The following is a 109690-nucleotide window of genomic DNA, read 5'->3' on the forward strand; positions in this document are numbered from 1 at the left end:
GGCGGCGCGGCCGCATTGCGGTGCGGTTCGCGGCCGCGCCGCCACCGAGGCTGGGGAGGCGTGAGGCTGCGGTGCGGTCGCGGTGCTGTGCGGTTGCGGTGGGTGGGACTGAAAGGGGCAGCCGACTCGATCCGGCCCCGGCGCCTCAAGCACCGCAGCGAGCGGTGCGGGGAGCGAGGAGCGCAGAGCGTGCCGCGGCCGGTCGAGCCGGCTGGGGCTTTCGAGGTGGTGCTGTCCCGATCAGCAGGATCAGTAGCAGACACAGAAAACGCGTCGTAGGGAGAGCCGGCTGGAGCTTTCTGGATGTTGCTGACCCAAGCAGCAGGATCTGCAGCAGATCCATAGTAGCCAGAACCGGTCGAGTCACCCCGAGCCGCTCACCGATATCGGCCGCGGCCCTCGACCGTCCGCAGTCGCTCCAGCACGGCCGCGTCGCCGACGCTGGCGTACCCCTCCTCGACCGCGTCGACCAGCGCCTCGGGCGCGGTCGCGGTCCCGTAGACGGAGCCCTCGAAGACGTGGAGGTCCATGGCGTGGTCCTCGACGTGACCCGAGTGGTAGCCGAGGCCGAAGTCGATCAGGTACGCGCGCTCGTCGTCCACGCGGACGTTCCGGGTCGTCGGGTCGCCGTGGACCAGCCCCGCCTGGTGGAGCCGCGCGAGGTGCTCGCCGACCTCGCGGGCGCGTTCCGGCGAGAGCCCAGCCGCCAGGTCCGCGTCGCCGACGTGCTGGAGCGTCAGCGTCGCGTTCGGGAGGTCCACGTCGTGGACCAGCGGGGTCGGGACGCCGACGCGGCGCGCCTCGCTGGTGAGCCGCGCCTCCGCGGTCGTGCGCTCGCGTCTGAGCGTCGCGTCCAGCTCCGGGTGCCGGTACGCCTTCGCGACGCGCCGCTTCACCACGCGGTCCGTCTCGACGAGTTCGACGACCGCCTCCGCACCGCGATTGGCGGGGGCGCCGCTCGCGGACGCGTCGCTCGCGGAGTCGGTCCAGCCGGCTGCGCCGGGCGATACGTCCGAGGTCGGGGCCGTACCCGTCCCCGGCTTCGCGGCGGTCGTCGGCGTCCGCGCGACCGCCTCGTCGCTTCGCCACGTCACCGGCACCTCGTCGGGCCGGAAGTCGGGATCGACCGCGGAGTCGGGGACCGCGAGCGTGTCGCCGGCCGCGGCCATCTTCGCGCCCAGCACCGCGATCATGCCGGCGTTGTCGCGCAGGAACCGCGGCTCGGGCGCGTGGAAGTCGGCGCCGCGCTCGCGGCACATCGTCGCCAGCATCTCCCGCAGGCGGTCGTTCTGCCCGACGCCGCCGCCGAGCACCAGCTCGTCGGCGCCCGTCAGCGAGAGCGCGCGCTCGGCGACCTCCGTCAGCATCGCGAAGACGTGCTCCTGGAGCGAGAAGCAGACTGCCTCCACGGCCTCGCCGTCGTCGTAGGCGGCCTTCGCCGCGGACATGATCCCCGAGAAGGAGAAGTCCATTCCCTTGACGACGTACGGGAGGTCGAGCAGGTCGTCGGGGTCGGCCTCCGCGGCCGCGGCCTCGACCTTCGGCCCGCCGGGATGGCTCCAGCCGGCGTGGCGCGTGAACTTGTCGATGGCGTTGCCGACGCCGGTGTCCATCGTCTCGCCGAGCACGCGGTAGCGCCCGTCGTGGAAGCCCAGCAGGTGCGCGTTCGCGCCCGAGGCGTTCAGACACACCGGGCTCTCGAAGCCCGACTGGTGGCGCCCGATCTCCAGGTGCGCGACCATGTGGTTGACGCCGACCAGCGGCACGTCGAGCGTCCCCGCGAGCGCCCGCGCGGCGGTCCCGACGGTCCTGAGACAGGGGCCGAGGCCGGGACCGCGGGAGAAGGCGACCGCGTCGACGCTGTCGGGGCCGTACTCCGCCTCGGCGTAGTCGAGCGCCTCGTCGACGACCTCGGGGATCGCGTCGGCCATGTGCTCGGCCGCCTCGCGCGGATGAATGCCGCCGCTCTCGGGTTCGTAGGCGTCGGAGAAAATCGCGGTCTCGTCAGCGTCGGCGTCGTGGACGGCCGCGCTCGCGCACCACGCGGTGCCCTCGATGCCGAGAACGATCATGCGGCTGGCCGATCAAGCCTCTTCGGCTTCCGCGTCCGCGTCCTCGGCGCCGATCTTGTTGCGTTCGAGCATGTGCTCCTGCTCGACCTCGGTCGCGAACTCGGCGCTGTCGTACACCTTCGCGTAGCCGACCGTCTTGCGCATGCCGAACTTCGTGTCGAGCTCGTGGACGACGACCTCGTCCGAGCCCTTGTCGAGCGTGGCCGCCAGCGAGTCGCGGACGGAGAGGCGAGAGGGCGTGGCCTCCTCGTGAACGATCTCGAATCGAACGTCCGTACGGTGCAGCATCGGGTTCTCCTCCTCGGAAATGATGTCGACGTCCATAGTCAGTTACCACTACGTCCCTTCGAAAGCAGTAAAAGGATTTCGAAGCGGCCCCCTCGCGGCCGGACGCGCGTCAAGCGCGGCGGTCGCGGGGCCGGGACCTCGCCGGCTCCTGCCGGTCACGCGTCCGCGACGCCCAGCGCCGCGAGCGCGCCGTCGACGTCGCCGTCCAGCGCGCGGAACAGCGCCCGGGCGTCGTCCACCTGCTCCGGCGTCACCTCGACGCGGACCATCCCCTCGCCCGGCTGACCGTAGACCACGCTCGACCCGATCGGGGCCGCGACGATGGCGGGCAGCGCCGCCAGGTCCTCCTCGCCGATCACCTCGATGAGGGTCCGTTCCGGCGCCAGGAGGGCCTTCCCGAGCGCCTCCAGCAGCTTCAGCGAGAGCTCGCCCGCGGGGTTCTCGACGACGACCCGCCGCTCGCCCGCGCCGTCCAGCGCCTCGCGGATCTCGGCGGCCACCTCTTCCCGTTCGGTCTTACCGTCCACGAGCGCCACGTCCGGCTCGCGGCCGGCGTTCCTGAGGTGGTAGGTGACCACGTCGCCCACGGCGATCAGCGGGGCGTCGGGCGCGGCGTGGGCCTCGCGGGCGGCGTCGGCGTCCGCGATCAGCCGCTCGGCGTCGGCGTACACCGGACCGAGCGGCTCCTTGAACGCGTCCCGGAGGTCCCGCGGTAGCGAGAGCATCGGCGCGGGTCGGTCAGCGGACCTTCAGCGCGTACGACCCGGGCTCGGAGACGTTCATCTCCGTGGCGATCTCCGACTCCTCGGGATGGTTGATGATGACGTAGCCGGCCCAGTCCTCGGTCAGCGAGGAGGAGCCGCACAGATCACACGTCTGCGAGTCGGGGTCGTTGACGTAGTGGCACTCCCGGCAGGCGATGCGGTCCTCCGCCATCAGTCGGCCTCCTCACCCGTCTGCTCGCGGTGACGGCGCTCCGACTCCAGCCACTCGTGTTTCCCGAGACCGGGCTGTTTGGCCGTCAGCCCGATCTTCGAGTCCCGCGGGTTGCGCTCGTCGATGCTCTTGGTGACGACGCGCACGCGGACGGCGTCGTCCACGCCGAGCACCTTGTCGGAGTCCGAGGAGGCGAGCTGCTGGTTCGCCCCGTCGAACGTGAGGTACTCGTCGGTGATCTGCGAGACGTGGAGCAGTCCGTCGACCGGACCGATGCCGACGAAGGCGCCGAACTCGACGGTCTCGACGACCGTCCCGTCGACGACCTCCTGCATGTCCGGGTCGAAGGTGAGCGCGTCGAACTCCACCTCGTAGTAGACGCCCGGGCGGTTGGGCAGCACCGCCCCCTCGCCGACGTCGTGTACGTCGATGACGCTCACGACGCTCCCGACGTCCTCGTCCATTCGTCCTTCCAGTTTGTCCTGGAGGAGTGCCTTCACCCGGTCGTCGGTGACGTCCGCCAAATGCTTTGGCGGCACCTCCACCGTGTCCTTGAGTCGAACTCGCTTGTACATGCGTGGGCTATGGTTCCGTTATCGCCAGTGTGTTCCGACCCCTTAAACCGATTACTGGTACGTCCCGCGCCAGCACTCGGTCCTGCAGGGGGCCGTCGTTCGTCACGACGTAGTCGACCCGGCCGGCCGCGGCCAGTTCGACGAGCGCGTCGTCCGCGTACGATGCCTCGGTCTCGATCCGCTCGCCGCGCCGCGCCAGGTCCGCCCCGACGCTCGCGGCCTTCGCCTCCTCGCCGGCCCCCTCGCGGAGCCGGTCCAGCTCGGCCAGCACCGCCACGGGCACGACGACCGCGTAGACCCCGAGGAGCCGGTCGAGCTCCTCGAACGGCCGGACGTTCGCCTCCACCGGCGCCATCAGGGCGCTGGTGTCGAGCGCGACGGTCGGGGCGGCCTCCGGCTCCGCCTCGGCCTCGACCGCGTCGGCGTCCTGCTCCGACGCCCCGCCGTCTGCGTCCGTGTCGTCGTGGTCCGGGTCGGCGCTCGCCACGGCCTACTTCAGCGTCCCAACGCCGATGAGCCGCCACCGCGCGCCGACGCGGCGGTTGATCGCGATCTGTGCGCCCTCGGCCGCACAGACCGGACGCTTCAGGTTCACCTCGCACTCGCCGCCGCGCGCGCTCGTGACGGCGCCGACGGTCGTCGCGGTGCCGACGGTGAGCATCAGCGGCTCGCCGGTGGAGATCTCCTCGACCTCCCCCTCGCCGACGATGCGGTCGAGCAGGTCGACGTCCATCTCGAACGCCTCGCGCGTCGGCGGCAGCGTGCCGGGTTCGCCGGCGACCTGCCCCGCCAGCGCGTCGCCCTTCGTCAGGCTGGGGTCGAGCCCCGTGCCGACGCCGAGCAGTCCGCCGGGCGAGGCGGTCTCGACCTGCTCGTTGCCGGACTGTAGCGAGCGGACGCTCGTCTCCAGCGGCTCCCAGCGGGTCTCGCCGCCCTCCTCGACCTCGCGGCCGGGGCGGAGCTGTAAGTCGTCGCCGACGTCCAGCGTCCCCTCGACGAGCGAGCCACCGACGACGCCGCCCTCCAGTTCGTCGAACGTCGCGCCCGGACGGTTGATGTCGAACGAGCGCGCCACGAACATCCGGGAGTCGGCGTCCGGGTCGCGGTCGGGGGTCGGGATCTCCGTCTCGATGGCGTCGATGAGCAGGTCGAGGTTGACCTCCTGCTGGGCCGACACCGGGACGATGGGCGCGCCCTCCGCGACGGTCCCCTCGACGAACTCCTGGATCTGCTCGTAGTTCTCGACCGCCCGGTCGCGGTCGACCAGGTCGACCTTGTTCTGGGCGATGACGATGTTGTCGATGCCGATGATGTCGAGCGCCATCAGGTGCTCCTCGGTCTGCGCCTGCGGCACGTCCTCGGTGGCGCTCACGACGAGCACGGCGCCGTCCATGATCGACGCGCCCGACAGCATCGTCGCCATCAGCGTCTCGTGGCCCGGCGCGTCCACGAACGAGACGGTGCGGACGACCTCGCTCTCGGAGCCGTCCTCGCACTCCTCCTCGACGGTGTAACACTCGGGCTCGTCGACGCCGGGACAGCGACGGAACGTCGCGTCCGCGTAGCCCAGCCTGATGGAGATTCCGCGCTTCATCTCCTCCGAGTGCTGGTCGGTCCACGAGCCGGACAACGCCTGTACGAGCGTCGTCTTCCCGTGGTCGACGTGACCGACGAGTCCGATGTTCACCTCCGGTTGTGTGTTAGGTTGTGTCACCATAGACCTCCTGTGAGAGTAATCTTGCGTGAATTTCGCCCCGTGCGAGTGATAAAGTTGCTGTTATCGGTGCGGTCGCGGCTTGCGGATCCGCCGCGTGGTTCGACGGTCGCAGCGACCGCGGGCGGCCTGCCCCTCGCGCTCCCGGACGGCGACCGACAGACGAAAGACGACCGCACACGACGATCCGACCATGAGCGAGGAGCGCGAGCCGGTGAAGCCGAGCGACCTCGGCGGCGAGGGGCCGCCGGTCGAGGAGAAGCCCTACAAGATCGTCTTCGAGGCGAACAAGTGCTTCGGGGCGGGGCGCTGTGCCGAGGCGTCGGACAACTGGGAGCTGGACCTGGACACGGGGCTCGCGCGGCCGAAGTCCTACTACGTCGGCGAGGACGAACTGGCCGAGAACGTCCGCGCCGCGGAGCTGTGCCCCGCGAAGAAGGACCAGGGGATCATCCACGTCGTCGACCGCCGCACCGACGAGGAGATCGCGCCGGACCCCCACGGCGACGGGACGCTCTCGGTCGACTGGTAGGGCGTCGGCGCCGGCGTCCGATCAGGCGCCGCCGTCCGCGTCCCCGACCGAGAGCAGCGCGGCGCCCGCGGCCACCGCCGCGAGGCCGGCCGCGAGCAGCGCCGTCTCTCCGGTCAGCCCACCACCGACCACCAGCGCGCCGCCGAGCGCGACAAGCAGCCAGACGACCGACCCGCCGTCCGTCGCGTTCATAAAGAGCCCCTCGCGGCCGCCCCGTAAATCGGTGGCGGAGCGAGGGACGGCCAGGCGGACGGTCTCCGCCGCACCGAAAGCGGTTTCCCCGCGCCCGCGGATGGTTCAGAACGCGCGGGGGTGGCCGAGCCTGGCCAAAGGCGGCGGGCTTAAGACCCGCTCTCGAAGGAGTTCGAGGGTTCGAATCCCTTCCCCTGCATTCTCCGACCGTTCGTGGCTGAGGCGGTGAGCCTGCACTCACGGCGGGAGTTCTGCGGGATCCGCGAAAAGTGTTCGTACGGCGACGGCTGCGGTGCCGTGGCGATGCCTGGTGGCGCAGTCGCGCGACCGCGGCCGGGCGAGGTCGGGGAGGCGCGAGGCTGCTGTGCGGTCGCGGGGCGGTGAGTGGGGCTTTCTGGATGGCGCTGTCCCCAGCGGCAGGGTCGACAGTAGTGACAGAACCCTCGTGGGGAAGCCGGCAGAACGCGATCCGCGGGATCTGCGACGGACCGAACGACGACGGGCCGAACGGCGACGGCCCCGGACGCGGGCCTTACGTGTCGCGGACGTTCCGCCCCTCCGGCGCGCCGAACGACTCGGAGCCGGTCACCGGGTCGCGCTCGTAGACGACCGCGCCGCGGCGGACGGTGAGCTCCGGGAAGACGCCGCGCCAGCCCTCGAAGGGCGTCCACTCGGCCTTCGAGTGGAGCGCACCCGCCTCGATCTCGCGGCTGGTGGCCAGGTCCACCAGCACGAAGTCGGCGTCGCGGCCCGCCTCGATCCGGCCCTTGCGGTCGAGTCCGAAGATCGCGGCCGGGTTCGCGGCGGTCACGTCGCGGACGCGCTCCAGCGGCAGGTCGCCCTGGCGAACGGACGCCAGCAGGAGCGGGAGCATCGTCTCGACGCCGGGGACGCCGCTCGGCGCCGCCGCGAGCCCCTGCTCCTTCTCCGCGACCGTGTGGGGCGCGTGGTCGGTCGCGACCACGTCGACGGTGCCGTCGCGCAGGCGCTCGAAGACGGCCCGCCGGCGCTCCGTGGCGCGGAGCGGCGGGTTCATCCGGCCGTAGGTCCCGAGCCGGCCGGCGTCCTCCCGCGAGAGGAACAGGTGGTGCGGCGTCACCTCGCAGGTGACCGGGGCGCCGTCCGCGGCCGCCTCGGCGACGGCGTCGATCCCCTCCGGCGTGGAGGTGTGGGCGACGTGGATCCGGCCGCCGGCGTCCAGCCCCGCCTCGATCGCGCGCTCGACGGCGACCGCCTCCGCGGTGGCCGTGCGGTAGGCGGACCAGCGGTCGGCGTCCGCCGCGCGGCCGATCCCGCCGAGGTCGCCGTCCATCGCCTCGTCGTCGAACAGCGTCGCGTCCTCCGCGTGGACCGTCACGGGCACGTCGCGCTCCGCGGCGGCCGCGACGGCCTCCGCGAACAGGTCGGCGTCGATCCCCATCTCGCCGGTCGAGTCCGCGAGGAACACCTCACCGAGCGCGAGGAGGGGGGCGTCGAACAGCGCGTCGGGGTCCCACTCCGCGGTGACGCCGCCGTTGATCCCGTAATCGACTAGCGCGTTCCCGTCGGCGAGCGCCGCCTTCTCGGCGAAGGCGTCGCCGTCGACCGTGGGCGGCGAGGTGTTCGGCTGGTCGACCACGGTGGTGACGCCGCCCGCGGCCGCCGCTTGCGAGCCGGTGGTCCACGTCTCCTTGTGGGAGCCGCCGGGCTCGCGGAAGTGGACGTGGACGTCGACCGCGCCCGGGAGCATCGTGCGCCCGCGGGCGTCGACGACGCGCTCGCCGGGTTCGGGTTCGAGCCCCGACTCGACCGCGGCGAACGCGCCCTCGCGGACCCGCACGTCGCGCACGCGTCCGTCCGCCAACTCGGCGCCGGTGATGAGCATACGCGAGGGTCGGCGGGAGGCCTCATAACGAACGGGGTTCGGGCGCGGTGCGGTCGGCGGAGCAGTCGCCGCAGTCGCCTCAGTCGTCGCGGCGCTGCCGCATGCTCTGTCTGGTGAACTGCGGCTTCGCGCGGATCCCCCGCCGCTTGCGGAACGAGCGGTAGAGCGCGACCGCCAGCGGCGCCGACAGCGCGAGCACCACCAGCGCGAGCCGCCACGCCTCCGCGAACGAGTAGAGGATAGTCGCCGAGAGCACCCCCACGGCCAGCAGGACGGAGTAGGCGATCCGCATCGCCAGCTTGTCGAGGACCTTCGTCTCGTCCTCCAGCGTCACGTTCACCGAGAGGTCGCCGCGGTTGACGGTGTCGAGGGTGTCGTCGAGCTTCGGCGGGACGGTGAACAGCGCGCGCGTCGTCTCTTGGATCTGATCGCCGGCGTCCTCGGCGAGTTCGCGGGCCGTCTCCTCGTAGTAGCCCTGCTCGCGCAGGTAGTCGGTCGCGGTCTCGATGAAGTCGAAGTCGGGGTCGAGCGTGACGCAGACCCCCTCCACGACCGTCGCGACGCGCAACACGAGCGCGAGGTTCCGCGGGAGCCGCAGCGGGAACTCGTAGATGGTCGACTCCACCTGTTCGATGATCTGGTTGACGCGGTACTGCTCGATGTCCTCGCCGCGGGCGTCCGCGATGGCCAGCTCCAGCACCTCGCCCATCACCTGCCGGTCGGCCTCCGGCGAGAGCGTCCCCAGCTCGATCAGTGTGTCGAGGATCGCGTCGGTGTCCTTGCTCGCCACGGCGACGTAGAAGTCGACGATCTTCGACTGGACGAAGGGGTCGACGGTGTCCGACATGCCGAAGTCGTAGAAGACGATCGCGCCCGACTCGTCGACCGCGAGGTTGCCGGGGTGCGGGTCGGCGTGGAAGACGCCCTCCTCGACGATCATCCCCAGGTACGCGCGCTGGAGCGCCTCCGCGAGGACGGTCGGGTCGTGGCCGTCCTCTCGGAGCTGTTCGACCCGGTTGATCTTCGTCCCGGGGACGTACTCCATCGTCAGCACGCGCGGGCCCGACGCGCCGGGGTACGACGACGGGATCCGGATCCGGTCGTCGTCCGCGAAGTCCTCGCCGATCTCCTCGAGCATGCGGCGCTCGCGGCGGTAGTCCATCTCCTCGCGGATCGTCTCCGCGAACTCGTCCGCGAGGTTCTCCAGCGAGAACGCGCGGCCGCCGCCGAGGAACCGCTTCAGGAGGGGGAGCCCCCACCGGATCGCGCGCAGGTCCGCCTCCACGAGCGGCTCGATCCCCGGCCGGCGGACCTTCACCGCGACCTCGTCGCCCTCGTAGGTCGCGCGGTACACCTGCCCCAGGCTGGCGCCGCTGATCGGGTCGTCGTCGAAGTCGTCGAACGTCTCCGCGACCGGACCGAGCTCCTCCTCCAGCACCGTCTCCGCCTCCGAGAACGGTGCCGGCGGCACGTCGTCCTGCAGTTCCTCCAGTACCTCGATGTACGCGGGCGGGAGGATGTCCGGCCGCGTCGACAGCAGCTGGCCGAGCTTGATGAACGTGGGGCCGAGCGTCAACAGGATGTCCAGGAGCACCGCGGCGCGCTCCTTCTGCGTCTCCTCGTCGACGGTCCGGCTCCCGCCGAACAGCAGGAACCGCTTGCGGTCCCGCCAGTAGGCGGCGATCAGCGGCGAGAACCGTCGGACGACGACGAGGAAGCGCCAGTAGGCGCGAAGGTTGACCAGCGTGACCACCCGTCAGTCGTCGACCGGGATCTGCCGGCGCTCGCCGTCCGTGCGCTTGGGGAGCGTCACCTCGACGACCCCGCGGTCCATGGCGGCGTCCGCCTCCTCACCGACCGCGTCCGGCGGAAGCGGCAGCTCCGTGTCCAGGAACAGCGGTCGGTCCTCGCGCACGTAGCGGAACGCCTCCGGGGTCCGCTTCTCGCGGCGGGCCTCGATCACGAGGCGGCCGCCCTCGGCGACCACGTCGGTCGTCTCGCTCGTCGCGCCGGGCAGGTCGAGGACCACGAGATACGCGTCGTCGGACTCCAGCAGGTCCGCGAACACGGCTTCCGGAAGGTCCCGAAGCGCGTCGCGTAAAGCAGACATACCCGCACTTGGGGTGGCGCGTCGAAAAAGGGTGGGGTCGACACGCGGAGCGCTACGGAGCCGCTTCTGTCTCGGTCGCCGATCCCGGTCTTGGAACGGCACCACCCAGAAAGCCCCACCCACCGCCCCGCGACCACGCGGCAGCGCGCGATAAACGGGCAAACGTCCCTCACCAAGCGGGCCGGTTTCTCGACCGGGGTCAGAGGTCGTGCGTCTCGCCGTCGACCGCGAGCGGCTCCGCGAACGCCTCGTCGGCCGGGTAGAAGTGGGCGAGGTGGACGAGCCGCGTCTCGTCGGCGTTCAGGTCCTCGCCGAGCGCGAGCGCGCCCTCCCGCGTCATGTGCTTCGTGCCGAACGTCCGGGGGACGCCGTCGGGGCCCTCGTGGCGCCCGCCGAGCGGGTGGTGATCGCACAGCGACGCCGGGACGATGGCGTCCGCCAGCAGGAGGTCGGGGTCCGCGAGCGCCTCGCGGGACGCGTCGGGAACGTCGTAGCTCGTGTCGCCCGACAGCGAGAGCTTCGCCCCCGTCTCGGGGTCCTCGATCGCGAGCCCGTAACAGCGCAGCGGCGGGTGGTCGACGGGGACGAAGGTGAGCTCGAGCCCGCACGCCTCGAACGGTTCGAGGGGGGGCCGCGCGTGGACGCCGATGCGGTCCTCCAGGTAGTCGTACTTCCGACGGATCGTCTCCGCGACGCTCTCGTCGGTCGCGGGGTCGGTCTCGTCAGGGGCGTGGACCGGGAGCCCGTCGAAGACGCGGTAGACGTTCCCCAGCCCGTCGAGGTGGTCGAAGTGGATGTGGGTGACGACGCCCGCGTCCGGCAGCGGCACGTCGTTGTCGAGGAACTGCCCCCGGAAGTCCGGACTGAAGTCGACCAGCAGCGACTTCCCCGCGCGTTCGTTCTCGACGTGAACGGAGAACCGGGAGCGGGAGACGCCGCGCTCGCGGGCGGCGACACAGGTGTCGCAGTCGCACCCGACCGTGGGCGTCCCCGTCGTGTCGCCCGTGCCGAGGAGCGTGACCCGCATACGCTGGGTCCGAGGACGCGCTGGCTCTTAGTGTCGGGGGTCGCGGCGACCGGGAGTCGCGGCGACTGCGGGTCGTGGCGATCGCGGGCCGAGACCGGATCGCCGGCGACCCGCCCGACTAGACCACGCGGTTCGCGTACCCCTCGCCGCGCGTCTGCCGCCGGAGGCTCTCGGCGACGATGGCGCCCACGCGCTCCCCGTACTCCCGGTGCGCGGCCGCGGCGTGGGGCGTGACGATCACCTCCTCGCGGTCCCACAGCGGGGACGACTCGGGGAGCGGCTCCTCCGCGAACACGTCGAGCGCGGCGCCGCGGATGCCGGATCCGGCGTCCGCCGCGTCACCCGCCCCGGCGTCGTCGGCGTTCTCCTTCCCGGCGCCGTCCCCCCGTTCCAGCGCCGCGACCAGTGCCTCCTGGTCGACCACGCCGCCGCGAGCGACGTTGATCAGGTACGCGTCCGACCGCATCGCCGCGAACTCGGCGGCGCCGATCAGCCCCTCCGTCGCGGGCGTCAGCGGCACCGCGAGCGCGACGAACCGCGCGTCCGCGACCGCCTCGTGGAGTCGGTCGCTCGGGTACACCTCGTTCACCCCCTCCACGGGCGTCGGCGTGCGCTTGACGCCGACCACGTCCATCCCGAGCGCGTCCGCGCGGGCGACGATGCCGCGGCCGAGCCCCCCGAGGCCGACGACGCAGATCCGCTCGCCGCGCAGCGAGAACGGTTCGTCGTGGGCGGGCCACGACCACTCCCGCTCGCGCTGCCGGTCGCGGTAGACGTGGAGCCGGCGCGCGAACGCCAGCATGTAGCCCGCCACCGTGTCGCCGACCGAGTCGCCGTGGATGCCGTTCGAGTTCGTGAGCGCGACCCCCTCGCGCTCGAAGCGGTCGAAGGGGAACCGGTCGACCCCCGACTGCACCGAGTGGACCCACTCCAGGTCCGTCTCGAGGAACGCCGCGTCGTACGCGAACGTCACCAGCGCGTCGCAGTCGGCGAGCGAGAGCGACGGCGGGGCGTCGTCGGCACCGTCCCCCGTCTCGTCGCCGTTCTCGCCCGTCGCGTCGGTGGAGCCGCCGCCGTACGCGCCCTCCTTCGAATCGGGGACGACCCCGACCGTCACGTCGAGGCCGTCGGCGGCCGCCGCGTCCGCGAGGTACTCACACAGCGTCGCGGGCGGGAACACCGCGTCGACCGAACCGTGTACGCCGAGCGTGTCGACCATACCCACGCTGGGACGACGACCGACATAAAAGAAACCGTGGCGGCGACCGCGGCCCGTCGTCCACGCTGACCCGCGCTCGCGTGACCTACCGCAGGAACTCGATCGCCGCGCCCTGCCCGAAGCCGACGCAGAGCGTGGCGAGCCCGCGCTCCGCGTCGCGCTTCTCCATCTCGTGGAGGAGCGTGACCGGGAGGCGCGCGCCGGAGGCGCCCAGGGGGTGCCCGATGGCGATAGCGCCGCCGTTGACGTTGTAGATCTCCTCGTCGACGCCGAGTTCGCGGCGGGCGTACTCGCACTGGGAGGCGAACGCCTCGTTCAGTTCGACGAGGTCGTAGTCGTCGATCGTCGTGCCCGCGCGGTCCAGCAGGCCGCGGGTGGCCGGAACCGGGCCGATCCCCATGACGGTCGGGTCGACGCCGGCGACGTTGTTGGTGCCGACCTCGGCGAGCACGTCGAGGCCGTGGTCCTCGGCGAACGCCTTGCTCGTCACGAGCGTCCCCGCCGCGCCGTCGGAGATCTGCGAGGAGTTGCCCGCGGTGACCGTGCCGTCGCCGGTGAACGCCGGCGAGAGCGACGCGAGCGTCTCCGCGTCGGTGTCCGGGCGGATGCCCTCGTCCTCGGTGACGGTCCCCGCCTCGGTCTCGACCGGGACGATCTCGTCGTCGAACCGCCCCTCCTCGGTGGCCGCGGCCGCGCGCTGATGGCTCCGGGCGGCGTACTCGTCCTGCGCCTCGCGGCTCACGTCGTACTCCTCGGCGACCTTCTCGGCGGTCATCCCCATCTGCAGTTGGAAGACGTTGTACCGGTCCTGCAGGTCCGGGTGGAGGTGCTGGTAGGAGTCGCCGTCCATCGGCACGCGGGACATGTTCTCGACGCCGCCCGCGACGATGCAGTCGCGGTTCCCCGCAGCGACCGCGTCCGCCGCGGAGATGATCGCCTGCATCGAGGAGGCACACCAGCGGTTGATCGAGGCGGCGGGGACGTTCTCGCCCAGTCGGTCGGACAGGAGGGCGATGACCCGCGCGACGTTGTTGTCCTGCTCGGTGCGCTGCTGGGCGACGCCCCACATGAGGTCGTCGACGTCGTCGCCGTTCAGGCCGGCCTCCTCGAGGATCGTGTCGATGACGGCGATCGAGAGGTCCTCGCTGCGCACGTCCGCGTAGACGCCGCCCTCCTTCCCCTGCGGGGTTCGCCGCGCTGCCGCGATGACCGGTGTGGTCTCGTCGCTCATGGGTCCGACGACGTTCGTCACGGTCTTAAACCCGCGTGGAACCCTCGAAAATCCTCTCGAAGTTTGTCGTTTATTCAGCGCCGCGAGGGACGGCGCCCGCACGCGACGGTCGCGCGTGCGTCAGCCTGTCGGGGCGCACCCCGGTTCGACGCCCTTAAGCGGCCACCGCACCTACTCTTTCCGGATGAGTGACCCGGCCCTCGACGTGGTCGAGTTCGTCTTGACGACGCACTTCTACACGGAGAACCGCGACCTCGACGAGAACGATCTGCCCCCGCGCTTCCGCCAGGTGTTCTGGAGCGACGGCGCGGACGACGAGCGACCCGGCGGCGTCGAGCGGCCGCTGACGGCGACCAGCGAGAGCACCCGCACCGCGACCGGCGTCGAGCGGCCGTGGGAGGCCGTCTCCGACCAGCTGTTCACCCAGCGCACGGAGTTCTCCGGCGAGATCTCGCTGACCCAACCCGAGATGGCGCTGGAGTGGTACGCCGACCGCGCCGGCGAGGAGCGGATCGCCAGCAACCCGACGCTTGCGGCCGCGCTCGCCGACCACCCGGACCTGACGCCGCCCGTCTCCCGCGAGGACGCCCGCGGCAACATCCGACCCATTCAGGCCGACCGCGTCTGGATCGACGCGCTGCTCGACGAGTACTTCGACGAGGACGAGGACGCGGAGATGCTCGACCTCGTCAACGTCCGCGCCCCCGAGGAGATCGAGACCACCCTCGACGACCTCGTGCTCACGGGCGATCAGGAGGGCGAGATCCAGAAGATCGTCAAGGCGATCGAGCACCGCGAGTACCTCGCGAGCATCGGCCTCCGCGAGATCGGGAAGCTCCTGTTCGTCGGCCCGCCGGGAACCGGCAAGACCACCGTTTCGCGCGCGCTCGCCCACGAACTCGGGCTCCCGTTCGTCGAGGTGAAGCTCTCGATGATCACCAGCCAGTACCTCGGCGAGACGGCCAAGAACGTCGAGAAGACCTTCGAGGTGGCCAAGCGGCTCTCGCCGTGTATCCTCTTCATCGACGAGTTCGACTCCGTCGCGAAGACGCGCCGCTCCGACGAACACGCCGCGTTGAAGCGCGCGGTTAACACCCTTCTCAAATCGATCGACGACATCTCGCTCGTCCGCGACGAGGTGCTCCTGATCGGCGCGACGAACCACCCCGACCAGCTCGACGCGGCCGCGTGGCGCCGCTTCGACGAGATCGTCAACTTCCCCAAGCCGGACCAGGGCATGCGCGCGGACATCCTCCGCGTGGTCACCCGCGAGATGGACATCGCGGACTTCGCACCGGAGGAGGTCGCGGACGTGACCGAGGGACTCACCGGCTCCGACCTCCGGATGGTGCTGCGCGAGGCCGTCCTCGGCGCGCTCACGGAGGACCGCCGCACCATCACGCAGGAGGACGTGATGGCGGCCGTCCGCGACTTCGAGGAGCGGGACAACCTCAAGAACATGGACATGATCGAGGGCGAGGGCGCCGAGCTGACCGGCGCCGCCTCCGACGGCGGACACTCCCACGACGACGAGGGACACGACCACGACCACTGACGGCCGAGAGGCGTGTGGGCCCCCGCGACGGGGGACGCTCCCGACGCTCGCCGTCACCCGCCGTTCCGAGGATTATCAGCTCTCGGAAACGTAGTAGCCTATTTACATTTCAGCGACATAGCGTGTTCCATGTCGGTCCCACCGGGAGGCGGCCCGTTCGAGGTCCTTTTGCTACCACCGGACCGGGAAGGGGTCCTCAACGCTCGAGCGCTCGAGCGGTCGCTCCCGGACGCGAACGTCCGGCTCGCGTCCTCACTCGCGGACGCCGCCTCTCGGTACGACGCCGCGGTGGACTGCGTCGTCTCCGGGTTTCGGGTGCCGGGCGGAACGGCCATCGACCTGCGCGAGCGGGCGGGGCTCGACGCCGACCGAACGCCGCACGTCGTCGTGGTGGAGGCCGAAGACGGCCGCGTCCCGGTCGAGGCGGTCGGAGAGCAGTTCGCGGATCTGGTTCCAGCGACCGCCGAGGACGACGCGACCGCGGCGGTCCGTGAGAGCATCGAAACGGCGGTTTCGGAGCGCCGTTCCCCGCGCCTGGCCGGGGACTGGCCGTCGGACAGGCGGGCGCTGAACGACCGGAAGGCGAGCATCCTGGACCAGTTCTTCACGAAGATCCCGCAGCACCTGTTCGTCAAGGACGCGTCGGCCCGCAACGTCATGATAAGCGAGGCCGCCGTCAGCCGCCGCATTCACCGGCTGAGCGACGACTATCTGGGCAAACGGGACATCGACGGCGTCGTGCCGGTCGAGGAGGCACGGGAGCCGTACGAGGACGACCTCGCCGTCATCCGAACCGGCGAGCCGATCCTCGAGAAGGAGGAGTACTACCCCACGAGCAGTCGGTGGTTCCGCACCTCGAAGGTCCCGTGGGAGGAGAACGGGGACGTCGTCGGCGTGCTCGGCGCGTCACAGGAGATCACGGAGGAGAAGAAGCGCGAGCGGCAGCTCGAGATCGTCAACCACCACGTCCGACACGCGATGCGGAACGACCTGAACGCCGTCGCGGGGTGGATCGACGTGGTCCGGAACCGCGAGGACGGAGACCGCCATCGAGAGGACGGAGACCGCCATCGCGACGACGAAATTCTCGACCGCGTCTCCCGGATCACGGATCGGCTGTGCAACAGGGTGGAGAAACAGCAGGCGATCGTGGACGCGGTCTCGGCCGAGCCGGAGCCGGCGCCGCGGGATCTCTCCGCAGTCGTCGAGGGCGAGCTTCGAGCGGTCGCCGACGAGTACGAGTCGCTCCGCATCGACGCCGACATCGAGCCGGACGTGACCGCGGTCGCGGACGAGGGCGTCGATCAGGTGGTCAGAGAGCTGATCGAAAACGCGGTTCAGCACTCGGAGGGGCGGGTCCCGGAGATCGGCGTCACGCTCCACGGAAACGGGGACCGAGCCGAGATCCACGTGCGGGACGACTGCACGCCGATCCCGACCTACGAGCGGGAGATACTGACGGGAGAACGGGAGATCGACCAGCTCAACCACAGCTCGGGGCTCGGTCTCTGGCTGGTTCGGTGGCTCGTCGAGAACTCCGAGGGCCGGGTCGAGTTCGGACGAACGGACGTCGGGGGGAACGACGTGGCCGTCACGTTCCCGTCCCCGGGGTAGCGGCGCGGACCGATCAGGCCGCCAGGTCCGAGAACTCGGCCGCGGAGGTCCGGGTTCCCTTCGAGATGACCACGTCGCCGACGCGCAGCGTCGTGTCCAGGTCGGGACCGACGAGCCACCCGTCGTCCGGGCGGCGGATCGCGAGCACGCTCTGAGAGACGTCCGTCGCGGGGACGCCGGCGACCACCGCCGTCCCCGCCAGCTCGCTGTCCTCGCGGACGGTGACGCGCGTGAGGATCTCGTCGGACTCCTTGACCGCGAGTTCGACGACGGGGTGGACGTCCAGGTCCCGCAGCACGCCCTCAGTGATCTCCAGGGCCGCGTCCGAGATGGTCTCGGTGGCGACGCCGAGGTGGATCAGTCCCCGCAGCGAGACCGGGTCGTCGGCCTCCTTGGCCGCGCGGAGGGTCCACGCCTCGAAGCGCGACTGGAGCGCGTCGACCTCCACCTCCAGGTTCGTCACCTCGTCGGCCAGCTCCTCGTTGTCGAACAGCACGGAGCCGTACGCCAGATCGACCGCCAGCTCCGAGAGGTTCTTCATCAGCACCACGGAGTCGACCGCGCGCTCGAGGTTCTCCACGTCCGGCTCGGCCGGCTCGGCCGGCTCGTGCGGATCGCCCGTGGTGTGCTCGTAGACGCCGTCTATCGCCTCCTCCGGCCCGCGAAGGATCGTCACGTCGTCGGCGTGCAGACGCGTCTTCGGACCGGGGTTGAGGATCCAGTCGTCGGCGCGCCGGATGGCGATGACGCGGACGCCCGTCTCCGACTCCAGGTCGATGTCCTGGAGCGTTCGCCCGGCGTACGGCGAGTCCTCGGTGACGGTCGCGCGGACGAGCATCTCGACGGCCTCCGAGAGCGCGCCGCGCATCGCCTCCGGGAGCCCGATCTCCTCGATGACGATCTTCGCGATGTCGCCCGCGGCGTCGGAGACCTTGTCGGCGCCGGCGACGACCCCGAGGACCGGCGCGAGCGCCTCCGCGTCGTCCGGGCTGCGCGCCGCCATCATCAGGCTCATCCGAGCGCGTAACTGGAGCACGTCCATCTTGTTCTCCAGTTTCAGCACCTCCCGGGCGACGTTCGGACTGCGGTGGAGGACCGCCGAGTAGGAGAGGTCGATGAGCAGCTCCGCGGTGTCTTTCATCTCCACGAGCAGGTCCTTGACGCTCGTGGGCTCGTATTCGACCGTCTCCGGGGGCCCGCGCCCCTCGAATCGTCCCATGGCCGACAGTCCACACGGCGTGGCAAAAGCCTTGTCACGACCGCCCTCGGGCGGTTCCCGGCGGCGACCGCGGACGGTCGCGGTCGGCGAGCCCCCTACGACTCGACCGCCGCGAGCGCCTCGCGGGCGCGCTCGGTCGGGCGGTACGCCGGGTCGGCACCGGGCGCGGCGTCCGCACCGGCCGGCCCGTCGCTCGCACCGGCCGCCCGCTCGGCGAGGTCCAGCAGCGCGAGCCACCCCAGGAGGTCCGCCGTCCGGTCGCGCCAGATGTCCGTCCACTCGGCGGGGTTCTTGTACTCCTCGTAGGTGGGGACCGCGTCCCGCACGCGCTCGAAGACGGCGGCGGCGTCGAGCGCACCCTCGCCGGCGTCGGCGGCCGCGACGAGTGCCCGAAGCGCCTCCGGCGCCAGGCTCACCCGGCGCAGGAACGCGTCCCGGAGGTGGTCTGGGTCGGGGTCGGCAGGCAGGCGCTTGAACCCGGCGTCCGTCTCCGCGGCGAGTTCGAGCGCGCGCAGGAAGGTGAGCCACGTCCGCGCCACGTCGCGCGTCTCGTAGCCGCACCGCTGCTGGAGGCGGGCACAGCAGTCGTCCTCGTCGCCGGGGACGAGCGGCACCGCGCGCTGGGCGTCCGCGACCGCGTCGAGGTCGGCCGGCGGCGCGGGCAGCAGCTTGAACCGGGCGTCGACCATCGTCTCAGGCCTGGCCGAACGACTCGGCGAGCAGTTCCTCGTCGGTCTCGCCGCGGACGTAGGTCGGGCCGTTCACCACGTCGACGGTGACCTTCGCGGGCGCGAAGACGGTCTCGGGGATCTCGTGGAAGTCGTAGTCGGCGTCCGCGAAGATCTCCGCGAACGGGCGGCCGTACTCCTCGCCGGCCGTCGAGACGACCTCGCCGAAGCGGTCGTCGTCGCGGGCGACCTGCAGGTACACCTCGCCGCCGTACGCGACCGCGTCGTTGGTGCGGCCCATCGCCTCGTCCTCGTCGTAGGTGACTGGCGCGACCGGCGCGCGGCCGGAGGCGGTGAGCACGTCCGTCGGCTCGTAGCCGAGTTCGAGCAGGCGCCACACCGCGAGTTCGGGGGCGCGGGCGGCGGCCGTCACCGATCCGACGGTGGAGCCGGTGGCGTACGTCGGCAGGAAGACGCCGGAGGGCTCGACGCCCGCCAGGTCGGCGACGTGCTCGGCGACCTCGTCGGTCGGGAGCTGCGTCGACTCGACCGCGAGCGTCGCGAACTCCGACTCGTCGTAGTAGCCGACGCGCTCGAACTCCGTCTCGCGGCCCACGAGCGCGCGGGCCGGCCCCGAGCCGAGCCCGGAGTAGTCGTCGAACTCCAGCTCCCAGCCGGCCTTCTGCGAGCAGAGGAGCGCGACCGCGGGGTGGTCGGTGGTTACCTCGACGTAGGGGCGAGGCGCGCCCGCGACCTCGTCCACCGCGGTCGTCACGTTCGCCAGCCCGGCGGTCTGGATCTCGGTCAGCAGGACGCCGGCCTCGATGCCGCCGTCGGCCTCCACGCCGAAGTCGATGGCCGTCGCCTCGGAGTCGAGGTCGTACGGCGTCACGTTGAGCTCGCCCGCGAAGTCGAGGGCCTCGTCGACCAGCTCGATCGCGGTCCGGTTGATGCTCTCCATACCCCGTCTGGGTCCTCCTCGCCTAAGGGGTTTGTCAGTCGACGCCGCGGTCGGTCGGGACCCGAACCGACCGAACCGCCCTTGTGCGTCCCGCACCGACCTCGACCGTGCACCCCGTCGAGCGCTTCCAGACCGGCCTCCTGATCGTCGCGATGGGGGTCGGGATCGCGCTCGGGCAGCGCGCCAGCCTCGCGGCCGCGGCGGACCGCGCGGTCCTGCCCGCGCTGCTCGGCGTCCTCTTTCTGACCTTCCTCGGCGTGCCGCTCGGGGCGGTCCGCGGCGCGCTGGCGAACCGCCGGTTCGTGGCGACGAGTCTGGGGTTCAACTTCCTGTGGACCCCCCTGCTCGCCGCCGGGCTGGCGACGCTGTTCCTGCGCGACCATCCGGACCTCTGGGTCGGCCTGCTGATGTTGCTGGTGACGCCGTGTACCGACTGGTACCTCGCGTTCACGGACCTGGCGGACGGGAACGTCCCGCTCGCGACCTCACTCCTGCCCTACAACCTCCTCCTGCAGGTGGCGCTGTTGCCGGTCTACCTCTACGTCTTCGCGGGCGCCGCGGTCGACCTGCCGGTCGCGGCGCTGGTGGAGGCGGTGCTGTTCGTCCTCGTCGGGCCGCTCGTCGGCGCGGCGGTCGCGCGCCGGGCCGGCGCACGGCTCCGGAGTCGCGCCTGGCTCGCGCGCGTCGCCGACCGGACCGGCCCCGCGCAGGTGGTCCTGCTCGCGGTCGCGGTCGGCGCGATGTTCGCCTCGCAGGGCGCGCTCCTCCTGGAGCGACCGCTGGTCCCTGTCCTGATCGGCGCTCCCCTGCTGGCCTTTTTCGCGGTCAACTTCCTCGCCGGGACGCTGGTGAGCCGCGTGTCGGGGTTCGACTACGAGGACCGGGTCTGTTTCGCCTGCACGACGCTCGCGCGCAACTCCCCCACCGCGCTTGCGGTCGCCGTCGCCGCCTTCCCGGACCGGCCCCTGATCGCGCTCGCGCTGGTCGTCGGACCGCTCGTGGAGCTGCCGCTGTTGAGCGTGCTGACCAGAGTGCTGCGCGCGACGCGCGGGGACGGCTCCACCCCGGCGTCGGCCTGATCACCCTACCGGTCGCGCCGCGCCTCGCGGCCGAGGTGCTCCTCGACCGCGGCGACCTTCTCGTCTGCTGAGGCGTCGACGGTCCGCTTGTCGTCGACCTTCAGGAACGTGGAGACGCGGTCGCCGTCGACCGCCTTGTGAGCCGCGCCGACCGCGTCCAGCAGGGTGTCGACGTCGTCGGCCTCGATGACGGTCCCCATCGGGTTCGTCTCGTAGGCCACGTCGTAGTCGTCGAGCGCGGCCACCGCCTTGGCCACCTCGCCGGACATGCTGTCCTCGATCACCGGTGCGACGCTCAGGAGTGCGACCACGGTCATGGGTGATAATTCGGCCGAGGACGACATAAATGGCGCCACGGCCCGTCGCGCGCGAGTCAGAAAGTCCGGCTCAGAAGGGCGCCTCCGGCCCCTCGTCCGGCTCCGCGGCCGGGTCCGTGTCGGGGGTTTCGAGCCCGTACTCGCGCTCGTACGCCTCCAGTCCGCCGCGGAGGCTCTCGACGCGCGCGTCCGCGGTGCCGGCGTACGAGCCGATCAGCCGCGCCGCCTGCTTGCTGGAGACGCCGTGGGGGCAGACCGTGACGACGCGGTCGGCGCCCGAGAGCGCCTCGACCCGCGCGGAGAGCTCCGTGAACGGCAGGTTCTCGCTCCCCGGGATGTGCCCGCGTTCGAAGGACCGCGGCTGGCGGATGTCGACGATGCGGAGGCCGTCCGGAGTCGGATCGGCGTCGCTCGAGTTCCCCTCGGCGGAAGCGTCGAGCAGGGCGGCCAGCTCGTCGGGGTCGATCTCGCCGTCCATCAGGGGAGCGGGCAGAGGCTCGCCGTGAAGACGGCGCGCTCGTCGGTGTCGTTGCGGGCGCCGTGGACCGCGCCGCGCTCGTGGGGGACGACCGCGGGCGCCGAAAGCGCGGCCTCGTGGTCCCCCTGAATTACGGTCGGCTCGCCCTCCAGCACGTGGAAGACGTTGGTCGAGTCGGCGTGCTCGTGGGGATCGAGTTCGGCGCCCGGGCCGAGCGCGAACAGCTTCACCAGCACGTCGTCCGAGACGAACAGTTCGGCCGTCTCGACCTCCCCGTCCGCGGGGTCGAGGTCGGCGACAGCGTCGGCGTAGCGGTCGAGCGTCATGGCTCCCGGTTGCCGGCGCGCAGTGAAAAGGTGTCGGGGGCGTTCCAGTCGGCGGGCCCGCCGCCGCGGCTCGCTCGGAGCGGCGGCGACGGTCGTGTGCCTCGGTGCCCGCGGCTCTCCGAATCCCGATTCGCCCGGATCCCTAACCCCGGAGCGGCACAAGCCGGTCGGTCGCCGACCGGGTCGTGCCGTTCCAACGGGAGAGTCGCGGCGGAGGGAACCTCATGCCATCGTGGTGAGGCGAGGCGTCCGTCGATGCGGGGAGTGCTATTCCGCGGTCGCGGTCCCGCCCTCGGTCCCCTCGTAGGTGACCTCGATGCCGTCCGGCACCGGCTGGAGGATGTACGTCCCCGTCTGGCCCCGCTTGACCGGCGTGAAGTCGGCGGTGAAGACGGTCCGGGTGTTCTCGCGGACCTCGAACGACTCGTTGAACGTCAGCGGCGCCTCGCCCGGCGTCTCGACGGTCGCGTCGCCGCCGTCCGCGAGCGTGGCGTCGATCTCGTCGGCCACGTCGAGCTGGAGGAAGGCGTACTCGGCGACCTCCAGCTCGTGCTCGCCGACGAGCTGCGTCTCGCCGTTCTGGAGCTGGACGAGGTCCGCCTCCTGCGGCTCGTCGAACTCGTGGTACTCGCGGCCGGACGAGTCCTCGTCATCGTCGTCCTCGCCGTCCTCCGTCTCGGTCGCCGTCGACTCGCCGTCCGCGTCCTCGGCGGTCGACTCCTCGTCCGTCTCGCCGTCGCTGTCGTCGTCCCCGGCGTCGGCCCCCTGCGGACCGAGCCAGATGCCTTCGACCGTGACGACCAGCGACTCGAAGTCGCCGATGTCGCCGGGCTGGTCGGTGACGCGCGTCGCGAGCGTCCCGGTCGCGGTGCCGATACAGCCCGCGAGGGCGGTCGTGCCGAGCGCCGCGGCGCCGGTCGCGCGCAGGTAGCTCCGCCTGTCAAGTGTGGGTGTGTTTCGGTTCATGTCTGAATATGGATGACTGAAAGCAAATGGTTGTCGGCCGACGGCGGCTTACGCGTCGCCGTCCGTCTCGTCGTCGTCAGCGTCCTCGGTCTCCTCGTCCTCGGTTTCCTCGTCGTCCGACTCGTCGCTGTCGTCGTCAGTCTCTTCGGTCTCCTCGTCAGCGTCGTCCGCGTCTTCCTCATCCGCGTCGTCCGCGTCTTCCTCATCCGCGTCGTCAGCGTCTTCCTCATCCGCGTCGTCAGCGTCTTCCTCGTCAGCCTCCTCGTCCTCGGACGGGGTCACGTCGCTCAGCGCCGTGCCGAGGTTGTCGATCTCGCCGTCGAGGAAGGCGTGGATCGTGTCGTGGATCTGGCTCACGTGGTCCGGGACCTGCTCGGGCATGTCGCTCGGCGGGCCCGCGTTCCCGGGGCGCTCGGAGGCGTTCGGGCCGCGGTCGGTCCCGTTCGCGCTTTCGTTCGCGCTCTCGTTCGCGTCGGCGTCGTTCTCCTCGTCGGCCGCGTCGTCAGCAGCGCCAGCGTCGTCGGCCGCGCCGGAGCTGCCCGGCGCGTCGCCGGCGTTCTCGTTCGCACTATCGTTCGCGTTCGATGCGTCCGCGGGCATCGCGGCGCCGGCCGCCGCGCCGATACCGGCGAGGGCGACCATCGCGACCACCGCGACGACTGTGAGCTTTTTCGCGTTCATCGCACTCTCCCCTCGCTGCGGGAGGTACTTGAAGGGGGTAAGCGCCGAAGTCGGGTTTCGGCAGTTTGAGCCCGTCTGAAGCCCATTTAAGCCCGATTAAACGCGGTTCCCCCGTCCGCGTTTCGGCGGCCGGTCTCAGCGGCCCGGGTCGGTGACCGCCCGGTCGGCGCGCGCGCCGGTCGGGCCTCGGGCGACCGCCGCCGATCGGAGCACCACCGAAGGAGCGCCCGGTAGGAGCCCCGGCGGGAGCGCCCGGTAGGAGCACCACCGTAGCCACCACGCTTACGCGACGGGCGACCCATGCGGCGTCCATGACGAGCGACGAAGCGGAGTCCCGGGACCGACCCCTCCCGGATCCCTGGACCGAGGTCGAGTCGCCCGACCACATCGTGTCGAAGTACAGCCCGCGGGAGCCGGCGCTGTTCGAACGCGCCGACCGCGAGCGCGCGGTCCACATCCGCCCGGACGAGCCGGACCTCCCCCACGCCGACCGCCGCGAGTGGGTCGTCGGGCTGGTCCGGGGGGACGCGGAGAACTTCGTCGACGCCGAGCCGATCGCGCGGGTCCACGGACGCGGGGACGCCTACCACGTCGCGGTCGCGTTCGCCGAGGCGTACGAGGAGGCCGTTCCCGACACGGGCGACGACGCGGCCGCCATCGCACACGCGAGCGAACGGGCGGAGCGGGAAGCCGACCGCCTCGCCGAGTGAGCGGTCCACGAAACGGACAGCCTCAGGCCTCGTCCGCTCGCTCGACCTCGATCGCCACGTCCGCCGAGTCGACGCCGATGCGCGCGAACTGCGTGCGGACGTGTTCCTTCGCGGCCGCCAGCGCCGCCTCCCGGGTGTCGAACCCGCGCGGCGACGGCTCCTCGAACGCGACTCGGATCTGGTCGCCGTCGACGAGCAGCGGGGAGCCGCCGCTCTCGACCTCGTAGAAGGAGTCGCAGACCCAGACGTAGGGGGCGTCCTCGTCCGGCGCGCCGGCGTACGTCGGCGGCTCCTCGCCGCGCTCGAACACCGTCCCGGTCAGCTCGGTGCCGCCGCCGCGACCGCGCACGAGTATCATGGCCGAAACTACGCACCGCGGGAGCAAAAGGCGTCGGTTGCGGCCGCGGCACCGGGGTCGGAGGTGCGAGACCGGCGGGACGCGGGGACCGGCGAGGCGCGGGGAAAGCGATTTGCCCGTGGGCGGTCGTGTGACGGGCATGACCTTAGAGGACTTCGAGGAGTTCTCCGGCGACGGGGACGACGGCGCCGACGCGGACGGCGCCGGCGCGGCGACCGGATCCGGAGACGGCGCCGGGGGCGACGCCGAGGCCGGAGCGGGCGGGGGGGGAGCGGACCCGGCCGCCGCGGACGCGGGCGCCACCGCGGACGACGGCTTCGAGCGCTACGACGCCGACCCCGCGGGCGAGGACGCCGGCCTGGGCGTCGTCTCCGTCTCGCAGGGGCTCCGCGTCGCGGAGGACGCCGAGGAGACCGTCCTCCGCGCGTTCGTCACCGCGGGGAACCGCGAGTCCGTGCGCCTCGGGAAGTACCTGCTCGTCCCCTATCCGGACGGCGAGCGCCTCTTCTGTCGGATCACGGGACTGGAGTACGCACAGGAGTTCCAGTCGGACGACGCCACCGAGATCCACGCGCGCCGGCAGATGCGCCGTGAGGAGTTCTCCGAGCGCGACTACAAGTTCGTCGCGGAGCTGGAGCCGGTCGCGGTCGTCTCCGGGTCGGGCGAGGACCTCTCGCGCCGGATGACCGACCGCGTCCCGAAGCCCGGCGCACTCGTGCAGGAGGCCGCCGACGCCGCCGAGATCAAGACCGGGCTGAAGATCCCGGAAGACGGGGTCTTCCTCGGCCATCTCTCGGTCGGCGGCGAGAAGATCCGGACCGCGGCGAGCCCCCCGACCGTCGACTACCGCGTGAAGGACGACTACGCGGACGGCGACCCCCTCGTGTTCAGACACACCCTCGTCGCGGGCGGGACGGGGTCGGGCAAGACCCACGGCTCGAAGAACGTCCTCCGGCAGTACCTCGACGCGGAGCGGACCTATCCCATGGACGACGGTCGGGAGGCGCGGATGGCCGTCGTGCAGTTCGACCCGCAGGACGAGTACGCGCAGATGCACGACGACAATCCCGATCTCGGCGACGCGTTCGCGCGCCGGCTGGAGCGCGAGGGGGTCGCGTACGGCGGCCACGACGACACCGTCGCGCTGATCCCGACCTCCCGGAACGCCAACTACCCCGGCGAGGGCCACCGCGCCGAGCAGGTGCCGTTCACCATCCCGTTCTCGCTCGTGTCCGACATGCCGTGGCTCGTTGCCGGCTCCAGCCTCAACGACAACCAGTACCCCGCGCTGTTGACGCTGATCAACCGCTTCTTCCGCGACTACGGCGATTCGGGCACCTACGAGCAGTTCCTCTCGTATCTCGACGACCCCGCGCTCCAGGAGGAGCTCCACGAGTCCGGCCGCGTCCACGAGGCGACCTTCGACGCGGTCAAGCGCCGCGTCCGCGGCGTCCCCGGCGGCGTCTTCGACGGCGACGCCAAGCCCATCACCGAGCTCGACCACACGCTCGTTCGTCCGGGCGGGCTGACGGTGGTGCCGACCTACCACCTGCCCACGTCCCGACAGAAGGAGATGTACGTCCTCGCGGTGTCCGCGTTCCTCATCGACGACAAGCTCTCGAACGACCCCGACAGCGACCGGATCAAGGAGACGCCCCTGCTGGTCGGGATGGACGAGGCCCACAACTTCCTCGCGGAGGGCGACAACGTCCAGTCGCGAAAGGTGATCGAGAAGTTCACCGAGGCCGCAAAGCAGGGCCGTAAGGAGCGACTCGGCCTGTTCCTGATCACGCAGGACCCGCAGGACGTGGCCGAACCCGTCTTCAAGCAGATCAACACGAAGATCGTCTTGAACCTCGGCGACGAGGACGCTATCTCCAGCGTCAACATCCCCTCGAACCTCGCCGGCAAGGTCCCGTACATGGAGAAGGGCCAGATGGTCGTTTACTCCCCCGACAACTCCGAACCCGTCGAGTTGACCGGTCTTTCGAAGTGCGTGACGCGGCACGACTAACTCCGACCTTTTTCTGCGTCGGGTTCGCGCGCCGCGGGCGGCGCGCTCACCCGTCCTTGAAAAATGTCGATCAAAAAGGGGCCGCGGTCGGCGCTGCGGGCGCTGCGCGCCCTCGCGCCACCGCGGTACCACGAACTCGACAGAACACCGCAACCGCGACGCCTCAGCACCGCAACCGCGACGCCTCAGCACCGCAACCGCGACGCCTCAGCACCGCAACCGCGACACCTCAGCACCGCAACCGCGACACCTCAGCACCGCAACCGCGACGCCTCAGCACCGCAACCGCGACGCCTCAGCACCGCACTGCGACCGCAGGAGCACTGTACTCCAACGCGTTGCGTTTGTGGGGCCGGGTTAGTCGGTGGCCACCGGCGTCGAGACCGCGGTCGCGTCGGCTTCAATCGCTTCCGGGCCCGCGATCGGGAGCGCGTGCAGGTAGTCGTCCAGGTCCAGCGCGAACCGCTCGTCGGTCGCCGGGTCGACCCAGCGGAGGTCGAACTCCGACCCGTGTTCGGCACCGCCGTCACGGACGACGTGGGTCCACGCGTCGCGCGGTTCGTGGACCGTCGCGTGGAAGAAGTGGCGGACGTACCGCCTCGGCGGGTCGCGCCGCCGCGTCCACACGTCGCTCACGAGGTGCGAGACGTCCGCGAGCGTCGCCAGTCCCGTCTCCTCGCGAACCTCGCGAAACAGAGCCTCGCCCGGTCGCTCGCCCGGTTCAAGCGTCCCCTTCGGGATCTGGAGGCCGTCGTGACCCGGCCCCTCGAAGACCAGCACCTCGCCGGTCGAGCGCGTCACGTACGCGCAGGCCTTCCCGACGTACGTCGGATCTTTTTGGTTCATGTTCACACGAATCACGATCAAACTCATAAATCCCCTCTGCGGTAGCGTATAAGGAACCCAAAGGATCGGCGTAACCGCGAATTTTCTCGGCACTCGTAGCCCGAGATCGTCCGCATTCGGTTCTGGTGCGGTCGCGGTGTTGCTGTGGTGCAGTCGCGGTGCGGTGCTGATGTGGTCGCGGTGCGGTGCTGATGTGGTCGCGGTGCGGTGCTGATGTGGTCGCAGTGCGGTGCTGATGTGGTCGCGGTGCGGTGCTGATGTGGTCGCAGTGCGGTGCTGATGCGGTCGCGGTGTTGCTGTGGTGCGGTCGCGGTTGCGGCGCTGACGTGGTCGCGGTTTCCTGTCGAGGTCGTGGAACCGCGGCGGCGCGAGGGCGCGAAGCGCCCGCAGCGCCGCCCGCGGCCCCTTTTTGATCGACATTTTTCAAGGACGGGTAAGCGCGCCGCCTGCGGCGCGCGAACCCGACGCAGAAAAAGGTCGGGGTGCTACCTGACGACCGTCACGGGGCGGTCGGCGTTGCGCATCACGGACTCGGCGACGCTCCCGAGCAGGACGCGCGAGACGCCGGAGCGGCCGTGGCTCCCGATGACGATGCCGTGGGCGTCGATGTCGTCGGCGACCTCGACGATCGTGTGCGCGGGACGACCCACCTCGACGCGAGTCTCGACCGCGCGGTCGACGCTCTCCGCCGCGTTCGAGACGATCGTCTCGCCGCGCTCGCGGGCGGCCTCGTACCACTGCTCGACGGCCCCGGGGAACGTCCCCTCCGGGGTCGAGGCGGCCTCCGCCGGGTTGATCACGTGGAGCAGCGTCAGCTCCGCGTCGGGCCACTCGTCGGCCGCGAACCGCAGCGCCTCGGCGGACTTGTCCGACCCGTCGACCGGAACGAGGATCCGTTTGCTCATGGCCGGGGGATCGCTCGGCGGCGTCAAAAAAGGCCGGCATGCGGCGAGCTGTCGCCGGTCGGGAGCGACGCGTGCCGTTCAGAAGATGTTCGCCTGCTGGTAGACGGAGATGCCGTTGTCCGTGATCTCGTACGGCTTCGTCTCGCGGGAGTGGTTGGCGTCGCGGATCTTCTGTATCTCGACCGCGAGCCGCGTCTCCCGGAAGTCGGAGGGGCGGACGTACTGGAGGACGAACACCGCGTCGGTGAGGTACTCCACGATGCCGTGTCTGGAGGCGTAGGCGTTCTCCTCGCTGGCCTCGGAGGTGAGCATCGTCGTCACGCCCGCCTCCTTCAGCGACCGGGTGAAGTCGAACACCTCCGAGCGGCGCTTGGCGGGGTGGTCGTACATCATCTCCAGCAGCGAGACGGAGTCGAGCACCAGCCGTTCGGCGCCGAACTCGGAGATGAGGCGGGAGAGGTCGTTCCGGATCGACGCCAGCGAGTTCGCCATCTCGATGGGGTCGAGCGCGACGACCGCGAGCAGCCCCTCGTCCTCGTACTCGCGGAAGGGCCAGCCCTTCTCCTCGGCGGTCGAGAGGATCGCCTCCCGGCTCTCCTCCAGCGTGATGTAGACCGCCTTGTCCCCGTTCCGGAGCGCCTCGTGGAGGAACTGCAGCGCGAACGTCGTCTTGCCGGTCCCCGCCGAGCCGATGGAGGCGATCAGCGAGCGCCGCGGGACGCCGCCCAGGATCATGTCGTCGAGCCCCTCGATGCCGATGTTGATGCGCTCGATGTCCGACTCGAACTCCGCCTCGTCGAAGTCGGTCCCCCCACCGAAGCCGCCGCCCCCACCGCCACCGAAGCCGCCGCCCCCACCGCCACCGAAGCCGCCGCCCCCACCGCCACCGAAACCGCCGCCCGCGCCTCCGCCGTCCTCGCCGTCACCGAACTCCGCGAACCCGAACTCGTCGCCTCCACCCCCGGTTTCGGGTGCGGTTCCGCCGGCGTCCGGGCCGTCGTCGCCGCCGAAGTCCGCGAACCCGAACTCGTCGCCTCCGCCGGCGGGGGAGCCTTCGGAACCACCGAACCCTCCCCCCTGGTCTCCTGCCGACTCCCCGGGATCGCCGAACCCCTCCGCGGTTTCCTCGGTGCCGGGGAATCCCTCCGCGGACTCCTCCCGGTCGCGGTCGAGGCCGTCGCTCTCGGTCGAGCCGTCGGTATCGGCGGTATCAGCGGTGTCGGCGGTATCAGCGGTGTCAGCGCTATCGGCGGTGTCGGCGGTGTCGCCCTCGCTTTCGCTCGAGTCGGGTTCGTCGTCGGCCGCGCCGCTCTCGCCCTCGATCTCGCGCAGCGCGCGTTCGAACCAGTCGTCGTCCTCGCTCATGGGAGCGGCGTGCCGCGTCGCCGCGGCGTCCTTGTTCCCCGGACGGCGGCCGTCGGCTTGAAGGTTGCCCGCCGACCCGTACCCGGTCCGCTTTAGTCGCGGGGTGGCCAAGGCCCGGTCATGCAGGTCGGGATCGTGGCGCAGCGCGAGAACCCCCGCGCCGCCAGCCTCGCGGACGACCTCCGGAGCGCGCTCCGCGAGCGGGAGGTAGGGGTGTGGTTCGACGAGGCCACCGCGGCGGCGCTCGACGCGCCGGAGGCCGGCCGTCCGATGGACGCGTTCGACGGGGCCGACCTCGTCGTCGCCGTCGGCGGCGACGGGACGTTCCTGTTCGCGGGGCGCCACGCCGGCGGGACGCCGATCCTCGGCGTGAACCTCGGCGAGGTCGGCTTCCTCAACGCGGTCCCGCCGGACGACGCTCGGGAGACGGTGCTCCGCGAGGTGGACGCCTATCGCGGCGACGGGATGAACCCCCGAGAGGTCCCCCGCATCGCGGCGCGCGTCGAGCGCGAGGGATGGAACTCCGACCCGGCGGCCAACGAGATCGTCGTGCAGGGGCCGCGACGGGGCCACGGCGGCGGCACCGACTACGAGGTCCGAGTCGACGGCTCGCTCTACTCCGGCGGCCACGCCGACGGCGTCCTGATCGCCACGCCGACCGGCTCGAGCGCGTACAACCTCTCCGAGGACGGGCCGCTCGTCCACCCGAGCGTCGACACGCTCGTCGTCAACGAGATGTGCGCCGCCGAGGGAATGCCGCCGCTGGCGGTCGAGGCGGACAGCACCGTCACCGTGACGCTGACGGGCGAAGGAGCCACAGGCGTCGTCATCAGCGACGGCCGCAACCCGAAGGAGGTCGACGCTCCCGTCTCCGTCACCGTCGAGCGCACCGATCCGCCGATGCGGATCGCCGGCCCGAGCGCGGACTACTTCGAGGCGCTCGGAAAGCTCTCGTGAACCGCCCCCTCGGACTCGCCCCGTTCGCGGGCGAGTCGCGACTCGACTGCGGACTCGTGGCCGCGGGCGGCGTCGCCGCCTTCGCGGCCGGCTACCTCGCCACGGCCCTCCTACTCGGCGGCGTCGGCGTCCTCGACCACGGCGGCGACAGGGCCGCCCGCCGGCTCGCGGGCGCCGGCGGGTCGGTGCTCTGCTGGAGCTACTTCGCGGTCGCGTTCACCCGCGCGAAGGGCGGACCGGTCCTGAACGCCGTCGCCTATCCGGTCGCGACCGCGGTTCTCGCCCCGTTCGCGCTCCGCTGGGCGCTGTTCGGTCCGGACTGGGCCGGCCTCCGCGAGCGCGTCGGCTTCTTCCTGTTCCGGCCGGACCTCCTGCTCGACGCGGCCGCGCTGCTCGTCCCCGGCGCCGTGACGTTCCTCGCGCTGCTGTCCGCGTGGGGGGCGACCCTGAGCGACGCGGAGATCGACGCCTGGCAGCGCGAGCACCTCCGCGAGGAGTTCTACGACGCGTTCGTCGAGGCGTCCGACCTTGACGCGGAGTGAGGAAGGCCAGAAGACGTCGGGAGAGCGCGAGGTAGGTCCGGTCTTGTCTCTGGCGTAGATCCCGCGGACCGGCACTGCGACACTCGGAAAGTCCCAGCCGACTCCCCTGCCACGTCGGCGTTTTTTGTTTTTGCTGTCCTTTCGGCTGCGTGGAACAGCAACACCCAGAAAGCCCCAGCCGGCTCGACCAGCCGCGGCACGCGCTGCGCTCCTCGCTCCCCGCCGCGCGGGACAAACCGCGTCCCGCTGGCCTCCAGCGTGCAGTAGCGCGCTGGAGACAACGCCCGCTGCGGTGCTTGAGGCGCCGGGGCCGGATCGAGCCGGCTGCCCCTTTCAGTCCCGCCCCGCACAGCACCGCAACCGCCCCGCCACCGCCCCGCAGCCTCACGCCTCCCCAGCCTCGGGCTGGACGCGGCCGCGGAACCGCACCGCATCGCGGCCGCGTCCAGCCCTCCCTCGCGCGGTCGCGGCGACACAGGGTCGCCGCGGCGCGCGCCGACAGCACCGCAACGCGACCGCAACCGCACCGCACTCCCCCAGACGTTTTTCAGGAATAACGAGCGACTCCCGCCGTGAGTGCAGCCGGAGGTGCTGATGGAGATGAATCGGGCGAGGGCTCTCGGTTAGCGCCGGCTGGTCTCCACCGTCTCGACCGCCCGTTCGAAGTGGTCCTCGCGGATGCGCACCGCGTCGGCGTGCTCGTTGGCCGCCTCGCCGTGCTCGTCGGTCACGTCCTGGATCGCCAGCAGGGCGGCCTCGCGGACGACCGCCGTCAACTCGGCGCCCGAGTAGCCTTCCGTCTCGCCGGCCAGGCGGTCGAGGTCCACGTCCTCGGCGAGGGGTTTCTCCCGGGTGTGCACCTCGAGGACCTTCCGTCGCGCCTCGCGGTCCGGGTTCGGCACCTCGACGTGGGTCTCGAGGCGGCCGGGTCTGGTCAGCGCCGGGTCGAGTGCGTCGCGGCGATTCGTCGCCGCCAGCACGACGACGTTCGGGTTGTCGGCGGCGCGGTCGAGCTCCGTCAACAGCTGCGAGACGACGCGCTCGCCAACGCCGGAGTCGCCGCCGCGGTCGCGGTCGGTCGCGACGGCGTCGATCTCGTCGAAGAAGAGGATCGTCGGCGCGGCCTGTCGGGCGCGCTCGAACACCTCGCGGACCGCCTTCTCGGACTCGCCGACGTAGCGGTCCAGCAGTTCGGGCCCCGCGACCTGCACGAAGTTGACGCCCGATTCGCCCGCGATGGCGCGCGCGAGGAGCGTCTTGCCGGTCCCGGGCGGCCCGTACAGCAGGATCCCCGTAGGCGGCGCGGCGTCGGCGGCCTCGAACAGCGGGCCGTACGAGAGCGGCCACGTCACCGCGCGCTGGAGCTTGTGCTTCGCGTCGGCGAGCCCGCCCACGTCCGAGAAGTCCGTCTCCGGCGTCTCGGCGACGTGCTCGCGCATCGCGCTCGGCTCGACCGCGGCGTGTGCCGACTCGAAGTCGGCGCGCGTCACCTCGATGCCGGTCAGGTCCGCCTGCGCGTCCTTCTCGCGAACGCGCCGGAGCGCGGTCAGCGCGGCCTCCTGTGCGAGGCTCTCGAGGTCCGCGCCGACGAAGCCGTGGGTGCGCGCGGCGAGCCGGTCGAGGTCCACGTCCTCGGCCAGCGGCATCCGACGCGTGTGCACGTCGAGGATCTGCCGGCGGCCGGCCTCGCCGGGGACGCCGATCTCGATCTCGCGATCGAAGCGGCCGCCTCTGCGGAGCGCGGGGTCGAGGCTGTCGACGCGGTTCGTCGCGCCGATGACGATCACGTCCTCGCGGGCGTCCAGCCCGTCCATCAGCGAGAGCAGTTGGCCGACGACCCGGTTCTCCAGGTCGCCGGCGTCGTCGCGCTTGCCGGCGATGGAGTCGATCTCGTCGAAGAAGACGATCGCGGGCGCGCTCTCGGCCGCGCGGTCGAACACCTCGCGGAGGCGCTCCTCGCTTTCGCCCTTGTACTTGCTGGTGATCTCCGGCCCGTCGACGGTGAAGAACGCGGCGTCGACCTCGTTGGCGACCGCGCGCGCGATGAGCGTCTTGCCGGTCCCCGGCGGCCCGTGCAGCAGGACGCCCTTCGGCGGGTCGATGCCGAGCCGGGCGAACACCTCCGGCTCCGAGAGCGGCAGTTCGATGGTCTCGCGGACGAGCTCCAGCTCCTCGTCGAGCCCGCCGATGTCCTCGTAGGTGGCGCCGACGCGCTCCTCGTCCGCGCCGTCGCCGGACCCGGCCGACCCGGCCGACCCGGTCGCGGGCTCGGACGGACCGGTCGCCGCGCCGCCGCCCCCGCCGCGACCGTCCGCCGTCCCTCCGTCCGGCGGGGAGTCGGGACGGTCGGATCCCGTCGAGGGCGGCGGGGACGCGCTCGGCACGCCCTCGCCCGCGCTGCCGCGCTCCGCACCGACGACGCGCACGTCGGTCCTGTCGGTCACGCGAACCGTCCCCTCGGGGCTGGTGTCCGCGACGGAGAACCGGAGGCCTCCGAGTCGCTCGACGTGGACCGACTCGCCCTCGCGGAGCGGGCGGTCGCGGAGATCGCGCGCGAGCACCTCCTCGACGCGGTCGCGGCTCACGTCGACGGTCGCGAGCGCGTCGGGCGCGCGCAGCGTGACGGTGGTCGCGTCGTTCACCTCGACGGCGGTGACGCGGACGGTGTCACCGACCTTCACGCCGGCGTTCGCGCGCGTGTCCGCGTCCACGAGGACGCTGCCCTCGCCGGCCGAGGCGCCGCCGGGCCAGACCTTCGCCACGGTGGCGCGGTCGCCCTCGATTCGGACCGTGTCGCCGCTCAGGACGCCGAGGCGCTGCCGGGCCGCGTCCGGGAGGCGGGCGATCCCCCGACCGGCGTCGCGCTTCTCGGCCGCGCGGACCGTGAGTTCGATACCCGCTGTGTCGCTCATGGCTCACGCTTTCCCCGGACGGGACTTTACGCTTGCCCGCTCCGCGCGGGCCGTGAGAATCCCCCGGCGCGACGGGGGATAGCCTCAAGGCGTCCGCGGGCGCATGTCGAGACATGGTCACGACTACCGAGAAGAACGGCTCGACGTGGTACGCGTGTGAGGTCTGCGGGATGCTGTTCGGCGAGCGGGAGGACGCCGCGGACCACGAGACGGCGTGTGACGGCGAGGACCCCGCTTACCTTCAGTAGGTGGCCGTCTGCCGGCTCGGAACCCCCCTCACTCCGGGAGCGACTCTTCCGGCGGCGCCGCATCGACGACGGTCAGGTCCAGTTCTTCTCCCGCGCGGTCGTAGGCCGTCACGTCCTCCGGCGTCCACGGGGGGACGGCGACGAGCACGACCGCGGCGAGGTCGTCGGCCTCGGTCAGCGTCGCGTCGCCGTCGGGATGCGAGACGAACCGCGCGCCGCCCCCGTCAGCGGGCGTGCCGATCTCCACGCCGAAGATGGAGGAGACGGTGTTCCCGGCGGCCGCGAGCCGAAAGTGCGTGAGAACGGGCGTCGAGGGATCGAGGTCCGCGACCTCGGGCTGGTGGGCGTCGAACTCGCCCGCCGGCGTCGGCGTGAGCCGGATGCTGACGGACCCCGGGGCGGCGTCGGCGGCGTCCTCCAGCAGGACCGCGAGCAGGTCCGCGGTGACGTGGACCATCTCAGACACCCAGGAGCGACCGCACGGTCTTCGCGTACAGCCGCGGGGCGGACCGGCGGGAGCCGGAGAGGGCCTCCCGGAGCGCCTCGGTGGCGTTCTCGTGAATCCCCTCGCCGTGGCCGACGAGAACGCGATCGGGGTCGAGTCCGCCGAGGACCGTCCGCGGCGGGACGACGCGCAACATCGGGTGGACGCCCAGTCGCTCTCCCTCGACCCGGAAGAACGGGGCGGTACCGACCGCCTCGGGGACGATCAGCGTCTCGCCGTCGAAGAAGGCCGCCTCCTGCCACGGCGGGACCGACGAGTTACGGACTCGGAGGGTTCGGAACCCGGTGTCCGCGAGGCGGCGACCGAACTGCTCGACCGGGGCGTCGAGGTCCGCCTGAACCCCGGTCATCCACTCGGGGACGTGGACGGCGACGTCGTGTCTCCGTGCGACCGCCGCGGCGTCGCGCTTGTGTCTGTCGAGCCCGAGCACGACGCCCGCAACGGACCCCAGATCCGCGAGTAGGTCGTCTACGTCCTCGCCGTCGACGGGATCGAACACCCACACGTCGGGCTCGCCGGTGTCGGACTCCTCGTCGTGCACCGCGACGGCGTGGCTGGCGCGTTCCATCTCCTCGTTCGGATACGCGATCCAGCCGACCCCGCTCTCGTAGCGGTCGATCGGTTGCACGGCCGTCGTGCCGGACCCCTTGAAGCTCATTGCCGAAAGTTGGGGTCGCTCCCGGATAAACCCCGGCCGGCGGTCGTGATCGAACCCTTCGTCAGAGCCGGTCGCTGTCGATGTCGACCGATGGCGGCGTCACGACGAGAAAGCCGCGGAAGTGCATCAGCTCGCCGCCCATGTCGCGGATCTGGCGGGCGAATCCGGCCGCGAGCTCGTTGAGGTCGCCCTCGATGGAGAGCACGAGCACGTTGCCGTACTCGACGTTGCGGACCCACTCCTCGGGCTCGGTACTGCCGTCGAGCACGCCGAGGACGACGCTGCCCGACCCCCCGGCCTCCTCCAGTTGGTCCTCCGCGTGACGCAGGTCGAGGTCCCACTCGCTCATACTCGACGGTCCGCGGGAGGCGAGAAAAGGGTTCCCCCACGCGGCGCTTCCCGGTACTGGCGGACTAGAGGTCGATCCGGTCGCCGATCTCCGCGATCTCCAGCGTCCGTGGATGCTCGAAGCTCGCGGCGTGGCTGTGGAGCGCGGTCGGGTCCGCGGTGAGCCCCTTCCACATGTCCCAGTGGGTCGGGAGCAGGCGGTCGAGTTCGAGGTCGCTGGCCGCCTCGACGATCTCGTTCTCGTCGCTGTACCACTTCGTTCTGACCGGCTCGCCGGTCTCCTTGTCGGGGACGTTGCCGACGGTCCCGAACGCGAGGATGCCCAGGTCGATGTCGTACGACTCAGCCAGCCCCGCGAACGACGGCGAGGGCTTCGTGTCCCCGCCGTGGAAGATCGTGCCGGACTCGTGCTCGATGACGTAGCCGACCGGGTGCGTGGCGTCGGCGTCCTGCGTCTCCACCACGTCGATCGAGAACTCGCCGACGCGGAGGCTGTCGCCCTCGGTCACTTCGACGAACTGCTCGTCGCTCACCTCCCAATCGTCGGTCCAGTGTTCCTCCTGGCGCGCGACCGCGAGCGAGTCGTCGGGCGCGATCAGGTCGCAGTCGGTGTTCGCGAGGATGGGCGCCTGCGAGGGGCCGTGGACGTGGTCGGTGTGCTCGTGGGTCGCCAGCACCGCGTCCGCGGTCTCCACGTCCTCGGGGTCGAACGGGACCGGGATCATCCGGACCGTTCGCGGCGGGTCACCGAGGCCGACGTAGGGGTCGATCCAGAGGACGGTGCCTTCCGAGCCCTTGATCGCGAAGCCGTTGCAACCGAGGTACCACAGCGCGACGGTGTCGGGGTCGGCTTCCGCGACGGCGCGCGGCAGCCAGTCGCCCCAGTCTGAAGCGGGCATGACCGTGTCTGCACGCGGCCGTTCCGTAACCGTTGCGGAGTCGGCGACGTCGCTGGCAACGCGGGCAACGCCGCTGGCAACTGCCGTCCGAGGGCGACCCGCCGGAACCGCGCCATCGGGCGCTCTCTCGGGCGGTTCGGATCCCGGCTCTTAAGTACGAAACCCCGGTTAGGTCGGACATGGAATTTTGCGACGAGTGCGGATCGATGATGAAAGCGGGGGAGGGGGAAGACCACTGGGTCTGCGACTCCTGCGGCTACGAGAAGGGCCGCGACCCGGAGGCGGAGGAAGCGATGGAGACGACCCAGGGACAGGAGGTCTCGGAGATAATCGACACCAGCGACGTCGAGGACAAAGGCCTCCCGACGACGACCGTCCACTGCCCGGAGTGTGGCAACGACCGCGCCTACTGGTACATGCAGCAGATCCGGTCGGCCGACGAGTCCGAGACCCGGTTCTTCGTCTGCACCGAGTGCGAGCACAAGTGGCGCGAGGACGACCACTGAACGCGGGTTCGGACGACTCGACTCACGCCGCGCCCGTTCTTCTGTCGCGTTCTGCGGCCGCGTTCTGCGGCCGCGTTCTGTGTCCCGTTCTGTCGCCGCGTTTTGTCTCCTCGTTCTTCGGCCGCGTTCTGTGCCCCGTTCTGCCGCCCCGTCCTCACCGCCGCCAGACCGGGGTCCGGTCCGACTCGGCGTCGCCGGTCCCCCTGCCGTCCGCGACCCCGCGGTCGTCGTCCGCGAGCGATTCCGCGAGCACCTCCGCCAACTCCGACGGGTCGCAGTCGGCCAGCCCCGCGTGGGCGACGCGCAGTCGGGAGTGCGGATGGCCCCGGTCGCCGGGGACTTTGATCGTCTTCACGATCCCCCGATCGACGAGCGTGTCTCGCGGTGCGATGAACTGCTCGCGGGCGGCGATCCCCGCGCGTTCGGCCCACTCGCGCACGTCCCCGAACAGGTGGTCGGTCCGCGCCCCGACCACGAGTGACAGGGCCAGCACGTTCGCATCCGCCCGGCGGTCCAAACGGTCCGCGCCCGCCACCGCCGCGTCCAGTTCCGCCGCGAACGCGGCGGAGAGGTCCTCGCGGGCGCTCCCGCGGAGACCCGCTCGGGACGGTCCGAGCCCCTCGAACGGTTCGGCGGCGTCGACCCGCGCCAGCGCCGCCTCGCGCAGCGCCGCCGCCGGCTCGCCGTCGGACAGCAGCGTCGGCTCCGGGGCCGGGCCGGCGACCGCGAACGCCGTTCCGTCGGCCGAGAACACGGCGGGATCGGTCGCCGCGCCGACGCGAAGGTCGAGCGCTTCCGTCTCCCGAAGTCCCTGAAGCCGAGCCGACAGGACGAATTCGTCGGCGACCCCCCCGGTGGCGGCCGGATGCAGGGCGACGCGCCAGGGAGCCTCGACGGCCTCGTCGGGCCCTCCGACTCCGTTCGCGTCCGCGTCGCCGTCGTCGGGGATCGCTCCGACGACCGCCCGGAGAAGTCGCTCGTCGATGCCCGTCGCTACGACCGCGTGCCGGCCCCGGAGCGCGGCCGCGATGCCCTCGGGAACGGTCATGGCCGTTCCTGTCACGGCGCGAAGATAATCTTTCCCCCGCCGTGGTACCGACGGAGCGCAGCCGAGCCGTTCTGGACCGCCCGACGGGTCAGGGGCGTCGGGCGAAAAGCAGGTAGCCCGTGTGCCCCACGCCGGCCGTCGACGGCCGGGAACCGCGGTCGGAGAAGTCCATCTCGCGCTGGATTGTCTCCAGCGTCTCGACGCCCTCGAGGTCCGCCTCGCGGGCCGCGATCGCGGCGTCGCGGGTCCCCTCGACGAACGGCGAGTAGACGGCCAGAAAGCCGCCGGGGACGAGCAGGTCGGCCGCGCGCTCCACGACCGCGGGCGCGTCCGCGGTGTCGAGCGTCAGGAGGTCGAACCCCTCGCCCTCGGCCAGCGCGTCGACCTCCTCGGCGAGGTCGCCGGTGTGCACGTCGACGCGGTCCTCGACGCCCGCGATCCGCATGTTCTCGCGGGCCACGTCGGCGAAGTCGGGGTCCTTCTCGTAGGTGGTCACGTCGGCGCCGATGCGCCCGAGGTGCGCCGAGAGGATGCCGGTCCCGGTGCCGGCGTCGAGCACGCGGTCGCCTGCCGAGGCGCCGGTGTGCCCGATCAGCAGGCCGATGTCGCGGGGCATCATCGGTGCCCCGGTGCGTTCGAGGTGGTCGAACAGGTCGGGGCCGCGAAGCTCGCGGACCTCGAACGTCTCCCCGAGGTGGGTCTCGACGGTGTCGCCCGCCGTCACGTCCTCGGGGACCTCGAGCACGCCGAGGTCAGTGCCGAACTCCTCGCCCGGTTCCAGCAGGTACTCCCGGTCCGCGTGGACCAGCAGGTAGGCGGCGTCGGTCACTCCAGCCGCGCGATGGCGGCCGCGAGGTCGCCCTCTTCGGCCTCCAGCGCCTCGATGGCGTCCTCCTCGGGAACGCCCGCTCGCTCGGCGACGATGTGGACGTCGTCGTCGGGGATCTCCAGGCCGCCCTCCTCGTCGTCCGTCCCGTCGCCGCCCTCGATGGCGGACTGGCCGCCGCTCCCGGAGCCGCCGGTGCCGGCCGCGACGCTCTCCGGTTCGCCGACGATCTGGTAGGTCATCTGCCCCTGCGCGTCCATGCGCGTCACCTGCGGGGCGTCGAAGACGAGGTCCTCCTCGTCCGTGCGGACGACGACCTCCTCGGCATCGATCTCGGTCACGTCGATGCCCATCTGCTTCATCATCTGCTTCATCTTGCGCGGGTTCATCCCGCCGCCTCCGAACATACGCGTCCGTTCGGCCGCACGGTACAAAAAGGGTGACGAAGGGCGCTGCGGAGGCTTCGGAGCCGGCATCCTCCGCGGCCGGTGAATCGAGACAACGCTTAACACCGTCCGGCCGTCACCTCAGGCGATGGCATCCCCGGGGTTTTCTCCCCTCCGAAACGTCAGCAAGCCGGAAGTCGCCGTGTTCGTCTCCGGCGTCGCGAGCATGGGACTGGAGATCCTCGCGGGCCGCGTCGTCGCGCCCCAGTTCGGCAGCAGCATCTACACCTGGGGGACGATCATCGGCGTGTTCCTCGCGGCGCTGGCCGCGGGCTACTACCGCGGCGGCCGGCTCGCGGCCCGGGAGGCGAGCAGCGCGGGACTGGCGCGGCTCCTGCTCGGGACCGCACTCTGGGTCGCGCTGCTGGTGTTCGCGGGCGACCTGCTCGTGCGGTCGACGGTCCCGCTCCCGCTGCCGAGTCGCGCGGCGTCGCTGCCCGCTGTCGTGCTGCTTTTCGGTCCGCCGACGTACCTGCTCGGGTTCATCAGCCCCTACGGCGCCGAACTGCTCGACAAGGACGGTATCGGCGAGGCCTCGGGCCACGTCTACGCGCTCGGCACCGTGGGCAGCATCGTCGGCGCGTTCGGGACGACCTACCTCCTCGTGCCCGCGCTCGGCGTCGACGCCATCGGCTTCGCGTTCGGCGCCCTCCTCGTCGCGACCGCGGCCCTGCTGGTGGCTCCCTCGCCGTCTCGGGACTCCGTGCTGTCCGTCGCCGGCGCGCTGGTGATACTGGCGGCCGCGCTCGGAAGCGGGTCGGTCGGCGTCTCCCCCGCCGGGCAGGTGATCCACGAGGAGGAGACCGCCTACCAGGAACTGCAGGTCGTCGACGGCGCCGAGACGCGGACGCTGTACCTCGACGGCGAGCGCCACAGCGCGATGGACCGCTCGGACCCGACGCGACACGTCTTCGACTACACGCGCTACTTCCACCTGCCGTACCTGTTCGCGGACGACCCCGACGAGATCGACCGCGTGCTGTTCGTCGGCGGCGGCGGATTCTCCGGCCCGAAGCGGTTCGCCGCGGAGTACGACGCGACCGTCGACGTGGTCGAGATCGACCCGGCCGTCGTCGACGTGGCGAAGGAGTACTTCACGGTCGAGGAGTCCGAGGACCTCCGGATCCACGAGGGCGACGGCCGGGAGTTCCTCCGCGAGACGAACACCACCTACGACCTGATCGTCCTCGACGCCTACAAGAAGGACAAGGTGCCGTTCCACCTCACCACGCGGGAGTTCATGGCCCTGACGAGCGACCGACTCTCCGAGGACGGGATCCTGGTCGCGAACCTGATCTCCGCGCCGAGCGGCCCCGCCTCGCGGTTTTACCGCGCCGAGTACGCGACGATGAGCGAGGTGTTCCCGCAGGTGTACGCCTTCCCGACCGCCGGGCCCGGCGCGGTCCAGAACATCGAACTCGTCGCGACGAAGGACGGCGACCGCGTGAGCCAGGCGACCCTCCGCGAGCGCAACGAGCGCCGGGAGATCGGCATCGACCTGTCCGAGGAGATACGCAACTACCGCGCCGAAGAGGACCCCGGCGACGTGCCGGTGCTGACCGACGAGTACGCCCCCGTGGACGCCCTGCTGGAACCGATGGTCGGCCAGCGGTACGTGATCGAGGAGCGCGAAGCCGACGATGAGGACGACCAGTCGACACCGCGACCGCGGGTCGCCGACCGGGCTTCCCTCGCCCCGGTTGCCGTTGCCGACGGCCGTTTCTGAACCCGCGGTCGGTTCCGCTTCCATTTCTGAACCCGCGGTCGGTCCCGGCGCCATTTCTGAACCGGGGGCGGGACCCCGCGGTTTCAACACCCGGCGCGTCGAGGTGGCGATATGTACCTCGCAGATCGGACGTGGCCCGAACTCGGCTCGTACGTCGCCGAGGAGTCGGTCGCGGTCGTTCCGCTCGGCTCGACCGAACAGCACGGTCCGCACCTGCCGCTGGCCACCGACCATCTGATCGCGGAGGCGCTCGCGGCGGCCGCGGCCGACCGGACGGGCTTCCTCCGGACGCCGACGATAAATATCGGCGTCAGCCCGCACCACCGACAGTTCCACGGGACGATGTGGGTCGACCCGCCAGAGTTCCGCGACTACGTCGAGAGCTTCACGCGCAACCTCGCGTACCACGGGATCGACCGCGTCGTCTACGTCAACGCCCACGGCGGCAACGTCGAGCACCTCCGCGAGGTCGGCCGCCGGCTCCACGAGGACGGCGAGGTGTACGCGGTCGAGTGGATGTGGGACGAGTCGATCCCGGGCCTCGTGAACGACCTCTTCGAGCGCAACGGGCCCCACGCCGGCCCGAAGGAGACCGCGATGATCACCCACATCGCGCCGGACCTCGTCCGGGAGGAGAAACTCGAGGCGGCCCGCGACGAGGGGCTCGTCGACCTGCGGGACGCCGAGACGGTCGTCCACGGCGCGCGGACGTTCTACGACGCGGCCGACAACTCGCCGAACGGCGCGTTCGGCGACCCGACCGACGTGACGCCCGAGAAGGCCGCGGAGCTGTTCGAGGCCGCGGCGGACCAGCTGGTGCAGCTGTTGGAGTGGCTCGACGCGCAGCGGATCGAGGACCTGCTCCCGGAACCGCACGTCGACCCACAACCGGGGAGCCGCCGGGAGCGGTAGGTCGGCTCCGCAGCTCACGGATCGAAAAGGACCGCCTCAGCCGACGTGCGTGGAGACGGCGATGCCCGAGCCCACCGGCAACAGCACGGTCTCGAAGGCGTCGTCCGCGCGGACGGTGTCGATATACTCGGCGATCCCCCGCGTCTCCTTGTCTCCCGGCGGGAGCGACACGCCCTCTTCGACGTACGCCAGCAGGTCGCCCAGGTCGATGGGCCCTTCCAGCATGTTGTCCGCGACGACGACGCCGCCGTCCGCGAGCCGGGGTTTCGTCGCCTCGAACGCCTCGACGTAGCGGTGTTTCTCGTTGTCGATCAGGACGGCGTCGAAGGGGCCGTCGTAGTCCGCGACGGTCTCCAGCGCGTCGCCGACCGCGAACGTCACGCGGTCGTCCCAGCCCGCCGCGGCCATGAAGTCTACCCCCGCCTCGGCCTCGTCGGCGTCGAACTCGGTGCAGACGACGCGGTCGGCGCCGCCGCGGACGAACCAGGAGGCGGAGTAGCCGAAGCCGGAGCCGAACTCGAAGACGGTCGCCGCGTCGGTCAGTCGCGCGAGCGTGCGGAGGACCCCGCCCGCGGCCGGCCCGATGATCGGGAACCCCTGCTCGGCCGCGAGGTCGGCCATCTCCGCCTGCACGTCGGTGTGGGACTGCGCGGTCGCCGCGAGAAAGCGTTCGGTGTGGTCGGGGAGCACGTCCATGGGTCGCGCTCCGGCGCCGGTGCTGTTAAAACTGACCGCCGGAGTGCGCCCGCGGCCGGAACCGGGCGTCCGTCGCCGCGCGCTCGCGGTGGACTTTTTAAGGCCGCGGGCGGTAGCAGGAGACATGATCTCACTCGACGAGGCGGTGACGGCGCGCCTCGAGTCGCACGGCGAGCGGTTCGAGGTGCTGGTGGACCCGGACGCGGCGCTGGCGATCAAACGCGACGAGTTCGAGGGCGACCTGGAGGACGTGATCGCGGCCGAGGACGTCTTCGAGAACGCCTCGCGCGGCGACCGCCCCGCCGAGGAGGACCTGGAAGAGGTGTTCGGCACGACCGACCCGATGGCGATCATCCCCGAGGTGATCCGCAAGGGGGAGATCCAGATCACCGCCGAACAGCGCGAGGAGATGCAGGAGCAGAAGCGGAAACAGCTCATCAACACCATCACGCGCAACGCGGTGAACCCCCAGATGGACAACTCGCCGCACCCGCCCGAGCGGATCGAGCGCGCGCTGGAGGAGGCCGGCTTCACCGTCGACCCGATGGAGCCCGTCGAAAACCAGATCGACGACGCGCTCGACGCCCTGCGGCCGGTCATCCCCATCCGCTTCGAGGAGGTGACGATGGCGGTGCGACTCCCGCCGGAGTACGCCGGTTCCGGCCAGGCGCAGATCCGCGAGTTCGGCGATCTGGAGCGCGAGGAGTGGCAGAACGACGGCTCGTGGGTGGGCGTTCTCACGTTCCCCGCCGGGCTCCAGAACGAGCTCTACGACAAGGTCAACGAGCTCACTTCCGGCGAGGGCGACGCGCGCGTCATCAAGGACAAGGACGAACTCAGCACTCGGTGATCCCGTGCTCGGCGACGACCGCACGTCCGACGGGGAGTCCGCGGAAACCGCACGCGCCAACGGGGTGACCCGGACCCATTCCTGAAGTCGTCGGCGTGGACATCAGCGGCCGCCACGAGGAGGACGGCGAGTACCTGATGGTCGCGGCCGCGGTCCACGCGCGGATCGACAGCACGCGGATCCGCTCCGTCGAGGGGATGGGCTTCGCCACCGTCCGCGAGGGGCCGACGCTGGAGGCGACGCTCGCGCTCGTCGCCGAGGCGGTCGGCGACCTCCCCGAACCGCCCGAGGGCCCCATCGTCTCCGAGCGCGGCGAGTTCTACGAGGAACCGGCGGACGTGGTCGGGTTGAGCTTCCAGCCCGAGTTTAAATACGTCGAGAGCATAGGTGAGCGTGAAACAGTGCAGGCAGCCCACCACGCCGCGTACGCCGCCCGCGACCTCCTGTTATGACGGGGGAGCGTGCAGTCGTCGCCAAGCGCGTCGACGCGGGGACCGCGGACCTCTCGGAGATCGAACAGCTCGCCGGCGCCGCCGGCTACGAGGTCGTCGGCCGCCTCTCCCAGACCCGCGAGGAGGACGCCGCCTATATGTTCGGCGAGGGGAAGGTCGCGGAACTCGCCGCCCTCGTCGAGGAGACGGAGGCCTCGGTCGTCATCGTCGACAACGACGTCGGCCCCTACCAGACGTTCAACATCGGCGGCGAACTCCCCGAGGACGTGGAAGTCGTCGACCGGTTCACCCTCATCCTCGAGATCTTCGGCCAGCGCGCACAGACCCGGAAGGCGCAACTGCAGGTCGAACTCGCGGAGCTCCGCTACGAACTCCCGCGCGCCGAGGCGAAGGCCTCCCTCGCGAAGCGGGACGAGCGCCCCGGATTCATGGGCCTCGGCGAGTACGACGAGAGCGTCGAGCGCGACATCAAGCGACAGATCTCGGAGATCCGCGACGAACTCGCCTCCATCGCGGAGAAGGAACAGCAGCGCCGCGAGCAGCGCCGCGCGTCCGGCTTCGACCTCGTCGCGCTCGCCGGCTACACGAACGCCGGCAAGTCGACGCTGATGCGCCAGCTCGCGGCCGAACTCGACGTGGACGAGAACGTCGACCGCCACCCGGACCTGGAGACGACCGCGGAGTCCGAAGACGATCTGTTCACCACCCTCGGCACGACCACGCGCCGCGCGGAGATGGACCGCCGCGACGTGCTCCTGACGGACACGGTCGGGTTCATCTCGGACCTCCCCCACTGGCTGGTGGAGTCGTTCGAGTCGACGCTCGACTCGGTGTACCGCGCCGACCTCGTCCTGCTGGTGGTCGACGCCAGCGAGCCGGTCGAGGAGATGCGCGAGAAGCTCGTGACGTGTCACGACACGCTCTACGAGCGCAACGAGGCGCCCGTCGTCACGGTGTTCAACAAGGTCGACCGCCTGACGGAGGAGGAACTCGACGAGAAGCGTGCCGCCCTCTCGGCGCTGGCACCGAACCCGGAAGCGGTCTCCGCCAAGACCGGCGAGGGCGTCGCCGCCCTCCGCGACCGCGTCGAGGCCGAGCTGCCGGAGTGGCGGACCGAGCGGCTCGTCCTCCCGCTCTCCGACGACGCGATGAGCGTCGTGTCGTGGATCCACGACCACGGCCACGTCGAGGAGGAGGCGTACGCCGGCGACCAGGTGACGGTCACCTTCGACGCGCGGCCGACGGTCGTCTCCCGGGCGCGCTCGAAGGCGGCGGAGTTGGACGCCGCCGAACCGGCCGAGTCCGCCTGAGGTCGTCGGTCGTCCCCGACCGCGGGTCCGCCCGCGACCCGCCTACTCCAACTCGCGCTTCTCTTTCGCGACCACTTCCACGTCCGCGATCCGGGTGTCCGGGTAGTTCCCGCTCGCGTCCTTCTCGGCCGCCTTCACCATGTCCCAGACGACGTTGAGCCCCGTGGAAACGCCCTCCAGCGCCTCCATCTCGCAGCCGGTCTTGCCGGTCGTCTCGACCGCGACCTCCAGGACGACGCGGTCGTCGCGCACGTCGAAGTCGGTGTCGGCGTTCGTGATCGGGATCTGGTGGCACATCGGGATCGTCTCCCAGGTGTGTTTGACCGCCTGCACGGCGCCCACGCGGGCGGTCGCCAGCACGTCGCCTTTCTCCACCGCGTCGGCCCGGATGGCCTCGACCGTCGACGCCGTCAGTCGGATCTCGCCGCGCGCGACCGCCCGGCGCGCGGTGTCGGGCTTCTCGCCCACGTCGACCATCTGTACGTCGCCCTCGGCGGTCGTGTGGGTCAGGTCGTCGGCGGCGTCGTCGCCGGCATCGGCAGCGTGCCCGTCGTCGGTCCCGGCGTCGCTCGCGCGCTCGTCACTCATTACGGAGTGCCTGCGGGAGCCGGTCGATTAAGTCCGTCGCCACGAGCCCGTACCCCCGTTCCTCGACCGCGGCGTCGCCCGCGCGCCCGTTGGCGTACGCGCCGACCGCGGCCGCGTCGAGCGGGCCCTGCGTCGCCGCCAGCGCGCCCACGGCGCCCGCGAGCACGTCGCCGGTCCCGCCGACGGTCATGCCGGGGTTCCCGGTCCGGTTGACGCGCAGGTCCTCGCCGTCCGTTATCACGTCGTAGGTGCCCTTCACGAGGAGCGTGTGGCCGAGCTCCGCGGCGAACTCCCGGACCAGGTCCGCGCGCTCGCGCCAGTCCTCCGCACTCGGACCGCCCATCCGCCGGAGTTCGCCCTGATGCGGGGTACAGACGAGCGTCGCGTCGGTGTCGACATCGGGGACCACCTGCAGCGCGTCGGCGTCGACGACCGCCCGGCCCTCGTAGGCGCCGAGGAAGCGCTCGACGAACGAGAGGGTGGCGTCCGCGTCGCCGAGTCCGGGGCCGAAGACGACCGCGTCCTGTCCGGCCGCGAGGTCCGCGATCCGGTCGAGGTGCGGCGGCGCGAGCGTCTCGCCCGGGAAGCCGTGCACGATCAGGTTCTCGGAGAACCCCTGCACCTCCCGGGCGACGGACTCGGGACAGGCGACGCGGACGAGGTCCGCCCCCGCGCGCAGCGCCGCCCGCGCCGCGAGCGTCGGCGCGCCGGTGTAGGGACCGCCGCCGACCACCAGGACCTCGCCGTGGTCCCCCTTGTGACTCTGCGGATCGCGGTCGAGGCCGAGCAGGTCCCCCGGGCCGGTGAACAGTTCCGCGGCCTCTGGGATGCCGATGTCCGCGACCGTCACGGGCACGCCGAGTTCCGGGAGTCCCGGCTTCGCGTCGTGGAACGTCACCACGCGGTCGGCGCGGACGGCGACGCGCTCGCCCGCCTCGTTCGCGGCGACGTCCCCGGTGTCCGCGTCGACGCCCGAGGGCACGTCGACCGCGACGACCGTCGCGCCCGCGTCGCCGAGGTCGGTGATCCGCCGCGCGGCGGTGCGCTCCGGCTCGCGGAGCGCGCCGGTCACGCCGGTGCCGAGCATCGCGTCGACGACCACGTCCGGGTCGCCGAGGTCCAACTCCGCCGTGTCCATGACGGTCCGCGCGTCGACCTCGGCCTCCAGAAGCGCGTCCCAGTTCTCGCGGGCGATGTCGGTCGTGATCGACTCCGGGCGGCCGAGCAGGTGGACGGTCACGTCGAAGTCGGACAGAAACCGGGCCGCGGCGAAGGCGTCGCCGCCGTTGTTGCCGCGGCCGCAGACGAGGGCCACGGACGCGCCCGGCTCGGCGTGTGCGCGCACCTCGCGCGCGACGGCGTTGCCGGACGACTCCATCAACTGCTTGCGCGGCACCCCGAGCGCGGCCGCGTTGGCGTCGACCGCGGCCATCCGGTCTGCGGTGATCATGGAGAACGCTTCGCCGGCATCGGGATTAAGCGTGGGGGCGGCGGACTCCTCACCGCTTTCGCGGCCCGGTCGTCCTGCGCGTCGTCGGCCGCCGTCCGCTACGCGCCGTGGACCGCCTTCCGGAGCGCGCCCTCGGTCTGTGCCCCCGTGAGGCGCTCGGCGGGCTCGCCGTTTTTGAACACCAGCATCGTCGGCAGTCCCTGCACGCCGTACTGCCGACAGACCCCCTGATACCGGTCCGCGTCGACCTTTATCACCGCGGCGTCGGTGTTCGCGGCGAGCCGCTCCAGCGGCTCCTCCATCATCCGACAGGGACCGCACCAGTCGGCGTAGAAGTCGACCAAGGCGACCTCGTACCGGCCCGCGACCTCCGCGAGCGAGCCGCCGGTGAACGCGACCGGCTCCGCGGGCGTGCCGGCTCGGTCGTCGGCGTCCTGACCGCCCTCTCCGGCCTCTTCGCCGAGTTCGCCCTTCTCCGCCTTCTCGCGGAGTTCCTGCAGCTTCCGCTCGCGGATCGCCTCGATGTCGTCGCTCGCGTCGCCGGCGGTCGCGTCGCCGACGCCCGCGTCGCTCCGTTCGCTCATGGACCGGGATACGCGCCTCGGGAACATAAGGGTTCGACGCGCGTGCGCGGTCGGCGCAACGCCTTCGGGGGAGGGACACGTTGGTCGGGCATGAGCCGCGACGACCGCGACCTGGACGCCTGGATCGAGGCCTACTGGGGGTGGGCCGGGGTCGCGGCGTTCCTGCTGCTATCGGTCGACCTGCTCACGTCGCTCGGCGCGGTCGCGGTCGTCGGGGTCGAACACGAGTCGAACCCCCTGATGGCGTGGCTTCTGGTCCAACCGGTCGCGGTGCTGGCCGGGGTCCACCTCGTGGCAGCGGGACTCATCATCCTCTTGCTCTACGGATTGCAGGAACTCGTCAAGGAGGCGCCCAGCCCCCAACAGCGCTTCCTGATGGTCGCCGCGGAGGCGTTTCTGGGGCTCCTCGTCGCCGCGGGCCTGTTCCTGCTCGCGAACAACCTCTCGGTCATCGTGCTCGGCGAGAGCCTGCTGTGAGGGGTCGCGGTCCCGGGCGGCCGCGACCGGCCCGGTCTGAAGAGTTTAAACCCGATGGGGCGCAACCCCGGGGCAGTGACTGACGCCCCGCCGTGGACCGACGTGTTCGGCCACCCCGAACCGTACGCCGAGCAGGCCGACGGCATCGACGCCGCCATCGACGCCGCCGACGAGGGCGGCTTCCTGGCGCTGGAGGGCGCCTGCGGCACCGGCAAGACGATGCTCGCGCTCACCGCTGGCATCGACCGCGTCCGCGACCCCGACTCGCCCTTCGAGCGCGTGTTCGTCCTCACGAGCGTCAAACAGCAGCTCCGCCAGTTCGAGACGGACCTGGAGACGATCAACGCGAACCTCCCCGACGACTACCGGCCCGTCTCGGGACTGACGCTCGTCGGGAAGGCGGACGTCTGCCCGTACGCCCGCGAGAACCGCGGCGGCGTCGACCGCGAGAACGTCTACGAGCGCTGCGAGGGGCTCCGCGAGCGCACCAGGAACCTCGTGGGCGACGGCGGACCGACGACCACGGGGAACCTCGTCTCGGAGGCGACCGCGCAACAGGTCGGACTCGCGGACTCCGGGAGCGCAGGCGGCGGTGCGGAGTACCTCTCGGTCGACGGCGAGCCCACCCCCTACCGCCCCGACACCGAGGAGTACGGCGACACCGAGTTCTGTCCCTTCTACGCCGGCTTCCTGGACGACCTGCCGGAGGACGGCGAGCAGGCCGAGGCCGTGCCGTTCGACCCGACGGAGAAGGGCCACATCGACGCCGACGAACTCGTGAAGCTCGCCGCCGGCCACGGCTCCTGTCCCCACTCCGTGATGGGCGCGCTCGTGCCGGAGGTGGAGGTCGTCATCGGCAACTACTACCACGCGTTCGACCCGACGACGACGGAGACGTTCACGGGCGCGCTGCTGGACGACTCGACGTTCGTCGTCTGCGACGAGGCGCACATGCTCGAACCGCGCGTCCGCGACCTCGTGAGCGACCGCGTCGCGGACGCGAGCCTGCGCGACGCGGAGAACGAGCTCACGCGCGTCATCCAGCCCGTGAAGTTCGACGACGAGGGGAGCTACACCGACGACGCGGACCTCGTCCGCGGCGAGCTGGCCGACAGCGACGTGACGGTCTCGGAGATCGAGCGCGTCCGCGAGTTCTACCGCGACCTCCGCGAGGAGCTGGACCGGCGCGTGGTCGAGCACCTCGACCGCGAGTCGCCCAGTTGGCGCGCGCACCTCGCGGACCTCGAGGACGCGGAGCTCCCCCTCCGGGACCCCGAGACGCCCGGGCAGGACGAGATAACGGCGTGGGCGAACCGCGAGGGGTACGAGGACCGCGTCTGGGCCAGGTGCGGCGCGGTCGGCGCGGTCGTCTCCCGCGTGCTCGACGAGCTGGAGGGCGAGGACAAACAGCGCGCCGCGCCGGGGGTCGGCCGGACGCTGAACGCGTGGTACCGCGAGGACCACGAGACGTTCTTCCGCGCCGTCGAGCTGGAGCGCACGTGGGACGAGACCGAGCCGCCCGAGAGCTGGCGGCGGGCGTTCAACGCCCGGCTCGCGCTGTACAACTGCCTGCCGAGCCGCGCCATCGGCGAGCGCCTCGGGGAGTTCGGCGGCGGCGTCCTGATGAGCGCGACGCTGGAGCCGCTCGACGTGTTCCGCGAGGTCTCCGGGCTCGACCACCTCGCGGAGGCGGGCCGCCCCATCGTCGAGCGTACCTACGGGCTGACGTTCCCCGAGGAGAACCGCGCGAGCTTCGCGGTCGACGCGCCGAAGTTCACCCACGACAACCGCGGCGCGCCGGGCGAGGCGAACCCGACGCGGACCGCCTACGTGGACTCGACCGCCGAGGTCGCGGGACGGGAGGGGAACGTCCTCGTCGGGATGCCCAACTACCGCGAGGCGAAGTGGATGGCCGGCGAGCTGGACGAGCGCCTCGACAAGCCGGTGCTGTTCGACGAGTCCTCCGGCGACCGCGCCACGGAGTCGCTGAAGGACGACTTCTTCGCCGGCGGCGAGAAGGTGCTGGTGACGAGCCTCCGGGGCACGCTCACCGAGGGCGTCGACTACCGCGGCGACCGCCTCGAGGCGGCCGTGGTCTGCGGCGTCCCCATCATCAACACCGCCCGACCGCGGACGCGTGCCGTGGTCGCTGCCTACGACCGCCGGTTCGGCGACGGCTTCGAGACCGCGCTCACGGTGCCGGCGGTCAGAAAGGCGCGGCAGGCCGTGGGGCGAGTGATCCGGGGGCCGGAGGAGCGCGGCGTCCGCGTCCTGCTGGACGCCCGCTACGCGCGGAACTCGTGGAACGCGGTCCGCGAGTACCTCCCGCCCCACGAGCGCGAGGAGTTCCAGCCGGTGAGCCCGGACATGCTCTCGTTCGCTCTCGATCGGTTCGAAGAGGACGAATAAGGTGGATCGGGGCGTAGTGACCATGGTGTCGGACGGGACGTTTCCGTCGAAACCCCTGCTGCTCCGGACAGCAACGCCCAGAAAGCCCCAGCCGTCTCTCTCTACGACGTGCGAGGGTTTTCTGGTTCTGTCGCAGATCCTGCTGCTCTAGACAGCAACATCCAGAAAGCCCCAGCCGGCTCTCCCTACGACTGATCTGGATCTGCTACAAATGCTGCTCTAGACAGCAACATCCAGAAAGCCCCAGCCGGCTCTCCCTACGACTGATCTGGATCTGCTACAAATGCTGCTCTAGACAGCAACATCCAGAAAGCCCCAGCCGGCTCGACCCGCCGGGTTCCGGCAGACGGTCCGGGCTGCCTGCAGTGGCGGGCTGCCGGGCTGCGACTGCCGTCGTCCCGCTCGTTCCTCGCGGGACCCTCGCTGCGCGCTCGCGCCTCTCCGCAACACCCGGCGCGAGTGCTTACGTCGTCCGGGCGGGATCGAGCCGACTGCCCCTTTCAGTCCCACCCCGCACAGCACCGCACCGCGACCGCACCGCAGCCTCACACCTCCCCAACCTCGGCCGCGGGCCGGCCGCGAAACCGCAGCGCGGGACAAACCGCGTCCCGCTGGCCTCCGGCGTGCAGTGGCGCGCCGGAGACACCGCAGGCGGCCGGCCCGCGCCCTCCACCGAAAATCGGAGATTTTCGAGCAGCCAGCGTGCAGTAGCGCGCTGGCGACCTCGCGCGGTCGCGGCGACACAGGGTCGCCGCGGCGCACGCCGACCGCATCAGCACCGCCTCGCGGCGGACGAACGTTTTTCGCGGATCGGGCAGGACTCCCGCCGTGAGTGCAGCGCGACCGCGCCGGGTGCGGCGCATCGCCCCGCCGGTCGTCGGGGTCGATATCGCGGGCGTCGGCTGACGTTATCGATGGGCCTGACGCCGTCCGAAGGCGATCCACAGAAAAGCCTCGTCCTCGCCGGGTTCTCGAAAACCCGTTCTCAGTCCCAGGTGATCCAGACGAGGAACGCGAGCGCGGCCGTCTCCAGCACGTGGAGCGCCATCATCGCGCGCCACGCGATGGCGGGCACGTCGGTCGCGAACCAGCCGGAGAGCATCGGGTCGACCAGGTAGATGTACAGCGAGAGGGCGTTCTCCGCCAGCAGCAGGAGGGCGAACACGGCGAGTCCCAGCGTGTGCTTCGTGCGGAACTCGAGGTAGTTGCGTCCCCACACCGCGATCAGCGCGAGGAGCAGGAGGACGTTGACGCCGGCCGCGACCCGGGCGACGTCGAACCAGAGACTCATCGTACCCTCCCTAGCGCGACCCCGCTTAAAACGACTTTCCCAAATTCGTTCCGAGTACCGCCCGAAACGGTCGCTGAAGCGGCTCCGTCGGCGAGCGGTGTCGTCCACGCCCGGCGGTCCGTACAGTCGTCAGCCATCCGTGTCCACCTGTTCCATGATCTCCTCGATGGTCTCCCAGTTGTTTCGCGCGCGGCCCGTCGGGAGGTAGACGGCGCCGTAGTCGTCGCCGCTCGTCTCGACCACCCCGTTGTCCATCAGCACGTCGAGGTGGTGTCTGACGGTCTTGTAGTCCAGGTCGAGGTCCTCGGCCAACTGGTTCGCGTTCCGGGGACGCTCCTCGAGCGCCCGCAGCAGGCGCACGCGGTTCGGCCCGCCGCGCGTACCCGTCAACACGTACCAGAGAACCCCCTCCATCGTCACGGTCGACGGCCCGCCGTCACCTAACTCCATCGACGGGCGCGGCGGACCGAGGGGGACCCCGCGACGGTCACCGGTTCCGGCTCACCGGGAACGCCACGCGGTCGGGATGGTCGTTGAACCGGTCGAGCACGCGCTCGTAAAGCCGGTTCTTGGCTCGCTGGCCGCGTCGCGGGTGGGTGAGGTACCGCAGCCGGAGTTCGACCCACGACTCCCCCTGCGTGACGTTCACCGAGGGGCCGTCGTGGACCTCCAACTCCACCGGGGTGTCGGCGAGCGCCTCACGGTAGGCGGCGATGCCGCGGGCCATCTCCTCGCCGAGCAGGTCCGTCGCCTCCTCGCGCATGACCTCGCGCGCGAAGTCCAGGTCCGTCTCGTAGGCCACCTGCACCGCGATCTCGTTCCAGACGTACGGGGAGCCGCCCCCGCCGAAGTTGACCACCTCCGAGGAGAGCACGACGCTGTTGGGGACCGTCACCACGCGGCCGGAGGGCTGGTTCGAGGAGACGAGTTCGCCGTTTATCTCCCACAGCGTGGTGACGAGGAAATCCACCTCGATCACGTCGCCCTTCGCCTCGCCGATCCGGACGCGGTCGCCGACGCCGTAGGGCTGTTTGACGGTGATGTACACCCACGCAATCAGCGACAGGAGGGGTTGCTGGAGCGCGAACGTGATCGCGAACCCGACGACCCCCAGCGAGAAGAGGAGGCCGAGCCACTGCTGGGTCGCGACCGCGAGCACGCCGACGCCCCCGACGGCGCCGAAGAGGAGGCGGAGCACGTTCCGCGCGTTGTGCGCGCGACGCTTGTTCCCCGAGGACCGCGCCAGCCCGAGCGCGAGTCGGTAGGCGCCGTAGCAGACCAGCACGACCGCCGAGGCGAGCAGGACCTTGGCGGCCGCGACGTCGATGTCGTACCCGCCGAGCGCGGGCAGGGTCGCCGCGGGCGCGGCCGTGGTGACGACGCCGGCCGCGAGCGCACACAGCGCGCCGGCGGCCACGGACCCGACGGGAACGAGGCGGTTCACGGTTCGGTCGTTCCGGGGCAGCGACAAAACCGTTGCGTCGCCGGTGGCCCGTCCCGCCGTTCCCGGGCGGCCGGTGATGGCGCACACCGTGCCGCCACCGGGAGACTTTCGACGGGGGGCGGCCAACGCCCCGCCGTGAACGACCGGACACGCGCGCTGGTCGTCGCCTGTATCGCCGTGTTCCTGCCGGTACTGGTGTGGTACAACTACTCGGCGGTGCTCCCGACGGTCTCCGCGGACTGGGGGCTCACGGGCGCGCAGGCGGGGATCGTCTTCGGCGCGTTTCAGGCAGGCTACCTCGTCGGCATCCTCCCGTTCGGCCGCCTGGCCGACGCCTCCTCGCCGCGGTACGTCCTCGCGGGCGGCGCGGCCGGGACCGCCGTCTTCGGCGTCGCGTTCGGCCTGCTCGCGGAGGGGTTCCTCGCCGGCACAGCGCTCCGGTTCCTGGCCGGGGTCTGCATGTCCGCCGTCTACGTGCCGGGGATGCGCCTGCTCAGCGACTGGTTCCCCGCCGCGGAGCGCGGCCGCGCCATCGGCATCTACGTCGGGACCTTCTCGCTGTCGAGCGGCGTCTCCTTCGTGCTCACCTCGCGGATCGCCGCCGCGACCGGATGGGAGAGCGCGGTCGTCGCCACCAGCCTCGGCGGGCTCCTCGTGGCGCCGCTCGTCGTCTGGCTCCTCGACGACGCGCCCGGACGCTCGGCGACGAGCCGGGGGATCGACCTCTCGCTGCTCCGGAACCGGGAGTACCTCCACGCGGTCAACGCCTACGCGTGGCACACCTGGGAGCTGTTCGGCGTCCGGAACTGGCTTTTGGCGTTCCTGCTCGCGGCGCCCGCGTTCGCCTCGGGCGGGGCCTCCGCGTCGCTGGCCGGCCTGCTCGTCGGCGTCGTCACGGCGATGAGCGCGGTCGGGAACGTCGTCGGCGGCGCGCTCTCGGACCGGATCGGTCGCCCGACCACGGTGGGGATCGGCCTGCTCGGAAGCACCGCGATCCTCGTCGCGCTCGGGTGGCTCGACTGGCTCCCCCTGTGGGCGCTCGCGGCGGTGCTCCTGGTCCACGGGACGCTCCTCAGCGTCGACAGCGCGCCCGCCTCGACGCTCGTCACCGAGGCCGTCGACGACGAGCAGGTGGGCGCGGCGCTGTCGTTGCAGTCGTTCGTCGGGTTCCTCCCCTCCGTCGCCTCGCCGGTCGTTTTCGGGGCCGCGCTCGACGCCGGCGGCTTCGTCCTCGCGTGGCCGACGCTCGCGGTCGCGGGCCCGCTCGGCCTCGCGTCAGTGGTCGCGCTCCGGCGGCGCGCGCGTCGCCGGTCCCCGGCGTCCGGTTCGGCGTAGGCCGGGACCGCGTCCTCGGCTCACTCCGCGCCGGCGACCTCCGCCATCGCGCCCGCCAGCACGCGCGTCGCGTCCGCGCAGTCGTCCCAGTCGGTCCACTCGCGAGGGTTGTGCGAGACGCCGTCCCGCGAGGGCGCGAACAGCAGCGACGCGTCCGTGACGCCCGCGACGTGCATCGTGTCGTGGGCCGCGCCCGAGTGGATATCCATCGTCTCCAGCCCCGCGGCGGTCCCCGCCCGATGGGCCGCCTCGCGGAGCCGGTCGCTCATCGGCGTCGGGTGCAGGTCGAACGGACGCTCGAAGGCGGTCTCGACGCCGCGGTCGGCCTCCAGCCGGGCGAGTTCGTCGCGGACCGCGGTCACGACCGTCTCCATCGAGCGGTACTCCACGTCCCTGATGTCGATCCCGAGGTCGACGCGCCCGGGAACGACGTTGGTGGCGTTCGGCGACACGTCGAGCGAACCGACGGTCCCCACCGCGGTCGGGCTGGAGGCGTCGACGACCGCGTTGGCCGCGGACTCCACCTCCAGCACCAGTTCGCTCGCGGCCGCGAGCGCGTCCGTCCGGTCGCCCATCGCGGTCGCGCCCGCGTGGTTCGCCTCGCCGACGACCGTCGCCTCGCAGTGAGTGATTCCGGTGATCGTCGTCACCACGCCCGCGGCGGCGCCGGCCTCCTCCAGCGCGGTGTCCTGTTCGATGTGAAGCTCGTAGAACGCCTCCCAGCTCCGGGGGTCGAGGGTCCCCTCCCCGGCGTAGCCGATGCGCTCGAGCGCCTCCCCGAGCGTCTCGCCCGCGTCGTTCTCCAGCGCGAGCGCCTCCTCGGGCGTGCGCTCGCCGACCGCCACCGAGGAACCGAGGAGCCCGTCCGCGAACGTCTGGCCCTCCTCCTCGGTGAAGTTGACGACCAGCACCGGGCGGTCGGGCTCGACGCCGGCGTCCTGCATCGCGCGGACCGCCTCCAGCGCGGCGTAGGTCCCGAGCGGGCCGTCGAAGATGCCGCCCTCCGGGACCGAGTCGAGGTGGCTCCCGGAGGCGACGGGCGCCGCGTCGGGGTCCGCGGAGGGAGGACACCACTCGCCCGCGACGTTTCCGACCGCGTCGACGCGCACGTCGAGGCCGGCGTCCTCCATGCGCTCGACGAGGCGGTCGCGGGCCTTCCGGTTCGCCTCGGTTCCGGTCCGGACGGTGCGGCCGCGCTTCTCGGGGTCCTCGTACTCGACGGCGCCGAACACGCCGTTCGCCTCGATGTCGGCGCGGAGCCGGTCCGCGTCCACTGCGTCGTGCATACCGGCCGTTCGGCCGGGACCGGCAAGGGCGTTGCCGTCGCGGCACGTCGCGAGACGGAGCGGCCGGGTTCGGATCCGTCCGGTGTGGGACCGGCCCGGACTCCGTCCAGCGTCTGACGGGCGCACGACGCCGACACAACTCCTTTAAGCGCAGCCGGTGACCGTTATCCATCATGTCGTCTCTCACCGACCTCCTCGACGATGTCGTCGACGATGTCGACGCAGTCTTCCTCTTCTCGCCGAGCGGCTCGTTTTACGAGCGGCTCGCCGACCTCGACGAGGAGGTGGTCGTCGTCGCCCCCGAGAACGCGGTCGATGCCGAGACGTACGTCGAGCTCCCGCTGGAGTTCGACAACGTCCGCGACCGGATCGAGTTCGCCATCGAGGGAGCGCTCGAACAGGACCTCGTCGAGGAGGGGGACGCCGTCGTCTGCTCCGTCTCCGTCTTCGACGGCGACCCCGATTCGGTCATTCGCGTCCGCGCGACCGACAGCCACGAGTCCGGCATCTACGACCTGTTCGTCAACTCCCGGGCGGACCCCGGAGTCATCCGGGACGTGTTCGAGGTCGCGGTCGAACTCGGCAAGAAGGGACAGAAGGGCAAGCCCGTCGGCGCGCTGTTCGTCGTCGGCGACGCGGGCAAGGTGATGAACAAGTCCCGACCGCTCTCGTACAACCCGTTCGAGAAGTCCCACGTCCACGTCGGCGACCCCATCGTGAACGTGATGCTGAAGGAGTTCTCGCGGCTCGACGGGGCGTTCGTCGTCTCCGACTCCGGGAAGCTCGTCTCGGCGTACCGCTACCTCGAACCGGCCGCGGAGGGCGTCGACATTCCGAAGGGGCTCGGCGCGCGCCACATGGCCGCGGGCGCGATCACCCGCGACACGAACGCGACCGCCATCGTCCTCTCGGAGTCCGACGGGCTGGTCCGGGCGTTCAAGGGCGGACGACTGGTTCTGGAGATCGATCCGGAGGAGTACTGATGGTCGACGCGGCGTCCGCCCCGGTCGCGGCCACGGGACTCGCCCAGATATCGGGCACCGACGTGTACGACGTACTGCCGCCGCACGTGTGGCTGGCGCTTTTCGTCTTCGCGGTCGGGCTCGTTCTGAGCTACCTCGTCCAGGTGGTCAACCGCCGACTGCTCGTCCGTGCGGGGGTCCCGGACGCGATCGAGGGAACCGCCTTCGAGCGAACCGCCCGGGAGTTCGGCACGTCGACGGTGACGATCATCGCCAAACTCTCCGGCTACTTCGTCCTCGGAATTGCCGTGATCGTCGCGCTCACGGTCGCGGAGATCCGCTACGTGGAGTTCTTCTGGTCCGGCGTGGCCACGTTCATTCCTCGCCTGTTCGTGGCGGCACTCGTCCTCATCGTTGGCGTCGTCGTCGGGGACAAAGTGGAGCTGTGGGTCGCCGAGCGGCTTCGGAGCGTCAAGCTCCCGGAGACCGGCTTCCTCCCGACCGCCGCGAAGTACAGCATCGTCTACGTCGCGGCCCTGATCGCGTTGAGCCAGATCGGCGTCGCGACGCTCGCGCTCGTCGTGCTTCTGGCCGCCTACGCGTTCGCGGTCGTCGTCCTCACCGCGCTCGCGACGAAGGACCTTCTCGCCTCGGCGGCCTCCGGCATCTTCCTCCTGCTCACGCAGCCGTACGGCATCGGCGACGAGGTGAAGGTCGGCGGCCGCCGCGGCATCGTACAGGAGGTGGACCTGTTCGTCACCCACATCGAAACCGACGGCGAGGAGCACATCGTTCCGAACCACACCGTCTTCCGCGACGGCATCGTCCGGATCCGGGACTGATCACTCCTCCGGCGAGTCGTCGCTCGCGTCCGCGCCGCCGTCGGGCGCCGCGGTCGACACGACTTCGGCCGGGACGCCGGCGACCGTCGTGCCCGGCGGCACGTCCGACGCGACCAGCGAGTTGGCGGCGACCTGCGCGCCCTCGCCGACCGTCACGCCCGGAAGCACCACCGCGCCGGCACCGACCATCGCGCGGTCCTCCAGCACCACGTCGCCGAGTCGGTACTCGTCCTGCAGGAACTCGTGACACAGCAGCGTCGCGTCGTAGCCGACGATGGCGTCGTCGCCGACGGTGATCCGCTCGGGCCAGAACACGTCCGGCGTGGACTCTAACCCCCACGCGACGCCCTCGCCGACGGTCACGCCGATGGCGCTCAGCAGGCGGTTCTTGAGCCGGAGACTCGGGCAGATCCGGGCGAGGACGATGATCACGTAGTTCCGCATCACGACGAGCGGGGACTTCGCGCTCGGCCACGACCACAGCGAGTTCCGCGGCCCGGGCGTTCCGTGTCTGTCGAGCCGGTCGCGGCGCTGCCCCCTGTTCCCCCCGCCGTCGGCCGCGTCCGGGCCGTCGTCGGTGGTCCCGGTGTCGTCGACCGTGTTGTCCGCGTCGCTCACGCGTCCCCGTTCGCGGGACGCCGCTAAAAGGCTCACGAGGGTTCAAAAGGAATGCCGCGCCACTCGCCCCGTGACCTGAAGCGGGTCCGCGGCGGTCGAGACGGGTGCGCGACGCGCCGCCGCGGTCGAGGGGCGTCCGGCTAGACGGGCCGGAGCGTGCGGTCCCACGCGTCGCCTGTTCGCCCTATTTCCTTCCCCCAGCCGCAGGCTCGCTACTCTCCGCCACGGATCTCCGCCATGTGCTCGACGCGCCGGTCGAGCAGGTCCGGCTTGCCGATGTCGTGTCGGATCCGGACCCGGTCGCCGGCGACCGAAAGCGCCGCCTCCGCGTCCGCCTCCGCGGCCGCGATGGAGTCGCCGAGTCCGACGACCGCGAACGCCCGCGAGGTCGTCGTGTAGAGGCCGTCCTCGCGCGCGTCCACGCTGGCGTAGAACAGCAGCGCGTCGCCCACGCTCTCCTCGTCCACCTCGATGCGCGCGCCGGCGTCGGGGTCCGTCGGGTAGCCGTCGGGCACCGCGTACTTGCAGACGGTCGCCTCGCCGGAGAAGGTCAGCTCCGGGAGCGACTCGCCCGAGCGCGCGGCCGTGAGCACGTCGAGGAACGGCGTCTCCAGCACCGGCAGCGTGTTCATGGCCTCGGGGTCGCCGAAGCGCGCGTTGAACTCCACGACCTTCGGCCCCTCGTCAGTCAGCATGAACTGGCCGTAGAGGACGCCCTTGTAGTCGGGCAGCGCGTCGACGACCGCCTCGATCACCTCGGCGGCGTCCTCGTAGTCGCCCGGGTCCATGAACGGTAGGTGCATCGTCGTGTCCGAGTACGACCCCATGCCGCCGGTGTTCGGCCCCTCGTCGCCCTCGTAGGCGCGCTTGTGGTCCTGCACCGCGGGCGTCGTCCGCACCTCGCCGTTCGCGACGAACGCCTGTACGGTGAACTCCTCGCCGACCAGCCGCTCCTCCAACACGACACGGTCGTAGTCGGACTCGCGGAGGTACGCCTTCGCCTCGGCGGCGGTCACCTGGTCGCCGATCACCTTCACGCCCTTGCCGCCGGTGAGGCCCGCCGGTTTGACCGCGAGGTCGCCGTCGTAGGCGTCGATGTAGTCGCAGGCGGCCGCCATGTCGTCGAACGTCTCGAAGTCCGGGCAGCCGGGGATCCCCTCCTCGGCCATGAACCGCCGCTGATAGGCCTTGTCCGTCTCGATGCGGGCCTCGGCCTCGCGCGGGCCGAAGGTGTACACGCCGGCGTCGTCGAGCGCGTCCGCGACGCCCGCCGCCAGCGCGGACTCCGGGCCGACGACCGCCAGGTCCGCCGCCACCGACTCCGCGAACGCGACGATCCCGTCGGCGTCCGTCTCCTCGATCGTCTCGAACGATGCGGCCAGATCAGCGATGCCCGGGTTCACGTTGCTCGCGCAGGCGCACAGCTCGCAGTCGTCCGCCAGCGCACGGGCGATCGCGTGCTCGCGGCCGCCGCCGCCGACCAACAGGACGGTCTCGGTCATGGTCGGGACGTTTGCACACGAGAGTGTAAACGTTACTCTTGAAACGGACGAATATGGGCACATACTTGTTCATAATCCGCCACGGCGGTCGATCCATCACGGCCGCCGCCCTCGGCGCGGAGGGCCGCCTTTTCGTACGTGGCCCGCCAACCGCCGGCCATGAGCGACCCCACGGACCGCAACCGGCTCGACGAGGAGGCCAGCCCCTACCTCCGACAGCACGCCGACAACCCGGTCCACTGGCAGCCGTGGGACGACGCGGCGTTCGCGGCCGCCCGCGAGCGCGACGTGCCCGTGTTCGTCTCCATCGGCTACTCCGCGTGTCACTGGTGTCACGTCATGGAGGAGGAGAGCTTTCAGGACGAGGACGTCGCGGCGACCCTCAACGAGGAGTTCGTCCCGATAAAGGTCGACCGCGAGGAGCGGCCGGACGTCGACAGCGTCTACATGAGCGTCTGCCAGCTCGTCTCCGGCGGCGGGGGGTGGCCCCTCTCGGCGTGGTGTACGCCGGAGGGGAAGCCCTTCTACGTCGGGACCTACTTCCCGCCGGAGCCGCGGCGCAACCAGCCGGGGTTCAAACAGCTGTGCGAGGACGTCGCCGCGTCGTGGAACGACCCCGAACAGCGCGCCGAGATGGAGAACCGCGCCGAGCAGTGGACGGCGGCCGCGAAGGACGAACTGGAGTCGGTGCCGGACCAGCCGGGCGAGTCGCCCGGGACGGACGCGCTGGGGGAGGCTGCGACAGCCGCGCTCCGCAGCTACGACGAGCAGTACGGCGGCTTCGGAGCCGACGGCCCGAAGTTCCCGCAGCCGAGCCGCGTCGAGGCGCTGCTGCGGTCGGCAACCGCGGCGGACGGGGGCGACGCGGCGCTCGGCGCGGCGACCGGCACGCTCGACGCGATGGCGTCCGGGGGGCTCTACGACCACGTCGGCGGCGGCTTCCACCGCTACTGCACCGACCGCGCGTGGACGGTCCCCCACTTCGAGAAGATGCTCTACGACAACGCGGAGCTCGCGCGGATCTCCCTCGACGCTCACCGGATCACCGGCGACCCGTCCTACGCTCGCGTCGCACAGGAGACGTTCGCGTTCGTCGAGCGCGAGATGACCAACGCCAAGGGGGGCTTCGTCAGTACGCTCGACGCTCGAAGCCTCCCGCCCGAATCGCGCCGGACCGACCTCGAGGAGACGCCCGACCCGGTTGAAGGCGCCTTCTACGTCTGGACGCCCGAGGAGGTGCGCGCGGTCCTCGACGAGCCGGACGCGTCGCTCGTCTGTGACAGGTACGGCATCGAGCCGGGCGGCAACTTCGAGCGCGGGACGACCGTCCTCACGGTCTCCGCACCGATCGCCGCTCTCGCGGACGAGTACGACCTCGACGAGGCGTCCGTTCGGGAGCGGCTGATGGACGCCCGCGCCGCGCTGTTCGACGCGCGCGAGAAGCGTCCGAAACCGGCCCGCGACGAGAAGGTGCTGGCGGGCTGGAACGGTCGGATGATCTCCGCGCTGGCCGCGGGAGCGACGGTGCTCGACGGTCCGGTCGCCGACCTCGGCGGCGGAGCGCTCGCGTTCGTTCGCGACCGCCTCTGGGACGCCGACGCGGGGCGGCTCGACCGCCGGTGGCTCGACGGCGACGTGGCCGGTCCGGGCTACCTCGAGGACTACGCGTTCCTCGCGCGCGGCGCGTTCGACCACTACGGCGCCACCGGCGACGTGGACGCGCTCGGGTTCGCGCTGGATCTGGCCGACGAGATCGTGGCGCGCTTCTACGACGCGGACGCGGGGGCGCTCTACTTCACGCCGTCGGACGGCGAGGAGTTGCTCGCGCGGCCGCAGGAGCTCGCGGACGGTCCGACGCCGTCGAGCGTCGGGGTCGCGGTCGGCCTCCTGCTCGATCTGGACGGGTTCACGGTCGACCGCGACTACCGCGGCGTCGCGGAGGCGGTGCTGGACACGCACGCCGACCGGATCCGGTCGAACCCGCTCCAGCACGCCACGCTGGCGATGGCGGCGGACGCCGCCGAGACCGGCGGCATCGAGGTGACGATGGCGGCCGACGACCTCCCGGACGACTGGCGGCGGGTGCTCGCGGGACGGTTCCTCCCCGGAGCGGTGATCGCGCGGCGTCCGCCCACCGAGGCCGGGCTTGAGGAGTGGCTCGACCGGCTCGGACTTCCGGAGGCGCCGCCCGTGTGGGCCGGCCGCGACGCGGCCAACGCGCGCCCGACCGCGTACGTCTGTCGTGGATTCACCTGCTCGCCGCCGCGGACGGACCTCCGCGAGGCGCTCGACTGGCTCTCCGAGTAGTTCCGTTCGGGACGGACCGGAGGGCAGGCCGCGCCACGGCGAGTTCTGCACACCCCGGGTCGTTTTTACCCTCGGGCCGCGCCTATCGGCTATGGAGCGGTACGACCTTCTCTATCGGCTTTACGACGACTTCGACACGGAGACGCTCCGCGAGTACCAGTTCTTCGTCGACCTGTTCCCGCCGGTCGACTCGCGCGTCGCGCTCGAGCACTGGGAGGAGGCGAGCGACGAGCTGGAGGGTCGGAAAGCCGAGATCAGGAACGCGCTGCCGCGAGGCGCGACGTTCGCGGACGTGGCCGCCTACGCCGACCGCGAGGCCGCCTTCACGGCGCTCGACCTGTTGAACAGACACGGCCGCGCGGTGAACGCGCTCGTGCTGGACGTGGACGAGACGCTCCGCTCGGCAGGCGGGACGGACAACGAGATCCCCCGCGAGACGCTCCACCTGCTGACGGAGTTCCACGAGCGCGGCGTCCCCATCGTCATCTGTACTGGCCAGACGCTGGAGAACGTCAAGGGGTTCATGATCCAGGGGCTCGGCAACGAGTTGGTCCACTCCGGCACGTTCTCGATCGTCTATGAGTCGGGCAACGGGGTTTTCACCCCCGGACAGGGCTCGCGGACGAAGCAGTTGCTCTACGAGGAGCTGGACACCGAGGTACGCTCCGTCTTCGACGAGATCCGCGCCCGCGTGCTCCCGGAGGCGCCGGAAGACGTGCGCCACGGCTGTCACCTGCAGGGCAACGAGTTCAACGTCACCCTCAAGCCGAACTTCGAGACGGGGAGCCCGGACGCGGAGCGGGTCATCGACGCCGGAATGGTCCACCTGATCGACCTGCTCGGCGAGGCGGTCGTGGACGCGCTCGGCGGTGCCCCGGCGGAGGACGCCGCTGCGGCGACCGGCAGCGCCTGGGCGCGGGCGCACTACGCGGACTCCGACCCCGAGATCCGCGAGGTACTGGAGGAGGAGGGCGCCGCCGCGGACGTCGCGCCGGACGACGTGCCCGCGAGCGTCCGCGAGCTGTTCGAGCGGATCGACATCGGCTACTACCACGCCGACGCCGCCGAGATCACGTCGCTGGAGCTCAACAAGGTGGCCGGCGTCGAGGCCGCGCTGGACGTGCTGGGCGTCGACGACCCCTTCGTGCTCGTGATGGGCGACAGCAAGTCGGACCTGCGCGTGATGCGGTGGGCGGCGGAGAACGACGCCGGCATCGCGGCCGCGCCCGACCACGCCTCCCGGGACACGCTCTCGCACGTCCTCGAGACCGACGAACTGGTGTTCGACCGCGGCCAGTCCGCACAGATGCTGCGGACGGTGTACGTGCTCAACCTGCTGGCGCGGCTGGACTGACCGGGGCGGAGTGGACGGGAACTGCACCGACTCCAAAGATTTACCCTGTAGCGAGTAAAGGACACAGTCATGAGCCGAAACTACGAGTCGCTCCACGACCCGAACGCGGAGTACACGATGCGGGAACTCTCCGCGGAGACGATGGGGACGACCGGCACGCGAGGCGGCGGGCGCGACGTGGAGATCACGGACGTCCAGACGACGATGGTCGACGGCAACTTCCCGTGGACGCTCGTCCGCGTCTACACGGACGCGGGCGTCGTCGGCACGGGCGAGGCCTACTGGGGCGCGGGCGTTCCCGAACTGATCGAGCGGATGAAGCCGTTCGTCGTGGGCGAGAACCCGCTGGACATCGACCGCCTCTTCGAGCACCTCATCCAGAAGATGTCCGGCGAGGGCTCCGTCGAGGGCGTCACCGTCACCGCCATCTCCGGCATCGAGATCGCGCTCCACGACCTGGCGGGCAAGATCCTCGACGTGCCGGCCTACCAGCTGCTCGGCGGCAAGTACCGCGACAAGGTCCGCGTCTACTGCGACTGCCACACCGAGGAGGAGGCCGACCCCGAGGCCTGCGCCGACGAGGCCGAGCGCGTGGTCGAGGAACTCGGCTACGACGCGCTGAAGTTCGACCTCGACGTGCCGTCCGGCTTCGAGAAGGACCGCGCGAACCGCCACCTCCGCCCCGGCGAGATCCGTCACAAGGCGGAGATCGTCGAGAAGGTCACCGAGCGCGTCAAGGACCGCGCGGACGTGGCCTTCGACTGCCACTGGACGTTCTCGGGCGGCTCCGCGAAGCGGCTCGCCGCGGAGCTGGAGGAGTACGACGTGTGGTGGCTCGAGGACCCCGTCCCGCCGGAGAACCTCGAGGTGCAGGAGGAGGTCACGAAGTCCACGACCACCCCCATCACCGTCGGCGAGAACCGCTACCGCGTCACCGAGGAGCGCCGCCTGATCGAGAACCAGGCCGTCGACATCATCGCGCCCGACCTCCCGAAGGTCGGGGGCATGCGCGAGACCCGGAAGATCGCGGACGTGGCCAACCAGTACTACGTCCCGGTCGCGATGCACAACGTCTCCTCGCCGGTCGCGACGATGGCCTCCGCGCAGGTCGGCGCCGCCATCCCGAACAGCCTCGCGGTCGAGTACCACAGCTACGAGCTCGGCTGGTGGGAGGACCTCGTCGAGGAGGACGTCATCGAGGACGGCTACATCGAGATCCCCGAGAAGCCGGGCCTCGGCCTGACCCTCGACCTCGACACCGTCGAGGAGCACATGGTCGAGGGCGAGACGCTGTTCGACGAGGCGTAGTCCTCGTCGGACTTGCCGAGCTTTGCTCGGCAGTGTTCGACGAAGCCTGACTTCGTCGAGCCAGCGAACCGCGTTCGCGTCGTTCGACGAGGCGAAACGCACGTCGTTCTGTCGGCCGTTTTCTGTCGGCCGTTTTCTGTCGGCGGGTTTCTGTCGGCGGGTTCTCTCCCCGAGTTCGCTACTCCGCGATCCAGACCGGGTCCAGTCCCCGCTCGTCGAGTTCCCGCTCGATCCCCTCGATCCGCGGTGCGATAACGTCTGGCTCGTGGCTGTCGGTCCCGACGGTCACCTCGACGCCGCGCTCGGCGAGCGTGTCGAGAAAGGCGGGCGCAGGGTGGAACTCGCCGTAGCCGTCGAGCAGGCGGCCGGCGTTGATCTCGGGGACAGTCCGAGATGCGGCGAAGGCGTCCGCGACGCGCGCGTAGTGCTCGTCGGTCGCGAACCCGCGGAGGTGCGGGTTGCGCTCGATCAGGTCCGGGTGGGCGGCGATCGCGAACAGCTCCGAGTCGACCAGCGCGACCAGTTTCTCGAAGTAGCGGTCGACCAGGTCGCGGCGCTCGGCCTCCGGCTTGTCCGCGAAGTGGGGCCTGATGTGGACGTTCGTCCCGTCGAGGTCGTGGACGCTGCCGACCGCGTAGTCGAACGCCGCCTCGTAGAGGAACTCGCCGATCGCGTCCTCGTGGGCGGGGTGGTAGTCCATCTCGACGGCGTCGAACACCGCGATGTCCGTTCGTTCGCGGGCGTCCGCGATGGCCGCCCGGCGGCGCTCGTAGGTGATGTCGAGGTTGAACCCGAACGCACGGCGGTGGCGCTCGGCGTCCGCGTCGGGGAAGACGTTGCAGTGGTCGGCGATGCCGACGCCGTCGAGGCCCGCGTCGGCGGCCGCGTTCACCATCCACCGGAGGAACTCCCCGTCCGAGTAGTTCGTGTGGACGTGGTAGTCGTACACGGTCACTCCTGTGAGTGCGGGGGTCTCGTAGCTTACGGACGCGTGCGGGTCGGTGCCTCACCACGCATCCTCGACCGGATCCGGTCGGGCCGGCCGCGAGCTACGCATTTATGCCGCTCGCCGGCAACCATGTTCACGTATGCCACACCACGAGTGCGGTCACGAGAAGGACCACGACGAGCCGGCACGCGACTACGAGGTCGACCACCACCTCTCGGACGCGGAGCGCAACATCCACCGGGCGTGGGACAACTCGCTGGACCCCGTTCTCACCGTCGAGCCGGGCGAGGTGGTCCGGTTCGAGTGCCGCGACGCGGTCGACCGACAGCTCGACCTGCAGTCGACGGACGACGACTTCGCGAACGTGAGCTTCGACCCGGTCCACCCCCTCACGGGACCGGTCGCGGTCGAGGGGGCCGAGCCGGGGGACGTGCTCGAGGTCGAGTTGCTGGACCTCCAGCACAAGGGCTGGGGGTACACCGGCTTCATGCCCGGCGAGATGGGGCTCGGCCTGCTCCCCGAGGACTTCCCCGACGCGAAGGTCCACGTCTGGGACCTGCAGGGGGACAAAGGGACGTTCGTGAACGGCATCGAGGTCGAACTCGACCCGTTCCCGGGCGTCATCGGCGTCGCGCCGGGCGCGGACGGCGAACACGACACCCTCCCGCCGTACGACACCGGCGGGAACATGGACGTGAAGCACATGACCGCGGGCTCGACGGTGTACCTCCCTGTCGAGACGGAGGGCGCGCTCTTCTCGACGGGCGACTGTCACGCCGCGCAGGGCGACGGCGAGGTCTGCGTCACGGGGATCGAGGCGCCGATGTTCGTCACGGCGCGGTTCAACGTCCGCAAGGACATGGACATCGAACAGCCGCAACTCCGCACCTCCGGGCCGTTCACCCCGACCGGGCGCGACGAGCCGATGTACGCCACGACGGGCATCAGCGACGACCTGATGGACGCGACGAAAAGGGCGGTCAGACACATGATCGACCACCTCGAGGCCGAGCGCGACCTGACGCGCGGCGAGGCGTACATCCTCTGCTCGGCCGCCGTCGACCTCAAGGTGAGCGAGGTCGTCGACGCGCCAAACTGGACCGTCACGGCGTACGTCCCGGACAGCATCTTCCCGGACGAGTAGGGCGTTCGCCCGGTCGAACCACTCCTCGTCCTCGGCCGTCGGTCTTACTCCGCCCCGTCCGTCCCGAGTCGCTCCGCGATGGCGGCACCGGCGGTTCTCGGGTCCGGATCCTCGATCCGGACCGCGTCGCCGACCGCGACGGTGCCCGGTTCGACCACGTCCGCGCAAAGCCCGCCGCGCTCCGAGAGCGCGCTGGCGAGGCCCTCGGCGCCCGCCAGTTCCTCCAGGTGGGCGCAGGGCGGACGGCGTCTCGTGGGCCGAACCACGGCATCGCCGACCGCGACGGTCGCCTCCAGCAGGTCGTCGAGCCCCTCGCCGACCCCCTCGACGACGACGTTCCTGCGGTGCCGGCCGTCCGTCACGTCGATGCCCGTCTCCGCCCGCACCGCCGCGAGCGCCTCGGCCGCGACCAGCGTCACGGCGCAGGCGTCCACCTGGAAGGTGCCCTCACCGGCGTGATAGCGGTCGCCGACCACGCCGCCGGCGTCGACGTCGACGCGGTCGCGACGCTCCGGCGGCGCGCCGCTCTTCGGTGCCGTCACGAGGCCGGTGACGCGGCCGGTGACGCGGTCGGTTTCTGTCCCGTCCATGACCCGACGTCGGCGCCGCGGGACAAAAGGTCGCCGCCCCGGTCCCGTGGGGCTTCGGGAGTCCCACTCGCCCGACGTTCGTCGCGATGGCAGGCTACTTGAGGGCCCCCACAAATCGTTCACTATGGTCCGAGTAACTGTCTGGAACGAGTATCGCCACGAGCGCGAGAGCGAGACGGTCGCCGAGGTGTACCCCGACGGGATCCACGCGGTTATCGCCGAGTTCCTCGAAGACGCCGGCCACGAGGTCGAGACCGCGACGCTGGACGAGGGGCCCGAGCACGGACTGACCGAGGAGGTCCTCGCGGAGACGGACGTGCTGACGTGGTGGGGCCACGCCGCCCACGACGAGGTCTCGGACGCGGTGGTCGAGCGCGTACAGGAGCGCGTGCTGGAGGGGATGGGCCTGATCGTGCTCCACTCGGGCCACTACTCGAAGATCTTCAAGACCCTGATGGGGACGACCTGTTCGCTCAAGTGGCGCGAGGCCGCCGAGACGGAGCGGCTCTGGACCGTCGAGCCGAGCCACCCCATCGCCGACGGGATCGGCGAGTACATCGAGCTTCCCGAGACCGAGATGTACGGCGAGCGCTTCGACATCCCGGCGCCCGACACGCTGGTGTTCAACTCCTGGTTCGAGGGCGGCGAGGTGTTCCGCTCGGGGTGCTGTTACCGCCGCGGCAACGGCAAGGTGTTCTACTTCCGGCCGGGCCACGAGACCTACCCGATCTACCGGAACGAGGACGTTCAGCAGGTGCTGATAAATGCCGTCGACTGGGCCGCACCGGGCGACGGTCCGACCCCCGACTTCGGGAACGCGGACCCCATCGAGGACATCGACACGGACGACGAACGCACGGTTCACTGAGGACGACGGCGCCGCTCGCGTGCGGCGGTTCAGAAAACGCGTGGCGGTCGCTCGGGGCTGTTGAGCGACCGCCGCTACGGTGCCGGGCGTTGAAAGGTGACCGCCTCGCGGGAACCGCGAGACCGTCAGTGTACCCGACACCGGCGGCCGGTCGAGTAGTGGTCCGCCGCGGCCGGGGATAAACCCTCGCTTCCGGCGGCGTCGCGCTCCGGGTCAGTCGGAGTCACCGACGACGACCCGGCCGGTCATCCCCGCGAACTCGTGGGGTTCACACACGTAGTCGTACGCGCCGGGCACCTCGAACGTGTGTCGGTATTCGTACCCCGCGTCCTGCACCTCCGGGACGCCGGCCCAGTCGGCGCCGTCGGGTTGCTCGGTGACCGCGACGTTGTGCCCGCCGCCGCGCCAGACGAACGCGACGGTGGTTCCGGCCGCGACCCGCAACTCCGCCGGTTCGAACGCGAGCGAGCCGTCCGGCGCCACGAGGACGGTCTCGTCGGCGTCCGCGGCGGTCGACCCCTCCGGCTCGGTCGTCGTCGGTTCGGTTTCGGTCGGTTCGGTTTCTGTCGGCTCGGTCGTCGTCGGTTCGGTTTCGGTCGGATCGGCCCCGTTCGGTTTGGTCTCGGTCGGTTCGGTCGTCGGCGTCTCCGCGTCGCTGGTGGCTGTTCCGTCGCCGTTCGGGGTGCCGAGACAGCCGCCGACCGCGGTCGCGCCCGCGACGCCGACCGCGACGAGCACGTCCCGTCTGTCCGCGTTCATGACTGCTCCGAGCCGCGGTCGACCCATGAGTGTTTGCCGAACTCTCTCCCAAATTCGGCCGGTCGCTCCCGTCCTCCACGGGTACACGGCGGGGGAGCGACCGGACCCGGGATCACTCCGGCCGGTGGACCTCGCCCTCGCGGTCGTCGGCGTCCTTCCGCCTGAGCGCCGCGGCCGCGTTGCTCGCGTCGTAGCCGAACAGCACGTCCTTCGCGTACGTCTCGACGACCTCGGTCGCGTGGACGAGGTCGTCCACGTCGACGTTCACGGCGTACAACTCGACCGAGAAGGGCGTCTCCGGCGGGGCGCCGTGGAGGTCGTAGTCGCCCCCGAGGCGCGACCGGAAGCCGCGTGCGATGGTCTCGACCCAGTAGGTCGTCGCGTACTCGGTGTCGTACAGCGGGACGACGAACTCGTCGACGTGCTCGGCGAGCGCGTCGACGTCGAGGCCCGCCCGCTCGCGGAGGTGGCCCGGGTAGGGGTCGGGGTAGAGGGTCAGGAACGTCCGCCCGGGGATCCGGTCGCTCGCCTCCGCGACGAAGTCCGTGATGACTGCGGCGCGCCAGTCGCTCCAGTCGTCGTGGTCGCTCTCGGCGAACAGGCGCTCGCAGCGGTCGCAGCGACAGAACCCCTCGCGGGGGAACCCCACGTCGTCGAGGCGCACGTCGCCGTTCTCGGCCGCGCAGTCCTCGATGATCTCGAAGAGGCCCTCGCGGTACTCCGGGTGGGTCGGACAGACGTACGCCCAGTCGAAGTACTCGCGGTCGCGGGTGGCGGGCTCGCCGCGGTCGTCGACCGGGACCAGCTCCGGGTTCTCGCTGGCGGCCGCGTTGTCCCCGAAACAGGAGACCATGTTGACCGCGTTCGGGAGCGGCGCCGACGCACGGCCGGTCACATCCTTCACCTCGTAGAACCCCACGTCGAACTCGCCGCCCTCGACCTCCTTGGCGTTCCGCGTGACGACCCCGTACATGGACGCCGCTAGCGGGCGACGGCGCTTAAAAGGGGTGTTCGAGACTGCAGCCGACCGGCCGCGGTCAGCGAACGGCCGCGTTCACGGCGGAGCGGTCGCCGCGGAGGGCTATTCGACCCCGACCGGCTCCTTGTCGCCGGCCGTGAGGAAGTACGCGAGCGTGACGAACGCCAGCACGATGAGCAGCTTCGCCTTCGTGGACATGGACGACGGTTCCGCCCCGACGGGCTAAAAACTACCGGGGAGCGGGCGGATCCCGGGGCGCAGCCGAAGAGCGCTCCGACCTACACGTCGATGTGGTCGGCCAGATCCTCGCGGAGGATCTCGTCACAGTAGCCGCACCGGACGCCGTCGGGGACGACCGCGAACCGCGACTCGACCGGCTCGTCGGCGTTCGTGATGCAGTTCCGGTTCGGGCACGAGAGCACGCCGGCCACGGCCTCGGGGCGTTCGACGCGGTTCTTCTCGACCACCTCGAACTCGCGGACGATGTTGATCGTCGCCTCGGGCGCGATCAGCGAGAGCACGTCCACCTCCGACTGGCTCAGCTCGCGGTCCTCGACCTTCACGATGTCCTTCCGGCCGAGCCGGTCCGAGGGGACGTTCATCCCGATGGAGACGCCGAACCCCTCCGAACCGTCGATGCCGAGGATCGCCAGCACGTTGAGCGCCTGGCCGCCCGCGACGTGGTCGATGACCGTCCCGTTCCGGATCTTCGAGACGCGGAGCTCGTGCTCGCTCATTCCTCGTCACCTCCCGCGCGCAAGAGCAGTTCGTCCAGCAGCGCCATGCGGACCGGGACGCCGTTGTGCGCCTGCTCGAAGTAGCGCGCGTGGTCCGTCTCGTCCACGTCGGGCGCGATCTCGTCCACGCGCGGCAGGGGATGCATCACGGTCAGGTCGTCGTCGGCCGCCTCGAGCGTCTCGGCGTCGATCCGGTACTGGCCCGCGACCTTCCGGTACTCGTTCTCGTCCGGGAATCGCTCGCGCTGGATGCGGGTGACGTAGAGCACGTCGAGCTCCGGGAGTACGGCCTCCAGCTCGGTGTGTTCCCGGACCTGCGCGCCGGCCTCGTGGAGGTCGAACCGGACCGACCGCGGGAGCTTCAGCGACTCCGGGCTGATGAAGTGCTGGCGCGCGTCGAACTCCGTCAGCGCGGTCGCCAGCGAGTGGACCGTCCGTCCGTACTTCAGGTCGCCCATGATCCCGACCGTCAGGTCGTCCAGCCCGTGGTTCTCGCGGATCGTGTGGAGGTCCAGCAGGGTCTGGGAGGGGTGTTGCCCGGCGCCGTCGCCGGCGTTGATCACCGGCACGTCGACGAACTCGGAGGCGAGCGTCGCGGCGCCCTCGCTGGGGTGGCGAAGGACGATCGCGTCCGCGTAGCCCTCGATGACGCGGACGGTGTCCGCGAGGCTCTCGCCCTTCTTGACCGAGGAGGACTCCACGGAGCCCATGTCGATGGTCTCGGCGCCGAGCCGCTTGGCGGCGGACTCGAAGCTCATCTTCGTGCGCGTGCTGGGCTCGAAGAAGCAGAGCGCGAGCACCGCCCCGTCGTGGCTGTCCCGGAGCGCGCCGGGGTCGGCCGCGACCTCGCGCGCCCGGTCGAGGGTCGCCTCCACGTCCTCCCGCGAGAGCTGCGTCGCGGAGATGAGGTGGTCCTGTCGCATTGTCTGAGTCGGGTGGTCGCAAGGACTTGAATCCCTCGGGTGCCGCCTTCCCGCGGTTTACACAGGAACGTGAATCCCGATGCGGACGGAGCTACGAATATCGAAACGCGGTGCCGATCCCCGGAGCGCGTGGCCCCCGGATCCTCAACAGACCGGCTTGGGGTCCATCCCCATGCCGGAGAGCGCGGTCTCGTAGTCCTCGTAGGCGGCCTCGATCGTCTTGACGGCGGCCGCGCGGGCGCGCTCCACGTCGTCCTCGCCGTCGCAGAGGTCCGCGAGCAGGTCGAGGCCGGTCGCGAGGCATTCCTCCACGTCGGCCTTCAGGTCCCGGAACAGATCCGCGCGCGCCGCGTCCGCCTCGTTGACGAAGAAGCTCACCAACTGCGTGTGAGTTCGGAGGCTCACCAGCGGTCGCCCGACCATTCCGGCCGCGACGCGCTCGATCGTCCCCTCCCTGTCCCGCAGCGACGAATGCATCGCGCCGCGCGCGGGTTCCCGGTCGCCGTTCTCACCCTCCCCGCTCCCTCCGCCGTCCTCCTCGCCGTCCACCTCTCCGTCCTCCTCACGGTCTTCCCCGCGGCCTCGGACCGCCCCTCGTTCCGCCTCGACGCGCTCCAGGTGGTCGGCCTCCCGCTCCGCGACCGCCGCGAACGCCTCGCGCGCCCCCTCGTTCTGCTCGTCGTCCGCCCACGCCTCGAACAGGTCCCGCGCGGACGCCTCGGCGGCGGTCGCGGCCGACAACACCGACGCCTCGTCGAGTTGCGCGCCCGTCAGCGCGAGCAGGAGCTTGTTCGAGCCGAGCCTATCGAGTTCGGTCCGCGTCTCCGTCTCGACCGTCTCCCGGAACGCCTCGGTGTCCATACCGCTTCCTCCCCCGCCGTCGGCTTCAAAACTGTGCCCGCCGTACGACCGAGCATGAGCGACGTTCCCGCGACTGACCCGGCCGACCTCGCCGAGGCGCTCGCGTCGGGCGAGCGGGTCGGCGTCCTCGACGTGCGCGACCGCGACGAGTACGAGGCGTGGCGGATCGACGGGCCGGGCGTCGAGAGCGCCCAGGTGCCCCACGTCCGCTTCCTCGAGGCGAGCGTCAACGGCGATCCCGCGGACCTCGTCGCGGACCTCCCGGAGCCGCTGGTCGTCGTCTGCGGCCGCGGCGAGGCGAGCGCCGAGGTCGCGGGGCTGCTCCGCGAGGCGGGCGTCGACGCCGCGAACCTCGCGGGCGGGATGGCGGCGTGGGCGCGCGTCTACCGCGTGCGACCGGTCGTGGAGGAGAGCAGTACGACGGGCGAGGGGACGACGGACGACGTGACCGTCCTCCAGTACGACCGCCCAGCGTCCGGTTGTTTGGCGTATCTGGTGGTCGCGGGCGCGGAGGCCGCGGTTATCGATCCCCTCCGCGCCTTCGCGGATCGGTACGCGGACGACGCGGAGGACCGGGACGCGAACCTCGCGGTCGCTCTCGACACCCACGTCCACGCCGACCACGTGAGCGGGGTCCGCGACGTGGCCGAGGCGACGGGCGCGAGGACGGTGCTCCCCGAGGGTGCCCGCGACCGCGGGCTGGCGTTCGACGCCGACCTCGTCGCGGACGGCGAGACGGTCGCGGTCGGCGACGCCGTGCTGGAGGCAGTTCACGTCCCCGGCCACACCTCCGAGATGACGGCGTTCCGGCTTTCGACCGCCGAGCGCGACCTGCTGTTCGCGGGGGACCTGGCGTTCCAGCGGAGCGTCGCGCGACCGGACCTGGAGGCCGGCGACGAGGGCGCCCGGGACCTCGCGCGGGACCTCCACGAGAGCCTGACCGGGACGCTGTCGGCGCTCGACGACGCGACGCTCGTACTCCCGGCCCATCGGGATCCGGCGTCGACGCCGGACGCTGAGGGACCCGCGGGGGCGGTGTTCGGCGCGACGGTCGGGACGCTCCGGGAGCGGCTGACCGTCGAGGACGACCCCGAGGCGTTCGCGGACCGGGTCGCGAGCGACCTCCCGCCGCAGCCGGCCAACTACGAGGCCATCGTCGCGACGAACCTCGGCCGGGAGGCGATGGACGACGAGCGGGCCTTCGAGGCGGAACTGGGGCCGAACAACTGCGCGGTCGATGCGGACTGAGAAGGAGTTCTGGAGAGTACCGACCGCTCAGTCGTCGTCGGCCGCGGCGCCCGCGGCCTCGCCGTCGGCGGCCGACGCGTCCTCGATGCTCGGCGGGTACTTCCCGCGGTCGAGCTTCAGGTCGGACTGCGGGCGGGCCATGCAGGTGAGCGCGTACTCCTCGGCCTCCTCCTCGGTGAGGCCGCGGGCGGCCGGCTGAGTCACCTCGCCCTCAACGATCTCCGCCGAGCAGGCCAGACACATGCCGACGCGGCAGGAGTACTCTTGGGCGATCCCCTCCTCGATGCAGGGTTTGAGGATCGTCTCCGTGTCGGCGATCTCGATCGTCTCACCGGTGCCGACGAACTCCACGGTGTACTCGGTCATGACTCCGAGATTCGCAGGTTCGCGGCAAAACTCTTGCCATGGATCGTGTCCCTGACCGACCGACGGGATGGTGGTGCTCGTCGTGAACGTGGTTCGGTGGCTCTGCACCGCTCGCGCTACGTTGGTGTTTGCGTGATCAAGCGTTCTACTGCGCTTGTTGCCAACACCCAGAAAGCCCTCGACCGCTCGCAGCTTCTCAGCGGGATATCCGCGCTCTCCGCAAAGCCCGCGCGGATAGGGCCCGTCTGAGAAGCTGCGACCGGCCTCGCCCTTTCAGTCCGCCAGGAGGTGGTTTATGAAGTCAGTCGTCGCAGTCGGTTGCTCGGTGATCGCCATGCCGGCTGTCGAGGTGAGCGTGGCCTCACGCCACCCCAGCCTCAGCCGCCCGCGGCCTCCGCGTTGCTCCGGCCACGGGCGGGCTTCCCTCGCGCGCGTCACTCGCGCGGCGGGCGAGAGGCAAGCTCTCGCTGCTCGCAGGCGTGCAGTGGCGCGCCTGCGACGCCGGACGTGGGACAGCCGGCGGGGCGACGCACTGAGCTCGGGACTAAAAGGTTGCACTCACGGCGGGAGTTCTGCGTGATCCGCGAAAAACGTTCACCCGCCGGCGGTGCGGTCGCGGTGGCGTGCTGTCGGCGCGCGCCGCGGCGACCGCTTCGCGTGTCGCCGCGACCGCGCGAGGGAGGTGGCCGCGTGGCCGCATGTGGTGCGGTTTCGCGGCCACGCGGCCGCCGAGGCTGGGGAGGTGTGAGGCTGCTGGGCGGTGCTGTGCGGGACGGGGCTGAAAGGAGCAGCCGGCTCGATCCGGCCCCGGCGCCTCAAGCACTCGCGGCGGGCGGTGTCTCCAGCGTCGCCGTGAGCGCGGTGGGGAGCGAACGGCGGCTCGAAAATCTCCGATTTTCGGCGCGCTACCGCACGCTGGAGGCTCGCGAGACGCGGTTTGTCTCGCCAAGCGGGGAGCGAGGAGCGCAGCGTGTGTCGCGTTCCCGCGAGGAACGAGCGGGAGCCCGTGAGTCGCAGCCCGGCAGCCCGCCACTGCAGGCAGCCCGGACCGTCTCACGACGGCCGGATCGAGCCGGCTGGGGCTTTCTGGGTGTTACTGTCCCGAGCACCAGGATCGACAGCAGTGTCAAAAACGTCGTCCAGAGAGCCGGCTGGGGCTTTCTGGAGGTCGCTGTCCAGAGCAGCAGGACCGAGAGAAAAATCGGAGCATCAGCTCACCTAGCGGAGATCCCCTCTAGGGACTTTTTGAGCGCTTCTGACTCGATCAGCAGGATCGCCACCTTCGACCACCACGCATCGATCGTCCGGGTTCCGCAACGACTAATCCCCCGCCGGTCGCCTTTCGGCGTAATGAGCATGAAGGCCACCGCGCGAGCCCACCCGATCCAGGGGCTCGTCAAGTACCACGGGATGCGCGACGAGGACCTGCGACTCCCGTACCACGACAGCATCAGCCTCTGTACCGCGCCGACCGCGACCACCACGACCGTCGAGTGGCAACCGGACGCGGCCGAGGACACGTTCAAGGTTGGCGGCGAGGAGCTGGAAGACCGAGAGGCCGAGCGCGTCAAACTTGTCACCGAGCACGTCCGCGAGCTGGCGGGGTTCGACCACCGCGTGCGCTTCGAGAGCGAGAACTCCTTCCCCTCGAACATCGGCTTCGGCTCCTCCTCGTCCGGCTTCGCGGCCGCGGCGATGGCGCTCGTGGAGGCGGCGGGCCTCGACATGACGCGCCCCGAGATCTCGACGGTCGCGCGGCGCGGTTCCTCCTCCGCGGCCCGCGCGGTGACGGGCGCGTACTCCGTCCTCGAGAGCGGCTACAACGACGAGGACTGCCGCGCGCGCCGGCTCGACGTGGGCGAGAGCGCGGACGGCTTCGACCCCGAGGAAGACCTCCGCATCGTCGCGGCGCACGTCCCGGCCTACAAGGAGACGGAGGAGGCGCACCGCGAGGCGGCCGCGAGCCACATGTTCGACGCGCGGCTCGCGCACGTCCACGAACAGCTCGACGCGATGACCGACGCGCTGCGCGAGGGCGCCTTCGACTCCATCTTCGAGATCGCGGAGCACGACTCGCTGTCGCTGACCGCCACGACGATGACCGGGCCCTCGGCGTGGGTCTACTGGCAGCCGGAGACCATCGCGGTGTTCAACGCGGTTCGCGAACTCCGCGAGGAGGGCGTCCCGGTCTACTTCTCGACGGACACCGGCGCCTCCGTCTACGTCAACACGAAGGCGGGCTACGCCGACGAGGTCGAGAGCCGGATCGCGGAGATCGGCATCGACACCGACGTGTGGGAGGTCGGCGGCCCGGCCCGCGTCCTCGGCGCGTCCGAGGCGCTGTTCTGAGGGCGTTCTGAAGCCGTTTCGAGCGCGTTTCTGAAGCCGCGACTCAGAGCCGATCCCGGACGTCCGCGGCGAGGTCGACCATCGCCTCCTCCGCGGTGTCGACGCGGTCGGTCAGACTCAGAAAGCCGTGCGCCATCGCCGGGTAGTGACGGTGCTCGACGGACACGCCGGCATCGGAGAGCCGCTCGGCGTAGCGCGTCCCGTCGTCGCGGAGCGGGTCGAAGCCGGCGGTCACGACGGTCGCGGGCGGCAGGTTGGATAAGTCGTCCGCGCGCAACGGCGAGACGAAGGGGTTCGCGGCGTCGACCGGGCTCCGGAGGTACCGATCGACGAACCACTGCATGTCCGCCCGCGTCAGCAGGGGGCCGTCGGCGTTCTCGCGGTAGGAGGAACTGTCCGTGCGCGCGTCGGTGACCGGGTAGATCAGGAACTGTCCCGCGATGTCGGGGCCGTCGAACTCGCGGGCGTGCAGACACGCGACGGCAGCGAGGTTCCCGCCCGCGGAGGTGCCCGCGACGCCCAGCCGGTCGGGGTCCGCGCCGAAGGCCCCGGCGTTCTCGGCGACCCACTCCAGGGCCGCTGCGGCCTCGTCGGCCGCGACCGGGAAGGGGTGTTCGGGCGCGAGCCGGTAGTCGACCGAGACGACGACCGCGTCCGCGCGGTCGGCGAGGCGGCGACAGACGCCGTCGATGGAGTCGAGCGTCCCGAGCGTCCAGCCGCCGCCGTGGAAGTAGACGAGCGTGCGGGCGGGCTGGCCGTCGGTGTGGGCGCCCTCCGGCTCCGGTCGGTAGACGCGAACCGGGACCTCCCCGTGCGGCCCGTCGAAGGCGAGGTCGCGCACGAGCCCCATCGCCGGCGCGTCGCCGCCGGAGAACACCTCGTCCTCGACGCGGCGCGCGGCGTCGACCGACAGCTCGTGCCACTCGGGGACGCCCTCGGCCTCGATCTCCTCGATCACCGTCGCCAGCTGCGGGTCGAGCGAGTCTGCGCGCATGTGCCCACCGAGACGGTGATTCTTTAAAAGTCGGTCGCCCAGATCGAACGATGACGGTCCGGCTCACCTACGAGGACGGCACGGTGCGCGTCGACGCCGACGCGGTCGACGAGCCGCTGCCGCCGCTGCCGGGCGTCGAGGAGGACCCCAGAACCGGCGACCGGCGCGCGCCCGCGTACCGGTACGCCGCCGTCTCGAAGGCGCTCGAGGTGGCGGGGCTCACGGTCGACGACCGCGTGCTCGACCTCCCCGAACTGGACCTCTCGACGGGCTACGACCTGCGGGAGTACCAGCGCGAGGCGCTCGCGGCGTGGCGCGACGCGGGCGACCGCGGCGTCCTCGAACTGCCGACCGGCGCCGGAAAGACGGTGATCGCCATCGCCGCGATGGTCGAACTCGGCGTTCCGACGCTGGTCGTCGTTCCCACGGTGGACCTGCTGGACCAGTGGCAGCGGGAACTGGAAGCGGAGTTCGACGTGCCGGTCGGTCGGTTCGGCGGCGGCGAGCAGCGCCGCGAGCAGATCACGGTCTCGACGTACGACTCGGCGTACCTCAAGGCCGAGGACGTGGGCGACGCGTTCGGATTCGTCGTCTTCGACGAGGTTCACCACCTCGGCGGGGAGGGGTTCCGCGACGCCGCCCGCCTGCTCGCGGCGCCCGCCAGACTCGGCCTCACCGCGACGTTCGAGCGTCCCGACGGCGCCCACGAGACGGTCGCGGACCTGGTCGGCGACCGCGTCTACGCGCTCGAGGTTGACGACCTCGCCGGCGACCACCTCGCCCCCTACGACGTGCGCCGGATCGAGGTCGAGTTGACGCCAGCGGAGCGCGAACGCTACGAGGAGAAGCAGGGAACCTTCGTGGACTACGTCCGCGAGGCCGGGATCACGTTCACCAGCGGGAGCGACTACCGCGAACTGGTGATGCGCTCGGGCAACGACCCCCGCGCCCGCGAGGCGCTGCTCGCCAAGCAGGACGCCCGCGAGATCATGATGAACGCGGAGCACAAGCTCCGCGAACTGGCGGACATCCTCGAGGAACACGCCGACGACCGCGTCATCGTCTTCACCGCCCACACCGACCTCGTCTACCGGCTCTCGGACCGCTTCCTGATCCCGGCGATCACGAGCGAGACGGGCGCCGCGGAGCGGCGGGAGGTCCTCGAGCGCTTCCGGGACGGTACCTACTCGCGGATCGTGGCCGCGAACGTCCTCGACGAGGGGGTCGACGTGCCGGACGCCAACGTCGCGGTCGTCCTCTCCGGGTCGGGCAGCGAGCGCGAGTTCACCCAGCGGCTCGGCCGGATCCTGCGCCCGAAGGAGGACGGCGGCCGCGCGACGCTGTACGAACTGGTCAGCGCCGAGACCGCGGAGGAGCGGGTCGCTCAGCGTCGGCGGTGAGGTCGCTCCGGCGGAGGAGTACGGTTGGGGGCCGGCAGGGCGATCAGGACTCCACCTCGGCGAACGCGCTCCCGTTTCTGTCGAACGTCTCGTAGTCGACCGGCACGGACAGCTCGACCGTCTCGGAGCCGCCGGCTGGGACCGTCACCGGCGCCGTCTCCTCGTGGTCCTCGTCGGGGACGCTGACGCTGACGACGACCGTCCCCGAACGCTCGTTGGTCGCGTCGTTGGCCACCGTCACCGTCACGAGGAGTTCGCCGTCGCCGTCCTCCGAGAAGGCGAAGTCGCTCACGTGGAGTCCGGGGTCGCGCCCGTCGGACTCGGAGGGGTCCTCGGACCGCGCGTCCTCTTCTCCCGGCGGGTTTCTGGGCCCCGAGGGGGCGGCCTCGGAGACGCAGCCGGACAGAAGGACCGCGCCGATCCCGAGGCCGCCCGCTATCGCGTCCCGTCGTCGCATGCGCGTATCGTTCCCGCGTGCAACCATAGGCGTTGTCCTGCCGGTCGGGACGTCGTCGGCCCGCTTCCCACGACGGCCGCGGGACCCGCCAGCGCTCGCCTCCGCCCGCCTCGCATCCCGGCGCCTTTTATCCGACGGCCGCGAACGACGGACGATGCTGCGAAAGGACCTCCTGCGTGTCTCGCGTTCCGGGGGCGGGTATCGCCCCGAGTTCGTCGGTCGGGAAGCCCGGCCGCTCGCGGCGCGCGTGCTCGGGACGTTCGCGGAGGCGGTCGGCGAGACGCGGGCCGAACTCGACGACCGGCTCGACGCGCTGGAGGCCGACGCGGACGACTTCAAGCTCGTCCGCGGACTCGCGTCGCTGGCCGAGCGGGACGCCGCCTTCGAGACGCGCGCGCCCGTCCCGCCCGAGCGCGCTCGGCGCGTCGCGTTCGAGACGGCCGAGGCGGTCGGCGTCGTCACCGAGTCGGACCGCGAGACTGCGGTGGGCCGGGCGGCCGACCGGCTCGGGGTCGAGCCGGACGCGGTCGAGGCCTCGCTGTACGCCGACCGCGACGCCAACGAGGTGCTCGCCGGGTTCGACCCGCGATGGGACCCCGACGGCCTGATCGAGCAGTACAACCTCTCGCTCGCGCAGACGGCGCTGTTCGACGCGACCGAGGTCCGCGTCCGGTCGGCCGACCCGAAGGCGCTCGTCTCCGCGGTCAAGCGGCTCCGGCTGATGTACGAAATCCGGAAGACAGACGCCGGCCGGGAAGTCGTCGTGACCGGCCCGGACGCGCTGTTCCGCCGGACCCGGCGGTACGGAACTGCGTTCGCCCGACTGCTCAGAACCGTCGCCGCGGCCCCGGAGTGGCGCCTCGAGGCGACCGTCGACGACCGCGGGACGGAGCGCCTGCTGACGCTCTCGGACGGCGACGTCTCGGTTCCGGGCGTCGAGCCGCTCGCGGAGCCGAGCTTCGACAGCGGCGTGGAGGCCGAGTTCGCCGGGCGGTTCCGGGCGCTCGACCTCGACTGGGAGCTCGTCCGCGAGCCGGAGCCGCTCGAAACCGGAAACCGGGTAATGATCCCCGACTTCGCGTTCGACTACGCGCACGCGGACTTCCGCGTCTTCTTCGAGGTGATGGGGTTCTGGACGCCCGCCTACGTCGAGAAGAAGCTCGACCAGCTCGACCGGCTGGAGGACGTGGAGATGGTCGTGGCCGTCGACGAGAGCCTCGGCGTCGGCGAGGAGATCGCCGCCCGCGACCACCGCGTGGTCTCGTACGCGGGCGACGTGCGCGTCAAGGACGTGGTCGACGTGCTCCGGGAGTACGAGGCCGACCTGCTCGCGGACGCGGCCGCGGCCCTCCCCGAGTCGATCGTCCCGGACGCCGACGCGGTGACGCTCGCCGCCCTCGCGGACGAGTACGGCGTCGCGGTCGACGCGATGGAGCGGCGGGAGTTCCCCGACCACGAGCGCGTCGGACGGACGCTCGTCAGGCCGGCGCTCCTCGACGAGTTGCGGGGTCGGATCGAGCCGGGGATGGACCTCGGTGCGGCCGAGGAGGCCCTGCGAGACGCGGGTATCGAGGACGCCAGCGCCGCGCTCTCGCGGCTCGGCTACCGGGTCGCGTGGGAGGGGCTTGGCGGCGGAACCGTCCGCGAGAAGGACGACGAGTAGAACGGCGAGGGATGGTCGCTCGTCGACCGCCCGCGGGCGTACCCTTTTGTCCGATAGCGCGCCACTCGCCCCGTGACCTGACGACGCGCCGCGCAGCGGGCCACTCGGTCGGTGCGACACGTCGCCGCGCGGACTCGCTCGGAGGCCCACCACCGGCTCCATCCCGTGTCGCCTGTTCGCCACCCTCGTTCGTCGGCGGCTCCGCGCGCCCCGCGTCCGCTACTCGGCCAACGACCCGAGGTCCTCGCGACTCCCCTTCGGCACGCGCGACCTGAGTTCGCCGTGCAGGTAGAGCCCGACGCCGATCGGCTCCGTCCCGCCCGCGATCTCGTGGGCCGCGATCAGGTAGCCCCAGTCGCCGTCCCACCGATCCAGCTCCTGGTCCTCGCCGGCCGCGAACCGGCGGGCCTCCTCGTCGTCCAGCACGACGACGTTCCGGGTCGCGTGACGCCCGAACCGCGAGGCGGCGCGCGTCGTCGGCTTCCAGTGTTCCTGTCGCGTCCGCAGGAACGTCATCCCGATCGCCTCGATCCGGACGCCGTCCGGCGCGTCGCCGTTGTAGATCCAGATCTTCCCGGCGCCTTTCTCCCAGAAGGAGTAGCCGTCGAACAGCGATGGGTCCACGCCGAACCGCTCGACCCACCAGTCGACGACCTCCTCGCGCGTCGCCCGTCCGGGAACCTCGCGCTCCGCCGCGGTCGCCGGCAGTCGGTCGAACCGGTGGCCGTCGTTGGTCGGCTCGTCGCTCACGCCGCCACCTCCTCGTCCGCGGCCGATTCCTCGTCCGCCGCGGCCTCGGCGTCCGACTCGCCGCCGACGCGGAGCTTCGCGCAGAAGAACCCACCCGTGTCGTTGTGGTGCGGATAGACGCGGTGAGTGCGCTCGACGCTCGGATCGAACGTCTCGCCGTCCCACTCCGTGACGCCGGGAACCGTCTCCAGCGGCAGGTCGAACGGAACGAGTTCGCAGTCCTCCGCCTCGAGGACGTGGTCCAGCACCGCCTCGTTCTCCTCGGGCGCGAACGTGCACGTCGAGTAGACGACGGTGCCGCCGGGCTTCGTCGCCTGCACCGCGCGGGTCAAGATTCCCTTCTGGATCCCTGCGACCTGCTCGACGTGGTGGAGGGTCCACTCGTCGAGCACGTCAGGGTTCTTCCGGCAGGTCCCCTCACAGGAGCAGGGGGCGTCCACCAGCGCGCGGTCGAACGCGTCGAACGCGAACGGCTTCAGGGAGAAGTTGCGAGCGTCCTGGTTCGTCACCGCGACGTTCGTGACGCCGAGCCGCTCGGTGTTGTGTCTGAGCGCGGACAGCCGGCCGAGGTTGCTGTCGTTCGCGACGACCGTCCCGGTGTCGTCCATCGCGGCCGACAGCTGGGTCGTCTTGCTCCCCGGCGCCGCGCAGGCGTCCCAGACGCGCTCGCCGGGCTGCGGGTCCAGCGCGAGCCCGGGCAGTACCGAGACCTCCTCCTGTCCGTGGAGCCAGCCGTGGAAGTAGGCCCAGTTCGTGCCCGGACTCCGGTCCGGGAGCCGGAAGAGGTCGTCGTGCCAGTCGACCGGTTCGAACGTCACGCCCTCCTGTTCGAGCGCACCGACCGCCCGGTCACGGTCCGCCTTGATCGTGTTGACGCGGACGACGGAGGGGAGCGGCCGGTCGCAGGCCGCCCGGAACGCCGCCGTGTCGTCGACGAGCGGCTCGTACCGCTCCAGTGGGTTCATACGCGCCGTTTCGCGCCGGCGGCTTTGTCGGTTTCGGAGGGGCACCGACATCGGTCGAGGAGGGTCCCAGCGAGTCGCGGTCGACGGGGGGCTATTTACTCGCCTGGGCCCCTACGGATCGTCATGGCGCGTATCAACGTCGTCGCCGACGACATCGACCTCGCGGAGCCGCTGCTCGTCGAGGGACTGCCCGGCGTCGGCCTCGTGGGGAAGATCGCTGCGGACCATCTGGTCGAGGCCTTCGAGATGACTCACTACGCCAACGTCCACTGCGAGGGACTGCCGGCCGTCGTCACCTACGGCGAGGACGATCCCGGGTTAACGAGCCCCGTGCGGCTGTACGCCGACCGGGATCGGAACCTCGTGGTGCTCCAGAGCGACGTGCCCGTCTCGCCCACGGCCGCGACGGAGTTCGCGGACTGCGTCTCCGGCTGGCTCGACGAGGAGGGCGTGACGCCGCTGTTCCTCTCCGGGTTGCCCCGGGAGAAGGGGCCCGAACCGCCGGCGATGTACGGGGTCGCGAGCGGCGAGGGACGTGAACTGCTCTCCGACGCCGGGATCGACGATCCAGCGGAGCCGGGGTTGGTCTCCGGACCGACGGGAGCGCTGCTGTCCCACGCCGTCGAGCGAGGCGCGACCGCGGTCGGGCTCGTCGTCGAATCGGACCCCGAATTCCCCGATCCCGAGGCGTCGCGGATCCTGATCACGAAGGGGATCGAGCCGCTGTCGGGGGTCGAGGTTCCCACCGACGACCTCGTCGATCACGCCACGGAGATCCAGCGCGCGAAGGAGCAGCTCGCGCGCCGGATGCAGAACGCCGAGGAGGAGAGCACGCAGGCGACGCCGCTGCGGATGTATCAGTAGCCGGGGCGTCGCCCCGTTGGGGGCTGCGGCCCGTGGCGCCTCAATCGCGTTCCAGCTCGTCGAGGATCGGGCGGTACTTGAGTTGGACCTCGTCCCACTCGCGGTCCGGATCGGAGTCGGCGACGATCCCGACGCCGGCGAACAGCGTCGCGCGCCGGCGCGCGACGACCGCCGACCGGATCGCGACCGCGAAACTCCCGTTGCCGGCGGCGTCGATCCACCCGACCGGCGCCGCGTACCACCCGCGGTCGAACGGCTCCGTCGCGCGGATCGTGTCGAGTGCAGCGTCCGGTGGGAGCCCGCCGACCGCCGGCGTCGGGTGGAGCGCCTCCACCAGGTCGAGGACGTGGTGGTCGTCGTTCAGTTCCGCCGTGATCGGCGTGTGAAGGTGTTGGACGGTCGCCAGTCGCTTCACCCGGCGCTGCCCGGTCGCGATCGAGGCCGCGAAGGGGTCGAGTTGGTCCCGGATCGCGTCGACGACGATCTCGTGTTCGTGGCTGTTCTTCGCGTCCGCGAGCAGCTCCTCGGCGAGCCACTCGTCCTCTTCGGGCGTCTCGCCGCGACCGGTCGTTCCCGCAAGCGCGTCGGTTTCGACGGTCCGTCCGCGAAGCGAAACCAGTCGCTCGGGCGTGGCGCCGATGAACGCCGTCCCTCCGGCGTCCGGCTCGATGCAGAAACGGCGACAGTCCGGGTACGCCTCGGCGAGCCGTTCGAGCGTCGCTCCCCACGGCAGGTCCGCCCCGAGATCGGTCTCCAGCGCCTGTGCGAGCACGACCTTTCGGAGCCGGCCGGACTCGATCCGGTCGATCGCTTCTTCTACCCCGGCCCGCCAGTCGGTGAGCGTCGTCGTCCGGCGCCGCGCCTCGATCCCGGGGCGTGGCGGTCGCGGCGTCTCGTCTTCGAGCCCGGAGAGTGACTCGCGCTCCGCGTCGAGGCGACGCTCGACCGCGTCCGGATCCGCGTCCGGTCCGGCGGCGTTGACCGTGAGCCAGACGCCGTTGTCGGCGAACGTCACCTGCACGCGCGGGAAGACGAAGCGGGCGTCGGGAAATTCGGACCACGCACCACCTCCGTCGTCTGCCCCGGTGGGTTCGGGCACCGCGGCCGCCTCGCTCTCCGCGACGGCCCCGTCGCGTTCTCCGCGGTCGGCGTGGAACGAGAACCCGCCGAACAGCCGGGGACGTGCGGCCTCGGTTCCGGCGTGAACGTCGCCGGAGCGGAACAGCGCCTCGGCGGCGTCGCGGACCGCCACGAACCGATCGGAGCTATCCGCGGTCAGGGTCGCGGCGGCGCCGCCCGCGACCACCGTCGCCTCGCCCGGGGCGCTCCAGACCGTCCGCGGCGCGTCCAGCGCGTCGAAGGCGGCGCGGAACGCAGGCGGGTCGATCCGGGTCGCCCGGCTCACGAGCGTCGGACGGTCGGTCGAGCGTGGCGACTCCATTAAAAGACGGTCGGGTCCCCGGCTCCTTTACCCTAACTATCGGAGACGTGCGAAGAGGTCAGCTGTACCGCTCCTCGTTCCACGGGTTCGCCGTGTTCGAGTAGCCGCGCTTCTCCCAGTAGCCCCGCTCCGGTTCGGTGAGGAACTCCACGCCGTCGACCCACTTGGCACCCTTGTAGGCGTACTTGTGGGGCGTGACGACGCGGAGCGGTCCGCCGTGGTCCGTGGGGAGCTCCTCGCCGTCGTAGTCGTAGACGAACAGCACCGCATCGCGGTCGCACTCGGAAAGCGGGAGGTTCGTCGTGTAGCCGTCCATCGCGTGGAACATCACGTGGACCGCGTCGTCGTCCACGCCGGCGCGCTCCGCGATCTCCGGAAACGGGACGCCGGTGAACTCGCAGTCGAACTTGCTCCAGCCGGTGACACAGTGGAAGTCCTGTCGCTGGGTGACGCTCGGGAGGTCCCGGAACTCCTCGTAGGAGAACGAAAGCGGCTCCTCGACCGCGCCGAAGACCTCGAACGCCCAGTCCTCGCGCGTCCACGACGGCGTGCCGCTCTTCGAGAGTACCGGGAACCGGTCGGTCTTTCGCTGCCCCGGCGGAAGCCGCTCGTCGCCGTACTCGCGGTAGAGCTGGGTGACGTCCTCGACCATACACGGGATCGGGCCCCGGTTTACGTATGGTTAACGACTCGCCGCTCGTTTCGAGAACACGAAGGCAATTTGCCCGAGTAGAAACCTCTGTTCACACAGCCCCACTATCTCTTTGCGTCTCCCCCGGGACTCGCCAGCAGATTTATATACACCGTCCGTTTACGCGGGAACAGAGAATGCCCAACGTCGAGATAACCGTTCCCGAGCACCTGGAGATGCAGATCGCCCAGATGGTCGAGAAGGGCGAATTCCTGAATCGCGAAGAGGCCATCGAGGACCTGCTGTCGACCGGTATCAAGGCCTACAAGACCAGTGGTCCGACCGACGAGGAGGAGGGGCCGTCCTTCGAGGAGGAGGGCGGAATGATGGGTCACGAAGACGAGTACGTTTTCTGACGTGCCGCGCTGAATCACCGCGAGACGTTCCGAGGCGCCCGCGAGCGTGCCCGCGTGCGAGGATTCCCCAATAACTCTTAAAGGGGTCTCACCCCTTCGTGGAAGCATGCACAAGGAAGAACTCCTCGAGCTCCACGACGAGATGGTCACCATCATGGAGTACTTCGAGCAGCGCGAGAACGTCGACGAGGACCTCTTCGAGCCGTACCACCAGCTGGACGTCGACCCCTCTCACGTTCACAAGTCCAAGAGCGAGCACAAACACGCCGTCTTCGTGCTCGGGAACGCCCTCGCGACCGCGATGAGCGAGGACGAGTTCTCCGCGGCCGGCCGCGTCGGCAAGCGCATGCAGGAGCTGGCCGACGACGCCGAGAGCAAGATCTGATCGCTTCTTCCGGTCCCGGCCGGCCGCGCTAACCGCGACGCCGGCCGCGCCATTCATTAGCGCGCCCGTCCGAACACGGGCACATGGTGCTTGACGCGGTGCCGGTTCACCGGCTGGCCGTCGTCGTCGCGTTTCTGGCCGCTTTCGGGGTCGTGTGGGCGATCGACCGCCCGCGCGGCGCCTGGGGGCGGCGCCTCAGGTCCCGGCTGCTGCTCGGCGTGCCGTGGGGGACGCTCCTGGCCGTCGCGTTCGTCGTCTGCGTCTATCTCTTCGTGCAGGGTGGGGCCCGGAATCCCTACCGACCCGTGGTCATCCCCTTCCGCGCGTGGTCGTACCTTTACCCGGAGGGGATGATCTGGGCCGGCTTCGCGCACGCGAACTTCGGCCACGTCACCGGCAACTTGCTGGGGACGCTCGTCGCCGGGACGCTCGCGGAGTACGCGTACGGCCATTTCCCGCATGGTCGCGGCACGTCGTCGTTCTCCTCGCTTCGGCGGAACCCCTACGTTCGCGCGTTCGCGTTCGTGCCCGCAGCGGTGTTCGTCTGCGGGCTGTTGACCGCGCTGTTCGCGCTCGGCCCCGTCATCGGCTTCTCGGGCGTCGTCTTCGCGATGTGGGGCTTCGCGCTGGTCCACTATCCGCTCGGCGCGGTGGTCGCGCTCGCGGGCTCCTCGCTCGTCCGCCTCCTGTGGAACGCGTTCCGCAACCCCGTGATCGAGGCGTCCGCGGGGCCCTCCTACTCGGCGCCGTGGTGGGCCGGGATCGCGGTCCAGGGACACGCGCTCGGGCTGTTTCTGGGCGTTTTCGCGGGGCTGTACGTGCTTCGTCACCGCGACGAGCGGCCGAGCGGACTGCGTCTGTTCGCGGGGACCCTTCTGTTCGGTGCCTCGCAGGGGCTCTGGGCGGTGTACTGGTACCTCGGCAACGAGAGCTACCGGCTCTTCCGGGCGGTCGGAACGAGCCTGGTCGTCGTTCTGGCGGTCCTCGTCGCGGCCGCGGGCGCCGCGAGCGCGGCGCCGCTGCTCCGGCGGTGGGCGGTCGACCGGCCGGAGGGGTTCCGCGAGGCCGCCCGGTCGGCCTCGCCCCGGGCGGTCGCGCTCGTGGTGCTGTGTCTCGGCTTCGGCGTCGTCGTCGGCCCCGCGGTCCCGGTCAACATGATGACCACGACCGACGAACCACTTCCGGGCGACCCGGTCGAGATCGAGGGCTACGAGGTCACCTACGCCGAGGACGTGCGCGACCAGACGGTGTCGGTGATCGACGTGGAGGCGTTCAACCAGTCGACCGCCGTCAACACGTCCGGCGTCATCGTTCGCAACCCGGACAGGCACATCTGGACGACCGCGCTGACCAAGGGCAGGCTCGCGCAGGACGGCGCGGGCCAGGTCCGGGTCGGCGGGACCGGCTGGCGGGAGGACGTAGACGTGCGGCGGGCCGGCTGGCGCGCCGTCGGGGGCGACCCGACGTACCGGATCGACCTCGTGCACGACGGCGAGACGAGGACCGCATTCGTCTCGGAGCCGAGCGAAGCCGAGGCGACCATCGACGGTCGGAACGTGACGGTCGCGGCCGTCGAGGGCGGCTTCGACCTCCGGGTGGCGGCGGGGAACGAGACGGCCAGCGCCGCGCTCCCGGCGACCAACGAGTCCGTCGTCGTCGGCGGGATCGCCTTCGAGCGCGAGGACCGGCGGCTCTACGCGGAGCGCGGCGAGACCCGGGTCCGGATCGCGAACGCCGAGCGATACACCTGAGCACGCTCCGGAGACGGGTTCTCAGACGCCCGCCGGGCGGATCAGTCCGAGCCGCCGTCCCACGCGATGCGGAACACCTCCGCGTCGATCTCGGTCCGGTCGGCGGTGTGGTGCTCGAACTGCCTGTCGAGCTCGAAGCTCGCGCCGAAGGCGTGGGTCACCGTCCCACCGTTGTCGGCTGCGAAGGACTCCACGAACTCGCGGCTGCCGGCGTTGTGAACGGAGTAGGAGACGGCCGAGACCTCCGCGGCGGTCGCGAGGAAGGCGCGGTCGGCGTGCTCGTTGCCGGTCCGTGCGCCGAACGGGGGGTTCATCACGACGGTCGCGGGGTCGGGGACGGAAAGCGGCGCGCGCGTCGCGTCGCCGCGGACCCAGTGGACGGGGGCGCTGGCGGCGACGCGGCGCTCGTTCTCGCGGGCGACCGCGAGCGCGCTCGGGTCGAGTTCGAGTCCGACGACCCGGGCGGGACCGCGGAGGGCGGCCGCGAGCGCGAACATCCCGGTGCCGGCGCCGAGGTCGATGACGGTTCGGGCCTCGACGTCGCCGTGGAGGTCGGCGAGGTGGACGACGTGTGCGGCCAGCTCCGGGGGCGTGGGGTACTGTTCGAGGGCGGCGCGCGGGTCGTCGAAGCCGGCGACGACCGCCAGCTTGGTCTCGAGCGCGCGCTTGGTTGCCATCAAGCCGAAGTCACGTCGGCCTCGCCCGTAAGGGTGAGGGTCACGCCCTCGCGGTCGGCGCGCTCGGCCAGCGCCGCGAGCGCGGGCTCGACCTTCGCGGGCTCGGCGACCTCGTCGACCGCGAGTTCGATGCGACCGGCGCCGAGGAACGCCGCGGCGCGGACGTAGCCGCGCAGCCGGTCGGCCTCCTCCTGCGTGGCCAGCGAGCAGTCCTCCGCGAAGCAGGCGTCGACGGACAGGGTCGCCGGCTGGTAGTTCTCCGCCGACAGCGCGCTCTTGAGGTCGCGTAGGTACTCGGGCGCGGTGCTCTCCAGGTCCGACCCGTCCACGACGACGGGTTCGACGTCCGCGGGGCGACAGCCGCTGATCGGGGCGTCCACGCCGGCAGACTCGGTGGTGCTCATACCCACCCATATTCGGTAGTTATACAAAAGTCTTTGTGAATGTTTGGTGGTAATAACCCGTCGAACTGGCGCTCCCCCCGTCGCGTGGGCGGCCGGTCGACGCGACCGAGCACCGGACGTGAACGCGACCGGCCTCGTCGCGCCGGCCGACGGTCGACCCACCTCCAGACACGGTCGGGGAGGTGCCGGTTCCGGGGGTTTAGACGCCCCAACGGTGCGTTTCCGGACACGCCTCGATCACCGGCGGTCGAAAACAGTCGTGAATCCGTCACAAAGGTTTAAATGAGCGACTGACCACAAATCTTATAATGGAACGCCCGACGCGGCAGCGCCAGCAGCAGCGGGAGACCGAACAGGAGGGCGAGGAGGCGGTCACGTGTCCCGAGTGCGACTCGGCGGAGATCGTGACGGACGCGGACCACGAGCTGGTGTGTGACGACTGCGGGCTGGTGCTGGACGAGAACCAGATCGACCGCGGCCCGGAGTGGCGGGCGTTCAACCACTCGGAACGGCAGTCGAAGTCCCGCGTCGGCGCCCCGATCACGGAGACGATGCACGACCGCGGGCTGACGACGACGATCGACTGGAAGGACAAGGACGCCTACGGCCGCTCGATCTCCTCGGAGAAGCGGTCGCAGATGCACCGGCTGCGGAAGTGGCAGGAACGCATCCGAACGAAGGACGCGGGTGAGCGGAACCTCCAGTTCGCGCTCTCGGAGATCGACCGCATGGCGTCGGCGCTGGGCGTGCCGCGGTCGGTCCGCGAGGTCGCGTCGGTCATCTATCGACGCGCGCTCTCGGAGGACCTGATCCGCGGCCGCTCTATCGAGGGCGTCTCCACGGCCGCGCTCTACGCCGCCTGCCGACAGGAGGGGATCCCCCGCTCGCTGGACGAGGTCGCGGAGGTCTCCCGCGTGCCGCAAAAGGAGATCGGACGCACCTACCGCTACATCTCTCAGGAGCTCGGTCTCGAGCTGAAACCGGTCGACCCGAAGCAGTTCGTCCCGCGGTTCGCCTCGGCGCTCGAACTCTCCGAGGAGGTGCAGGCGAAGGCGACGGAGATCATCGACGTCTCCGCCGAACAGGGGTTACTCTCGGGCAAGTCCCCGACCGGCTTCGCGGCCGCGGCGATCTACGCCGCCTCCCTGCTCTGTAACGAGAAGAAGACCCAGCGCGAGGTCGCCGACGTGGCGCAGGTGACCGAAGTCACCATCCGCAACCGATACCAGGAACAGATCGAAGCGATGGGCTTCCGGTAGTCGGTCGCGCACGCCTCTTCTCAGGTCCGGCTCGGCCGACGACCGGACTGCAACCTACGTCGCCACGAACACGACGACCTCGCGGTTCCAGAGCCCGAGCCGAACCGTCTCGGCCTCGTGGTCCGGGAGCCGGTCGGCCACTTCCGTCTCGTGGGCCGGGTCCGCGATCACGACCGCGGGCTCGCCGGACAGGTCGGCGGGTCGGGTGACGCTGTCCGTCGCCGCGCCCGCGCGTTCCGTGTACCACGGGAGCGGCAGGCGCTCGCCCCACGCCTCGCGCGCGCTCTCGGGGGTTATCGGCGGCCGGTCGGTCACCGACTCGTCGTGGAGGTAGTAGCGCTCCCCGACGTAGACGACGCGCGCGTTCGCGCCCTCGGCGCCCGCGAGCGCGGCCTCCATCTCCGCGGCGAGCGGTTCGAGGTCGTCCGCGGGCTGGCCGAACTGCGCGGTCGAGGCGTCGGGGCTCGACGGCCCGTACACGTCGTCCGCGAGCACGACGCCCGCGTGGACGCCGACCGCGAGCAACAGCAGCAGCGCCGCGGTCGCGCGCGCCGCGTCGCCGGCGTCGACCGCCTCGCTCCCCCATCGGACCACCAGCGCCAGCCCGACCCCCGCGGGGACCGAAAGCGGGACCAGCAGATGGACGAGCGTCCACGGCGCCACGACCTCGGCGACGACCGGGTAGGCCACGACCCCGAGGCCCGCCCAGACGGCGGTGAACTCGACGATCGGCCGACGTCCGCCCCCGAGGACGCCGTACCGGTCCGCGAGGAAGCCGCCGACGGCGACGAGAAAGAGGGGGGCGGAACTCGCCAGCAGGGTGCTCACTCCGTCCGACAGAAACGGAATGAACTCCGTGCCGGCGCGGTTGGCCACCCTGACCGCGAGGAACGCGTGAACCGGGTCGACGTAGGTCCGCTCCGCGAGCGCGACCGGATCCGCGAGTAGCCCGGCACCGCGGGGTGCGAACAGGAGCGCCCACGTCCCGAGGAAGACGAACAGTGCACGCGCGAGCGGCGTCGCGCGCTCGACCAGCCAGCCGCCCCGCGCCGCCAGCGCCGTCGGCACGGTTCCCCCTGCCCCCGTCACCCGACGGTGGTCGACCGTCACGACGCCCGCCACGACGGTCACGAACAGCGTCGCGACGGCGAACCCGGAGGTGGCGGCCGCGACCGCGACCAGCGCGGCCGCGGCGTAGAGGTAACGGTCGCGGTCCGTCGCGACCCAGCGCAGGACGGTCCCGACCGCCGCCAGCGCCGCAGCCGCCGCGATCAGGTCGGCCCGGAGGAACCGTCCGTAGTAGACCAAAAGCGGGCAGAACGCGAGCACCACCGCGGTCGCGACGGTCTCGTCGTCGCGGAGGCGACCCCGGAACAGCAGCGCCGCCGCGGGCAGCAGCCCCCCGACGAGCGCGACGGGCAGGCGCGCGAGCCAATCCGAGGCGCCGCCGAGACGGACGAGCCACTTCCCGGCGTGATACAGCAGGGGGCCGCCGGCGACGGGCCGGTACTCGTAGACGCCGGTCTCGGCGTAGCGGAGCGTCCAGTAGCCGACGCGGGCCTCGTCCCAGTGGAACGGCCGGGAGCCGAGGCCGACGACGCGCGCGACGAGCGCGAGCACCACGACCGCGACGACGGCGATCCGGACCCGGTCCCGGCTGTGAGCCATACGCGTGGCGTTTTCTCGCCCGATAAGTAGGTTTTCGGTTCCGCGTCGACGCTCGCGGTTGCACCCGGTGCGGCTTCCCGCCGGCGCCCTCGCTCCGCCCCGACGGACGGTCCGTGTCGCAAGGCTCAATCGCCGGGAGCGCGTCCTCCCGCCTATGTCCGTCCTCTCGTCGCTGCCCGAGCGCCCGTTGAAGGAAGCGGAGGTCGCGTCGCTGAACCGGTCCGAAGGAGTCGACCTCGCGGTCGCCACCGAGCCCGACGGCCCGACCGCGGGCCTGGTCGTCGCGACCGACGGGTGGGTGAAGGGGCTCGCGTTCGACGGGGAGTACGGGGAGGCGGCCGGGTTCGAGGGGGAGTGGACGGTCGTCGAGACGGCCGACCTCGACGAGGCCGAGCGCTACGAGGGACTTCGAACCTGCGAGGACGCGGTGGTCGAAGCGCTGGAGGGGGCCTCGGACGCGGCGTAGGAGCGCTTACCGCCCGCGACGGTGCGGCGGACCGACCGCGCCCCCGCGCCGTCGGGGAGTGCTTTCTAATGGGGGGCGCTCGTATCGTCTGGCGCATGTACGACAACATCCTCGTTCCCACCGACGGAAGTCCGGCCTCCGACGCGGCCATCGACCACGCGGTCGACCTCGCGGAGCGCTACGACGCCCGCGTCCACGCGCTGTACGTGGTCGACGGCGCCGCCTACTCCACGCTGGAGGCCGGCGCCCAGGTCGTCGTCGAAGCCCTCGAGAAGGAGGGTGAGGAGGCCACCGACCGCGTCGCCGAGGCGGCGGCCGACGCCGGCGTCGAGGCGGTGTCGACGGTGACGACCGGCACCGCGTACCGGTCGATCAGCGACTACGTCGAGGAGAACGATATCGACCTGATCGTGATGGGCACCCACGGACGCCAGGGACTCGACCGCTACCTCCTCGGCTCCGTCACGGAGCGGGTCGTCCGCACCGCCGACGTGCCCGTGATGACCGTCCGCCAGGCCGACGAGGACTGACGCGACCTGGGTCGACGCCTCCGGCGGGTTTTTGATCGAGAGTCCGCGCCGTCGACCGCGTCGAACCGCCGACCGCAAGGCAATTATGACGGCTCCCGAATAGCCGAGGCATGCGCGACTGGCTCTCACACCGGGTCGCCGCGACGCCGGACGCGTCCGCGCTCGTCCGCGCCGAGGACGGCGAGACGTGGTCGTACGGCGACCTCGACCGGCTCGTCGCCGAGACGGCCGGCCGCCTCTCCGTGCTCGGGATCGAGCCCGGCGACCACCTTGGCGTGCTCTGTTCCGCCCGCGTCGGCTACGTGGGCCTCGTTCACGCCGCGATGCGGCTCGGCGTCACTCTCGTTCCGCTGGGCGACGACCTGACGCCGCGCGAACTGCGAGAGCGCACGGCCCGCGCCGAGCCGACCGCGCTGGTTTGCGGTGCCGAAACGGAAGGGAAAGCCGTCGCCGTGGTCGAGGACGGTGCCGAGGAGCTGCCGCTGCTCAGCGTCGACGACCCCGACCACGAGCGCGTGAGCGCGCTCCACGACGCCGACCCGGTCCCGATCGATCCGCCGACGTGGGAGCTCGACGACCGACTCTGCCTGCTTTTCACCTCCGGGACGACGGGCGAGCCGAAGGCGGTCGAGCTGACGGCTGCCAACGTGCTCGCCTCGGCGGTGGCGAACGCTTTTCGGCTCGGCGTCTCGCCGGGAGACCGCTGGCTCGTCACGCTCTCCCTTCATCACATGGGCGGGCTCGCCCCGGTCTATCGCTGTGCGCTCTACGGGACGACGCTGGTGCTCCGTCGCTCGTTCGACCCCGGCGGCGCGGCCGACGACATCGACCGCTACGACGTGACCGGCGTCTCGCTCGTTCCGACGATGCTCACGCGGATGCTCGACAGCCGGGGGACGCTCGCGGACTCGCTGTCCACGGTGCTCCTCGGCGGTGCCCCGGCGCCGGACGCGCTGATCGAGCGCTGCGAGAACTACTCGATCCCCGTCTACCCCACCTACGGGATGACCGAGGCGGCCTCCGGCGTCGCGACCGCGACCCCCGAGGAGGCCGTCGACCGGCTCGGGACGGTGGGCCGACCGCTCCTGGGGACCGACCTCACGGTGGTGGACGACTCCGGGTCCCCGGTCGGCGTCGGGGAGACGGGCGAGATCGCCGTCGACGGGCCGACGGTGACGCCGGGGTACTACCGGGACCCCGACGCCAATCGCCGCGCCTTCGGGGAACACGGGCTCCGGACCGGCGACGTGGGATACCGCGACGAGGACGGGTATCTCTACGTGTTGAACCGGCGCGACGACCGGATCATCACGGGTGGCGAGAACGTCGAACCGGGGGAGGTCGCGGCCGTCCTGCGCGAGCACCCGGGCGTGGCCGACGTCGCGGTCGCCGGCCTCCCGGACGAGGAATGGGGCGAGCGCGTCGCCGCGCTGGTAGTTCCCGTCGGAGACGACGAGGAGGCCGATGCCGAGTCGGAGCCGAACGCCACCACGACCGCCGCGACCGGCGACGACGAGCGCCCCGTCGACCCGGCCGCACTTCTGGGGTTCGCTCGCGAGCGTCTCGCCGGGTTCAAGCTTCCGCGAACGGTCGGGTTCGCCGACGAGTTGCCGCGGACCGTCTCGGGGACGGTCGACCGCGGGGCCCTCCGCGAGCGGCTTCTGGAGGCGGGGTTCGAGCCGGAACGGCCCGACACGGGGTTCGACGCCGCGGGGTTCGAGCCCGCGGATCCCGAACCGGCCGGTGCGGAACCCGCGGACGCGGCCGATGTGGAGTCCGCGGACGCGGCCGATTCGGAACCCGCCGACCCGTCGTCGCCCGACCGCGGTTCGTCCGAGCCTGCCGACGCCGAACCGCACGATGCCGACCGGTCCGACGGCGAGCGCGCCGACGGAGAGCGTTCCGATCCCGAAGAGCGCTGACGCGGGCGCGTTCTTCGGGGCCGTCCCGACCGAATAAACGAGCGCACGATTTATCGTTGTTCCACGAGGGTTTTGGTGACACGAGTAGAGGACTACTCATGGAGCTACTCGACGACACGATCGTCCCCGAGCACGCCCGCGAGGTCAAAGCGGAGGCGCGGGCGTTCGCGGCGGACCACATCGCGCCGAACGCGGAGGAGCGCTTCCGCGCCGGCGAGTACCCCTGGGAGATCCTCGAAGCCGGCATGGACGCCGGGCTCGTCGCGCAGGACATCTCCGAGGAGTACGGCGGCAAGGGGTACGACCTCGCGCAGATCCTCGCCATCGCGGAGGAGTTCTACCGCGCGGACGCCGGCATCGCGCTGACGCTCCAGCTCGCCAGTTTCGGCTGCGAGATGGTCGAACAGTACGGTTCCGAGGAACAGAAAGAGGAATATCTCCGCCCGGTCGCGGAGAACGACCAGATATCGGGGCTGGCGGTCTCCGAGCCCGAGACCGGCTCCGACCTCGCGGGGATGACGACGAGCGCCGAGAAGGTCGAGGGCGGCTACGAGATAACCGGCGAGAAGTACTGGGTCGGCAACGCGGTCGAGGCGGACTGGCTCACCGTCTACGTCAAGACCGGCGACGCGGAGGACCGCTACTCCAACTACTCGATGTTCATCGTGGAGACCGACCGCGACGGCTACGAGGCCGAGCACATCCCCGAGAAGATGGGGATGCGCGCGTCCAAGCAGGGACACATCGTCTTCGAGGACTGCTTCGTCCCCGAGGAGAACCTCGTCGGCACCGAGGGTGGCGGCTTCTACATGCTCGCCGACTTCTTCAACCACGGCCGCGTCGTCGTCGGGGGCCACGGGCTCGGACTCGCGGCGGCGGCCATCGAAGAGGCCGAGGAGTTCGTTCACGACCGGAGCGCCTTCGGACGGACAGTCAACGAGTTCCAGTCCGTCCAGCACATGCTCGCGGACATGCGACTGGAGTTCGAGTCCGCCCGCGCGCTCACGTGGCGCGCCTGCGAGAAGGTGATGGACCACGACGACGCGGGCTACTGGGCGGCGCTCGCGAAGACGAAGGCGACCGAGACCGCGGTCGACTGCGCCGAGCGCGGGATGCAACTTCACGGCGGCCGCTCGATCCTCACCGACCGGCGCATCGCTCGTGTCTACCGCGACTGCCGCATCCCCGTCATCTACGAGGGTGCGAACGAGGTCCAGCGCAACCTGATCTACAGACAGAGCCGCTGAACCGCTCCGGTCCCCCTGATCGCCCGCGCCCCTCCACGACCACTGCCACCGATGCGACTCGCGTCCCCGTGCGGACCCTTTTGTCCGATAGCGCGCCACCACCCCCGTGACCTGACGACGCGCCGCGCGGCGGGCCACTCGGTCGGTGCGACACGTCGCCGCGCGAGTCCGTTTCCGGGCCGGAGCACCTCTCCCGGCCCGTCCTGCCCCGTCCCGTGTCGCCTGTTCGCCATCCGGACCCCCCTTCCCGAGCCGGCGTCCGACCGACCGTCCGTTTCGCGCCGCGGCCTTCAAACGGAGCGGCGCCCTATCGCTCCCCGTGCTCCGGATCGACGCCGACGTCCGTGAGGAGGTGATCGCCCACGCTCGGGACGGGGTCCCCGAGGAGGTCTGCGGCGTGCTCGGTGGGACGCGCGAGACTTCCGCCGATACGTCCCCGAGCGGCGGCACCGGGCGGACGGACCGCGTCGAGACCGCGCGCCGGGTCGAGAACGCGGCCGCAGACCCGCGGACGCGGTACGAGATGGCTCCGGTCGCCCTGCTGGAGGCGATCGAGGCCCTCGAGAGCGCCGGCGACGACGTGGCGGGGTTCTACCACTCCCACCCTCGCGGACCCGCCGAGCCGAGCGCGACCGACCGCGAACGAGCGACGTGGGACGGCTACTGCTACGTCATCGTCTCGCCCCGGAGTGACGACGCGGCCGCGGCGACCGGCACGACCGGATCGACGTGGGCCGTCCGCGCGTGGCGCTGGGACGCGGACGCCGGTCGGTTTCGCGAGGAGTCGGTCGTCACCGAGTGACGCACCGCAACCTGTTTCCCGGCACGGCCGCTAACGACCGGAGAGATGGTCGAGGAGATAACCGCCGAGGAGCTTCGGGAGGAACTCGCGGAGAACGGGCCGCAGGTCGTCGACATCCGGCCCGCTGCCGCGTACGAACGCGGCCACATCCCCGGGGCGATCAACGTCCCGCTGACGGAACTGCCGCGTCGCGTCGACGAGGTCGACTGGGACGACGAGGTCGTCACCGTCTGTCCGGTCGGTCAGTCGTCCGTCCAGGCCGCGCGACTCATCGGTAGCTACGAGGGCGCGGCAGACGCGACCGTCAGGAGTCTGGCCGGCGGCTATCGCGACTGGGACGGCGACCTCGAGAGCGGCGCCGCGGACGACGAGACGCGCCTCTGACCGCTCCGGCGTCAGGGCTCCGAAACGGTCGGTTCCGTGGCCGCAAGTTCCCGATCGGCAATCCAGCCCCCCGTTTTGTCCTCCACTCAGCAACGGGTTTAGAAGCCCTCGGCCCCTACTACCGGGCATGAAAAAGACGGAACTCGTTCACTTCCACAACCTGCTCGGCACGCTCGCGACGGAGCTGCACGAGGAGGGTCCCGTCACGGAGACGGACCTCGCCGCGTACAGGGAACTGGAGACGTCGCCGATGACGATCCGGGGCTCGCGGTCGGAACACGAGCGCGCGGTGCTGACGCTCGCGTCCGCGCTGGCCGAGGGCGTCGAGCGCGGGTCGACCGACCCGGACGCCGAAGCGCGCCGGACGCCGGTCGCCTGATCGGCGGCGCCCTTCTCCCGACGAAAGCTCCTTGACTGCGGCCGTGGACGGGACGGTATATGCGACTGGAGGATTACTGGGGGGTCGGCCCCAAGACGAGCGAGCGGCTGACCGAAGCGCTCGGCGTCGAGCGCGCCGTCGAAGCCATCGAGTCGGCCGACGTTCGCGCGCTGGTCGACGCGGGGATCACGCGCGGCCGAGCGACGCGGATCCTCCGGCGCGCCAACGGGAAGGCCGGCATGGACGTGCTCGCGACGGGCGACGCGCGGGACGTGTACGACCGACTGCTCACGCTCGCGGCCGGCTACGCACTGACCGAGCACGCGGGCGACCGGATCCGCGTGATGACGCCCCTCTCGGACCGCGAGGCCGTGGTCGACAGGCTCGACCGCGTGCTGGCCGCACGAGACGCGTGGGAGGACCTCGACGGTGACGACCGCGACGCCGTCGTCGAGGCGTTCGACGCGTTCGACGCGGAGGACGGCTCCGACCGGGCGGCCGTCGAAACCGCCCTCGCGCTCCGGGAGGCGGGGCTCACCGGGTCCACGTTCGACGCGCTCGCGGACGTGGACGAGGACGCGCTCCGCGAGGCGGCGGGCGCGCTCGGCTACGTCCGCGAGACCGACGACGGCGTCGAGGTCGAACGCGGCGCGGACGACGAACTCGACCGGCTCCGCGACCGACGCGACGCGGCCCGCGAGCTGTCGGACTCCGCGTTCGACGTGATCGACAGCGTTCGAGAGGAGAGCGTCCGGGACTTCGAGGCGTTCAAGGCCGGCGTGGTCGACCACGTCGCGGACGAAACGGGGATCGAACCGGCCGCTATCCGCGCGGCGGCGCCCGACGAGGCGGTCGACGCCGCCGACTTCGTCTCCGGAACGCTTCGGGAACTGGTTCGCGAGGCGGAGGCGGACGCCGCGGAGCGCGAGGAGGCGGTCGCGGCGGACCTGCGCGCGAGCATCGAGGCAGCGGAGACCGACGTGGCCGCGGCCGTCGACGCGGTCGACGACATCGCTTTCGAGCTGTCGCTGGGACGGTTCGCGACCGCGTACGACCTCGCGAGACCGACGCTGGTCGAAGACGGCGTGGCCGTGCGGAACGCGCTGAGCCCCTTCCTCGACGACCCGAATCCGGTTTCGTACGCGGTCGGCGAGCACGGCCTCCCCTCGGCGGGGTTCGCTGCCGGCGAGCGACCGCCCTCCGGCGATCGCGTCAGCGTACTCACCGGCGCGAACTCCGGCGGGAAGACGACCCTGCTGGAGACGCTGTGTGCGGTGACGCTGCTCGCCTCGATGGGGCTTCCCGTTCCCGCCGAGGCCGCGGAGGTCGGCCGGTTCGACCGCGTCGTCTTCCACCGCAGGCACGCCTCCTTCAACGCCGGCGTGCTGGAGTCGACGCTGAAGTCCGTCGTCCCGCCGCTCGTCGAACCCGGTCGGACGCTGATGCTCGTCGACGAGTTCGAGGCGATCACCGAACCGGGGCGGGCTGCCGACCTCCTGAACGGACTCGTCGGCATCACCGTCGAGGAAGCGGCGCTGGGCGTGTTCGTCACCCACCTCGCCGACGAGTTGAGTCCGCTGCCGGACGCCGCCCGTATCGACGGCATCTTCGCCGAGGGGCTGACGCAGGACCTGGACCTGCGGGTCGACTACCAGCCGCGGTTCGGGACCGTCGGCAAGTCCACGCCGGAGTTCATCGTCTCCCGGCTGGTGGCGAACGCGGACGACCGGCTGGTCAGACGGGGGTTCGAGAGCCTCGCGAGCGCCGTCGGAGAGGAGGCCGTCCAGCGGACCCTCTCGGACGCGCTGTGGTCGCCCGAGGACGGTCGGTGAGAAGGGGTCGCGCCCGTCAGGAGGAGTCGGTCGGGGTCGCCGTGGTCACGTCGACGTCCGCGGGGTGGTCGAGGTTCCCGGTGAGGTCCGCGACGACCGGCTCCTCGTCCTCGGCGCGGTTCTGCGGGTAGACGGCGATCGGCACGAGGAAGTCCTCTTCGTGGCGGACGGAGCCCACCTGCACGAACACCTCCACTTCCTGCCCCTCGAACTGCGCGACCGCGTCGAACTTGGTCGCCTCGTACTCCGTACCGAACGGGGCGTAGGTCAGCGTCTCCGCCTCGCCGCGGACCTCCAGCGACTCGTAGTTCGAGGCGAGCAACTGGACGAGCCGCTCGTTGTCGTACTCCGCGACGGGGTTGAGCGTCTGGCCCGCGATCTCGACGGCGGGCGTCGACAGCACCGCGAACACCGCGACGGCCGCCTCGCCGATGGGCCCGAACTCGACGGTCTTCTCGTAGGTCGCGACGTAGTTCGTCGCCTCGACGCTCCGCTCCTGTCCGGCGACCTCGAACTGCTCCTCGATGACCCGCTCGGCGACCTCCTGCAGTTCGTAGTCCGTCCCGTCCGCGGTCGAGGCGCTGACCACGGCCGGCTCCGCGGACACCTGATACGCTCCCTGGCCGGTCACGAAGTCGAGGCAACCGCTCAGCGCCAGCACGGACGAACTGCCGACCACTCCGAGCACGCGACGTCGTGAGTGCATGCGCGGCCTTTTGAGAGTTCGCGGGATAAACTTCGTGGCCGTTTCCGTCAGTGGACGAACTAGTCGGGGTGTGAGTTCCCGTTCCGTGACGTACGTTTACTCGCTGGTGGATTTGGACTCGTCCCGACCCACATTCATCGCATACAGGACAGAAAATACAACTATTGTGGACATTTTCTGTCCGAGCGTGTGATTTTATGTTTGAGGATGGCGTGAGCGTTTCGTATGTCAGCCGAATCCCCCACGACCGTCGAGCCGACGTGGAACGATCCGAACGAGTGCCCCTTCTGTGGCGCCGCGCTGGCGGACCCCGGTGCGGGCTTCGTCGACCACGTCGCGGAGAACCCGGTCTGTGACCGCGGCTTCGAGACGTGGCGCGACCGCGTCGCCGGCGACATGGGCGGCGAGTGGTCCGGGTAGGCCCCGTACCTCGCCCGAGCGCGATCAGTCCGCAGCCGGACTCGGCGCGTCGACGAGCCGGTGGAGAAGCTGTGTCGCGGGCGCCTTCGCGAGCGGCTCGTTCGCGTTGCCGCAGTGAGGCGACTGGACGCACGCGGGACAGCCGTCCGCGCAGTCACAGCCCTCGATGAGGCGCGCCGTCCGGGCGAACAGTTCCTCGACCCGCTCGAACCCCCGTCGCGTCAGCCCGACGCCGCCGGGGTAGCCGTCGTAGACGAACACCGTCGCGGCGTCGGTGTGGGGGTGATACGGCGTCGAGAGACCGCCTACGTCCGCGCGGTCGCACAGCAGGTGGAAGGGGAAAAGCGAGATGACGCCGTGCTCGGCCGCGTGAATGCCGCCGTTGAAGCCGTGCTCGCCGTGGTCGGCGCGCACGTCCGTTTCCACGTCCTCCGGAACCGGGAAGTAGAGCGCCCGCGTGCGGAGCGTGGTCTCGGGAAGGTCGAGCGTCTTCTGCCCGAGCGACTCGCCCGTCGAGGAGTCGCGGCGCTCGAACCCCGTCACGCGCTCGGTGACGGTCACGTCCGCGAACCGGACCGGCGTGTCCGGCCGGGCCGAGAGCGGGCGCTCGTCGAGGTCCTCGTTCACGACCACGTCCTTCTCGGTGAGGACCTGCGTGTAGTAGTCGGCCCACGTCGTCGACAGCTCCGCCACGTCGCGGTTGAGGTCGAGTTTCGTCACCTCGTAGGTGCGACCCTGCTGGTGGTAGATTGCGCCCGGATGGGCGTCTCGCATCGCGTCCGAGAGCCCGAGCGAAGCGACCGTCTCGTTGCGACCGGTGTCGATCAGGTCCACCTCGCGCTCCTCGGCTGTCCGCAGGTTCAGCTCGTGTTGCGGGCTCGTGTCGCCGTTGAACGTCCAGCGCGTCCCGTCCCGCGTCTCGCGGCGGTCGAGCACGCCGTGCTCCGTGAACTCCGCGACGATCCCGGGGAACTCGTCGCCGAAGTGGTCGCGGTCCCCCGGCGCGAGCCAGTTCTCGTCGGCCGCGCAGGCGACGTGTCGCGGGAGCAGTTGGTCGTTCTCCGGGTCGCAGATGGCGTCCTCCGGCGGCGCCTCGAACAGGTCCTCGGGGTTGTTCATCAGGTACTGGTCGAGCTGGTCCTCGCCGCCGACCAGCACCACGAGTGCGGGGTCGTCGCCGCGGCCCGCGCGGCCGGCCTGCTGGAACGTGTTCATCCGCGTCCCGGGGTAGCCGTCCAGCAGGACGGCGTCCAGTCCGCCCACGTCCACGCCGAGTTCCAGCGCGTTCGTCGACCAGACGCCGCGCAGGTCGCCCTCGTGCAGCCGCGTTTCGAGGTCCCGGCGCGTGTCGTCTTTGAGCGCCGCCTGATACGCCCCGACCTTGCCGGCCAACTCCCGCTCGCCGCGCTCGCGGAGGTCGTCCGCGCTGTCGGTCGCGTACTGCTCGGCTGTCTGTCGCGCCCGCGTGAACGTCAGCGTCTGGTGACCCTGCTGGACCAGATCCACGAACAGCCGCTTCGTCTCGGTGTGGCTCGACTTCCGGCGCCCGCTCCCGCGCTCCTGCCAGTCGTCGTCGTACTCCGGCGGGTTCCACAGCACCCAGTCCCGCGGCCCGCGCCCGGACGCGTCCTCGTCCACGAGCGCGAAATTCTCCTCGTCGCGGCCGGTGACGGTCGCGGCGTGCGCGACCGGATTGCCGATGGTCGCGGAACAGCAGACGTACTGGGGGTCCGCACCGAACCGCTCGCAGAGCCTGTTGAGCCGGCGGAGCGCGAGCGCGACCCCCGAACCGAACACGCCGCGGTAGTTGTGGACCTCGTCGACGACGACCAGTTCCAGCGACGAGAAGAACCACTCCCAGAGCCGGTAGCCGTACGGCAACAGCCCGTAGTGGAGCATGTCCGGGTTCGACAGGAGGACCGTCGGCCGCCGGTCGCGCACGTCACGCTTCTCCGACCGCGACAGCCGCCCGGTGTAGGTGTCGACCGACACCCGGCTTCCGAAACCCAGGTCTCCGGCCAACGCCGACAGCGTCTCCTCCTGGTCGGAGATGAGCGCGTTCTGCGGCCCGAGGTAGAGCGTCCGGCCGCCGTGGTCCATCGCGCGCTCGAAGGCGGGAACCGTGTACGCCAGCGACTTCCCGCTCGCGGTCTCGGTGGCGATAACCGCGTCCTTCCCGTCGCGGACCGCCTCGATGGCGGCCGCCTGATGCTCGTACAGGCGGTCGATGCCGCGCTCGGCGAGCGCGTCCGCCAGCCGCGGCTCCAGACCGACGTCCGCGAACGACGGCTCCCGCCCCGGAACCCGGCGATGCTCAGCGATCTGTCCCTCGTAGTAGGGCCGCGAGCGCAACCAGTCGACGACGTCTTCCACGGTTACCTCACCGTCGGCGGGCGGCGAGCCTAAGGCTTCTCCCCGACCTTTTTCTGCGTCGGGTCGCGCCGGCGCGAAGCGCCGGCTTGACCACTCCTTGAAAAATGTCGATCAAAAAGGGGCCGCGGGCGGCGCTGCGGGCGCTGCGCGCCCTCGCGCCGCCGCGGTACCACAACCTGGACAGAAACCGCCACAGCACCGCCTACCGCGACCGCCCCAGCACCACACCGCCCAGCACCGCAACCGCCACAGAACCGCCTACCGCGACCGCCCCAGCACCGCGACCGCCACGGCACTATTTATGAACGGCTGTCGAAGCATCCGTATGTCTGGCTCGGCAGTCGAGAAACTCGGCGTCGCCTGCCACCGGTACGGTCCCGGGCGGTTGCCTGGTGCCCGCCGCAGATGCCTCGGCACGGGCTACGCCTGCGCGTCGACCGCGGTTCTGGCGACCACCGCGTTCGTGCACCTGATGGTCCCGTTCCTGCTCGTGAACCCCGACTCAGCGGCCCTGTTCTGGGCGGTCTTCGGCCTCCTTCTGCTCCCGGTCGTCGTGCCGGCCGCGTTCGTGTCCGGCGTCGCGACGTGGCGCCTGCTCCCCGACTGGCTCCCGGCGTACGGCGCGGTCGCCGGACTCGTCTCGGCAGTTGCGACGTACTGTCTCGTCACGGTCGCGCTGGTCCCGATACTGGCGTACGGGAACCCCCTGCTGACAGGCATCGAGTCGACTCCGAACCTCCCGGTTCTCGCAGGCAGCGCCGCGGTCGTCGGTATCGTCGCCTTCCTACTGACGTTCTGGGTCGCAGTCCCCGCCGGCGTCGCGGGCGGATACGTCTACGAGGGCGCCCGACCGGCGACGCTCGAGGACTAGTCGACCGGCCGTGCGCCGACCGTCGCGGCGGTCGCGGACCCCCCCAACTCGGGAGAAGGATTTTGCGCCCCTCCCGCGTGGGCACACGCATGGATCCCGTCAACGAGGCCGACCTCGACTGGGAGGCGGGCGACCGCGGCGACCCGCCGTTCCGCCGCAAGCGCCTCGCCGCGGCCGCGGGCGGCACGGACCTCGGATGTAGCCTCTACGAACTCCCCGCCGGCGCGAAGTCGTGGCCCTATCACTACCACGCCGGCAACGAGGAGGCGATCTACGTCCTCGCCGGGTCGGGAACGCTCCGGACGCCCGAGGGACCGGTCCCGATCGAGGCCGGCGACTACGTCGCGTTCCCCGCCGACGAGTCGGGCGGCCACCGCGTCGTCAACGACGGCGAGGAGCCGGTCCGCTACCTCGCGATGTCCACGATGAACGAACCGGACGTGACGGTCTACCCCGACTCGGAGAAGTTCGGCGTCTACGCCGGCGCGCCGCCGGGCGACCGCGGCGAGCGCTCGCTGTCGGGCTACTACCGGATCGATGAGGACGTCGACTACTGGGAGGACGAGGAGCCGTGACGGGGGCGGGCGGTGACGCGAACCCGGACGCGCCGCGCGAACCGCACCTGATCCGCGTCGATCCGGGCCGACTCACGGAGTTCGAGGCGTGGGCGACCGAGGGCACGGCGCGGGCGGTCGCGGCGCGCGTTCTGGACCCCGCGGGTCGCATCGCGCTCGTCAAGAACGGCTGGTCCGAGGGGTGGACGCTCCCCGGCGGCGGCGTCGAACCGGGCGAGGAACCGGCCGCGGCGGCCGCGCGCGAGGTCCGCGAGGAGACCGCGCTGGCGGCGACCGTCGGCGAGCGGCTCGTCGTGCTCGACCAGTTGTACGTCTCCAGCGCGGACGTGCCCGCGGACGCGTCGGCCGGGGAGGTGCCGGAGGAAGCGGTCGCGTACCGCGGCGAGTGTCACGTCTTCGCGGCGACCGCCGACGGGGCCATCCCGCCGGTGGCGGAACTGGGCGTCTCGGGGGAGACGATCCGGGCGGCGCGCTGGTTCGAGACGGTGCCCGAGGACCTCCACGACGGGGCCGTGGTGCGGCCGTATCTGTGAGCTCGCGGCTCCGGCCGCCGTCCCCCGCAGTCGTCCCCGAACCGTGGGAAGGAGTCGCGCCGTCCAACAACGCTTAAACCCCTCGTCCGGTTTGACCGAAGTATGAGCGAGACCGATGCTCAGGCCGACGTGACGGTCGTCCTTCCGGACGGATCAGAACTCTCCGTACCGGCGGGGGCGACACTGGAGGACGTGGCCTACGAGATCGGCCCGGGGCTCGGTCGTGACACGGTTGCGGGCAAGATCGACGGCGAGCTGGTGAGCAAGCACGCCGCGGTCCACGACGGCGCCCACGTCGAGATCGTCACCGACCAGTCCGACGAGTACCTGCAGGTGCTGCGCCACTCCGCGGCCCACGTCTTCGCGCAGGCGCTCCAGCGGCTGTACCCCGAGGCGAAGCTGACCATCGGCCCGCCGACCGACGAGGGGTTCTACTACGACGTGGCGAACGTCGACCTCGACGAGGAGGACCTCGCGGAGATCGAGTCGGAGATGGAGTCGATCATCGAGGCCGACTACGACATCGAGCGCGTCGAGCGCTCCCGCGAGGAGGCGCTTTCGATCTACGAGGACAACGAGTTCAAGCGTCAGATCCTCGACGAGGAGGCCGACGAGGAGACGGTCACCTTCTACGAGCAGGACGACTGGCAGGACCTCTGTCAGGGCCCCCACGTCGCCTCGACCGGCGAGGTCGGGGCGGTCGAGCTGCTCGACATCTCCGCGGCTTACTGGCGCGGCGAGGAGGACAACGAGACGCTGACGCGCGTCTCCGGCACGGCGTTCCCCTCCGAGAAGGACCTCGAGGAGTTCCTCGAGCTGCGCGAGCAGGCCAAGGAGCGCGACCACCGCAAGATCGGCCAGGAGATGGACCTGTTCTCCATCCCGACCGTGACGGGGCCGGGGCTTCCGCTGTACCACCCCAACGGGAAGACGGTGCTCCGGGAGCTCTCGGAGTACGCGGACCGGCTCAACCGCGAACACGGCTACGACGAGGTCGAGACGCCCCACGTCTTCCGGACGGAGCTGTGGAAGCAGTCGGGCCACTACGAGAACTACAAGGACAGCATGTTCCTCCTCGACGTGAACGACGAGGAGTACGGCCTCAAGCCGATGAACTGCCCGGGCCACGCCACCATCTTCGACCAGAAGACGTGGTCGTACCGCGACCTCCCCAAGCGCTACTTCGAGAACGGGAAGGTGTACCGCAAGGAGCAGCGCGGCGAGCTCTCCGGCCTCTCGCGCGTCTGGTCGTTCACCATCGACGACGGCCACCTGTTCGTCCGCCCAGACCAGATCCGCGAGGAGATCGAGACGGTCATCGAGATGATCTTCGAGGTCGTCGAGACGGTCGGGCTCGACGTGGAGGTCGCGCTGGCGACCCGCCCCGAGAAGTCCGTCGGCAGCGACGAGATCTGGGAGTCCGCGGAGGAACAGCTCCGCGACGTGCTGGAGTCGGGGGGCTACGACTACGAGGTCGAGGCGGGCGACGGCGCGTTCTACGGCCCGAAGATCGACTTCTCGTTCGAGGACGCGCTCGGCCGCCTGTGGGACGGCCCCACGGTCCAGCTCGACTTCAACATGCCCGAGCGGTTCGACCTCTCGTACACGGGCGAGGACAACGAGGAGCACCGCCCGGTGATGATCCACCGCGCGCTGTACGGCTCCTACGAGCGCTTCTTCATGGTGCTGATCGAGCACTTCGACGGGAACTTCCCGCTGTGGCTCGCGCCCGAGCAGGTCCGCGTGCTCCCCGTCTCCGACGAGACGCTCGGCTACGCCCACCGCGTGAAGAACGCGCTCGACGACGCCGGCTTCCGCGTCGAGGTCGAGGACCGCGACTGGACGGTCGGCCGCAAGATCCGGCAGGCCCACGACGACCGGCTTCCGTACATGGTCGTCGTCGGCGGCGACGAGGAAGAAGCCGGCACGGTCTCCGTCCGCGACCGCTTCGAGAACGAGCGCAACGACGTGGACCTCGACGAGTTCGTCGCGCACCTCGAGGCGGAGCGCGCCGAAAAGCGGATCGAGCCCGACTTCGTCTCCGACGCGGAGTGAGGCCGTAGCGTCCGCCGCTCCCCGATCCGCGCGGCCGCGTTCCCCTTCCGTCGCGTTTTTGCCCCCTCCAGCCACAGGTCCATGCGTATGTCCCGCACGCCCGAGCAGGAGGCGCCCGGTCACGCCGAGGCGCCCGAGGTTGGAGAGCTGACGCCGCCGGACCGAACGCTGATGGGCCCCGGCCCGAGCCCGGTCCACCCACGGGTGCTCCGCGCGATGAGTACCCCCCTCGTGGGCCACCTCGACCCCTCGTTCGTCGAGATAATGAACGAGACGCAGGAGCTGCTCCGCTACACGTTCCGCACGGACAACCAGTGGACCATCCCCGTCTCCGGGACCGGCTCCGCGTCGATGGAGGCCGCCATCGGCAACCTCGTGGAGCCGGGCGAGACGATGCTCGTCCCGACGAACGGCTACTTCGGCGGTCGGATGGCCTCGATGGCGCGCCGCGCCGGCGGCGAGGTCGTGGAGGTCGACGCGCCGTGGGGTGAACCGCTCGACCCCGCGGACGTCGAGGCGGCCTTCGAGGAGCATCAGCCCGACGTGTTCGGCTTCGTCCACGCCGAGACCTCGACCGGCGTGCTCCAGCCGGAGGTCCCGGAGCTGACGAGCATCGCGCACGACCACGACGCGTACGTCATCGCGGATTCGGTCACCTCGCTCGGCGGCGTGGAGCTCCGTGTCGACGAGTGGGACATCGACGTGGCCTACTCCGGCCCGCAGAAGTGCCTCTCCTGTCCGCCGGGCGCGAGCCCACTCACGCTGAACGACCGCGCGATGGACAAGGTGCTCGACCGCGAGGAGGAGCCACGGTCGTGGTACCTCGACCTCTCGCTTCTGGAGGGGTACTGGGGCGACGAGCGCGCCTACCACCACACCGCGCCCATCACGAACGTCTACGCGCTCCGGGAGGCGCTCCGGCTCGTCGCGGAGGAGGGCATCGAGAACCGCTGGGCCCGCCACCGCGAGGTGGCCGGCGAGCTGAAGGCCGGGCTGGGTGAGCTCGGGCTCGAGATGAACGCGGACGACGAGTTCTGGCTCCCGAGCCTCAACGCCGTCCGCGTCCCCGACGGCGTCGACGACGCCGCCGTCATCGACCACCTCCTGAGCGAGCACGACTTGGAGATCGCCTCCGGGCTCGGCGACCTGGCCGGCGACATCTGGCGCATGGGCTGTATGGGCCACGGCGCCCGCACGAAGAACGTGGAGTTCCTGCTGGCGACGCTGGAGGAAGCGCTGAACGAGCAGGGGTACGAAGCGTAAGTTGAGGCGGTCGCGGCGGTCCCTGCCCCGCGATACGCGACTCTTGGCGTGAACGTCCGCTCTGCCGTGCGTGCCGCTATCGTCTAGAGGTTTTTCGACCGCTCGCTGTACTTCGGTTTTTGAATGATCGAGCGTCCTGCTGTGCTTGTTGCCAACACCCAGAAAGCCCTCGACCGCTCGCCCTTTCGGTCCGCCAGGGCGCTGTTTGTCGAGTCCGTCGTTGAGGCTGGTTGCTTGGTGATTCGCCACGCCGGCTGTCGGGTCAAGCGTGGCCTCACGCCTCCCCAGCCTCGCCGCAGCCGCGGTCGCGCGCCCGCACCGTACCGCTTGCGCGACCGCGGCTGCGGGCTCCCTCGCGCGCGTCATTCGCGCGCGCCGAACGTTTGACAGCCAGTAGAGCGATGCGTTGTACCT

Annotated in this window: 110 protein-coding genes, 1 tRNA gene and 1 pseudogene; 49 read left to right on the forward strand and 63 right to left on the reverse strand. The window is 71.0% G+C overall.

Translation table 11 applies throughout. The annotated features are described in order from the left end of the window. Nucleotides 1–377: 377 nt before the first annotated feature. The 7 genes from ACQE3L_RS12210 to ACQE3L_RS12240 all read right to left on the reverse strand — a co-directional run bounded on the left by ACQE3L_RS12210 (nt 378) and on the right by ACQE3L_RS12240 (nt 5588). Nucleotides 378–2072, reverse strand: coding sequence for a bifunctional N(6)-L-threonylcarbamoyladenine synthase/serine/threonine protein kinase (locus tag ACQE3L_RS12210; RefSeq protein ID WP_426964110.1), 1695 nt, complete (start codon nt 2070–2072; stop codon nt 378–380). Between the two features lie 12 nt (nt 2073–2084). Continuing rightward, a complete protein-coding gene (locus ACQE3L_RS12215) occupies nt 2085–2396 on the reverse strand; it encodes a 30S ribosomal protein S24e (RefSeq protein WP_058366342.1) in 312 nt (103 codons plus the stop codon). Nucleotides 2397–2515: 119 nt separating this feature from the next. Next, nucleotides 2516–3085: a GTP-dependent dephospho-CoA kinase family protein gene (locus ACQE3L_RS12220; RefSeq protein WP_426964112.1), complete on the reverse strand. Its 570-nt coding sequence runs from the start codon at nt 3083–3085 to the stop codon at nt 2516–2518. A 13-nt stretch (nt 3086–3098) separates the two neighbouring features. Further along, the gene (spt4, locus tag ACQE3L_RS12225; RefSeq protein ID WP_426964113.1) at nt 3099–3296 is read right to left on the reverse strand and encodes a transcription elongation factor subunit Spt4; all 198 of its coding nucleotides are present in this window, start codon (nt 3294–3296) and stop codon (nt 3099–3101) included. Beyond that, the gene (locus ACQE3L_RS12230) at nt 3296–3871 is read right to left on the reverse strand and encodes a DNA-directed RNA polymerase (protein WP_058366345.1); all 576 of its coding nucleotides are present in this window, start codon (nt 3869–3871) and stop codon (nt 3296–3298) included. The genes spt4 and ACQE3L_RS12230 overlap by 1 nt, the downstream gene beginning before the upstream one ends. A gap of 7 nt (nt 3872–3878) precedes the next feature. Further along, entirely contained in the window at nt 3879–4226 is a 348-nt protein-coding gene (locus ACQE3L_RS12235) for a DUF188 domain-containing protein (RefSeq protein WP_058366412.1), read from the reverse strand. A 135-nt stretch (nt 4227–4361) separates the two neighbouring features. Beyond that, a complete protein-coding gene (locus ACQE3L_RS12240) occupies nt 4362–5588 on the reverse strand; it encodes a translation initiation factor IF-2 subunit gamma (protein ID WP_426964114.1) in 1227 nt (408 codons plus the stop codon). A 190-nt stretch (nt 5589–5778) separates the two neighbouring features. Here ACQE3L_RS12240 and ACQE3L_RS12245 point away from each other — a divergent pair, with 190 nt between their 5' ends. Continuing rightward, entirely contained in the window at nt 5779–6117 is a 339-nt protein-coding gene (locus ACQE3L_RS12245) for a ferredoxin (RefSeq protein ID WP_426964116.1), read from the forward strand. A gap of 21 nt (nt 6118–6138) precedes the next feature. Here the strand turns inward: ACQE3L_RS12245 and ACQE3L_RS12250 are convergent, their stop codons facing one another. Next, on the reverse strand, nt 6139–6309 hold the full coding sequence (locus tag ACQE3L_RS12250) for a hypothetical protein (protein ID WP_426964117.1): 171 nt from the start codon (nt 6307–6309) through the stop codon (nt 6139–6141). 114 nt (nt 6310–6423) lie between these two features. Between ACQE3L_RS12250 and ACQE3L_RS12255 the strand changes: the two genes are divergently transcribed. Next, nucleotides 6424–6508: transfer RNA gene (locus ACQE3L_RS12255), tRNA-Leu, on the forward strand. A gap of 333 nt (nt 6509–6841) precedes the next feature. Here ACQE3L_RS12255 and ACQE3L_RS12260 read toward each other — a convergent pair. The 6 genes from ACQE3L_RS12260 to ACQE3L_RS12285 all read right to left on the reverse strand — a co-directional run bounded on the left by ACQE3L_RS12260 (nt 6842) and on the right by ACQE3L_RS12285 (nt 13760). Beyond that, a complete protein-coding gene (locus tag ACQE3L_RS12260) occupies nt 6842–8173 on the reverse strand; it encodes a dihydroorotase (RefSeq protein WP_426964118.1) in 1332 nt (443 codons plus the stop codon). Between the two features lie 79 nt (nt 8174–8252). Further along, nucleotides 8253–9926: an ABC1 kinase family protein gene (locus ACQE3L_RS12265; protein WP_426964119.1), complete on the reverse strand. Its 1674-nt coding sequence runs from the start codon at nt 9924–9926 to the stop codon at nt 8253–8255. 3 nt (nt 9927–9929) lie between these two features. Then, nucleotides 9930–10283, reverse strand: a complete 354-nt coding sequence (locus ACQE3L_RS12270; protein WP_426964120.1) for an Hsp20/alpha crystallin family protein — start codon at nt 10281–10283, stop codon at nt 9930–9932. 199 nt (nt 10284–10482) lie between these two features. Beyond that, nucleotides 10483–11310: an MBL fold metallo-hydrolase gene (locus ACQE3L_RS12275; protein WP_058366349.1), complete on the reverse strand. Its 828-nt coding sequence runs from the start codon at nt 11308–11310 to the stop codon at nt 10483–10485. Nucleotides 11311–11428: 118 nt separating this feature from the next. Then, nucleotides 11429–12529 carry an NAD(P)-dependent oxidoreductase gene (locus ACQE3L_RS12280; protein WP_426964122.1) on the reverse strand — a complete coding sequence of 367 codons (1101 nt, stop codon included), beginning with the start codon at nt 12527–12529 and terminating at the stop codon, nt 11429–11431. Nucleotides 12530–12614: 85 nt separating this feature from the next. Beyond that, the gene (locus ACQE3L_RS12285) at nt 12615–13760 is read right to left on the reverse strand and encodes a thiolase family protein (RefSeq protein ID WP_426964123.1); all 1146 of its coding nucleotides are present in this window, start codon (nt 13758–13760) and stop codon (nt 12615–12617) included. Nucleotides 13761–13944: 184 nt separating this feature from the next. Here ACQE3L_RS12285 and ACQE3L_RS12290 point away from each other — a divergent pair, with 184 nt between their 5' ends. Both ACQE3L_RS12290 and ACQE3L_RS12295 read left to right on the forward strand, forming a co-directional pair. Next, on the forward strand, nt 13945–15315 hold the full coding sequence (locus ACQE3L_RS12290; RefSeq protein WP_426964124.1) for an ATP-binding protein: 1371 nt from the start codon (nt 13945–13947) through the stop codon (nt 15313–15315). A 129-nt stretch (nt 15316–15444) separates the two neighbouring features. After that, nucleotides 15445–16929 (forward strand): sensor histidine kinase, encoded by a 1485-nt coding sequence (locus tag ACQE3L_RS12295; RefSeq protein WP_426964125.1) that lies wholly within the window; start codon nt 15445–15447, stop codon nt 16927–16929. A gap of 13 nt (nt 16930–16942) precedes the next feature. Here the strand turns inward: ACQE3L_RS12295 and ACQE3L_RS12300 are convergent, their stop codons facing one another. The 3 genes from ACQE3L_RS12300 to mch all read right to left on the reverse strand — a co-directional run bounded on the left by ACQE3L_RS12300 (nt 16943) and on the right by mch (nt 19777). Next, nucleotides 16943–18148 carry a potassium channel family protein gene (locus ACQE3L_RS12300; RefSeq protein WP_426964126.1) on the reverse strand — a complete coding sequence of 402 codons (1206 nt, stop codon included), beginning with the start codon at nt 18146–18148 and terminating at the stop codon, nt 16943–16945. A 95-nt stretch (nt 18149–18243) separates the two neighbouring features. Then, nucleotides 18244–18837 (reverse strand): double winged helix-containing putative transcriptional regulator, encoded by a 594-nt coding sequence (locus ACQE3L_RS12305; protein WP_426964127.1) that lies wholly within the window; start codon nt 18835–18837, stop codon nt 18244–18246. Between the two features lie 4 nt (nt 18838–18841). Then, on the reverse strand, nt 18842–19777 hold the full coding sequence (mch, locus tag ACQE3L_RS12310) for a methenyltetrahydromethanopterin cyclohydrolase (RefSeq protein ID WP_426964128.1): 936 nt from the start codon (nt 19775–19777) through the stop codon (nt 18842–18844). 107 nt (nt 19778–19884) lie between these two features. Between mch and ACQE3L_RS12315 the strand changes: the two genes are divergently transcribed. Continuing rightward, on the forward strand, nt 19885–20856 hold the full coding sequence (locus ACQE3L_RS12315) for an arsenic resistance protein (RefSeq protein ID WP_426964129.1): 972 nt from the start codon (nt 19885–19887) through the stop codon (nt 20854–20856). Nucleotides 20857–20861: 5 nt separating this feature from the next. Here ACQE3L_RS12315 and ACQE3L_RS12320 read toward each other — a convergent pair whose 3' ends face one another. The 5 genes from ACQE3L_RS12320 to ACQE3L_RS12340 form a co-directional block, all read right to left on the reverse strand. After that, a complete protein-coding gene (locus ACQE3L_RS12320; protein WP_426964130.1) occupies nt 20862–21173 on the reverse strand; it encodes an MTH1187 family thiamine-binding protein in 312 nt (103 codons plus the stop codon). 70 nt (nt 21174–21243) lie between these two features. Continuing rightward, on the reverse strand, nt 21244–21651 hold the full coding sequence (locus tag ACQE3L_RS12325) for a rhodanese-like domain-containing protein (protein ID WP_426964131.1): 408 nt from the start codon (nt 21649–21651) through the stop codon (nt 21244–21246). Further along, complete coding sequence (locus ACQE3L_RS12330; protein WP_426964132.1) at nt 21651–21977, reverse strand: cupin domain-containing protein; 327 nt, start codon at nt 21975–21977, stop codon at nt 21651–21653. Before ACQE3L_RS12330 ends, ACQE3L_RS12325 begins: the two co-directional genes overlap by 1 nt. Nucleotides 21978–22244: 267 nt before the next feature. After that, on the reverse strand, nt 22245–22943 hold the full coding sequence (locus ACQE3L_RS12335; protein ID WP_426964133.1) for a DUF4382 domain-containing protein: 699 nt from the start codon (nt 22941–22943) through the stop codon (nt 22245–22247). A 48-nt stretch (nt 22944–22991) separates the two neighbouring features. Further along, entirely contained in the window at nt 22992–23624 is a 633-nt protein-coding gene (locus ACQE3L_RS12340) for a hypothetical protein (RefSeq protein WP_426964134.1), read from the reverse strand. A gap of 311 nt (nt 23625–23935) precedes the next feature. On the opposite strand from ACQE3L_RS12340, the gene ACQE3L_RS12345 reads away from it, so the two are divergent. Continuing rightward, a complete protein-coding gene (locus tag ACQE3L_RS12345) occupies nt 23936–24334 on the forward strand; it encodes a hypothetical protein (RefSeq protein ID WP_426964136.1) in 399 nt (132 codons plus the stop codon). 22 nt (nt 24335–24356) lie between these two features. Here the strand turns inward: ACQE3L_RS12345 and ACQE3L_RS12350 are convergent, their stop codons facing one another. After that, entirely contained in the window at nt 24357–24692 is a 336-nt protein-coding gene (locus ACQE3L_RS12350) for a DUF7113 family protein (protein ID WP_426964137.1), read from the reverse strand. A gap of 139 nt (nt 24693–24831) precedes the next feature. On the opposite strand from ACQE3L_RS12350, the gene ACQE3L_RS12355 reads away from it, so the two are divergent. After that, nucleotides 24832–26706, forward strand: coding sequence for an ATP-binding protein (locus ACQE3L_RS12355; protein ID WP_426964138.1), 1875 nt, complete (start codon nt 24832–24834; stop codon nt 26704–26706). Between the two features lie 357 nt (nt 26707–27063). On the opposite strand, the gene ACQE3L_RS12360 is transcribed toward ACQE3L_RS12355, so the two are convergent. The 3 genes from ACQE3L_RS12360 to ACQE3L_RS12370 all read right to left on the reverse strand — a co-directional run bounded on the left by ACQE3L_RS12360 (nt 27064) and on the right by ACQE3L_RS12370 (nt 29822). After that, nucleotides 27064–27552, reverse strand: a complete 489-nt coding sequence (locus ACQE3L_RS12360; RefSeq protein WP_426964139.1) for an NUDIX hydrolase — start codon at nt 27550–27552, stop codon at nt 27064–27066. A 485-nt stretch (nt 27553–28037) separates the two neighbouring features. Beyond that, nucleotides 28038–28457, reverse strand: a complete 420-nt coding sequence (locus ACQE3L_RS12365; RefSeq protein ID WP_426964140.1) for a universal stress protein — start codon at nt 28455–28457, stop codon at nt 28038–28040. A gap of 78 nt (nt 28458–28535) precedes the next feature. Then, entirely contained in the window at nt 28536–29822 is a 1287-nt protein-coding gene (locus ACQE3L_RS12370; RefSeq protein ID WP_426964141.1) for a KaiC domain-containing protein, read from the reverse strand. Between the two features lie 120 nt (nt 29823–29942). On the opposite strand from ACQE3L_RS12370, the gene ACQE3L_RS12375 reads away from it, so the two are divergent. Together ACQE3L_RS12375 and ACQE3L_RS12380 are read left to right on the forward strand one after the other, a co-directional pair. Continuing rightward, nucleotides 29943–30779 (forward strand): NAD(+)/NADH kinase, encoded by an 837-nt coding sequence (locus ACQE3L_RS12375; RefSeq protein WP_426964142.1) that lies wholly within the window; start codon nt 29943–29945, stop codon nt 30777–30779. Then, on the forward strand, nt 30776–31321 hold the full coding sequence (locus tag ACQE3L_RS12380) for a hypothetical protein (RefSeq protein WP_426964143.1): 546 nt from the start codon (nt 30776–30778) through the stop codon (nt 31319–31321). The genes ACQE3L_RS12375 and ACQE3L_RS12380 overlap by 4 nt, the downstream gene beginning before the upstream one ends. Before the next feature lie 623 nt (nt 31322–31944). Here the strand turns inward: ACQE3L_RS12380 and ACQE3L_RS12385 are convergent. After that, nucleotides 31945–34233: an AAA family ATPase gene (locus tag ACQE3L_RS12385; protein WP_426964144.1), complete on the reverse strand. Its 2289-nt coding sequence runs from the start codon at nt 34231–34233 to the stop codon at nt 31945–31947. A gap of 113 nt (nt 34234–34346) precedes the next feature. Here ACQE3L_RS12385 and ACQE3L_RS12390 point away from each other — a divergent pair, with 113 nt between their 5' ends. After that, nucleotides 34347–34481 (forward strand): DUF7128 family protein, encoded by a 135-nt coding sequence (locus tag ACQE3L_RS12390; RefSeq protein WP_426964145.1) that lies wholly within the window; start codon nt 34347–34349, stop codon nt 34479–34481. Nucleotides 34482–34509: 28 nt separating this feature from the next. Here the strand turns inward: ACQE3L_RS12390 and ACQE3L_RS12395 are convergent, their stop codons facing one another. The 4 genes and pseudogenes from ACQE3L_RS12395 to ACQE3L_RS12410 form a co-directional block, all read right to left on the reverse strand. After that, nucleotides 34510–34938 (reverse strand): JAB/MPN domain protein-containing protein, encoded by a 429-nt coding sequence (locus tag ACQE3L_RS12395; RefSeq protein ID WP_426964146.1) that lies wholly within the window; start codon nt 34936–34938, stop codon nt 34510–34512. Nucleotide 34939: 1 nt separating this feature from the next. Next, complete coding sequence (locus tag ACQE3L_RS12400; RefSeq protein ID WP_426964148.1) at nt 34940–35644, reverse strand: hypothetical protein; 705 nt, start codon at nt 35642–35644, stop codon at nt 34940–34942. Between the two features lie 64 nt (nt 35645–35708). Then, a pseudogene (locus ACQE3L_RS12405) lies at nt 35709–35993 on the reverse strand (DUF5779 family protein); the annotation flags it as partial. Nucleotides 35994–36057: 64 nt separating this feature from the next. Further along, nucleotides 36058–36891, reverse strand: coding sequence for an MBL fold metallo-hydrolase (locus tag ACQE3L_RS12410; protein WP_426964149.1), 834 nt, complete (start codon nt 36889–36891; stop codon nt 36058–36060). Between the two features lie 179 nt (nt 36892–37070). On the opposite strand from ACQE3L_RS12410, the gene ACQE3L_RS12415 reads away from it, so the two are divergent. Then, nucleotides 37071–37397, forward strand: coding sequence for a transcription factor S (locus ACQE3L_RS12415; protein WP_426964151.1), 327 nt, complete (start codon nt 37071–37073; stop codon nt 37395–37397). A gap of 154 nt (nt 37398–37551) precedes the next feature. On the opposite strand, the gene ACQE3L_RS12420 is transcribed toward ACQE3L_RS12415, so the two are convergent. From ACQE3L_RS12420 to ACQE3L_RS12430, 3 genes are all read right to left on the reverse strand, one after another. Next, a complete protein-coding gene (locus ACQE3L_RS12420) occupies nt 37552–38445 on the reverse strand; it encodes a hypothetical protein (RefSeq protein WP_426964152.1) in 894 nt (297 codons plus the stop codon). An 88-nt stretch (nt 38446–38533) separates the two neighbouring features. After that, nucleotides 38534–39274: a methyltransferase domain-containing protein gene (locus ACQE3L_RS12425; RefSeq protein WP_426964154.1), complete on the reverse strand. Its 741-nt coding sequence runs from the start codon at nt 39272–39274 to the stop codon at nt 38534–38536. Beyond that, nucleotides 39271–39678, reverse strand: coding sequence for a nascent polypeptide-associated complex protein (locus tag ACQE3L_RS12430; protein WP_426964155.1), 408 nt, complete (start codon nt 39676–39678; stop codon nt 39271–39273). Before ACQE3L_RS12430 ends, ACQE3L_RS12425 begins: the two co-directional genes overlap by 4 nt. 127 nt (nt 39679–39805) lie before the next feature. Here ACQE3L_RS12430 and ACQE3L_RS12435 point away from each other — a divergent pair, with 127 nt between their 5' ends. Both ACQE3L_RS12435 and ACQE3L_RS12440 read left to right on the forward strand, forming a co-directional pair. Further along, nucleotides 39806–41443: a spermidine synthase gene (locus tag ACQE3L_RS12435; RefSeq protein ID WP_426964157.1), complete on the forward strand. Its 1638-nt coding sequence runs from the start codon at nt 39806–39808 to the stop codon at nt 41441–41443. A 111-nt stretch (nt 41444–41554) separates the two neighbouring features. Next, a complete protein-coding gene (locus ACQE3L_RS12440; protein ID WP_426964158.1) occupies nt 41555–42355 on the forward strand; it encodes a creatininase family protein in 801 nt (266 codons plus the stop codon). A 36-nt stretch (nt 42356–42391) separates the two neighbouring features. On the opposite strand, the gene ACQE3L_RS12445 is transcribed toward ACQE3L_RS12440, so the two are convergent. Beyond that, on the reverse strand, nt 42392–43051 hold the full coding sequence (locus ACQE3L_RS12445) for an O-methyltransferase (protein WP_426964159.1): 660 nt from the start codon (nt 43049–43051) through the stop codon (nt 42392–42394). A gap of 124 nt (nt 43052–43175) precedes the next feature. On the opposite strand from ACQE3L_RS12445, the gene ACQE3L_RS12450 reads away from it, so the two are divergent. From ACQE3L_RS12450 to hflX, 3 genes are all read left to right on the forward strand, one after another. After that, complete coding sequence (locus ACQE3L_RS12450) at nt 43176–43901, forward strand: ribosome assembly factor SBDS (protein ID WP_426964161.1); 726 nt, start codon at nt 43176–43178, stop codon at nt 43899–43901. Between the two features lie 95 nt (nt 43902–43996). Beyond that, nucleotides 43997–44353, forward strand: a complete 357-nt coding sequence (locus ACQE3L_RS12455; protein WP_426964163.1) for a DUF2209 family protein — start codon at nt 43997–43999, stop codon at nt 44351–44353. After that, nucleotides 44350–45663, forward strand: coding sequence for a GTPase HflX (hflX, locus tag ACQE3L_RS12460; protein WP_426964164.1), 1314 nt, complete (start codon nt 44350–44352; stop codon nt 45661–45663). Before ACQE3L_RS12455 ends, hflX begins: the two co-directional genes overlap by 4 nt. Nucleotides 45664–45705: 42 nt before the next feature. On the opposite strand, the gene moaC is transcribed toward hflX, so the two are convergent. The 3 genes from moaC to ACQE3L_RS12475 form a co-directional block, all read right to left on the reverse strand. Continuing rightward, nucleotides 45706–46251 (reverse strand): cyclic pyranopterin monophosphate synthase MoaC, encoded by a 546-nt coding sequence (moaC, locus tag ACQE3L_RS12465; protein WP_426964166.1) that lies wholly within the window; start codon nt 46249–46251, stop codon nt 45706–45708. After that, nucleotides 46244–47701 carry an NAD(P)H-hydrate dehydratase gene (locus ACQE3L_RS12470; RefSeq protein ID WP_426964167.1) on the reverse strand — a complete coding sequence of 486 codons (1458 nt, stop codon included), beginning with the start codon at nt 47699–47701 and terminating at the stop codon, nt 46244–46246. Before ACQE3L_RS12470 ends, moaC begins: the two co-directional genes overlap by 8 nt. 98 nt (nt 47702–47799) lie before the next feature. Then, nucleotides 47800–48285 (reverse strand): thioredoxin family protein, encoded by a 486-nt coding sequence (locus ACQE3L_RS12475; RefSeq protein WP_426964168.1) that lies wholly within the window; start codon nt 48283–48285, stop codon nt 47800–47802. A gap of 90 nt (nt 48286–48375) precedes the next feature. Here ACQE3L_RS12475 and ACQE3L_RS12480 point away from each other — a divergent pair, with 90 nt between their 5' ends. Together ACQE3L_RS12480 and ACQE3L_RS12485 are read left to right on the forward strand one after the other, a co-directional pair. Continuing rightward, nucleotides 48376–48762, forward strand: a complete 387-nt coding sequence (locus ACQE3L_RS12480) for a hypothetical protein (RefSeq protein ID WP_426964169.1) — start codon at nt 48376–48378, stop codon at nt 48760–48762. Between the two features lie 75 nt (nt 48763–48837). Then, complete coding sequence (locus tag ACQE3L_RS12485) at nt 48838–51171, forward strand: ATP-dependent DNA helicase (RefSeq protein ID WP_426964171.1); 2334 nt, start codon at nt 48838–48840, stop codon at nt 51169–51171. A 985-nt stretch (nt 51172–52156) separates the two neighbouring features. On the opposite strand, the gene ACQE3L_RS12490 is transcribed toward ACQE3L_RS12485, so the two are convergent. From ACQE3L_RS12490 to ACQE3L_RS12500, 3 genes are all read right to left on the reverse strand, one after another. Beyond that, entirely contained in the window at nt 52157–52462 is a 306-nt protein-coding gene (locus ACQE3L_RS12490) for a DUF8036 family membrane protein (RefSeq protein WP_426964172.1), read from the reverse strand. A 129-nt stretch (nt 52463–52591) separates the two neighbouring features. Next, a complete protein-coding gene (locus tag ACQE3L_RS12495) occupies nt 52592–52876 on the reverse strand; it encodes a winged helix-turn-helix domain-containing protein (RefSeq protein ID WP_426964276.1) in 285 nt (94 codons plus the stop codon). 73 nt (nt 52877–52949) lie between these two features. Then, nucleotides 52950–53864 carry a mechanosensitive ion channel family protein gene (locus ACQE3L_RS12500; RefSeq protein WP_426964277.1) on the reverse strand — a complete coding sequence of 305 codons (915 nt, stop codon included), beginning with the start codon at nt 53862–53864 and terminating at the stop codon, nt 52950–52952. Nucleotides 53865–54041: 177 nt separating this feature from the next. Here ACQE3L_RS12500 and ACQE3L_RS12505 point away from each other — a divergent pair, with 177 nt between their 5' ends. Beyond that, nucleotides 54042–55241 carry an MFS transporter gene (locus ACQE3L_RS12505; protein ID WP_426964173.1) on the forward strand — a complete coding sequence of 400 codons (1200 nt, stop codon included), beginning with the start codon at nt 54042–54044 and terminating at the stop codon, nt 55239–55241. A gap of 20 nt (nt 55242–55261) precedes the next feature. On the opposite strand, the gene ACQE3L_RS12510 is transcribed toward ACQE3L_RS12505, so the two are convergent. After that, a complete protein-coding gene (locus tag ACQE3L_RS12510) occupies nt 55262–56527 on the reverse strand; it encodes a M20 family metallo-hydrolase (protein ID WP_426964174.1) in 1266 nt (421 codons plus the stop codon). A 173-nt stretch (nt 56528–56700) separates the two neighbouring features. On the opposite strand from ACQE3L_RS12510, the gene dacZ reads away from it, so the two are divergent. Next, nucleotides 56701–57510, forward strand: a complete 810-nt coding sequence (gene dacZ / locus ACQE3L_RS12515) for a diadenylate cyclase DacZ (protein ID WP_426964175.1) — start codon at nt 56701–56703, stop codon at nt 57508–57510. Then, nucleotides 57510–58331, forward strand: coding sequence for a mechanosensitive ion channel family protein (locus tag ACQE3L_RS12520; RefSeq protein WP_426964177.1), 822 nt, complete (start codon nt 57510–57512; stop codon nt 58329–58331). The genes dacZ and ACQE3L_RS12520 overlap by 1 nt, the downstream gene beginning before the upstream one ends. Here the strand turns inward: ACQE3L_RS12520 and ACQE3L_RS12525 are convergent, their stop codons facing one another. Together ACQE3L_RS12525 and purD are read right to left on the reverse strand one after the other, a co-directional pair. After that, nucleotides 58332–58949 carry an acyltransferase gene (locus ACQE3L_RS12525; RefSeq protein ID WP_426964178.1) on the reverse strand — a complete coding sequence of 206 codons (618 nt, stop codon included), beginning with the start codon at nt 58947–58949 and terminating at the stop codon, nt 58332–58334. Between the two features lie 212 nt (nt 58950–59161). Next, nucleotides 59162–60451 (reverse strand): phosphoribosylamine--glycine ligase, encoded by a 1290-nt coding sequence (purD, locus tag ACQE3L_RS12530; protein WP_426964179.1) that lies wholly within the window; start codon nt 60449–60451, stop codon nt 59162–59164. A gap of 159 nt (nt 60452–60610) precedes the next feature. Here purD and ACQE3L_RS12535 point away from each other — a divergent pair, with 159 nt between their 5' ends. The 3 genes from ACQE3L_RS12535 (at nt 60611) to ACQE3L_RS12545 (ending at nt 65420) form a co-directional block, all read left to right on the forward strand. Beyond that, nucleotides 60611–62758, forward strand: a complete 2148-nt coding sequence (locus ACQE3L_RS12535; RefSeq protein WP_426964181.1) for a thioredoxin domain-containing protein — start codon at nt 60611–60613, stop codon at nt 62756–62758. A 91-nt stretch (nt 62759–62849) separates the two neighbouring features. Beyond that, entirely contained in the window at nt 62850–64112 is a 1263-nt protein-coding gene (locus tag ACQE3L_RS12540) for an HAD family hydrolase (RefSeq protein ID WP_426964182.1), read from the forward strand. Nucleotides 64113–64181: 69 nt separating this feature from the next. Beyond that, nucleotides 64182–65420, forward strand: a complete 1239-nt coding sequence (locus ACQE3L_RS12545; RefSeq protein ID WP_426964184.1) for a mandelate racemase/muconate lactonizing enzyme family protein — start codon at nt 64182–64184, stop codon at nt 65418–65420. 178 nt (nt 65421–65598) lie between these two features. On the opposite strand, the gene ACQE3L_RS12550 is transcribed toward ACQE3L_RS12545, so the two are convergent. Then, entirely contained in the window at nt 65599–66369 is a 771-nt protein-coding gene (locus tag ACQE3L_RS12550) for a PHP domain-containing protein (protein ID WP_426964185.1), read from the reverse strand. A 139-nt stretch (nt 66370–66508) separates the two neighbouring features. Between ACQE3L_RS12550 and ACQE3L_RS12555 the strand changes: the two genes are divergently transcribed. Next, nucleotides 66509–67513, forward strand: a complete 1005-nt coding sequence (locus ACQE3L_RS12555) for an acetamidase/formamidase family protein (RefSeq protein ID WP_426964186.1) — start codon at nt 66509–66511, stop codon at nt 67511–67513. 44 nt (nt 67514–67557) lie between these two features. Here ACQE3L_RS12555 and ACQE3L_RS12560 read toward each other — a convergent pair whose 3' ends face one another. Then, nucleotides 67558–68103, reverse strand: coding sequence for an MOSC domain-containing protein (locus tag ACQE3L_RS12560; RefSeq protein WP_426964188.1), 546 nt, complete (start codon nt 68101–68103; stop codon nt 67558–67560). A 124-nt stretch (nt 68104–68227) separates the two neighbouring features. On the opposite strand from ACQE3L_RS12560, the gene ACQE3L_RS12565 reads away from it, so the two are divergent. Further along, nucleotides 68228–68971, forward strand: coding sequence for a ThuA domain-containing protein (locus tag ACQE3L_RS12565; protein WP_426964189.1), 744 nt, complete (start codon nt 68228–68230; stop codon nt 68969–68971). A 213-nt stretch (nt 68972–69184) separates the two neighbouring features. Here the strand turns inward: ACQE3L_RS12565 and ACQE3L_RS12570 are convergent, their stop codons facing one another. The 5 genes from ACQE3L_RS12570 to ACQE3L_RS12590 all read right to left on the reverse strand — a co-directional run bounded on the left by ACQE3L_RS12570 (nt 69185) and on the right by ACQE3L_RS12590 (nt 73230). After that, nucleotides 69185–69730 carry a plastocyanin/azurin family copper-binding protein gene (locus ACQE3L_RS12570; RefSeq protein ID WP_426964190.1) on the reverse strand — a complete coding sequence of 182 codons (546 nt, stop codon included), beginning with the start codon at nt 69728–69730 and terminating at the stop codon, nt 69185–69187. 112 nt (nt 69731–69842) lie between these two features. Beyond that, nucleotides 69843–70703, reverse strand: coding sequence for a glycoside hydrolase family protein (locus tag ACQE3L_RS12575; RefSeq protein WP_426964191.1), 861 nt, complete (start codon nt 70701–70703; stop codon nt 69843–69845). A gap of 284 nt (nt 70704–70987) precedes the next feature. Then, on the reverse strand, nt 70988–71446 hold the full coding sequence (gene pyrI / locus ACQE3L_RS12580; RefSeq protein ID WP_426964193.1) for an aspartate carbamoyltransferase regulatory subunit: 459 nt from the start codon (nt 71444–71446) through the stop codon (nt 70988–70990). Then, the gene (gene pyrB / locus ACQE3L_RS12585) at nt 71443–72369 is read right to left on the reverse strand and encodes an aspartate carbamoyltransferase (RefSeq protein WP_426964194.1); all 927 of its coding nucleotides are present in this window, start codon (nt 72367–72369) and stop codon (nt 71443–71445) included. Before pyrB ends, pyrI begins: the two co-directional genes overlap by 4 nt. A 144-nt stretch (nt 72370–72513) precedes the next feature. After that, a complete protein-coding gene (locus tag ACQE3L_RS12590) occupies nt 72514–73230 on the reverse strand; it encodes a rubrerythrin family protein (RefSeq protein ID WP_426964196.1) in 717 nt (238 codons plus the stop codon). A gap of 54 nt (nt 73231–73284) precedes the next feature. Between ACQE3L_RS12590 and ACQE3L_RS12595 the strand changes: the two genes are divergently transcribed. Further along, the gene (locus tag ACQE3L_RS12595) at nt 73285–74478 is read left to right on the forward strand and encodes an MBL fold metallo-hydrolase (protein WP_426964198.1); all 1194 of its coding nucleotides are present in this window, start codon (nt 73285–73287) and stop codon (nt 74476–74478) included. Between the two features lie 27 nt (nt 74479–74505). On the opposite strand, the gene ACQE3L_RS12600 is transcribed toward ACQE3L_RS12595, so the two are convergent. After that, a complete protein-coding gene (locus ACQE3L_RS12600) occupies nt 74506–74844 on the reverse strand; it encodes a 2Fe-2S iron-sulfur cluster-binding protein (RefSeq protein ID WP_426964200.1) in 339 nt (112 codons plus the stop codon). A 1356-nt stretch (nt 74845–76200) separates the two neighbouring features. Here ACQE3L_RS12600 and mvaD point away from each other — a divergent pair. Further along, entirely contained in the window at nt 76201–77193 is a 993-nt protein-coding gene (mvaD, locus tag ACQE3L_RS12605; RefSeq protein ID WP_426964279.1) for a phosphomevalonate decarboxylase MvaD, read from the forward strand. 43 nt (nt 77194–77236) lie between these two features. On the opposite strand, the gene ACQE3L_RS12610 is transcribed toward mvaD, so the two are convergent. Beyond that, nucleotides 77237–78187 (reverse strand): alpha/beta hydrolase, encoded by a 951-nt coding sequence (locus ACQE3L_RS12610; protein WP_426964201.1) that lies wholly within the window; start codon nt 78185–78187, stop codon nt 77237–77239. A 50-nt stretch (nt 78188–78237) separates the two neighbouring features. Here ACQE3L_RS12610 and ACQE3L_RS12615 point away from each other — a divergent pair, with 50 nt between their 5' ends. Then, entirely contained in the window at nt 78238–79587 is a 1350-nt protein-coding gene (locus ACQE3L_RS12615; RefSeq protein ID WP_426964202.1) for a DEAD/DEAH box helicase family protein, read from the forward strand. A gap of 43 nt (nt 79588–79630) precedes the next feature. On the opposite strand, the gene ACQE3L_RS12620 is transcribed toward ACQE3L_RS12615, so the two are convergent. After that, nucleotides 79631–80044 carry a hypothetical protein gene (locus ACQE3L_RS12620; protein WP_426964203.1) on the reverse strand — a complete coding sequence of 138 codons (414 nt, stop codon included), beginning with the start codon at nt 80042–80044 and terminating at the stop codon, nt 79631–79633. Between the two features lie 154 nt (nt 80045–80198). Here ACQE3L_RS12620 and ACQE3L_RS12625 point away from each other — a divergent pair, with 154 nt between their 5' ends. After that, nucleotides 80199–81707, forward strand: coding sequence for a DUF790 family protein (locus ACQE3L_RS12625; RefSeq protein ID WP_426964204.1), 1509 nt, complete (start codon nt 80199–80201; stop codon nt 81705–81707). A gap of 219 nt (nt 81708–81926) precedes the next feature. Here the strand turns inward: ACQE3L_RS12625 and ACQE3L_RS12630 are convergent, their stop codons facing one another. Together ACQE3L_RS12630 and ACQE3L_RS12635 are read right to left on the reverse strand one after the other, a co-directional pair. Next, complete coding sequence (locus tag ACQE3L_RS12630) at nt 81927–82457, reverse strand: DUF7122 family protein (RefSeq protein ID WP_426964206.1); 531 nt, start codon at nt 82455–82457, stop codon at nt 81927–81929. Beyond that, nucleotides 82454–83422, reverse strand: coding sequence for an RsmB/NOP family class I SAM-dependent RNA methyltransferase (locus ACQE3L_RS12635; protein WP_426964207.1), 969 nt, complete (start codon nt 83420–83422; stop codon nt 82454–82456). The genes ACQE3L_RS12630 and ACQE3L_RS12635 overlap by 4 nt, the downstream gene beginning before the upstream one ends. A gap of 123 nt (nt 83423–83545) precedes the next feature. On the opposite strand from ACQE3L_RS12635, the gene ACQE3L_RS12640 reads away from it, so the two are divergent. Continuing rightward, nucleotides 83546–84286 carry a proteasome assembly chaperone family protein gene (locus tag ACQE3L_RS12640; RefSeq protein WP_426964208.1) on the forward strand — a complete coding sequence of 247 codons (741 nt, stop codon included), beginning with the start codon at nt 83546–83548 and terminating at the stop codon, nt 84284–84286. 40 nt (nt 84287–84326) lie between these two features. On the opposite strand, the gene ACQE3L_RS12645 is transcribed toward ACQE3L_RS12640, so the two are convergent. Both ACQE3L_RS12645 and ACQE3L_RS12650 read right to left on the reverse strand, forming a co-directional pair. Next, nucleotides 84327–85727, reverse strand: coding sequence for an isochorismate synthase (locus tag ACQE3L_RS12645; RefSeq protein WP_426964209.1), 1401 nt, complete (start codon nt 85725–85727; stop codon nt 84327–84329). A gap of 58 nt (nt 85728–85785) precedes the next feature. After that, nucleotides 85786–86379 (reverse strand): sulfite oxidase-like oxidoreductase, encoded by a 594-nt coding sequence (locus tag ACQE3L_RS12650; RefSeq protein ID WP_426964210.1) that lies wholly within the window; start codon nt 86377–86379, stop codon nt 85786–85788. A 176-nt stretch (nt 86380–86555) separates the two neighbouring features. On the opposite strand from ACQE3L_RS12650, the gene ACQE3L_RS12655 reads away from it, so the two are divergent. The 3 genes from ACQE3L_RS12655 to ACQE3L_RS12665 all read left to right on the forward strand — a co-directional run bounded on the left by ACQE3L_RS12655 (nt 86556) and on the right by ACQE3L_RS12665 (nt 88910). Further along, a complete protein-coding gene (locus tag ACQE3L_RS12655; protein WP_058366709.1) occupies nt 86556–86774 on the forward strand; it encodes a ribbon-helix-helix domain-containing protein in 219 nt (72 codons plus the stop codon). Between the two features lie 106 nt (nt 86775–86880). Continuing rightward, nucleotides 86881–87159 carry a UPF0058 family protein gene (locus tag ACQE3L_RS12660; RefSeq protein ID WP_426964212.1) on the forward strand — a complete coding sequence of 93 codons (279 nt, stop codon included), beginning with the start codon at nt 86881–86883 and terminating at the stop codon, nt 87157–87159. Between the two features lie 83 nt (nt 87160–87242). Next, nucleotides 87243–88910: a rhomboid family intramembrane serine protease gene (locus tag ACQE3L_RS12665; RefSeq protein ID WP_426964213.1), complete on the forward strand. Its 1668-nt coding sequence runs from the start codon at nt 87243–87245 to the stop codon at nt 88908–88910. Nucleotides 88911–88951: 41 nt separating this feature from the next. Here ACQE3L_RS12665 and ACQE3L_RS12670 read toward each other — a convergent pair whose 3' ends face one another. Together ACQE3L_RS12670 and ACQE3L_RS12675 are read right to left on the reverse strand one after the other, a co-directional pair. Then, entirely contained in the window at nt 88952–89587 is a 636-nt protein-coding gene (locus tag ACQE3L_RS12670) for an METTL5 family protein (protein WP_426964214.1), read from the reverse strand. Further along, nucleotides 89587–89991 carry a DUF7961 family protein gene (locus ACQE3L_RS12675; protein WP_426964216.1) on the reverse strand — a complete coding sequence of 135 codons (405 nt, stop codon included), beginning with the start codon at nt 89989–89991 and terminating at the stop codon, nt 89587–89589. Before ACQE3L_RS12675 ends, ACQE3L_RS12670 begins: the two co-directional genes overlap by 1 nt. Nucleotides 89992–90299: 308 nt before the next feature. Here ACQE3L_RS12675 and ACQE3L_RS12680 point away from each other — a divergent pair, with 308 nt between their 5' ends. Next, complete coding sequence (locus tag ACQE3L_RS12680; protein WP_058366704.1) at nt 90300–91250, forward strand: transcription initiation factor IIB; 951 nt, start codon at nt 90300–90302, stop codon at nt 91248–91250. Between the two features lie 54 nt (nt 91251–91304). On the opposite strand, the gene ACQE3L_RS12685 is transcribed toward ACQE3L_RS12680, so the two are convergent. Next, the gene (locus ACQE3L_RS12685) at nt 91305–92918 is read right to left on the reverse strand and encodes a flippase activity-associated protein Agl23 (RefSeq protein WP_426964217.1); all 1614 of its coding nucleotides are present in this window, start codon (nt 92916–92918) and stop codon (nt 91305–91307) included. Nucleotides 92919–93072: 154 nt separating this feature from the next. Between ACQE3L_RS12685 and ACQE3L_RS12690 the strand changes: the two genes are divergently transcribed. From ACQE3L_RS12690 to ACQE3L_RS12725, 8 genes are all read left to right on the forward strand, one after another. After that, the gene (locus ACQE3L_RS12690) at nt 93073–93384 is read left to right on the forward strand and encodes a DUF7964 domain-containing protein (RefSeq protein WP_426964219.1); all 312 of its coding nucleotides are present in this window, start codon (nt 93073–93075) and stop codon (nt 93382–93384) included. A 95-nt stretch (nt 93385–93479) separates the two neighbouring features. Beyond that, nucleotides 93480–93914: a universal stress protein gene (locus ACQE3L_RS12695; protein ID WP_426964280.1), complete on the forward strand. Its 435-nt coding sequence runs from the start codon at nt 93480–93482 to the stop codon at nt 93912–93914. A gap of 110 nt (nt 93915–94024) precedes the next feature. After that, nucleotides 94025–95836, forward strand: coding sequence for a class I adenylate-forming enzyme family protein (locus ACQE3L_RS12700; RefSeq protein ID WP_426964220.1), 1812 nt, complete (start codon nt 94025–94027; stop codon nt 95834–95836). Between the two features lie 98 nt (nt 95837–95934). Then, a complete protein-coding gene (locus tag ACQE3L_RS12705) occupies nt 95935–97083 on the forward strand; it encodes an acyl-CoA dehydrogenase family protein (protein ID WP_426964222.1) in 1149 nt (382 codons plus the stop codon). A 319-nt stretch (nt 97084–97402) separates the two neighbouring features. Next, complete coding sequence (locus tag ACQE3L_RS12710; protein WP_426964224.1) at nt 97403–97885, forward strand: desampylase; 483 nt, start codon at nt 97403–97405, stop codon at nt 97883–97885. 45 nt (nt 97886–97930) lie between these two features. Continuing rightward, nucleotides 97931–98269, forward strand: coding sequence for a rhodanese-like domain-containing protein (locus tag ACQE3L_RS12715; protein ID WP_426964225.1), 339 nt, complete (start codon nt 97931–97933; stop codon nt 98267–98269). 127 nt (nt 98270–98396) lie between these two features. Then, complete coding sequence (locus tag ACQE3L_RS12720; RefSeq protein ID WP_426964226.1) at nt 98397–98648, forward strand: UPF0058 family protein; 252 nt, start codon at nt 98397–98399, stop codon at nt 98646–98648. 59 nt (nt 98649–98707) lie between these two features. Further along, nucleotides 98708–100480 carry a MutS-related protein gene (locus ACQE3L_RS12725; RefSeq protein WP_426964227.1) on the forward strand — a complete coding sequence of 591 codons (1773 nt, stop codon included), beginning with the start codon at nt 98708–98710 and terminating at the stop codon, nt 100478–100480. A gap of 16 nt (nt 100481–100496) precedes the next feature. Here the strand turns inward: ACQE3L_RS12725 and ACQE3L_RS12730 are convergent, their stop codons facing one another. Then, entirely contained in the window at nt 100497–101186 is a 690-nt protein-coding gene (locus tag ACQE3L_RS12730; RefSeq protein ID WP_426964228.1) for a DUF6517 family protein, read from the reverse strand. A 225-nt stretch (nt 101187–101411) separates the two neighbouring features. On the opposite strand from ACQE3L_RS12730, the gene ACQE3L_RS12735 reads away from it, so the two are divergent. Continuing rightward, nucleotides 101412–101606, forward strand: coding sequence for a DUF7501 family protein (locus ACQE3L_RS12735; protein ID WP_426964229.1), 195 nt, complete (start codon nt 101412–101414; stop codon nt 101604–101606). A gap of 24 nt (nt 101607–101630) precedes the next feature. On the opposite strand, the gene ACQE3L_RS12740 is transcribed toward ACQE3L_RS12735, so the two are convergent. Then, nucleotides 101631–103979 carry a DEAD/DEAH box helicase gene (locus ACQE3L_RS12740; protein ID WP_426964231.1) on the reverse strand — a complete coding sequence of 783 codons (2349 nt, stop codon included), beginning with the start codon at nt 103977–103979 and terminating at the stop codon, nt 101631–101633. 325 nt (nt 103980–104304) lie between these two features. On the opposite strand from ACQE3L_RS12740, the gene ACQE3L_RS12745 reads away from it, so the two are divergent. The 5 genes from ACQE3L_RS12745 (at nt 104305) to ACQE3L_RS12765 (ending at nt 109276) form a co-directional block, all read left to right on the forward strand. Continuing rightward, nucleotides 104305–104850, forward strand: coding sequence for a hypothetical protein (locus ACQE3L_RS12745; RefSeq protein WP_426964232.1), 546 nt, complete (start codon nt 104305–104307; stop codon nt 104848–104850). Between the two features lie 89 nt (nt 104851–104939). After that, a complete protein-coding gene (locus tag ACQE3L_RS12750; RefSeq protein WP_426964234.1) occupies nt 104940–105425 on the forward strand; it encodes a cupin domain-containing protein in 486 nt (161 codons plus the stop codon). After that, a complete protein-coding gene (locus tag ACQE3L_RS12755; protein WP_426964235.1) occupies nt 105422–105958 on the forward strand; it encodes an NUDIX domain-containing protein in 537 nt (178 codons plus the stop codon). Before ACQE3L_RS12750 ends, ACQE3L_RS12755 begins: the two co-directional genes overlap by 4 nt. 102 nt (nt 105959–106060) lie before the next feature. Then, a complete protein-coding gene (thrS, locus tag ACQE3L_RS12760) occupies nt 106061–108013 on the forward strand; it encodes a threonine--tRNA ligase (protein ID WP_426964236.1) in 1953 nt (650 codons plus the stop codon). 87 nt (nt 108014–108100) lie between these two features. Continuing rightward, entirely contained in the window at nt 108101–109276 is a 1176-nt protein-coding gene (locus ACQE3L_RS12765; protein WP_426964237.1) for a pyridoxal-phosphate-dependent aminotransferase family protein, read from the forward strand. The last annotated feature ends 414 nt before the right edge of the window (nt 109277–109690 follow it).

It is taken from the genome of Haloparvum alkalitolerans (assembly GCF_050122995.1).
GTDB lineage: Archaea > Halobacteriota > Halobacteria > Halobacteriales > Haloferacaceae > Haloparvum > Haloparvum alkalitolerans.

Coding starts and splice junctions, on each gene's coding strand:
- ACQE3L_RS12260 (WP_426964118.1), bottom strand. CDS start 8,173: ATGCTCATCACCGGCGCCGAGTTGGCGGACGGACGCGTGCGCGACGTG.
- ACQE3L_RS12720 (WP_426964226.1), top strand. CDS start 98,397: ATGAAAAAGACGGAACTCGTTCACTTCCACAACCTGCTCGGCACGCTC.
- ACQE3L_RS12635 (WP_426964207.1), bottom strand. CDS start 83,422: ATGAACCCACTGGAGCGGTACGAGCCGCTCGTCGACGACACGGCGGCG.
- ACQE3L_RS12655 (WP_058366709.1), top strand. CDS start 86,556: ATGCCCAACGTCGAGATAACCGTTCCCGAGCACCTGGAGATGCAGATC.
- ACQE3L_RS12510 (WP_426964174.1), bottom strand. CDS start 56,527: ATGCACGACGCAGTGGACGCGGACCGGCTCCGCGCCGACATCGAGGCG.
- ACQE3L_RS12365 (WP_426964140.1), bottom strand. CDS start 28,457: ATGAGCAAACGGATCCTCGTTCCGGTCGACGGGTCGGACAAGTCCGCC.
- ACQE3L_RS12590 (WP_426964196.1), bottom strand. CDS start 73,230: ATGGACACCGAGGCGTTCCGGGAGACGGTCGAGACGGAGACGCGGACC.
- ACQE3L_RS12600 (WP_426964200.1), bottom strand. CDS start 74,844: ATGACCGAGTACACCGTGGAGTTCGTCGGCACCGGTGAGACGATCGAG.
- mvaD (WP_426964279.1), top strand. CDS start 76,201: ATGAAGGCCACCGCGCGAGCCCACCCGATCCAGGGGCTCGTCAAGTAC.
- ACQE3L_RS12215 (WP_058366342.1), bottom strand. CDS start 2,396: ATGGACGTCGACATCATTTCCGAGGAGGAGAACCCGATGCTGCACCGT.
- ACQE3L_RS12490 (WP_426964172.1), bottom strand. CDS start 52,462: ATGAGTCTCTGGTTCGACGTCGCCCGGGTCGCGGCCGGCGTCAACGTC.
- ACQE3L_RS12270 (WP_426964120.1), bottom strand. CDS start 10,283: ATGTCTGCTTTACGCGACGCGCTTCGGGACCTTCCGGAAGCCGTGTTC.
- ACQE3L_RS12560 (WP_426964188.1), bottom strand. CDS start 68,103: ATGGACGGGACAGAAACCGACCGCGTCACCGGCCGCGTCACCGGCCTC.
- ACQE3L_RS12690 (WP_426964219.1), top strand. CDS start 93,073: ATGTCCGTCCTCTCGTCGCTGCCCGAGCGCCCGTTGAAGGAAGCGGAG.
- ACQE3L_RS12640 (WP_426964208.1), top strand. CDS start 83,546: ATGGCGCGTATCAACGTCGTCGCCGACGACATCGACCTCGCGGAGCCG.
- ACQE3L_RS12245 (WP_426964116.1), top strand. CDS start 5,779: ATGAGCGAGGAGCGCGAGCCGGTGAAGCCGAGCGACCTCGGCGGCGAG.
- ACQE3L_RS12450 (WP_426964161.1), top strand. CDS start 43,176: ATGATCTCACTCGACGAGGCGGTGACGGCGCGCCTCGAGTCGCACGGC.
- ACQE3L_RS12620 (WP_426964203.1), bottom strand. CDS start 80,044: ATGCGACGACGGGACGCGATAGCGGGCGGCCTCGGGATCGGCGCGGTC.
- spt4 (WP_426964113.1), bottom strand. CDS start 3,296: ATGGCGGAGGACCGCATCGCCTGCCGGGAGTGCCACTACGTCAACGAC.
- ACQE3L_RS12615 (WP_426964202.1), top strand. CDS start 78,238: ATGACGGTCCGGCTCACCTACGAGGACGGCACGGTGCGCGTCGACGCC.
- ACQE3L_RS12735 (WP_426964229.1), top strand. CDS start 101,412: ATGTCAGCCGAATCCCCCACGACCGTCGAGCCGACGTGGAACGATCCG.
- ACQE3L_RS12665 (WP_426964213.1), top strand. CDS start 87,243: ATGGTGCTTGACGCGGTGCCGGTTCACCGGCTGGCCGTCGTCGTCGCG.
- purD (WP_426964179.1), bottom strand. CDS start 60,451: ATGACCGAGACCGTCCTGTTGGTCGGCGGCGGCGGCCGCGAGCACGCG.
- hflX (WP_426964164.1), top strand. CDS start 44,350: ATGACGGGGGAGCGTGCAGTCGTCGCCAAGCGCGTCGACGCGGGGACC.
- ACQE3L_RS12625 (WP_426964204.1), top strand. CDS start 80,199: ATGCTGCGAAAGGACCTCCTGCGTGTCTCGCGTTCCGGGGGCGGGTAT.
- ACQE3L_RS12350 (WP_426964137.1), bottom strand. CDS start 24,692: ATGATACTCGTGCGCGGTCGCGGCGGCGGCACCGAGCTGACCGGGACG.
- ACQE3L_RS12705 (WP_426964222.1), top strand. CDS start 95,935: ATGGAGCTACTCGACGACACGATCGTCCCCGAGCACGCCCGCGAGGTC.
- ACQE3L_RS12540 (WP_426964182.1), top strand. CDS start 62,850: ATGGAGCGGTACGACCTTCTCTATCGGCTTTACGACGACTTCGACACG.
- ACQE3L_RS12415 (WP_426964151.1), top strand. CDS start 37,071: ATGGAATTTTGCGACGAGTGCGGATCGATGATGAAAGCGGGGGAGGGG.
- ACQE3L_RS12400 (WP_426964148.1), bottom strand. CDS start 35,644: ATGAGCTTCAAGGGGTCCGGCACGACGGCCGTGCAACCGATCGACCGC.
- ACQE3L_RS12700 (WP_426964220.1), top strand. CDS start 94,025: ATGCGCGACTGGCTCTCACACCGGGTCGCCGCGACGCCGGACGCGTCC.
- ACQE3L_RS12360 (WP_426964139.1), bottom strand. CDS start 27,552: ATGAACCAAAAAGATCCGACGTACGTCGGGAAGGCCTGCGCGTACGTG.
- ACQE3L_RS12595 (WP_426964198.1), top strand. CDS start 73,285: ATGAGCGACGTTCCCGCGACTGACCCGGCCGACCTCGCCGAGGCGCTC.
- ACQE3L_RS12660 (WP_426964212.1), top strand. CDS start 86,881: ATGCACAAGGAAGAACTCCTCGAGCTCCACGACGAGATGGTCACCATC.
- ACQE3L_RS12330 (WP_426964132.1), bottom strand. CDS start 21,977: ATGACGCTCGACCGCTACGCCGACGCTGTCGCCGACCTCGACCCCGCG.
- ACQE3L_RS12570 (WP_426964190.1), bottom strand. CDS start 69,730: ATGAACGCGGACAGACGGGACGTGCTCGTCGCGGTCGGCGTCGCGGGC.
- ACQE3L_RS12390 (WP_426964145.1), top strand. CDS start 34,347: ATGGTCACGACTACCGAGAAGAACGGCTCGACGTGGTACGCGTGTGAG.
- ACQE3L_RS12610 (WP_426964201.1), bottom strand. CDS start 78,187: ATGCGCGCAGACTCGCTCGACCCGCAGCTGGCGACGGTGATCGAGGAG.
- moaC (WP_426964166.1), bottom strand. CDS start 46,251: ATGAGTGACGAGCGCGCGAGCGACGCCGGGACCGACGACGGGCACGCT.
- ACQE3L_RS12295 (WP_426964125.1), top strand. CDS start 15,445: ATGTCGGTCCCACCGGGAGGCGGCCCGTTCGAGGTCCTTTTGCTACCA.
- ACQE3L_RS12555 (WP_426964186.1), top strand. CDS start 66,509: ATGCCACACCACGAGTGCGGTCACGAGAAGGACCACGACGAGCCGGCA.
- ACQE3L_RS12305 (WP_426964127.1), bottom strand. CDS start 18,837: ATGGTCGACGCCCGGTTCAAGCTGCTGCCCGCGCCGCCGGCCGACCTC.
- ACQE3L_RS12645 (WP_426964209.1), bottom strand. CDS start 85,727: ATGGAGTCGCCACGCTCGACCGACCGTCCGACGCTCGTGAGCCGGGCG.
- ACQE3L_RS12325 (WP_426964131.1), bottom strand. CDS start 21,651: ATGGACGGCGAGATCGACCCCGACGAGCTGGCCGCCCTGCTCGACGCT.
- thrS (WP_426964236.1), top strand. CDS start 106,061: ATGAGCGAGACCGATGCTCAGGCCGACGTGACGGTCGTCCTTCCGGAC.
- ACQE3L_RS12695 (WP_426964280.1), top strand. CDS start 93,480: ATGTACGACAACATCCTCGTTCCCACCGACGGAAGTCCGGCCTCCGAC.
- ACQE3L_RS12680 (WP_058366704.1), top strand. CDS start 90,300: ATGGAACGCCCGACGCGGCAGCGCCAGCAGCAGCGGGAGACCGAACAG.
- ACQE3L_RS12285 (WP_426964123.1), bottom strand. CDS start 13,760: ATGAGCGACGAGACCACACCGGTCATCGCGGCAGCGCGGCGAACCCCG.
- pyrB (WP_426964194.1), bottom strand. CDS start 72,369: ATGCGACAGGACCACCTCATCTCCGCGACGCAGCTCTCGCGGGAGGAC.
- ACQE3L_RS12445 (WP_426964159.1), bottom strand. CDS start 43,051: ATGGACGTGCTCCCCGACCACACCGAACGCTTTCTCGCGGCGACCGCG.
- ACQE3L_RS12300 (WP_426964126.1), bottom strand. CDS start 18,148: ATGGGACGATTCGAGGGGCGCGGGCCCCCGGAGACGGTCGAATACGAG.
- ACQE3L_RS12480 (WP_426964169.1), top strand. CDS start 48,376: ATGAGCCGCGACGACCGCGACCTGGACGCCTGGATCGAGGCCTACTGG.
- ACQE3L_RS12290 (WP_426964124.1), top strand. CDS start 13,945: ATGAGTGACCCGGCCCTCGACGTGGTCGAGTTCGTCTTGACGACGCAC.
- ACQE3L_RS12235 (WP_058366412.1), bottom strand. CDS start 4,226: ATGGCGCCGGTGGAGGCGAACGTCCGGCCGTTCGAGGAGCTCGACCGG.
- ACQE3L_RS12725 (WP_426964227.1), top strand. CDS start 98,708: ATGCGACTGGAGGATTACTGGGGGGTCGGCCCCAAGACGAGCGAGCGG.
- ACQE3L_RS12420 (WP_426964152.1), bottom strand. CDS start 38,445: ATGACCGTTCCCGAGGGCATCGCGGCCGCGCTCCGGGGCCGGCACGCG.
- ACQE3L_RS12250 (WP_426964117.1), bottom strand. CDS start 6,309: ATGAACGCGACGGACGGCGGGTCGGTCGTCTGGCTGCTTGTCGCGCTC.
- ACQE3L_RS12535 (WP_426964181.1), top strand. CDS start 60,611: ATGAGCGACCCCACGGACCGCAACCGGCTCGACGAGGAGGCCAGCCCC.
- mch (WP_426964128.1), bottom strand. CDS start 19,777: ATGGAGAGCATCAACCGGACCGCGATCGAGCTGGTCGACGAGGCCCTC.
- ACQE3L_RS12495 (WP_426964276.1), bottom strand. CDS start 52,876: ATGGAGGGGGTTCTCTGGTACGTGTTGACGGGTACGCGCGGCGGGCCG.
- ACQE3L_RS12750 (WP_426964234.1), top strand. CDS start 104,940: ATGGATCCCGTCAACGAGGCCGACCTCGACTGGGAGGCGGGCGACCGC.
- ACQE3L_RS12210 (WP_426964110.1), bottom strand. CDS start 2,072: ATGATCGTTCTCGGCATCGAGGGCACCGCGTGGTGCGCGAGCGCGGCC.
- ACQE3L_RS12575 (WP_426964191.1), bottom strand. CDS start 70,703: ATGTACGGGGTCGTCACGCGGAACGCCAAGGAGGTCGAGGGCGGCGAG.
- dacZ (WP_426964175.1), top strand. CDS start 56,701: ATGTCGTCTCTCACCGACCTCCTCGACGATGTCGTCGACGATGTCGAC.
- ACQE3L_RS12355 (WP_426964138.1), top strand. CDS start 24,832: ATGACCTTAGAGGACTTCGAGGAGTTCTCCGGCGACGGGGACGACGGC.
- ACQE3L_RS12520 (WP_426964177.1), top strand. CDS start 57,510: ATGGTCGACGCGGCGTCCGCCCCGGTCGCGGCCACGGGACTCGCCCAG.
- ACQE3L_RS12650 (WP_426964210.1), bottom strand. CDS start 86,379: ATGGTCGAGGACGTCACCCAGCTCTACCGCGAGTACGGCGACGAGCGG.
- ACQE3L_RS12230 (WP_058366345.1), bottom strand. CDS start 3,871: ATGTACAAGCGAGTTCGACTCAAGGACACGGTGGAGGTGCCGCCAAAG.
- ACQE3L_RS12675 (WP_426964216.1), bottom strand. CDS start 89,991: ATGAGCACCACCGAGTCTGCCGGCGTGGACGCCCCGATCAGCGGCTGT.
- ACQE3L_RS12475 (WP_426964168.1), bottom strand. CDS start 48,285: ATGAGCGAACGGAGCGACGCGGGCGTCGGCGACGCGACCGCCGGCGAC.
- ACQE3L_RS12370 (WP_426964141.1), bottom strand. CDS start 29,822: ATGAGCGAGGACGACGACTGGTTCGAACGCGCGCTGCGCGAGATCGAG.
- pyrI (WP_426964193.1), bottom strand. CDS start 71,446: ATGAGCGAGCACGAGCTCCGCGTCTCGAAGATCCGGAACGGGACGGTC.
- ACQE3L_RS12545 (WP_426964184.1), top strand. CDS start 64,182: ATGAGCCGAAACTACGAGTCGCTCCACGACCCGAACGCGGAGTACACG.
- ACQE3L_RS12765 (WP_426964237.1), top strand. CDS start 108,101: ATGTCCCGCACGCCCGAGCAGGAGGCGCCCGGTCACGCCGAGGCGCCC.
- ACQE3L_RS12385 (WP_426964144.1), bottom strand. CDS start 34,233: ATGAGCGACACAGCGGGTATCGAACTCACGGTCCGCGCGGCCGAGAAG.
- ACQE3L_RS12435 (WP_426964157.1), top strand. CDS start 39,806: ATGGCATCCCCGGGGTTTTCTCCCCTCCGAAACGTCAGCAAGCCGGAA.
- ACQE3L_RS12470 (WP_426964167.1), bottom strand. CDS start 47,701: ATGATCACCGCAGACCGGATGGCCGCGGTCGACGCCAACGCGGCCGCG.
- ACQE3L_RS12410 (WP_426964149.1), bottom strand. CDS start 36,891: ATGCCCGCTTCAGACTGGGGCGACTGGCTGCCGCGCGCCGTCGCGGAA.
- ACQE3L_RS12345 (WP_426964136.1), top strand. CDS start 23,936: ATGACGAGCGACGAAGCGGAGTCCCGGGACCGACCCCTCCCGGATCCC.
- ACQE3L_RS12715 (WP_426964225.1), top strand. CDS start 97,931: ATGGTCGAGGAGATAACCGCCGAGGAGCTTCGGGAGGAACTCGCGGAG.
- ACQE3L_RS12240 (WP_426964114.1), bottom strand. CDS start 5,588: ATGGTGACACAACCTAACACACAACCGGAGGTGAACATCGGACTCGTC.
- ACQE3L_RS12745 (WP_426964232.1), top strand. CDS start 104,305: ATGTCTGGCTCGGCAGTCGAGAAACTCGGCGTCGCCTGCCACCGGTAC.
- ACQE3L_RS12335 (WP_426964133.1), bottom strand. CDS start 22,943: ATGAACCGAAACACACCCACACTTGACAGGCGGAGCTACCTGCGCGCG.
- ACQE3L_RS12220 (WP_426964112.1), bottom strand. CDS start 3,085: ATGCTCTCGCTACCGCGGGACCTCCGGGACGCGTTCAAGGAGCCGCTC.
- ACQE3L_RS12730 (WP_426964228.1), bottom strand. CDS start 101,186: ATGCACTCACGACGTCGCGTGCTCGGAGTGGTCGGCAGTTCGTCCGTG.
- ACQE3L_RS12440 (WP_426964158.1), top strand. CDS start 41,555: ATGTACCTCGCAGATCGGACGTGGCCCGAACTCGGCTCGTACGTCGCC.
- ACQE3L_RS12275 (WP_058366349.1), bottom strand. CDS start 11,310: ATGCGGGTCACGCTCCTCGGCACGGGCGACACGACGGGGACGCCCACG.
- ACQE3L_RS12340 (WP_426964134.1), bottom strand. CDS start 23,624: ATGAACGCGAAAAAGCTCACAGTCGTCGCGGTGGTCGCGATGGTCGCC.
- ACQE3L_RS12670 (WP_426964214.1), bottom strand. CDS start 89,587: ATGGCAACCAAGCGCGCGCTCGAGACCAAGCTGGCGGTCGTCGCCGGC.
- ACQE3L_RS12395 (WP_426964146.1), bottom strand. CDS start 34,938: ATGGTCCACGTCACCGCGGACCTGCTCGCGGTCCTGCTGGAGGACGCC.
- ACQE3L_RS12685 (WP_426964217.1), bottom strand. CDS start 92,918: ATGGCTCACAGCCGGGACCGGGTCCGGATCGCCGTCGTCGCGGTCGTG.
- ACQE3L_RS12565 (WP_426964189.1), top strand. CDS start 68,228: ATGGTCCGAGTAACTGTCTGGAACGAGTATCGCCACGAGCGCGAGAGC.
- ACQE3L_RS12320 (WP_426964130.1), bottom strand. CDS start 21,173: ATGACCGTGGTCGCACTCCTGAGCGTCGCACCGGTGATCGAGGACAGC.
- ACQE3L_RS12375 (WP_426964142.1), top strand. CDS start 29,943: ATGCAGGTCGGGATCGTGGCGCAGCGCGAGAACCCCCGCGCCGCCAGC.
- ACQE3L_RS12280 (WP_426964122.1), bottom strand. CDS start 12,529: ATGGTCGACACGCTCGGCGTACACGGTTCGGTCGACGCGGTGTTCCCG.
- ACQE3L_RS12430 (WP_426964155.1), bottom strand. CDS start 39,678: ATGTTCGGAGGCGGCGGGATGAACCCGCGCAAGATGAAGCAGATGATG.